The organism is Pseudomonas sp. IPO3778 (assembly GCF_013386825.1).
GTDB lineage: Bacteria > Pseudomonadota > Gammaproteobacteria > Pseudomonadales > Pseudomonadaceae > Aquipseudomonas.
The window spans coordinates 15504-126705 of sequence record NZ_JACARC010000021.1; the positions used below are offsets into that span (position 1 = coordinate 15504).

General features: G+C 60.5%; 108 protein-coding genes and 6 pseudogenes (1 of these 114 running past the window's edge). 51 read left to right on the plus strand and 63 right to left on the minus strand.

Annotation, left to right across the window (positions count from 1 at the left end):
* The first annotated feature begins 230 nt into the window (after positions 1-230).
* Positions 231-419, plus strand: a complete 189-nt coding sequence (locus HX855_RS08855) for a hypothetical protein (RefSeq protein WP_008438187.1) — start codon at positions 231-233, stop codon at positions 417-419.
* A 183-nt stretch (positions 420-602) separates the two neighbouring features.
* Here HX855_RS08855 and HX855_RS08860 read toward each other — a convergent pair whose 3' ends face one another.
* The 7 genes from HX855_RS08860 to HX855_RS08890 all read right to left on the minus strand — a co-directional run bounded on the left by HX855_RS08860 (position 603) and on the right by HX855_RS08890 (position 8392).
* The gene (locus HX855_RS08860) at positions 603-1148 is read right to left on the minus strand and encodes a DUF2058 domain-containing protein (RefSeq protein ID WP_177082403.1); all 546 of its coding nucleotides are present in this window, start codon (positions 1146-1148) and stop codon (positions 603-605) included.
* Between the two features lie 25 nt (positions 1149-1173).
* Entirely contained in the window at positions 1174-2007 is an 834-nt protein-coding gene (gene mazG, locus HX855_RS08865; RefSeq protein ID WP_177082405.1) for a nucleoside triphosphate pyrophosphohydrolase, read from the minus strand.
* A 153-nt stretch (positions 2008-2160) separates the two neighbouring features.
* Positions 2161-4404, minus strand: a complete 2244-nt coding sequence (relA, locus tag HX855_RS08870) for a GTP diphosphokinase (protein WP_177082407.1) — start codon at positions 4402-4404, stop codon at positions 2161-2163.
* Positions 4405-4540: 136 nt separating this feature from the next.
* Positions 4541-5893 (minus strand): 23S rRNA (uracil(1939)-C(5))-methyltransferase RlmD, encoded by a 1353-nt coding sequence (gene rlmD / locus HX855_RS08875; RefSeq protein WP_177082409.1) that lies wholly within the window; start codon positions 5891-5893, stop codon positions 4541-4543.
* Positions 5893-6795 (minus strand): cysteine synthase CysM, encoded by a 903-nt coding sequence (gene cysM / locus HX855_RS08880; protein WP_177082411.1) that lies wholly within the window; start codon positions 6793-6795, stop codon positions 5893-5895. Before cysM ends, rlmD begins: the two co-directional genes overlap by 1 nt.
* 100 nt (positions 6796-6895) lie before the next feature.
* On the minus strand, positions 6896-7492 hold the full coding sequence (locus HX855_RS08885; RefSeq protein WP_177082413.1) for a tRNA-uridine aminocarboxypropyltransferase: 597 nt from the start codon (positions 7490-7492) through the stop codon (positions 6896-6898).
* A 6-nt stretch (positions 7493-7498) separates the two neighbouring features.
* Positions 7499-8392, minus strand: a complete 894-nt coding sequence (locus HX855_RS08890) for a LysR family transcriptional regulator (RefSeq protein WP_177082415.1) — start codon at positions 8390-8392, stop codon at positions 7499-7501.
* A gap of 243 nt (positions 8393-8635) precedes the next feature.
* On the opposite strand from HX855_RS08890, the gene speB reads away from it, so the two are divergent.
* From speB to HX855_RS08910, 4 genes are all read left to right on the plus strand, one after another.
* On the plus strand, positions 8636-9586 hold the full coding sequence (speB, locus tag HX855_RS08895; protein WP_049712093.1) for an agmatinase: 951 nt from the start codon (positions 8636-8638) through the stop codon (positions 9584-9586).
* Positions 9586-10011 (plus strand): nuclear transport factor 2 family protein, encoded by a 426-nt coding sequence (locus tag HX855_RS08900; RefSeq protein ID WP_177082417.1) that lies wholly within the window; start codon positions 9586-9588, stop codon positions 10009-10011. Before speB ends, HX855_RS08900 begins: the two co-directional genes overlap by 1 nt.
* Before the next feature lie 21 nt (positions 10012-10032).
* On the plus strand, positions 10033-11538 hold the full coding sequence (locus HX855_RS08905; RefSeq protein ID WP_177082419.1) for a cytosine permease: 1506 nt from the start codon (positions 10033-10035) through the stop codon (positions 11536-11538).
* A 111-nt stretch (positions 11539-11649) separates the two neighbouring features.
* Positions 11650-13032, plus strand: a complete 1383-nt coding sequence (locus tag HX855_RS08910; RefSeq protein ID WP_177082421.1) for a sodium:solute symporter — start codon at positions 11650-11652, stop codon at positions 13030-13032.
* 61 nt (positions 13033-13093) lie between these two features.
* Here HX855_RS08910 and HX855_RS08915 read toward each other — a convergent pair.
* The 3 genes and pseudogenes from HX855_RS08915 to HX855_RS08920 form a co-directional block, all read right to left on the minus strand.
* Positions 13094-15192 (minus strand): annotated as a pseudogene (locus HX855_RS08915) (NAD(P)-dependent oxidoreductase).
* 440 nt (positions 15193-15632) lie between these two features.
* Positions 15633-15755 (minus strand): PA1414 family protein, encoded by a 123-nt coding sequence (locus tag HX855_RS33220; RefSeq protein ID WP_003210728.1) that lies wholly within the window; start codon positions 15753-15755, stop codon positions 15633-15635.
* Between the two features lie 137 nt (positions 15756-15892).
* Complete coding sequence (locus tag HX855_RS08920) at positions 15893-16786, minus strand: LysR family transcriptional regulator (RefSeq protein WP_177082423.1); 894 nt, start codon at positions 16784-16786, stop codon at positions 15893-15895.
* A 103-nt stretch (positions 16787-16889) separates the two neighbouring features.
* On the opposite strand from HX855_RS08920, the gene HX855_RS08925 reads away from it, so the two are divergent.
* Complete coding sequence (locus HX855_RS08925; protein WP_177082425.1) at positions 16890-18098, plus strand: MFS transporter; 1209 nt, start codon at positions 16890-16892, stop codon at positions 18096-18098.
* On the opposite strand, the gene HX855_RS08930 is transcribed toward HX855_RS08925, so the two are convergent.
* The 3 genes from HX855_RS08930 to HX855_RS08940 form a co-directional block, all read right to left on the minus strand.
* Entirely contained in the window at positions 18010-19452 is a 1443-nt protein-coding gene (locus tag HX855_RS08930; protein WP_177082427.1) for an NCS1 family nucleobase:cation symporter-1, read from the minus strand. The genes HX855_RS08925 and HX855_RS08930 overlap by 89 nt on opposite strands.
* A 221-nt stretch (positions 19453-19673) precedes the next feature.
* Positions 19674-20081, minus strand: coding sequence for a DUF2177 family protein (locus HX855_RS08935; RefSeq protein ID WP_177082429.1), 408 nt, complete (start codon positions 20079-20081; stop codon positions 19674-19676).
* Between the two features lie 53 nt (positions 20082-20134).
* Complete coding sequence (locus HX855_RS08940; RefSeq protein WP_076014775.1) at positions 20135-20971, minus strand: S1 RNA-binding domain-containing protein; 837 nt, start codon at positions 20969-20971, stop codon at positions 20135-20137.
* 323 nt (positions 20972-21294) lie between these two features.
* On the opposite strand from HX855_RS08940, the gene HX855_RS08945 reads away from it, so the two are divergent.
* From HX855_RS08945 to HX855_RS08955, 3 genes are all read left to right on the plus strand, one after another.
* Entirely contained in the window at positions 21295-21474 is a 180-nt protein-coding gene (locus HX855_RS08945) for a hypothetical protein (protein WP_088422903.1), read from the plus strand.
* 208 nt (positions 21475-21682) lie between these two features.
* On the plus strand, positions 21683-22408 hold the full coding sequence (locus tag HX855_RS08950; RefSeq protein ID WP_177082431.1) for a TorF family putative porin: 726 nt from the start codon (positions 21683-21685) through the stop codon (positions 22406-22408).
* A gap of 66 nt (positions 22409-22474) precedes the next feature.
* The gene (locus tag HX855_RS08955; protein WP_177082433.1) at positions 22475-23341 is read left to right on the plus strand and encodes a DUF6279 family lipoprotein; all 867 of its coding nucleotides are present in this window, start codon (positions 22475-22477) and stop codon (positions 23339-23341) included.
* Between the two features lie 3 nt (positions 23342-23344).
* Here the strand turns inward: HX855_RS08955 and HX855_RS08960 are convergent, their stop codons facing one another.
* Positions 23345-23737, minus strand: coding sequence for a transcriptional regulator (locus tag HX855_RS08960; protein ID WP_177082435.1), 393 nt, complete (start codon positions 23735-23737; stop codon positions 23345-23347).
* A gap of 155 nt (positions 23738-23892) precedes the next feature.
* Here HX855_RS08960 and HX855_RS08965 point away from each other — a divergent pair, with 155 nt between their 5' ends.
* Positions 23893-24168: a hypothetical protein gene (locus HX855_RS08965; RefSeq protein ID WP_088422788.1), complete on the plus strand. Its 276-nt coding sequence runs from the start codon at positions 23893-23895 to the stop codon at positions 24166-24168.
* Positions 24169-24214: 46 nt separating this feature from the next.
* On the opposite strand, the gene HX855_RS08970 is transcribed toward HX855_RS08965, so the two are convergent.
* Positions 24215-25561, minus strand: a complete 1347-nt coding sequence (locus tag HX855_RS08970) for a DEAD/DEAH box helicase (RefSeq protein ID WP_088422789.1) — start codon at positions 25559-25561, stop codon at positions 24215-24217.
* Between the two features lie 193 nt (positions 25562-25754).
* Between HX855_RS08970 and HX855_RS08975 the strand changes: the two genes are divergently transcribed.
* Positions 25755-27053: a mechanosensitive ion channel family protein gene (locus tag HX855_RS08975; protein ID WP_177082437.1), complete on the plus strand. Its 1299-nt coding sequence runs from the start codon at positions 25755-25757 to the stop codon at positions 27051-27053.
* Here the strand turns inward: HX855_RS08975 and HX855_RS08980 are convergent.
* The 3 genes from HX855_RS08980 to HX855_RS08990 form a co-directional block, all read right to left on the minus strand.
* The gene (locus tag HX855_RS08980) at positions 27050-27919 is read right to left on the minus strand and encodes a carboxylate/amino acid/amine transporter (protein ID WP_177082439.1); all 870 of its coding nucleotides are present in this window, start codon (positions 27917-27919) and stop codon (positions 27050-27052) included. The two genes, HX855_RS08975 and HX855_RS08980, sit on opposite strands and share 4 nt — an antisense overlap.
* A gap of 203 nt (positions 27920-28122) precedes the next feature.
* On the minus strand, positions 28123-28722 hold the full coding sequence (locus HX855_RS08985) for an FMN-dependent NADH-azoreductase (RefSeq protein WP_177082441.1): 600 nt from the start codon (positions 28720-28722) through the stop codon (positions 28123-28125).
* 152 nt (positions 28723-28874) lie between these two features.
* Positions 28875-29189, minus strand: coding sequence for a 3-phosphoglycerate kinase (locus HX855_RS08990; protein ID WP_177082443.1), 315 nt, complete (start codon positions 29187-29189; stop codon positions 28875-28877).
* A gap of 49 nt (positions 29190-29238) precedes the next feature.
* Between HX855_RS08990 and HX855_RS08995 the strand changes: the two genes are divergently transcribed.
* The 5 genes from HX855_RS08995 (at position 29239) to aqpZ (ending at position 34344) form a co-directional block, all read left to right on the plus strand.
* Positions 29239-30162, plus strand: coding sequence for a LysR family transcriptional regulator (locus HX855_RS08995; RefSeq protein WP_177082445.1), 924 nt, complete (start codon positions 29239-29241; stop codon positions 30160-30162).
* Positions 30163-30176: 14 nt separating this feature from the next.
* Complete coding sequence (locus tag HX855_RS09000) at positions 30177-30980, plus strand: alpha/beta fold hydrolase (protein ID WP_177082447.1); 804 nt, start codon at positions 30177-30179, stop codon at positions 30978-30980.
* Positions 30981-30983: 3 nt separating this feature from the next.
* Complete coding sequence (locus HX855_RS09005; RefSeq protein WP_177082449.1) at positions 30984-31547, plus strand: peptidylprolyl isomerase; 564 nt, start codon at positions 30984-30986, stop codon at positions 31545-31547.
* Between the two features lie 83 nt (positions 31548-31630).
* Complete coding sequence (locus tag HX855_RS09010; RefSeq protein ID WP_177082451.1) at positions 31631-33463, plus strand: ABC transporter ATP-binding protein; 1833 nt, start codon at positions 31631-31633, stop codon at positions 33461-33463.
* Positions 33464-33642: 179 nt separating this feature from the next.
* Positions 33643-34344 carry an aquaporin Z gene (gene aqpZ / locus HX855_RS09015; RefSeq protein ID WP_177044896.1) on the plus strand — a complete coding sequence of 234 codons (702 nt, stop codon included), beginning with the start codon at positions 33643-33645 and terminating at the stop codon, positions 34342-34344.
* An 11-nt stretch (positions 34345-34355) separates the two neighbouring features.
* Here the strand turns inward: aqpZ and HX855_RS09020 are convergent, their stop codons facing one another.
* The 6 genes from HX855_RS09020 to aceK form a co-directional block, all read right to left on the minus strand.
* On the minus strand, positions 34356-35480 hold the full coding sequence (locus HX855_RS09020; RefSeq protein WP_177082454.1) for a GNAT family N-acetyltransferase: 1125 nt from the start codon (positions 35478-35480) through the stop codon (positions 34356-34358).
* A 137-nt stretch (positions 35481-35617) separates the two neighbouring features.
* A complete protein-coding gene (locus HX855_RS09025; RefSeq protein WP_177082456.1) occupies positions 35618-35851 on the minus strand; it encodes an anti-sigma factor in 234 nt (77 codons plus the stop codon).
* Positions 35845-36459 carry an RNA polymerase sigma factor gene (locus HX855_RS09030; RefSeq protein WP_010176505.1) on the minus strand — a complete coding sequence of 205 codons (615 nt, stop codon included), beginning with the start codon at positions 36457-36459 and terminating at the stop codon, positions 35845-35847. The genes HX855_RS09025 and HX855_RS09030 overlap by 7 nt, the downstream gene beginning before the upstream one ends.
* A 127-nt stretch (positions 36460-36586) precedes the next feature.
* A complete protein-coding gene (locus tag HX855_RS09035) occupies positions 36587-37708 on the minus strand; it encodes a beta-ketoacyl-ACP synthase III (protein WP_177082458.1) in 1122 nt (373 codons plus the stop codon).
* Between the two features lie 355 nt (positions 37709-38063).
* Positions 38064-41975 carry an ATP-dependent RNA helicase HrpA gene (hrpA, locus tag HX855_RS09040; protein ID WP_177082460.1) on the minus strand — a complete coding sequence of 1304 codons (3912 nt, stop codon included), beginning with the start codon at positions 41973-41975 and terminating at the stop codon, positions 38064-38066.
* A 70-nt stretch (positions 41976-42045) separates the two neighbouring features.
* Complete coding sequence (aceK, locus tag HX855_RS09045; RefSeq protein WP_177082462.1) at positions 42046-43767, minus strand: bifunctional isocitrate dehydrogenase kinase/phosphatase; 1722 nt, start codon at positions 43765-43767, stop codon at positions 42046-42048.
* Positions 43768-44194: 427 nt separating this feature from the next.
* On the opposite strand from aceK, the gene HX855_RS09050 reads away from it, so the two are divergent.
* Positions 44195-45805: a methyl-accepting chemotaxis protein gene (locus HX855_RS09050; RefSeq protein ID WP_375140069.1), complete on the plus strand. Its 1611-nt coding sequence runs from the start codon at positions 44195-44197 to the stop codon at positions 45803-45805.
* 72 nt (positions 45806-45877) lie between these two features.
* Positions 45878-46774, plus strand: coding sequence for a DMT family transporter (locus HX855_RS09055; protein WP_177082466.1), 897 nt, complete (start codon positions 45878-45880; stop codon positions 46772-46774).
* Between the two features lie 109 nt (positions 46775-46883).
* Here the strand turns inward: HX855_RS09055 and HX855_RS09060 are convergent, their stop codons facing one another.
* Positions 46884-47744 carry a DMT family transporter gene (locus HX855_RS09060; RefSeq protein ID WP_177082468.1) on the minus strand — a complete coding sequence of 287 codons (861 nt, stop codon included), beginning with the start codon at positions 47742-47744 and terminating at the stop codon, positions 46884-46886.
* A 448-nt stretch (positions 47745-48192) separates the two neighbouring features.
* Between HX855_RS09060 and HX855_RS09065 the strand changes: the two genes are divergently transcribed.
* Positions 48193-48735, plus strand: a complete 543-nt coding sequence (locus tag HX855_RS09065; protein ID WP_177082470.1) for a hypothetical protein — start codon at positions 48193-48195, stop codon at positions 48733-48735.
* A gap of 260 nt (positions 48736-48995) precedes the next feature.
* Here the strand turns inward: HX855_RS09065 and HX855_RS09070 are convergent, their stop codons facing one another.
* A complete protein-coding gene (locus HX855_RS09070) occupies positions 48996-49934 on the minus strand; it encodes an aspartyl/asparaginyl beta-hydroxylase domain-containing protein (RefSeq protein ID WP_177082472.1) in 939 nt (312 codons plus the stop codon).
* Positions 49935-50120: 186 nt separating this feature from the next.
* Entirely contained in the window at positions 50121-51095 is a 975-nt protein-coding gene (cysK, locus tag HX855_RS09075; RefSeq protein WP_177082474.1) for a cysteine synthase A, read from the minus strand.
* Positions 51096-51218: 123 nt separating this feature from the next.
* On the opposite strand from cysK, the gene HX855_RS09080 reads away from it, so the two are divergent.
* The 3 genes from HX855_RS09080 to HX855_RS09090 all read left to right on the plus strand — a co-directional run bounded on the left by HX855_RS09080 (position 51219) and on the right by HX855_RS09090 (position 54583).
* Complete coding sequence (locus HX855_RS09080; protein ID WP_177082476.1) at positions 51219-52295, plus strand: DUF748 domain-containing protein; 1077 nt, start codon at positions 51219-51221, stop codon at positions 52293-52295.
* Between the two features lie 252 nt (positions 52296-52547).
* The gene (locus HX855_RS09085) at positions 52548-53393 is read left to right on the plus strand and encodes a MoxR family ATPase (RefSeq protein WP_003189627.1); all 846 of its coding nucleotides are present in this window, start codon (positions 52548-52550) and stop codon (positions 53391-53393) included.
* An 11-nt stretch (positions 53394-53404) separates the two neighbouring features.
* Positions 53405-54583, plus strand: coding sequence for a VWA domain-containing protein (locus HX855_RS09090; RefSeq protein WP_177082478.1), 1179 nt, complete (start codon positions 53405-53407; stop codon positions 54581-54583).
* A 90-nt stretch (positions 54584-54673) separates the two neighbouring features.
* Here HX855_RS09090 and HX855_RS09095 read toward each other — a convergent pair whose 3' ends face one another.
* The 3 genes from HX855_RS09095 to HX855_RS09105 are packed head-to-tail and all read right to left on the minus strand — an operon-like array spanning position 54674 to position 57038.
* Complete coding sequence (locus tag HX855_RS09095) at positions 54674-55597, minus strand: biotin-dependent carboxyltransferase family protein (protein WP_177082479.1); 924 nt, start codon at positions 55595-55597, stop codon at positions 54674-54676.
* Positions 55594-56298, minus strand: a complete 705-nt coding sequence (gene pxpB, locus HX855_RS09100) for a 5-oxoprolinase subunit PxpB (protein WP_177082480.1) — start codon at positions 56296-56298, stop codon at positions 55594-55596. The genes HX855_RS09095 and pxpB overlap by 4 nt, the downstream gene beginning before the upstream one ends.
* On the minus strand, positions 56295-57038 hold the full coding sequence (locus HX855_RS09105; RefSeq protein ID WP_177082481.1) for a 5-oxoprolinase subunit PxpA: 744 nt from the start codon (positions 57036-57038) through the stop codon (positions 56295-56297). The genes pxpB and HX855_RS09105 overlap by 4 nt, the downstream gene beginning before the upstream one ends.
* 177 nt (positions 57039-57215) lie before the next feature.
* On the opposite strand from HX855_RS09105, the gene HX855_RS09110 reads away from it, so the two are divergent.
* Positions 57216-58139, plus strand: a complete 924-nt coding sequence (locus tag HX855_RS09110; RefSeq protein ID WP_177082482.1) for a LysR family transcriptional regulator — start codon at positions 57216-57218, stop codon at positions 58137-58139.
* A gap of 6 nt (positions 58140-58145) precedes the next feature.
* On the opposite strand, the gene HX855_RS09115 is transcribed toward HX855_RS09110, so the two are convergent.
* Genes HX855_RS09115 through HX855_RS09125 form a run of 3 tightly spaced genes read right to left on the minus strand, consistent with a single transcriptional unit; the run spans position 58146 to position 59984 of the window.
* Positions 58146-58688 (minus strand): DUF2937 family protein, encoded by a 543-nt coding sequence (locus tag HX855_RS09115; RefSeq protein WP_177082484.1) that lies wholly within the window; start codon positions 58686-58688, stop codon positions 58146-58148.
* A gap of 11 nt (positions 58689-58699) precedes the next feature.
* Positions 58700-59476: a class II glutamine amidotransferase gene (locus HX855_RS09120; protein ID WP_010176522.1), complete on the minus strand. Its 777-nt coding sequence runs from the start codon at positions 59474-59476 to the stop codon at positions 58700-58702.
* Positions 59477-59507: 31 nt separating this feature from the next.
* Positions 59508-59984: an MFS transporter gene (locus HX855_RS09125; protein ID WP_256352938.1), complete on the minus strand. Its 477-nt coding sequence runs from the start codon at positions 59982-59984 to the stop codon at positions 59508-59510.
* Between the two features lie 90 nt (positions 59985-60074).
* Between HX855_RS09125 and HX855_RS09130 the strand changes: the two genes are divergently transcribed.
* Both HX855_RS09130 and HX855_RS09135 read left to right on the plus strand, forming a co-directional pair.
* Positions 60075-62129 (plus strand): S9 family peptidase, encoded by a 2055-nt coding sequence (locus HX855_RS09130; protein ID WP_177082488.1) that lies wholly within the window; start codon positions 60075-60077, stop codon positions 62127-62129.
* A gap of 84 nt (positions 62130-62213) precedes the next feature.
* Entirely contained in the window at positions 62214-62687 is a 474-nt protein-coding gene (locus HX855_RS09135) for a cyclic nucleotide-binding domain-containing protein (protein ID WP_010176525.1), read from the plus strand.
* Here HX855_RS09135 and HX855_RS09140 read toward each other — a convergent pair.
* Entirely contained in the window at positions 62684-62971 is a 288-nt protein-coding gene (locus HX855_RS09140) for a hypothetical protein (protein ID WP_177082490.1), read from the minus strand. The two genes, HX855_RS09135 and HX855_RS09140, sit on opposite strands and share 4 nt — an antisense overlap.
* Before the next feature lie 78 nt (positions 62972-63049).
* Between HX855_RS09140 and HX855_RS09145 the strand changes: the two genes are divergently transcribed.
* Positions 63050-63736, plus strand: a complete 687-nt coding sequence (locus HX855_RS09145) for a spermidine synthase (protein WP_063032534.1) — start codon at positions 63050-63052, stop codon at positions 63734-63736.
* Positions 63737-63770: 34 nt separating this feature from the next.
* Here HX855_RS09145 and rarD read toward each other — a convergent pair.
* Positions 63771-64655 (minus strand): annotated as a pseudogene (rarD, locus tag HX855_RS09150) (EamA family transporter RarD).
* Positions 64656-65228: 573 nt separating this feature from the next.
* Complete coding sequence (locus tag HX855_RS09155; protein ID WP_177082494.1) at positions 65229-66143, minus strand: ParB/Srx family N-terminal domain-containing protein; 915 nt, start codon at positions 66141-66143, stop codon at positions 65229-65231.
* Positions 66144-66281: 138 nt separating this feature from the next.
* On the opposite strand from HX855_RS09155, the gene HX855_RS09160 reads away from it, so the two are divergent.
* From HX855_RS09160 to HX855_RS09170, 3 genes are all read left to right on the plus strand, one after another.
* Positions 66282-66656 (plus strand): YajD family HNH nuclease, encoded by a 375-nt coding sequence (locus tag HX855_RS09160; protein ID WP_003210675.1) that lies wholly within the window; start codon positions 66282-66284, stop codon positions 66654-66656.
* Between the two features lie 236 nt (positions 66657-66892).
* The gene (locus tag HX855_RS09165) at positions 66893-67360 is read left to right on the plus strand and encodes an RNA methyltransferase (RefSeq protein WP_177082497.1); all 468 of its coding nucleotides are present in this window, start codon (positions 66893-66895) and stop codon (positions 67358-67360) included.
* A gap of 69 nt (positions 67361-67429) precedes the next feature.
* A complete protein-coding gene (locus tag HX855_RS09170; RefSeq protein ID WP_177082499.1) occupies positions 67430-67780 on the plus strand; it encodes a DUF2892 domain-containing protein in 351 nt (116 codons plus the stop codon).
* Between the two features lie 106 nt (positions 67781-67886).
* On the opposite strand, the gene HX855_RS09175 is transcribed toward HX855_RS09170, so the two are convergent.
* Together HX855_RS09175 and HX855_RS09180 are read right to left on the minus strand one after the other, a co-directional pair.
* Positions 67887-69125: a hypothetical protein gene (locus tag HX855_RS09175; RefSeq protein WP_177082501.1), complete on the minus strand. Its 1239-nt coding sequence runs from the start codon at positions 69123-69125 to the stop codon at positions 67887-67889.
* A 12-nt stretch (positions 69126-69137) separates the two neighbouring features.
* Positions 69138-69587: a YcgN family cysteine cluster protein gene (locus HX855_RS09180; protein ID WP_177082503.1), complete on the minus strand. Its 450-nt coding sequence runs from the start codon at positions 69585-69587 to the stop codon at positions 69138-69140.
* A 154-nt stretch (positions 69588-69741) separates the two neighbouring features.
* Between HX855_RS09180 and HX855_RS09185 the strand changes: the two genes are divergently transcribed.
* Positions 69742-70335, plus strand: a complete 594-nt coding sequence (locus tag HX855_RS09185) for a nitroreductase family protein (RefSeq protein ID WP_177082505.1) — start codon at positions 69742-69744, stop codon at positions 70333-70335.
* Positions 70336-70370: 35 nt separating this feature from the next.
* On the opposite strand, the gene HX855_RS09190 is transcribed toward HX855_RS09185, so the two are convergent.
* The 5 genes from HX855_RS09190 to HX855_RS09210 form a co-directional block, all read right to left on the minus strand.
* Positions 70371-71303, minus strand: coding sequence for a D-2-hydroxyacid dehydrogenase (locus tag HX855_RS09190; protein ID WP_177082507.1), 933 nt, complete (start codon positions 71301-71303; stop codon positions 70371-70373).
* 117 nt (positions 71304-71420) lie between these two features.
* Positions 71421-71714 carry a YcgL domain-containing protein gene (locus HX855_RS09195; protein ID WP_177082509.1) on the minus strand — a complete coding sequence of 98 codons (294 nt, stop codon included), beginning with the start codon at positions 71712-71714 and terminating at the stop codon, positions 71421-71423.
* The gene (gene rnd, locus HX855_RS09200; protein WP_177082511.1) at positions 71711-72844 is read right to left on the minus strand and encodes a ribonuclease D; all 1134 of its coding nucleotides are present in this window, start codon (positions 72842-72844) and stop codon (positions 71711-71713) included. The genes HX855_RS09195 and rnd overlap by 4 nt, the downstream gene beginning before the upstream one ends.
* A 122-nt stretch (positions 72845-72966) precedes the next feature.
* On the minus strand, positions 72967-73617 hold the full coding sequence (locus HX855_RS09205; protein ID WP_177082513.1) for a class I SAM-dependent methyltransferase: 651 nt from the start codon (positions 73615-73617) through the stop codon (positions 72967-72969).
* A 144-nt stretch (positions 73618-73761) separates the two neighbouring features.
* On the minus strand, positions 73762-75135 hold the full coding sequence (locus tag HX855_RS09210) for a glutamine synthetase family protein (protein ID WP_177082515.1): 1374 nt from the start codon (positions 75133-75135) through the stop codon (positions 73762-73764).
* A 386-nt stretch (positions 75136-75521) separates the two neighbouring features.
* Here HX855_RS09210 and HX855_RS09215 point away from each other — a divergent pair, with 386 nt between their 5' ends.
* Positions 75522-76298, plus strand: coding sequence for a transporter substrate-binding domain-containing protein (locus HX855_RS09215; RefSeq protein WP_177082517.1), 777 nt, complete (start codon positions 75522-75524; stop codon positions 76296-76298).
* On the opposite strand, the gene cynR is transcribed toward HX855_RS09215, so the two are convergent.
* A complete protein-coding gene (cynR, locus tag HX855_RS09220) occupies positions 76273-77139 on the minus strand; it encodes a transcriptional regulator CynR (protein WP_177082519.1) in 867 nt (288 codons plus the stop codon). The genes HX855_RS09215 and cynR overlap by 26 nt on opposite strands.
* A gap of 111 nt (positions 77140-77250) precedes the next feature.
* Here cynR and HX855_RS09225 point away from each other — a divergent pair, with 111 nt between their 5' ends.
* The 5 genes from HX855_RS09225 (at position 77251) to HX855_RS09245 (ending at position 81559) form a co-directional block, all read left to right on the plus strand.
* Entirely contained in the window at positions 77251-77892 is a 642-nt protein-coding gene (locus HX855_RS09225) for a carbonic anhydrase (protein ID WP_177044958.1), read from the plus strand.
* A 29-nt stretch (positions 77893-77921) separates the two neighbouring features.
* Positions 77922-78392 carry a cyanase gene (cynS, locus tag HX855_RS09230; protein WP_177082521.1) on the plus strand — a complete coding sequence of 157 codons (471 nt, stop codon included), beginning with the start codon at positions 77922-77924 and terminating at the stop codon, positions 78390-78392.
* A 55-nt stretch (positions 78393-78447) separates the two neighbouring features.
* Positions 78448-79287: a cache domain-containing protein gene (locus HX855_RS09235; RefSeq protein ID WP_177082522.1), complete on the plus strand. Its 840-nt coding sequence runs from the start codon at positions 78448-78450 to the stop codon at positions 79285-79287.
* Between the two features lie 296 nt (positions 79288-79583).
* Complete coding sequence (locus tag HX855_RS09240) at positions 79584-80924, plus strand: DUF6861 domain-containing protein (protein ID WP_177082523.1); 1341 nt, start codon at positions 79584-79586, stop codon at positions 80922-80924.
* A gap of 17 nt (positions 80925-80941) precedes the next feature.
* Positions 80942-81559 (plus strand): GAD-like domain-containing protein, encoded by a 618-nt coding sequence (locus tag HX855_RS09245; protein WP_177082524.1) that lies wholly within the window; start codon positions 80942-80944, stop codon positions 81557-81559.
* Between the two features lie 12 nt (positions 81560-81571).
* Here HX855_RS09245 and HX855_RS33225 read toward each other — a convergent pair.
* A pseudogene (locus HX855_RS33225) lies at positions 81572-81694 on the minus strand (lysis protein); the annotation flags it as partial.
* Positions 81695-81797: 103 nt separating this feature from the next.
* Here HX855_RS33225 and HX855_RS09250 point away from each other — a divergent pair.
* Positions 81798-82415, plus strand: a complete 618-nt coding sequence (locus HX855_RS09250; RefSeq protein ID WP_177082525.1) for a GAD-like domain-containing protein — start codon at positions 81798-81800, stop codon at positions 82413-82415.
* Between the two features lie 240 nt (positions 82416-82655).
* Entirely contained in the window at positions 82656-83273 is a 618-nt protein-coding gene (locus HX855_RS09255) for a GAD-like domain-containing protein (protein ID WP_177082526.1), read from the plus strand.
* A gap of 12 nt (positions 83274-83285) precedes the next feature.
* On the opposite strand, the pseudogene HX855_RS33230 reads toward HX855_RS09255, so the two are convergent.
* A pseudogene (locus HX855_RS33230) lies at positions 83286-83408 on the minus strand (lysis protein); the annotation flags it as partial.
* A gap of 179 nt (positions 83409-83587) precedes the next feature.
* On the opposite strand from HX855_RS33230, the pseudogene HX855_RS09260 reads away from it, so the two are divergent.
* Together HX855_RS09260 and HX855_RS09265 are read left to right on the plus strand one after the other, a co-directional pair.
* A pseudogene (locus HX855_RS09260) lies at positions 83588-83773 on the plus strand (polymorphic toxin type 15 domain-containing protein); the annotation flags it as partial.
* An 11-nt stretch (positions 83774-83784) separates the two neighbouring features.
* A complete protein-coding gene (locus tag HX855_RS09265; protein WP_177082527.1) occupies positions 83785-84402 on the plus strand; it encodes a GAD-like domain-containing protein in 618 nt (205 codons plus the stop codon).
* Between the two features lie 12 nt (positions 84403-84414).
* Here HX855_RS09265 and HX855_RS33235 read toward each other — a convergent pair.
* From HX855_RS33235 to pobA, 3 genes and pseudogenes are all read right to left on the minus strand, one after another.
* Positions 84415-84537, minus strand: a pseudogene (locus HX855_RS33235) (lysis protein); the annotation flags it as partial.
* Between the two features lie 174 nt (positions 84538-84711).
* Complete coding sequence (locus HX855_RS09270; RefSeq protein ID WP_177082529.1) at positions 84712-86223, minus strand: MDR family MFS transporter; 1512 nt, start codon at positions 86221-86223, stop codon at positions 84712-84714.
* 74 nt (positions 86224-86297) lie between these two features.
* The gene (pobA, locus tag HX855_RS09275) at positions 86298-87482 is read right to left on the minus strand and encodes a 4-hydroxybenzoate 3-monooxygenase (protein ID WP_177082705.1); all 1185 of its coding nucleotides are present in this window, start codon (positions 87480-87482) and stop codon (positions 86298-86300) included.
* 188 nt (positions 87483-87670) lie between these two features.
* On the opposite strand from pobA, the gene HX855_RS09280 reads away from it, so the two are divergent.
* On the plus strand, positions 87671-88567 hold the full coding sequence (locus HX855_RS09280) for a helix-turn-helix domain-containing protein (RefSeq protein ID WP_177082531.1): 897 nt from the start codon (positions 87671-87673) through the stop codon (positions 88565-88567).
* Here the strand turns inward: HX855_RS09280 and HX855_RS09285 are convergent.
* The gene (locus tag HX855_RS09285; RefSeq protein WP_177082532.1) at positions 88551-88727 is read right to left on the minus strand and encodes a hypothetical protein; all 177 of its coding nucleotides are present in this window, start codon (positions 88725-88727) and stop codon (positions 88551-88553) included. The genes HX855_RS09280 and HX855_RS09285 overlap by 17 nt on opposite strands.
* Before the next feature lie 110 nt (positions 88728-88837).
* Positions 88838-89743 (minus strand): LysR family transcriptional regulator, encoded by a 906-nt coding sequence (locus HX855_RS09290; protein ID WP_177082533.1) that lies wholly within the window; start codon positions 89741-89743, stop codon positions 88838-88840.
* Between the two features lie 104 nt (positions 89744-89847).
* On the opposite strand from HX855_RS09290, the gene HX855_RS09295 reads away from it, so the two are divergent.
* Both HX855_RS09295 and HX855_RS09300 read left to right on the plus strand, forming a co-directional pair.
* A complete protein-coding gene (locus tag HX855_RS09295) occupies positions 89848-90720 on the plus strand; it encodes an MBL fold metallo-hydrolase (protein WP_177082534.1) in 873 nt (290 codons plus the stop codon).
* A gap of 34 nt (positions 90721-90754) precedes the next feature.
* Positions 90755-91369: an NAD(P)-dependent oxidoreductase gene (locus HX855_RS09300; RefSeq protein ID WP_177082535.1), complete on the plus strand. Its 615-nt coding sequence runs from the start codon at positions 90755-90757 to the stop codon at positions 91367-91369.
* A 118-nt stretch (positions 91370-91487) separates the two neighbouring features.
* On the opposite strand, the gene HX855_RS09305 is transcribed toward HX855_RS09300, so the two are convergent.
* Positions 91488-92366: a LysR substrate-binding domain-containing protein gene (locus HX855_RS09305; protein ID WP_177082536.1), complete on the minus strand. Its 879-nt coding sequence runs from the start codon at positions 92364-92366 to the stop codon at positions 91488-91490.
* Positions 92367-92481: 115 nt separating this feature from the next.
* Between HX855_RS09305 and HX855_RS09310 the strand changes: the two genes are divergently transcribed.
* The 4 genes from HX855_RS09310 (at position 92482) to HX855_RS09325 (ending at position 98056) form a co-directional block, all read left to right on the plus strand.
* The gene (locus tag HX855_RS09310; protein WP_177082537.1) at positions 92482-94107 is read left to right on the plus strand and encodes a 5-guanidino-2-oxopentanoate decarboxylase; all 1626 of its coding nucleotides are present in this window, start codon (positions 92482-92484) and stop codon (positions 94105-94107) included.
* The gene (locus tag HX855_RS09315; protein ID WP_177082538.1) at positions 94104-95546 is read left to right on the plus strand and encodes an aldehyde dehydrogenase family protein; all 1443 of its coding nucleotides are present in this window, start codon (positions 94104-94106) and stop codon (positions 95544-95546) included. The genes HX855_RS09310 and HX855_RS09315 overlap by 4 nt, the downstream gene beginning before the upstream one ends.
* Positions 95547-95795: 249 nt before the next feature.
* Positions 95796-96983: a cyanate transporter gene (locus HX855_RS09320; RefSeq protein WP_177082539.1), complete on the plus strand. Its 1188-nt coding sequence runs from the start codon at positions 95796-95798 to the stop codon at positions 96981-96983.
* 137 nt (positions 96984-97120) lie between these two features.
* On the plus strand, positions 97121-98056 hold the full coding sequence (locus HX855_RS09325; protein WP_177082540.1) for a LysR family transcriptional regulator: 936 nt from the start codon (positions 97121-97123) through the stop codon (positions 98054-98056).
* A 111-nt stretch (positions 98057-98167) separates the two neighbouring features.
* On the opposite strand, the gene HX855_RS09330 is transcribed toward HX855_RS09325, so the two are convergent.
* The 3 genes from HX855_RS09330 to HX855_RS09340 form a co-directional block, all read right to left on the minus strand.
* A complete protein-coding gene (locus HX855_RS09330) occupies positions 98168-98530 on the minus strand; it encodes a 5-carboxymethyl-2-hydroxymuconate Delta-isomerase (RefSeq protein WP_177082542.1) in 363 nt (120 codons plus the stop codon).
* Between the two features lie 70 nt (positions 98531-98600).
* Positions 98601-99788, minus strand: coding sequence for a low temperature requirement protein A (locus tag HX855_RS09335; protein WP_177082544.1), 1188 nt, complete (start codon positions 99786-99788; stop codon positions 98601-98603).
* 26 nt (positions 99789-99814) lie between these two features.
* The gene (locus HX855_RS09340; RefSeq protein ID WP_177082546.1) at positions 99815-100750 is read right to left on the minus strand and encodes a LysR substrate-binding domain-containing protein; all 936 of its coding nucleotides are present in this window, start codon (positions 100748-100750) and stop codon (positions 99815-99817) included.
* 61 nt (positions 100751-100811) lie between these two features.
* On the opposite strand from HX855_RS09340, the gene HX855_RS09345 reads away from it, so the two are divergent.
* Positions 100812-101057, plus strand: coding sequence for a hypothetical protein (locus tag HX855_RS09345; RefSeq protein ID WP_176438672.1), 246 nt, complete (start codon positions 100812-100814; stop codon positions 101055-101057).
* On the opposite strand, the gene HX855_RS09350 is transcribed toward HX855_RS09345, so the two are convergent.
* The 6 genes from HX855_RS09350 to HX855_RS09375 all read right to left on the minus strand — a co-directional run bounded on the left by HX855_RS09350 (position 101012) and on the right by HX855_RS09375 (position 107264).
* On the minus strand, positions 101012-102337 hold the full coding sequence (locus HX855_RS09350) for an MFS transporter (protein ID WP_177082548.1): 1326 nt from the start codon (positions 102335-102337) through the stop codon (positions 101012-101014). The genes HX855_RS09345 and HX855_RS09350 overlap by 46 nt on opposite strands.
* Positions 102338-102396: 59 nt before the next feature.
* Positions 102397-103719 (minus strand): MFS transporter, encoded by a 1323-nt coding sequence (locus tag HX855_RS09355; protein ID WP_003211904.1) that lies wholly within the window; start codon positions 103717-103719, stop codon positions 102397-102399.
* Positions 103720-103794: 75 nt separating this feature from the next.
* Positions 103795-104673: an SMP-30/gluconolactonase/LRE family protein gene (locus HX855_RS09360; RefSeq protein ID WP_177082550.1), complete on the minus strand. Its 879-nt coding sequence runs from the start codon at positions 104671-104673 to the stop codon at positions 103795-103797.
* Positions 104674-104741: 68 nt separating this feature from the next.
* Entirely contained in the window at positions 104742-105674 is a 933-nt protein-coding gene (locus HX855_RS09365; RefSeq protein WP_010176558.1) for a 3-keto-5-aminohexanoate cleavage protein, read from the minus strand.
* Positions 105675-105756: 82 nt separating this feature from the next.
* A complete protein-coding gene (locus HX855_RS09370; RefSeq protein ID WP_010176559.1) occupies positions 105757-106545 on the minus strand; it encodes an SDR family oxidoreductase in 789 nt (262 codons plus the stop codon).
* A complete protein-coding gene (locus HX855_RS09375; protein WP_003211913.1) occupies positions 106542-107264 on the minus strand; it encodes a GntR family transcriptional regulator in 723 nt (240 codons plus the stop codon). Before HX855_RS09375 ends, HX855_RS09370 begins: the two co-directional genes overlap by 4 nt.
* A 134-nt stretch (positions 107265-107398) precedes the next feature.
* On the opposite strand from HX855_RS09375, the gene HX855_RS09380 reads away from it, so the two are divergent.
* A complete protein-coding gene (locus tag HX855_RS09380) occupies positions 107399-107791 on the plus strand; it encodes a VOC family protein (protein ID WP_177082552.1) in 393 nt (130 codons plus the stop codon).
* 120 nt (positions 107792-107911) lie between these two features.
* Here the strand turns inward: HX855_RS09380 and HX855_RS09385 are convergent, their stop codons facing one another.
* Entirely contained in the window at positions 107912-108058 is a 147-nt protein-coding gene (locus tag HX855_RS09385) for a hypothetical protein (RefSeq protein ID WP_177082554.1), read from the minus strand.
* A 198-nt stretch (positions 108059-108256) separates the two neighbouring features.
* On the opposite strand from HX855_RS09385, the gene HX855_RS09390 reads away from it, so the two are divergent.
* Entirely contained in the window at positions 108257-109549 is a 1293-nt protein-coding gene (locus tag HX855_RS09390) for an MFS transporter (protein WP_177082556.1), read from the plus strand.
* Positions 109550-109561: 12 nt separating this feature from the next.
* Positions 109562-110320, plus strand: a complete 759-nt coding sequence (locus tag HX855_RS09395) for a substrate-binding domain-containing protein (RefSeq protein WP_177082558.1) — start codon at positions 109562-109564, stop codon at positions 110318-110320.
* Here HX855_RS09395 and HX855_RS09400 read toward each other — a convergent pair.
* Positions 110312-111202, minus strand: partial view of a LysR family transcriptional regulator gene (locus HX855_RS09400; protein WP_177082560.1) — the 3' portion only. The gene runs 12 nt beyond the window's last position; only the last 891 of its 903 coding nucleotides appear in the window; the start codon falls outside the window, past its right edge; its stop codon occupies positions 110312-110314. The genes HX855_RS09395 and HX855_RS09400 overlap by 9 nt on opposite strands.

A 111202-nucleotide genomic window follows, 5' to 3' on the forward strand; every position in this document is an offset into this window, starting at 1 on the left:
GCTTGCCACAGGGACCCCGTCGGCCCTTCACCTGACACCAACATGAAACTTTTGTCATAAAACTCAGCACCCTGCGACGCAATGGCACGGTTTACGGGGGCTGGGACGATTACTCCAAATTCTGTAAAGGTGTGTTGCAAATATTGCTTATTTACTTAGCAAGCTAACAAACCATATAACAAAGGCCTGCGACGCCTTGCCGCAGGTCAACCAGAGATTGGAGCAAGCAGATGACTGTAAAAGTAACTGAACGCGACGATGAACATATGTCCCACGAAGCAGTAGCCCACGGGATTCACATCTGGGATGTACACCAGCAAGACCTGCTGGTCGGCATGTTTCACGACGAGACCGAAGCTCATAATTATAAAAACGAGCTCGAGACCCTTGAGATGAAACGCCAGGCGCAAAGCTCCTGATACTCTGAAATCCTCTGGACACTCCAGCCCCACGCAGCTGGAGTGTCTGTAAACACAAACCCCGCCTTTTGAGCGGGGTTTGTGTTTTTAGGGGTTGGGATTTGGGGGGCGCTTCGCGCCCCAGCGAGGGACAAGCCCCCTCGCCACAACAAGCCCACTCGCCACAATGTGGTTTCTAGAGCCTTACCACATCAGGTCGTCAGGGATCTGGTAAGCAGCGTACGGATCGTCCTCATCCGGCACCTGGCTCTCGGTCAGCACGTTCATCTGAACGATACGCTCCGGCGCCCGCTCCTGGATCTTCAGCGCCGCCTCACGCGGGATCACCTCGTAGCCGCCACCGTGATGCACGATCGCCAGGGAGCCGTTGCTCAGCTTGTTGCGCATCAGGGTGTTGACCGACAGGCGCTTGACCTTCTTGTCATCCACAAAGTTGTAGTAGTCCTCGGTGGTCAGCTTGGGCAGGCGCGAGGTTTCGATCAATTGCTTGACCTGAGCAACACGGGCCTTGGCCTCGGCCTTTTCCTGATGCTGGCGGTTCAGTTCCTGGTCACGCTTGACCTTCTCGGCATGGGCTTCGATGGCCAGGCGCGCCTGGCTGTCGTCAGCCTCGACCTGGCCTTTGTGCACCAGACGCTGTTGTTTCTGTTTCTCTTTGCCGACCTGCTTGGCCTGCTTTTGGTTGACCAGGCCTGCTTTGAGCAACTGGTCGCGAAGGGAAATGCTCATGGTGCTTACTCACTTGGGCAACGGCTCAGCCGCAGCTGGACAGATTCTTTTCCTGGCGTTTGGCTTCGCCCCACAGGGCGTCCAACGTTTCGAGGGTGCAATCTTCTATGGGTTGGTGCATATCGCGCAATGCCTGTTCGATAAATCGGAAACGTCGTTCGAATTTGGCATTGGCTAAACGCAAGGCGGTTTCCGGGTCGACCTGGAGGTGACGGGCCAGGTTCACCGCCGCAAACAACAGGTCACCCACTTCTTCGGCGATGGCTGCCGGGTCGTTGTCGGCCATGGCTTCGAGCACTTCATCGAGCTCTTCACGCACGTTGTCCACCACCGGCAACGCAGCCGGCCAGTCGAACCCCACCTGCCCGGCGCGCTTTTGCAATTTGGCGGCACGGGAAAGCGCCGGCAAGGCCGCAGGCACATCGTCGAGCAAGGATAACTGCTCTGGCGCGTCGGACTTTTGCGCACGTTCCTCGGCTTTGATCGCCTCCCAGCGCTGCTTGACCTGTTCCTCACTCAACTGTGGGATATCCAGCGGCGCATACAGGTCGCCGGTGGGAAATACGTGAGGATGGCGACGAATCAACTTGCGGGTGATGCTGTCGATCACCCCGGAAAATTCGAAGCGCCCTTCTTCCCGCGCCAACTGGCTGTAATACACCACCTGGAACAACAGGTCGCCCAACTCACCTTGCAGATGATCAAAATCCCCGCGCTCGATGGCGTCGGCGACTTCGTAGGCTTCTTCCAGGGTGTGGGGGACGATGGTGGCGTAGGTTTGCTTGATGTCCCACGGGCAACCGTATTGCGGGTCGCGCAGGCGGTTCATCAGGTGCAGCAGGTCTTCAAGTGAATACATCAGTCTCTTTCCGCAGAAGTGGGAACGCTGAAGATCAAATGTGGGAGCGGGCTTGCTCGCGAAGGCGGTGTGTCAGTCAAACATCAGATAACTGACACGACGCCTTCGCGAGCAAGCCCCCTCCCACATTCTAGTCCGCGCTCATCCAGCGACTCATGGTGTCCGGTTGCGCCGGGTCTCAATGATGTTCGGCAACTGGGAAATACGCCCCAGCAACCGACCCAATGCGTCCAGACCCGGAATCTCGATGGTCAGGGACATCAACGCGGTGTTGTCCTCTTTATTCGAACGGGTGTTGACCGCCAGCACGTTGATCCGCTCGTTGAGCAACACCTGCGACACGTCCCGCAGCAAGCCGGAACGGTCGTAGGCACGGATGACGATGTCCACCGGATAGGTCAACACCGGCACCGGGCCCCAGCTGACCTGGATGATCCGCTCCGGCTCGCGCCCGCCCAGTTGCAACACCGAGGCACAGTCCTGGCGGTGAATGCTCACCCCACGGCCCTGGGTGATGTAACCGACGATCGCGTCGCCCGGCAATGGCTGGCAGCAGCCGGCCATTTGCGTCATCAGGTTGCCCACACCCTGGATCTGGATATCGCCGCGCTTGCCCGGTTTGTAACCGGTGGCTTTACGCGGGATCAGTTCCAGTTGCTCGCTGCCACGCTCCGGTTCAACCAGCTGCTGGGCCAGGTTCACCAACTGCGCCAAGCGCAAATCGCCAGCACCGAGGGCGGCGAACATGTCTTCGGCGATCTTCATGTTGGCCTTTTCGGCCAGCTTGTCGAAGTCCACCTGGGGCAGGCCCAGGCGCGCCAATTCGCGCTCAAGCAAGGTTTTGCCGGCGGCGACGTTCTGGTCACGCGCCTGCAGCTTGAACCAGTGGACGATCTTCGCCCGCGCCCGGGACGTGGTGATGTAGCCCAGGTTCGGGTTCAGCCAGTCGCGGCTCGGCGTACCGTGCTTGCTGGTGATGATCTCGACCTGCTCACCGGTCTGCAGGCTGTAGTTGAGCGGCACGATGCGCCCGTTGATCTTGGCGCCACGGCAGTTGTGGCCGATCTCGGTGTGCACGCGGTAGGCGAAATCCAGTGGCGTGGAGCCCTTGGGCAAGTCGATCGCGTGGCCGTCCGGGGTAAAGATGTAGACCCGATCAGGCTCGATATCCACCCGCAACTGGTCGGCCAAACCGCCGATATCCCCCAGCTCTTCGTGCCATTCCAGCACCTGGCGCAACCAGGAGATTTTCTCTTCGTACTGGTTGGACCCGGCCTTGACGTCAGTGCCCTTGTAGCGCCAGTGGGCACATACGCCCAGCTCGGCCTCCTCGTGCATGGCGTGGGTGCGGATCTGCACTTCCAGCACCTTGCCCTCGGGACCGATCACCGCCGTGTGCAACGAGCGGTAGCCGTTTTCCTTGGGGTTGGCGATGTAGTCGTCAAATTCCTTGGGGATGTGCCGCCACAGCGTGTGGACAATACCCAGCGCGGTGTAGCAATCGCGCATTTCCGGCACCAGCACGCGCACGGCGCGCACGTCGTAGATCTGGCTGAAGGCCAGGCCCTTGCGCTGCATTTTGCGCCAGATGGAATAGATGTGTTTGGCCCGGCCGCTGATATCGGCTTCTACCCCGGTGGCCTGCAATTCCGTGCGCAACTGGCTCATCACATCGGCGATAAAGCGCTCACGGTCAAGCCGCCGCTCATGGAGCAGCGTGGCAATCTGTTTGTACTGATCGGGCTCGAGGTAACGGAAGGACAAGTCCTCCAGCTCCCACTTGATATGGCCGATGCCCAGGCGGTGAGCCAGGGGCGCGTAGATGTCGAACACCTCGCGGGCGACCCGGTTGCGCTTTTCGTCGTCGGCGGTTTTCACCGCACGAATCGCGCAGGTGCGCTCGGCCAGCTTGATCAGGGCAACGCGTACGTCGTCGACCATCGCCACCAGCATCTTGCGCAGGTTTTCCACCTGGCCCTGGGTGCCCAGCACCATGGACTGGCGCGGGCTGAGGCTGGCACTGATCGCCGCCATGCGCAGCACGCCGTCGATCAGCTTGGCCACCACCGTGCCGAAACGCTGGCTGACGATGGGCAGTTGAATATGCCCCTCACGCACGCCGCGATACAGCACCGCCGCGATCAGCGAATCCTGATCGAGCTTGAGATCGGCGAGGATCTCGGCGATTTCCAACCCGGTGCGAAAGCTTGAAGTGCCTTCGGCCCACAGGTTCTTGGCCGCATTGTCTTGCTGCTCAGACTCACGAGCGAACTCGCAGGCTGCTTTCAAGGCTTCACGGTCCAGTGCCGGGTCGACACTGATGGCATGATCCAGCCATGCCTCGAGATTGATACTGCCGTCGGTGTTGATCGGCTGGTGTGCTCTCACCTGTACCATCTTGCTTACCTTCCCTACGACGCACCTTTTAGTGCGTCAAAATCATCGCTGACCTGCTTTACAAAAAAAGCTTGTGCACGCTCCCTGGCAGGTCACAGGCCCAGGAGATGCAGGCCAGTCGGATTAAACGGGCATCCTAGCCCGCTTCAAATAACGCCATGGCCTCGACATGGGCCGTCTGGGGAAACATGTCGAGGATCCCGGCACGTTTTAGCCGGTAGCCTTGCTTGACCAACTCGACCGTGTCCCGCGCCAGCGTTGCCGGATTGCAGGACACATACACCAGGCGATCAGCCCCCAGGGTGGCGAGCTTGCGCACAACCTCCAGGGCACCATCGCGGGGTGGGTCCAAGAGTACCGCAGAAAAGCCCTGTTTGGCCCATTCCGCGTCGGTCAAAGGCTGGGACAAATCGGCCTGAAAAAACTGCACATTATGCAAATTATTGCTCACGGCATTCTGCGCCGCCCGCTCTACCATCGCTTGCACGCCTTCCACCGCCACCACTTCCCGTACCTCACGGGCCAGCGGCAAGGCGAAGTTGCCCAAGCCACAAAACAAATCCAGCACCCGCTCGTCGGGCTTTGGCGCCAGCCATTCCAGGGCCTGGGCAACCATCGCCTCGTTGACCCCGGCGTTGACCTGCACAAAGTCGCCCGGGCGGTAGGCCAACTGCAAATCCCACGGTTCCAGACGATAGCCCAAAGCCTGGTCGGGCTCGAACGGTTGCGGCTGGCCTTCGCCATGCAGCCACAGTTGGGCTTCATGGAACGCACAAAATTCCTGCAGGATCGTCAGGTCCGCTTCGGACAAGGGCGCCATGTGTCGCAACAACACGGCGATCGACGATCCGCTGAACAACTCCACATGCCCCAACGCCTGAGGCTTGCTCAAGCGCCGCAGCATGTTCGGCAAACGCTGCATGATCGGTTGCAAGGCCTGTACCAGCACAGGGCAATCGTCGATACCAACGATGTCCTGGCTGGCGACGGCACGAAAGCCGACTTCAAGTTTCTTCGCCTTGGCATCCCAGCGCACCGCCACGCGGGCGCGACGCCGATAAGCGAATTCCGGCCCGCTCAAAGGCGCGGCCCACTCTTGAGGTTCGACACCTGCCACACGGGATAATTGCTCGGCGAGCATGCGCTGTTTCAGGGCGAGTTGTTCGTCATGGGGCAAGTGTTGCAGGCTGCACCCACCACAGCGACCCGCGTGCACACAGGGTGCCGGGCGGCGCAGTGCGCTGGCGGTAAATACGCGCTCGGTGCGCGCCTCGACCACTTTGCCGTGGGCGCCCAATACCCGCGCTTCGACCTCTTCACCGGCCAGGGCACCCACCACAAACCAGGTGCGGCCCTCAAAGAACACGATGCCACGGCCGTCGTTGGCCAGGCGCTCAATGGTCAGGCGCTGCTTCTTGCCTACAGGAATCTGTGGGGCCCGGCTGCCGCCCGTCGGTTGGAAGCGCAGGCCTCTCTCGTGCTTGGCCATCAGTTGGGCGCGTCGAAAATGCCGGTCGACAAGTAACGGTCGCCACGGTCACAGATGATCGCGACGATCACCGCGTTTTCCAGTTCCTGGGACAAGCGCAACATCCCGGCCACCGCACCACCGGACGACACGCCACAGAAGATGCCTTCTTCACGGGCCAACCGGCGGGTGGTGTCTTCGGCTTCACGCTGGGCCATGTCGATGATGCGATCGACCCGGGCTGCGTTGTAGATCTTCGGCAAGTATTCTTCGGGCCAGCGACGGATCCCCGGGATCGCCGCGCCTTCCATCGGTTGCAGGCCGACGATCTGGATGTCGGGGTTCTGCTCCTTGAGGTAGCGCGAATTGCCCATGATGGTGCCGGTGGTGCCCATCGAGCTGACGAAGTGGGTGATGGTGCCCTGGGTCTGGCGCCAGATTTCCGGGCCGGTGGTGGTGTAGTGGGCCTCGGGGTTATCGCCGTTGGCAAACTGGTCCAGCACCAGGCCACGGCCTTCGGCGGCCATACGCTCGGCGAGGTCGCGGGCGCCTTCCATGCCCTCCTCCTGGGTGACCAGGATCAACTCGGCGCCATAGGCCGTCATCGCCGCCTTGCGCTCGGCGCTGCCGTTGTCGGGCATGATCAGGATCATCTTGTAACCCTTGATCGCCGCGGCCATGGCCAGGGCAATCCCGGTGTTACCGGAGGTGGCTTCGATCAGGGTGTCGCCGGGCTTGATCTGCCCACGCAACTCGGCGCGGGTGATCATCGACAGCGCCGGGCGGTCCTTGACCGAACCCGCGGGGTTGTTCCCTTCGAGCTTGAGCAACAAGGTATTGCTGGTGTTGCCCGGCAGGCGCTGCAAGCGGACCAGCGGGGTGTTGCCGACGCAATCGGCGATGGTGGGGTACTGCAAGGTCATGGCGTATTCGCAATCCAGACTGCGGGGGCGACCATCATACCGGGAAAGACTGGCGGGCCATATCACGCAAAGTGTGGTGCTTATCGCTTAATGGAATAAGTCAGGCAGGGCCGTGGTTGCGCTGGAATACTTCGTCGCCCATCGCCGCAATTTGTCCTTCGATCAACGCCTCGAATGGTTTCAACAGCGGCTCAAATGACGTGGGCGCTTCAAGCACCTGCAAGGCCTGCACAATGGCTTCCACCGTCGACAATGCACCGGGGCCCGGTGCCTTGCGCAGCCGATACCGGGACACAGCACCTTCGGCCAGCGTCACTCTTGGCAACGCCGCCAACAAGGGATTGAGGTGCAGCAGCTTGCGTGCCTTGCGCCAGGTCCCGTCCGGCACTACCAGCAGCAACGGTTCGTCGGAGGGCGTGTAGGCCTGCAACGGTTGCGCCTCTTCGGCCGGGAATAACAGGCGCGCCTGATAACCCGGCGGATTCAACAGCACCTGCAAATTCTCAAAAACCTCCCCCACCACCAACTGCGCATTCACCAACCCCAGCGCGGCCAACCGTGCCGTATTCAAGGCGTGATTGACCTCACTCGGATGCTGCAACAGCAGCACGCGGGTGCGGCTATCCAGGCTGGGGATCAGCGGGCACAGGCAATGGGTGGTGGGCCGCAGGCAGCGGGGGCATTGGGGTCTGGACATGGGGTTTCAGGCCTGGTTGAGCTGGGCTTTAAGTAGGTCGCGGAAGGTCTGGATCAGGGGTTCGCGGCTGCGGCCCCGGCGCATGATCATCGAAAACGGCGCCTGGTAACCAAAGGTCGCCGGCAGCAGTACCCGCAGGTCGCCCTTGTCGGCCCAGGCCTGGGCGTAGTGTTCCGGCAGGTAGCCGATGTAGGCGCCGGACAGCACCAGGATCAACTGCGCCTCCATACTTTCCACCGTGGCGGCGCTGTGCTTGAAGCCATGGCGTGCGAGTTCGGCCTGGCTCCAGTAACCACGGCCGACCATGCGTTGCTGGGTGATCACTTGTTCGGGGATGCGCCGCTCGTTGAACAACGGATGGCGGGTGCTGCAATACAGCCAGTGCTGTTCACGGTACAGCGGCATATAGATCAGCCCGCTCATGCGATTGGAGAAGGCACCGATGGCCAGGTCCAGGCGATTGTCCTGCACCCCGAGCTGCAGTTCGTACGGGCTCATCACCGACAGATGCAAATGCACCGCCGGGTGCTCCTGGCTGTAGGCGCCGATCACTTCGGCAAACGGCAGCGCCTTGTCGCTGACGGTGGAGTCGAGCACTCCCAGCTTCAACGTACCGCGCAGTTCGCCCTTCAATGCGGCGGCATATTGCTCGAAGCCTTCCAGTTCGCCCAACAGGCGCAGGGTTTCCTGATGGAACAGCTCGCCCTTGCTGGTCAGGCTGAACCCGCCCCGGCCGCGATGGCACAGCACCAGGCCCAACGCGGCTTCCAGCTGGCTCATGTAGGTGCTGATGGCCGAGGTCGACAGGTTGAGTTCGTGCTGGGCGTTGGCGAAACCCTGGTGCCGCACGATGCTGACGAAGATGCGCAGGAGTTTCAGGTCGGGCAAGGCGTTGGCCATGGGCTCTCCAGAGGCAAACAAAAACCTGTGGGAGCGGGCTTGCTCGCGAATGCGATGGATCAATCGAACCCTCCGTGACTGACACACCGCATTCGCGAGCAAGCCCGCTCCCACATTTGAACCGAGTCTACCTCAGGGATTAGTTTAGAAAAATCTGAACTAAGTATTTGCCCCTGCCGATTCTTCCCCTCCCGTGCATTTCGCAGAATCGGCTTCTAATAAACAAAACGATGAGGCAATCCCGTGGACAAGATTTTCCACCAACCACTGGGCGGCAACGAAATGCCGCGCTTCGCCGGCATCGCCACCATGATGCGTCTTCCCCACTTGCAATCGGCCAAGGGCCTGGATGCCGCCTTCGTCGGCGTGCCTCTGGACATCGGCACCTCCCTGCGTGCCGGCACCCGTTTCGGGCCGCGGGAAATCCGCGCTGAATCGGTGATGATCCGCCCTTACAACATGGCCACCGGCGCCGCACCGTTTGACTCGCTGTCGGTTGCCGACATCGGCGACGTGGCGATCAACACCTTCAACCTGCTGGACGCCGTGCGCATCATCGAAGAAGCCTACGACGAGATCCTCGAGCACGGCGTAATCCCGATGACCCTGGGCGGTGACCACACCATCACCCTGCCGATCCTGCGGGCGATCCACAAGAAACACGGCAAGGTCGGGCTGGTGCACATTGATGCCCACGCCGACGTCAACGACCATATGTTCGGCGAGAAAATCGCCCACGGCACCACCTTCCGCCGCGCGGTGGAAGAAGGCCTGCTGGATTGCGATCGCGTTGTTCAAATCGGCCTGCGGGCCCAAGGCTACACCGCCGAAGACTTCAACTGGAGCCGCAAACAGGGCTTCCGTGTGGTTCAGGCCGAAGAATGCTGGCACCACTCGCTGGCGCCCTTGATGGCCGAAGTGCGTGAAAAAGTCGGCGGCGGCCCGGTGTACCTGAGCTTTGACATCGACGGCATCGACCCGGCCTGGGCGCCGGGTACCGGCACCCCGGAAATCGGTGGCTTGACCACGATCCAGGCGATTGAAATCATCCGCGGCTGCCAAGGCCTGGATCTGATTGGTTGCGATCTGGTGGAAGTTTCTCCGCCGTACGACACCACCGGCAACACCTCCCTGCTGGGCGCCAACCTGCTGTACGAAATGCTCTGCGTACTGCCTGGCGTGGCGCACCGCTGATGAGCGACCAGGCCGAGGTATTAAACGCCGCGGCCGACCTGGTGTCGGCCTTCGCCCGCAATGACCGCGAGGCCTACTTCGGTGCGTTCAGCGCCGACGCCAGCTTCGTGTTCTACACCCTCCCCCAGCCGCTGCTGAGCCGCGACGCCTACCAGGTGTTGTGGGGCAGCTGGCGCCGGGACGAGGGATTTGAGGTGCTGTCCTGCACCTCAAGCAACGCGTTCGTCAGCCTGCAGGGTGACGTCGCGGTATTTGTGCATGACGTGGCCACCGAGCTGCGCATGAACGGGGAGCAATGCTTTAGCCAGGAACGCGAGACCATTGTCTTCAAACGGCAAGGTGATCGCACACAACAAAAAGAAGGCCTGTGGCTGGCCTGTCACGAACATTTGTCCGCTATGCCGGAAGGGCTGCCGCCCCCTTAGCCAATGTGATCGGAGCTGATCATGAATAATAAAAACAACGAAAATAGTATTCGCAACATAGAAACCAACGGCGTCGAACAGATCCCGGACCACGAACGTACCGCCGGGCCGAAGGATTTGTTTCGCCTGATTTTCGGCGGTGCCAACACCTTCGCCACCGCCGTGCTGGGGAGCTTTCCGGTGTTGTTTGGCTTGTCGTTCCAGGCCGGCGTCTGGGCGATTGTGCTGGGCGTGCTGGTGGGGGCGGTGATCCTCGCGCCCATGGGCCTGTTCGGCCCGCTCAACGGCACCAACAACGCCGTGTCTTCCGGTGCGCACTTTGGTGTGCACGGGCGGATTGTCGGTTCGTTCCTGTCGCTGCTGACCGCGATCGCGTTCTTCTCACTCTCGGTGTGGAGTTCAGGCGATGCGCTGGTGGGCGGTGCGAAACGGCTGGTGGGCTTGCCGGAAACCGACCTGACCCTGGGCCTGGCCTACGGTGTATTCGCCATTCTGGTACTGACGGTGTGTATCTACGGCTTTCGCTTCATGCTGTGGGTCAACCGCATTGCTGTATGGGCGGCCAGCCTGCTGTTCCTGTTGGGCATCTTCGCCTTCGCCCCGGCGTTCGACAGCCACTTCGCCGGCACCGTCGCCCTCGGCCAGACCGGCTTCTGGGCCGCGTTTATCGGTGCGGCACTGGTGGCCATGAGCAACCCGATTTCCTTCGGTGCGTTCCTCGGTGACTGGTCGCGCTATATCCCGCGGGAAACCTCGAAGATGCGGATCATGCTGGCGGTGGTGCTCGCGCAGATCGCCACCTTGATCCCGTTCCTGTTCGGCCTGGCCACCGCGACCATCGTGGCGATCAAGGCACCGGACTACATCGCCTCCAACAACTATGTTGGCGGCCTGCTGGCGGTGGCACCGAGCTGGTTCTTCCTGCCGGTGTGCCTGATTGCGGTGATCGGCGGCATGTCCACCGGCACCACCTCGCTGTATGGCACCGGGCTGGACATGTCCAGCGTATTCCCAAGGCTGCTGTCGCGGGTCAAGGCGACGCTGCTGATCGGCGTGATGTCGATTGCCTTCATCTTTATCGGACGTTTCGCCGCCAACCTGGTGCAGAGCGTGTCGACCTTCGCCGTGCTGATCATCACCTGCACCACGCCGTGGATGGTGATGATGATCATCGGCCTGATCGTGCGCCGGGGTTACTACTGCCCGGACGACCTGCAAGTGTTCACCCGCGGTGAAACCGGCGGGCGCTACTGGTTCAGCCACGGCTGGAACTGGCGCGGCCTGGGGGCCTGGATCCCGAGTGCGCTGGTGGGCCTGTGCTTCGTCAACCTGCCGGGGCAGTTTGTCGGGCCGCTGGGCAACCTCGCCGATGGCATCGACATCAGCTTGCCGGTCACCCTGGGCCTGGCCTCGCTGGTGTACCTGACGCTGCTTCGCGTGTTCCCTGAACCGGCTTCCGTCTACGGGCCGACTGTGGCGAGGGAGCTTGCTCCCGTTCGACTGCGCAGCAGTCGCGAGGCCGCCTGATGAATGGCGTGAAATGGATTGGGGCTGCTGCGCAGCCCAGCGGGAGCAAGCTCCCTCGCCACACAGCCCCCTTTAGCCCCACATAAAAAAGATAATCGGAGACTCGCCGTCATGGCATTAGATCTATTCGTCGTCCTCATCTACGCCGCCGGCATGCTGGTGCTCGGCTACTACGGCATGCGCCGGGCCAAGACCCATGAAGACTACCTGGTGGCGGGCCGCAACCTGGGCCCGACGCTGTACATGGGCACCATGGCCGCCACAGTGCTGGGCGGTGCGTCCACCGTCGGCACCGTGCGCCTGGGGTATGTGCACGGTATTTCCGGCTTCTGGCTGTGCGCCGCGCTGGGTGCGGGGATCATCGCGTTGAACCTGTTCCTGGCCAAGCCGCTGCTGAAGCTGAAAATCTTCACCGTGACCCAGGTCCTGGAAAAACGCTACAACCCCATGGCCCGCCAGGCCAGCGCAGTGATTATGCTGGCTTACGCGCTGATGATCGGCGTGACCTCGATCCTGGCGATCGGCACCGTGCTGCAAGTGCTGTTCGGCCTGCCGTTCTGGATCTCGGTGCTGTTGGGCGGTGGCGTGGTGGTGGTGTACTCGACCATCGGCGGCATGTGGTCGCTGACCCTGACCGACATCGTGCAGTTCGTGATCAAGACCGTCGGCCTTATGTTTATCCTGCTGCCCATCTGCCTGTACCGCGTCGGCGGCTGGGATCAACTGGTGGCCAAGCTGCCCGCGTCGAATTTCAGCTTCACTGAAATTGGCTGGGACACCATCATCACCTACTTCATGATCTACTTCTTCGGCATCCTGATCGGCCAGGACATCTGGCAACGGGTGTTCACCGCCCGTGACGAAAAGGTCGCCAAGTACGCAGGCACCTTCGCCGGTTTCTACTGCATCCTCTACGGCCTGGCCTGCGCGCTGATCGGCATGGCGGCCCACGTGCTGATCCCGGATCTGGACAACGTCAACAATGCGTTTGCCGCCATCGTCAAAGTCTCGCTGCCGGACGGTATCCGTGGCCTGGTCATCGCCGCTGCACTGGCGGCAATGATGTCCACCGCCAGCGCCGGCTTGCTTGCCGCGTCCACCGTACTGACCGAAGACCTGCTGCCGCGCCTGCGGGGCGGTAAACAGTCGAGCCTGAAGATCAACCGTCTGTTTACCTTGCTGACGGGGATTGCCGTGTTGGGCATCGCGCTGGTGGTCACCGACGTGATCAGCGCACTGACCCTGGCTTACAACCTGTTGGTGGGTGGCATGTTGATCCCGTTGATTGGTGCGATTTTCTGGAAGCGTGCAACGACTTCCGGGGCGATCACCTCCATGACGTTGGGCTTTGTGACGGCACTGGCATTCATGATCAAGGACGGGTTGGACGCCAACACGCCGATCTACTACAGCCTGGGCGTGGGCCTGGTGAGTTTTGTGCTGGTGAGCTTGCTGTCCCGCCGCCCGGAGGCTGTGGCAGCTCGGGCGATCTGAACGAACAACTGAAAGCAGCTTTCTTCAGCGGGTGCGACGTCGGATGTCGCACCCGTTTTTTTTATTCCCACATTGTCGAAACCGCCGGCGCCCTTGCCTGGATGACCTCCTGAACCAAAGAGGCCCATACCAATCCCTGGGTTGTGCCCGCGGCGTACGTTGCCCCCGCGACAATTCGGTTGTAGGCCGACCAATAGACGATTGAAAGTCCATCTGCGGTGCCGGGCCTCGCACACTCGATAATGTGCAAGTCGCCCTTTTCGATCGCCCTGCGGTAGGACGCTGGAAAGTGCCGAGAAACCGCGGCCAGGCACGCCGCCAATATCTGTTCCTTGTCCTCCTGCGTCGAATCGGGCGGAACCTGCCCGCCGGAAACAAGAATGCAGTCCCCGTCCAAGCGGCAATTCATGACACCGATGGGCAGATCGTGCTGCAGCTTGAGCCCGCGCATTCCGACCCCTTCATGACCCACCGCGCGCAGCTTGAAAAACCAGCCAATGATCGCGATGACCTCTGGCTCCTCTACCCCCATGGCCGTGATAACGAAGTGCTCTCTGCTCAGATCAGCAATCTGTACCGGACTCAGATGCTGGGGCAGGAACTGAACCCCTGAGCGCCGCAAAAGTGCCTCTATTTCCTCCATGAGATGGACAAATTCCAGCTCGTAGCCCGATACCTCAAGCGCACGACCGATTCCAGGGACGCCATAATTTGCCTGGAATTGCCGTTGACTGATCTCTGCCGGTTCACACCCCGGCTGGCCGCTCGGCCACGGCCTGTTCTCGATATCGCACTGCTCGCGGATCAAGGCCTCAACGCCTGTGGCGTCGGCCGCATAGGCTCTTACAATCCCCGACCGCGCGAAGGGTGCCAGCGATGGGTTATCGGCCAGGAGTTTTTCAAACAACTCGATGCCTGCGCGATTGCACTCAACGGCCAAATGCTGATTTCCTGGCGTTAGATACTCGTTATGCAGCGGCTTTGCAGTCGTCTCCGTTGCAGACAGGTGCCGCATGTTCACATGCTTGTGACTGGCTCCATCCCTTTGCTGATTTCCCCCGTAAACCATGACGTGATAATTCGCCAGGCGGAACATTACGGCCTGGAGCAGGCCGTTGATACCTCTGCCCATAATCGACACGCGTGGCGCGCCGGCATGCACCGGCTGAGAAGGGATGATCAATGAGTGTGCAAGTTTGCGCCTGACAAGGCCGCTCAGGGCCATCAAGCTGAGTTGAACAGCAACCGCATAGTCAAGGTCGCCGTTGCAGGCTTCGGTGGTCGCCGCTTGTGTGGTCAGGGTCGCCGGCTTGCGCCATGTGGCGACACCACAGCCGAGGGATTGGGTACGTGTCCGAAAGGCATCCAGCGTTCCGGGCCCGTAGTCCACTACAAGCTGGATGTCTTCAGCCGTTGCCAGGGCCTGTAACGCATCGTCGCTGAAGACATCCGGCTTGGCGACACACACCAGGCGAGCATGTCTGTGCATACACTGGATAAGGGCCCGATCAATGCGATGAGTGGTCTCATCATTCAGGGATACGCATAGGGCCACAGCAGAGGCCCCCTGCAGCGCCTCGAACCAGTCTGCGACATACGACACCCTACAATCGGAAACGGCTTTCCCGAGAGTGTCCGGAACTTGGCCGGGCCGACATAACACGTTAATCCGAACATCCGGATCCAGTTCAAGCAATAACTTAGTAAGTTCTTTTCCCACATTGCCGTATCCCACCACACAGACATCACGAGGAATGGCGCCATCGGCGAGGGTCAGCCAATGTGCAATATAGGCAGCAACATGCGGTGCGTTGACCCCGGGCGTATTGATCACTCGAATGTTGTTAGAGGCACACAGATCCAATCGCACCTTATCCAGACTCGTACCTCTGCGAACTAAATAGAGGTCTCCAAATGGATGGGATATACGCCATTGCTCTATAACATCTGCCTCGATAGTTTGATCAGCGACAATGATCGTTGATGGGCGCAGGAGCCCGATCTGTATGAGCAGGGCTTGCTTGCTCAACGTCGGCGGAAAAACACGATGTTGCCGGGTGCGTCAGCCTTCCAGCCTCTCGATACAGGTGCGATGTGCAAGATATTTCCGGTTGTGGCGATGAGTGACGCGGCGACTGGCGGGACGGAAGAAAGCATCATGGCCTTATCTCCAACAATCTGACTGGCTCAAGAGGAGTTCAATAAAGTTGGGGGTGCTGGAAATGCAAACGATACAAATCTTTTCCTAACGGAACTCAACCTACGCCTATCTTCAGAATTGAATAAGCCAGCCGTTTCTGACAAACAGGTAGTCCACTTCCGACACTTAAACGCCAAAGCCTGACTGACGTGCACAGATTCGGACTACTTAGGTATTACCGTGAAATGATCAAACGGCGTGTTCGAACAGCGTTCCTGACCACAGCCGTTTTTTGCCAACGCACAAAACAAATGTGGGAGCGGGCTTGCTCGCGAATACGGTGCGTCAGTCAGTGCAAAGGTCACTGATACACAGTATTCGCGAGCAAGCCCGCTCCCACATAAAATTTATGTCGCTTCAGACCGCGCCCAAACACAGGGGTTTGAGCGCTTTCCAGGACCTACCTGCGACGCGGGCGACGCTGCTCGTCATCGGTGCGGATTGGCACCGGTTGCAGCGGTGGCTCGATCAAGCCGAGTGCGACGCCGAGGTCGTGCAGCCAGTTTTGCAGTTTCTCTTTCATGGTGCCCCCTTGGGGTAATGCCGAGCGGCTGGAATTCTTTGGCCGCTTCCTACAGATAGTAGCCCTAAGTCCTACGTATTGCTTGAACGAAACCACAACGAACTATTACTGAATTGATCAAAATCCTGACGGATCGTTCAAGCAATTGCTCGGGTTTCGCTTTCCGGTAGCACCTTGCCCTCCTGCTGCAGGTCAATCCACGCGTTGAGGTTAGCGCCGAGCATGCCCTTGCGCCACATCAACCAGGTGGTGGCGCTGGCAAAAGGCCCGACCAGCGGATGAACGGACACGCTGTCCTTGCCCGGCAGGCTGTCGAGCATCGATTCAGACATCAAGGCCACACCAGAGCCGGCGGTCACACAGGCCAGCATGCCCTGGTAGGACTCGATCTCAATGGCACGCCCCATGGCCACGCGGTCGTGGGAAAACCAGGCTTCCAGGCGCGCCCGGTAGGCGCAACTGCGTCGGAAAGTGAACACCGAGCGGCCAGCGACATCCTGCGGCCCACGCACGGGTGGGTGATCCGCCTCGCAAATCAGTATCAGCCGCTCCTCGCACAGCGGTATGCCATCCAGGGTGGCCAGGCTCAACGGGCCGTCCACCAGTGCGGCATCCAGGCGCCCGGTGATCAATCCCTCCAACAACTCGCCGCTGGGGGCCGACTGCACTTGCAGGTTCACCATCGGATACGCCTTGTGATAACGCGCCAGCAGCTTCGGCAAATGAATCGCCGCCGTGCTGTACATGCTGCCGAGCACAAAATCGCCAGCGGGCTGGCCGCCCTGCACCGCGCCATAGGCTTCGTCATGCAGCGCGAGCAGGCGAGCACTGTAGTCCAGCAACACTTTACCTGCGGGAGAAAGCTGCAAACGCTGACGCTCGCGCACAAACAGTTCGACGCCGAGCTGTTCTTCCATTTGTTTCAGCCGGGTCGACAGGTTGGACGGAACCCGGTGCAAACGCTCGGCGGCGCGGGTGATGGAGCCCTCCTCGGCCACGGCCTGGAAAATACGCAATTGACTAAACTCCATCACCTTTCTCCAAAACTGAACAAGTTACTCACTATTATTCATTTTTACAGAAAGTCAATTCACTTTAGCCTGATGGTCACTCGCTGATTGCAGGAAAATGACCATGTCACCGCTGATCCGCTTACTCGCCAGCTTTATTGCCTTGATGATGGCCATGGGCATTGGCCGCTTCGCGCTGACTCCGCAAATGCCGCATTTGCTCAGCGAAGGCCAGATCGACCTGACCGGCGCCGGGCTGATTGCAGCCGCCAATTATCTGGGTTACTTCGTCGGTGCGGTGGATTCGATATTCGCCCGCAGCCATCACCATGTACGCGGGCGTTTATACGGCGGGTTGTGGCTGTGCGTGCTGCTGACCCTGGCGTCGTACTGGGCCCACGGGTTCTGGCCGCACCTGTTGTTGCGCTTCGGTACGGGTGTGGCGAGCGCCTGGGCGTTGGTGATGATCACCAGCTTGAGCCAACCGCTGGCCATTGCGGCCGGGCGTCCACGCCTGGGAGCGCTGGTATTTGCCGGGCCGGGGCTGGGGATTCTGTTGACCGGGTTGCTGGCGCTGGGCTCCAACCTGCTGGGGCAAAACTCTGCAACCTTGTGGCTGGTGTATGGCGTGGTTGCGCTGGTCATGTTGCTGGCCATCCTGCCGTTCCTGCCCAAGCCTTCCGCCGCCAGCACGCCCGTTGCCAGCCACACTGACGTGGTCAACAACGGCAGCATCACCCACCTGTGCTGGATTTACGTGCTGTACGGTCTCGGCTACATCATCCCGGCGACCTTCCTGTCACAAATGGCCAGCGCGCAATTCAAGGGCGCATGGCAAGCGGACCTGTTCTGGCCATTCTTTGGCCTGGCCGCCGCGATTGGCGTGGTGGTCGCAAGCCTGCGCCGCAAGGACCCGGACACCACCCGCCGCTGGCTGATGACTACCCTGTGGCTGCAAGCGGCCGGGGTATTTGCCTGCCTGCTGGGCAACGGTTGGGGCCTGGCCCTGGGGGTGTTGCTGTGCGGCGGGCCATTCCTGGCGTGCATGCAACTGGTGATGGCGCGCTTGCGTGAGGTCGCCCCTCACGGCTACCAGCGCAGCACCGGATTGCTCACCGCCAGCTTTGCGATCGGCCAATTGAGCGGGCCATTGCTGGCATCGATGAGCAGCCACCTCAGTGGTGGCCTGCAACCGGCGCTGGTGGTCGCTGGCGCCGGTTTGTTAGTGGCGGGGGCGGTGCTGGTCAGCCGGCAACCATCGGCACAGGCACGCGAACCTGTTCACGCCGCGCCAATACCAGGAAAAACAGCCCACCCAGGAAGCAGCCGGTAAACCAGGCAAAGTTGGCCATCGGCTGCAACACCGGAGTGAAGGTGATTGCCACACCCACCAGGGTCGCGGGCACCAAGGCTTTGACGGCCGTCCAGTTGACCCCGCCATCGAAGTAGTAGCGACCCGACGGGCTGTCATCGAACAGCGCGTCGACGTCGATTTTTTGCTTCTTCACCAGGTAGTAATCCACCAGCAGAATCCCGAACAACGGCCCGATAAACGCCGCGAGGATGTCGAGGGTGTAGTGAATCATCAACGGGTTGTTGAACAGATTCCACGGCGTAATAAAGATCGAAGCCACTGCCGCGATCATACCGCCCGCGCGCCAGCTGATTTTGCTCGGTGCCACGTTGGCAAAATCAAAGGCCGGCGAGACGAAGTTGGCGACGATATTAATGCCGATGGTCGCGGTGACAAAGGCAAACGCCCCCAGCAGCACGGCCATGTTGTTGTCGATGCGCGAGACGGTGGCGATCGGGTCGTGAAGCATTTCGCCGAACACCGGCAAGGTGCCCGAGACAATCACCACGGTGACCAGGGAGAACGCCAGGAAATTTACCGGCAAGCCCCAGAAGTTTCCGCGACGGACGTCCTTCATCGTGCGGCAGTAGCGGCTGAAATCACCGAAATTCAAGGTCGGCCCGGAAAAGTACGACACCACCAAGGCGGTCGCCACGATGATTTGGCCGAAGGCCTGCCAGCCGGACAGGGACTTTTCCGCCAGGGTGAAACTGATATTGGCCCAGCCGGCCTTCCAGACGATCCAGCCTGCCAGGGCAAACATCACCGCATAAACGATAGGACCCGCCCAGTCGATAAAGCGGCGGATGGATTCCATGCCGGTCCAGAACACCAGCGCCTGGAGCGTCCACAGGCTGAGGAAGCCGAACCAGCCCAAGTACGAAAGGCCCGCGAAATGTGGCTCCGCATAGACCGCCATCTGTGGGAAAAAACGCAGCACCACAATGATCAATGCGCTGGACGCCAGGTACGTCTGAATCCCGTACCAGGCCACCGCGATCAAGCCGCGAATCACCGCAGGAATATTCGCTCCAAAAACACCGAAGGCCAGCCGGCAGATCACCGGGTACGGCACCGCGGCCTGCTGGCTTGGCTTGGCCACCAGATTGGCAATCAATTGCACAATGCAGATGCCGGCGAGCAAGGCGATCAACACCTGCCAACTGGCCAACCCGAGGGCGAACAGGCTGGCGGCAAACACATAACCGCCGACGCTGTGCACGTCGCTCATCCAGAAGGCGAAGATGTTGTACCAGTTCCACTTTTGCGGCAGCGGTCCCAGGTCCTGGTTGTACAGGCGCGGGCTGTAGCCTTTGGGCAATTGTTCGGTCATCGCAGGGCTCCTCGTAAATACCGGCCTGCAACCCGCGACGGGAGTGCGTACGGGAGGCGGCATGGTTTGTATACGAGTTGATGAGCAGAATGCGTGCCAATGGAATAAAACTCGGCACAATCCCTCTGGAGCGTGGGTCTTCAGAAGGTTGTGCAAGGACACAGAGATGATTAAACGGTGCCGGTTTGCTCAGGGATGGTGCAGATCAATCCTGTACACAATCAATTGTGCACCCTGCGTGCACAGTGATAGCCCACGGCGCAGCAAACCGCACTGAGGAAGGTGCCCCAGGCAATGTCCATGACGGCCAATCCGGCAGACCAGCCCTGCAAGGTCGCCCAATTGCTCAAGTCATAGGTGCCGTAAGCCACCAGGCCCAGCAAGGCACCAAGCCGCACGGCCCGTTGCCAGCCGCCGCTCGTCAACGCCGGAAGGACAACAAACACGACACACCCGAAGACATAGAGAAGATAGAACGCCACGGCCGGGAACAGGCGTGGCTGATCGAGCATCAGTGGGCCGAGCAGCGCTTTGTAGGTCGGGCCCATTAAGACGCCGAGCCAAAGGCCGTCGAGGACCAGGAAGGCGAGCAAGGTACCGAGGTAGGCGAAGAGGGTTTTTCTGGACATCCTGGCGACCTTTTGTAGGAGCAAGCGTACTCCTACAAAAGAGCAAACCGCGATCAGCTTAGTTCAATACGATCCGCGTGGATCACAATGTGACCTTGCTTGTAGAGGGCACCGATGGCCTTCTTGAAGTTGCCTTTGCTGACACCGAACAAACTGCTGATCAGTGCCGGGTCGCTTTTATCGCTGACCGGCAAGGTGCCGTTGTTGTCGCGCAACTTGGCGAGGATTTTCGAGTTCAGGCTGGACGCCGCCTCTTCACCCACCGGCTGCAGGCTCAGGCTGATATTGCCGTCGGCGCGAATTTCCTTGATGAAGCCTTTCTCTTCCTTGCCCGGGCGCAGGAACTTGAACACTTCGTTCTTGTGGATCAGGCCCCAGTGCTTGTTGTTGATAATGGCCTTGAAGCCCATGTCTGTGGCTTCGGCCACCAGCAAGTCAACTTCCTGGCCGACCTTGTAGGTGGCCGGGGTCTTGTCCAGGTAGCGGTCAAGGCGCGCGGTGGCCGTGATGCGCTTGGTGTGCTTGTCGAGGTAGACGTGCACCACGCAGTACTCACCGGCGGTCAGTTGGCGCTTTTCTTCGGAGTAAGGCAGCAGCAAATCCTTGGGCAGGCCCCAATCCAGAAAGACACCGATACTGTTGACTTCAACCACTTTCAGACTGGCAAATTCACCCACCTGTACTTTTGGTTTTTCGGTGGTCGCGATAAGTTTGTCATCGCTGTCCAGATAAATAAAAACGTTGAGCCAGTCTTCATCTTCACTGGGAATATCTTTGGGAATATAGCGATTGGGCAAGAGGATTTCGCCCTCTTGATCACCATCCAGGTACAAACCAAAGTTAGTGTGTTTAACCACTTGCAAGCTGTTGTAGCGCCCGACTAAAGCCATTTCCAATACCCTCATTGCGTGGGCGGCATTCTACCCGAGTTGACGGCGGCGGTCCCCTGTACCGGCGCACACGCCTGAAAAATCGTGGGTTTGCCGGCCACCGCCCCGCTCGTCAGATCATCCGCGCAGGTTTTGCCAGCGCACACGGCAATTTTCCCCATGAGTTTCGAGTTAAAACAGCGAGTTAGGCGAGTATTTCACTCGTTATTTCCAGGCCATTCATTAACCCGTCATATATTTCAGGGGGATATTTGCCAAGCAATTGTCAAGCATTTCATGTACGATGCATGGCCAAGTTAATTTTCTACAGGTTAGTGGCCGCCATGCGCGTAAAAGCATCCAACAGCAAAGCAAAGCCAGCTCCCGCCGTTGAAACCAGCGAATCGATCAACAACCAAATTGCTGCCTTCCTCAAGCAGGGCGGCGAAATCCAGCAGATTGCCAAAGGCGTGAGCGGCCAGACTTTCGGCCCGTCCAAGCAGATCACCCTGGGTAAAAAGTAAAACTCGCGCATTACACCTGGTCCCTATGCGCTTTGCCTTTCAAGGCGCTAGGACTAGAGCCCGCAACACCCTCTGATACACCCCCCTTTTACACGAATCGACGAACGGGCTTTATCTGCAAACCATCGCCGGTATGCTTGCACACGTCTAGATCGGGCATCTGCCCGATATTTCCCATTACTGCTCCTCGCTTTTCATGGAGTGAAGCGTGTTCAAATCCTGCATTTTCCTGGCTGCTGCCCTGTTGGCCAGTCCCCTTGCCGAAGCGCAGGTTTTCCAGCGTGAGCTGGGTGACTTCGACCTGAAACTGGGCACCACGCCCGGCCGCAGCATGGCCCAGGGCCTGGTCAAACCCACTGCGCCTGGCAGCGACTCGTTCCACGGTGGCCTGGACCTGAGTCATGACAGCGGCCTGTACCTCGGGCAATTCTCACCGAACATGGGCATGTCTCCCGGCAGCAACCTGGAAATCGATTCCTATATGGGCTTCAAGCACCCCTTCGACCAGACCCTGGGTTATGAGCTGGGCATGATTCACTACAGCTATCCCAAGCTGAGCCCACTGGACAGCCAGGAGCTCTATGGCGGCCTGAACCTGCTGGGCAACCGTTTCGGTGTCGCCTTCAGCAACGACCCGGACCGCCAGGACAGCACCCTGTTTGCCGACCTGGGCGGCACCAAGCCTTTCGGCATCGGCGTCAGCATGAAATACACCACCCACCAGTTGGGCACTCCGGTGTCGGTGGCCGATGGCAGCTCCATCCGCAACTTCAGCGATTGGTCGGTGCAGGTGTCCCGGCCATGGATGGGTGTCGACCTGAACCTGATCTACAGCGACTCCAGCCTCAGCGGCGGCGATTGCTCGGCCTACTCCGGACACAACTCGCAATGCGACGGGCTATTGACCTTAAAAGCGGAGCGGGCGTTTTATTGATGGGCTGAACTGTCGTCGCCCTGACGGGTTCAGATGCAATACTCTCGTCTGCGCAAGGACTCGCTCATGCTGCGTCGGTTCAAACTTCTGGTGATGTTGCTGGCCCTCAGCCTGGTGCTGGCAGGTTGCAATCGGGTGGGCCTGGCCTATCGCAACCTGGATGTGATCATCCCCTGGACCCTCAGCGACTACCTGGACATGAACGCCGGGCAAAAAAGCTGGTTCAACGACAAGCTCAAGGAACACCTGGCCTGGCATTGCACCACCCAACTGCCGGGCTACCTCGACTGGCTCGACCGCCTGCAACAGATGGTCGACACCAACCAGGTGACCGACGCCGCCCTGCAAACCCGCACCGCCGAAGCCAAGCAAGCCATTGCCGAGAGCGCCCGGGCGATCACGCCGTCCGCCATCGAGTTATTGCAGGGGCTGGACGACCAACAAGTGCAAGACATGGAGCAAGCGTTCGCCAAGGACCTGCGCAAGCGTCAGGACGAATACCTCAAACCGTCCCTGGAGCAGCAAATCAAAGAGCGCGCAGAGCGCATGAACAAGCGCCTGGACGCATGGCTGGGGCCGTTAAGCGCCAGCCAGCAGAATCGCGTCACCGCCTGGTCCATCGCCCTGGGTGAGCAGAATCAACAATGGATTGGTAACCGCGCCCACTGGCAGGCGCTGTTTATCGCAGCGGTCAAGGACCGCCACAGCAACGACTTCCCACACAAGATCGAGCAATTGCTGGTGGACCGCGAAAGCCTGTGGACCCCGGAGTATCGCCAGGCCTACGCCCAGACCGAAAGTGCCGCCCGTGGCCTGATCGTCGACCTGATGGCGGAAAGCACGGTGCAGCAACGCCAAAAGCTGACGCAGAAGATCGACAAGGTGCGCAGCGACTTTAAGGCCCTTAAATGCCTGAAGGCTGGCACCCCGTAGTCATCAGGCAATCTGCGCTTTAGACGCCACGTCATCGAACGTCGCGGGGTCCAGTGCATCGGCCTGCTCGTCCAGCACCTCGCGCGGATGATTATTGCCGGGGATGCAGCTGTCGATCAGGCTCAGCAGCTGTGAGCCGCGCGGGGTCAATACGAAATTCTCACCGTTGCCGCCTTCGTCCTCGGGGCGCGGCTCGATAAAGCCACGGTCCAGCAGGAGCTTTTCGTACTCGGTGGCAGTCACTTTCAGTTCGTCCAGGTTCCCCACATCTTCACCGTTTGCTGCCTTGGCGGCCGCTTCCTGCTCGGCGTAGGGGCGCGGTGTAAAGCTGTGGCCTGCGCTGTTCTGCACTTCATGCAGCAGGCGTTCAAGCAAATCCCAATTGTAAGTCGTCATCCTGATTCCTCCTGAAGGCACACGAATAGAGGCCCTTCAAAGGTGTGACATGCCGGGCCCATCGTCCGTTCAGCCTAGCGGACAGGCGCGATTTCGCTGAACTTTTGAGCGGCTGAGGCCCTCAACCGAATATCACCGCCAAGGAGGTCCGAATAATGAAAACCCTGCTGAATATGGCCGTCGCGGCCACCCTGCTCGCAGCCCTGCCCGCCTGGGCCTGCACGCTGGAAGAAGCCACCGCAAAACGCGAGCAACTGGCCAAGGAGGTGACTAAGCTCACCCAACAGAACCCGGAGAAGGCCAAGGAGATCAACGAGGAATTGCAGAACATGAAGCTGGAAACCGCCAGTGCAGACCTGCCTGACAAGTGCCAACTGATTGACCAGCGCCTCAAGGAAATGGACGAGGCCGCAGCCAAAACCAAAAACTGAGGCGAAAAAAAACCGGACATTGTCCGGTTTTTTTGTGGTTCAAGCTTTACTCGGCAGCAGGCGCTTCCGGCTTGCGGCGCTTCAGGGGAGCCATGCCGTCCTTGCTGACCAACGACAGGTTGTCGGTCTTTGGACGGTTGGCAATCTTGCGCTTGGTCGGCGACTTGGCGCCGGCTTTTTTCTTCTCGCCCTTCGCGTCGACTTTTTTCTTCTTCACGCCAACGGCTTTGCCCGAGGCTTTGACCTTTTTCGGTCCGCCGTAGGTGCCTTTGACTTCCTTGATGGTGCGGCGCTCGAACGACTGCTTCAAGTAGCGCTCGATGCTCGACATCAGGTTCCAATCACCGTGGCAGATCAGCGAGATCGCCAGGCCATCGTTGCCAGCACGCCCGGTACGGCCGATACGGTGTACGTACTCGTCGCCGCTGCGGGGCATGTCGAAGTTGATCACCATGTCCAGGCCATCCACGTCCAGGCCGCGGGCGGCAACGTCGGTGGCAACCAGGATCTTCACGCCGCCTTGCTTGAGGCGGTCGATGGCCAGCTTGCGGTCCTTCTGGTCTTTCTCACCGTGCAGGACGAACGCCTTGTATTCCTGAGCCACCAGGCGACCGTAGATGCGGTCGGCCATGGCCCGGGTGTTGGTGAACACGATGGCCTTCTGATAGGTCTCGTTGGCCAGCAACCAGTTGAGGATCTGCTCTTTGTGCACGTTGTGGTCAGCGGTGATGATCTGCTGACGGGTGGTGGAGTTCAGGTCGCTGACGTTGTTGACCTGCAGGTGCTCCGGGTTGTTCAGGACCTTGGCCACCATGTCGCGCAGGGTCGAACCACCGGTGGTGGCCGAGAACAGCATGGTCTGCTGGCGGTTTACGCACTCTTGCACCAGGCGCTGCACGTCGTCGGCAAAGCCCATGTCGAGCATGCGGTCGGCCTCGTCGAGCACCAGCACTTCAACTTCCTTGAGGTCCAGGTTACCGGCGTTCAGTTGCTCGATCATCCGGCCCGGGGTGCCGATCAGGATGTCCGGCACCTTGCGCAGCATGGCGGCCTGGACCTTGAAGTCTTCGCCGCCGGTGATCAGGCCGGACTTGATGAAGGTGAACTGCGAGAAGCGTTCCACTTCCTTCAAGGTCTGCTGGGCCAGCTCGCGGGTGGGCAGCAGGATCAGGGTCTTGATGCTGACACGAACTTTCGCCGGGCCGATCAGACGGTTAAGAATCGGCAGGACGAAAGCGGCAGTCTTGCCACTCCCGGTTTGAGCCGTCACCCGCAGGTCACGCCCTTCGAGCGCGAGCGGGATGGCCGCTGCTTGCACAGGCGTTGGCTCGACAAATTTAAGCTCGGCCACGGCTTTGAGCAGGCGTTCGTGCAGGGCGAATTGGGAAAACACGGGTGCTACCTCGAAGAAATACAAAAAAACAGCTGCATAGGGTAACGGTTTCGGGCGCCGAGGCCGAGTTTCTTTACGCGAACAACGCTAATCAGGCGGTTTTTTGTCAGGGGATTTGTCCACAAGGACAACTTTGACGCACTTAAATGCTCTAATCGCCCCGTCACGTCTTACAGAAGAATCGCGTTTACCCATGGATATCAAACAGCTCTGGCTCAACGCCCAAGACCTTTGGGGCACCCTCGACGAACACCCGTTGCTGCATGCCAGCCTGGCGCTGGTGGTGTTGCTGGTGGTGGCCTTGCTGCTCGGACGAGTGGCCCGGTACCTCATCCTTCATGCCGTCAAACTACTGGGCCGGCAACCCTCGCTGCACTGGCTCAATGACCTGCGGCACAACAAAGTCTTCCACCGCCTGGCGCAGATGACGCCGTCACTGGTGATCCAGTTCGGCCTGTACCTGGTGCCGGCCCTGAGCAAGACCGCCACCCTGTTCATCGGCAATGTCGCCCTGGCGTTCACCATTCTGTTCCTGGTGCTGGCGATCAGTGCCCTGCTCAATGCCCTGCTGGACATCTACGCCCGCACCGAACACGCCCGCACCCGCTCCATCAAGGGCTACGTGCAGTTGGCGAAAATGGTGTTGTTCGTGTTTGGCGCGATCATCATCGTCGCCACGCTGATCGACCGTTCGCCGCTGCTGCTGCTTTCCGGTTTGGGGGCAATGTCGGCGGTGATCCTGTTGGTCTACAAGGACACCTTGCTGTCGTTCGTCGCCAGCGTGCAACTGACCAGCAACGACATGCTGCGGGTTGGCGACTGGATCGAAATGCCCCAGGTCGGCGCCGACGGCGACGTGGTGGACATCACCCTGCACACCGTGAAAGTGCAGAACTTCGACAAGACCATCGTCTCGATTCCCACCTGGCGCCTGATGTCCGAGTCGTTCAAGAACTGGCGCGGCATGCAGGCCTCCGGTGGTCGGCGGATCAAACGCAGCCTGTATATCGACGCCAGCGGCGTGCGCTTCATCCGCGACGATGAAGAGCTGAGGCTCTCCCAGGTGCACCTGCTGACCGACTACATGAGCCGCAAGAAGGCCGAACTCAAGGCCTGGAACGAAGCCCAGGGCAATGTTGCGGCGATGTCCGCCAACCGCCGGCACATGACCAATATCGGCACCTTCCGTGCGTATGCGTTGGCTTACCTGAAAAGCCACCCGGATATCCAGCCGAACATGACCTGCATGGTGCGGCAGATGCAGACCACGGCCCAGGGCATTCCGCTGGAAATCTACTGCTTCACCCGCACCACCGCCTGGGCCGACTACGAGCGTATCCAGGGCGATATCTTCGATTACCTGCTGGCGGTGCTGCCGGAATTTGGGCTGAGCCTGTACCAACAGCCGAGTGGCGGCGACTTGCGGGCAGGGATGTTGCCGGCGGTGTTGGGTGCCAGCCATTTGCCGGCGCCCGAAAGCCGCGCGCTTTAACCCACTGAACGGCTGGGCGACTTGATGCCCAGCCGACTGATCCACACCGCCCCCAGAATCACCAACCCGCCCAGCAGCAACCTGCCCAGCGGCTCGTGCTGGTTCCAGATCAGCAAGTTAAGCAATAACCCCACCGGCACATGCAGGTTGTTCATCACCGCCAGGGTGCCGCCGTTGACCATGCACGCGCCCTTGTTCCACCAGTACATGCCCAGTGCCGTGCTGACCAGGCCCAGGAATACCAACACACCCCATTGCAACGGCGCTTCAGGCAGGTAGTTCGCCTTGCCGAACATCAGGAACGCCGGCAACGCCACCGCCAATGCACCGAGATAGAAGTAGCCAAACCGCCGGTAATGCGGCAGGTCGCTCGGATGGCGGGCCACCAGGTGCTTATAAAGCACCTGCCCGGCGGCGTAGGTGAAGTTGGCCAGTTGCAGCAGCAGGAAGCCCATGAAGAAGTTCGGGGTGATCTGGTCAAAGCGAATCACCGCCGCTCCTGTCACGGCCACCAACGCGGCCACCAGTGCCCACGGATTGAAGCGGCGGTTCAAGGCGTCTTCGATCAAGGTCACGTGCAATGGCGTCAGGATGGTGAACAGCAACACCTCCGGCACCGTCAACACGCGAAAGCTCAGGTACAGGCACACGTAGGTCACGCCAAACTGCAACGCGCCGATCACCAGCATGCCGCGCATGAACGCCGGTTCCACCGAGCGCCAGCGGGTCAGCGGGATAAACACCAGCCCGGCCAACAGTACGCGCACCAGCACCGCGAAGTAACTGTCGACATGACCGGCCAGGTATTCACCGATCAAGCTGAAGGAAAACGCCTGGATCAGCGTCACAACAAGTAGATAGCCCATGCTCGCCTCATTTTGAATGGGCGCGACATTAGCGGTTTTCGCAGGCGTGCGAAACTCAAGGCAAAAAAAACCCGACCTCGCTAAAAGCGTCAGTCGGGCAGGAGCACTCAGGAGCAAAAAGTGCAAAGGGAGGTTCGGTACGCGTACTTGAAGGGTTGCGTGGGGCTATTAAAACCGCAGGCGATTATCTGGCGATTAACGGATCACGCCACCTGTGCCAGTAGGGCCTTGGCCTGGTTCATACCCTTTTCCTGGAAGTCTCCACCCAGGTTCACCCCTTCGGCGTGGATAAACGTCACGTCGTGGATGCCGATAAAGCCCATGACCTGGCGCAGGTAGGGTTCCTGGTGGTCAGTGCTGCCGCCAGCGTGGATGCCGCCGCGAGCGGTCAGCACAAAGGCACGTTTGTCGGTCAGCAGGCCCTGAGGACCGGTGGCGGTGTACTTGAAGGTCACACCGGCACGCAGCACATGGTCGAGCCAGGCTTTCAGGGTGCTGGGAATCGCGAAGTTGTACATCGGCGCGGCCATGACCAGAACATCGGCAGCCAGCAGTTCGTCGGTCAGCTCGTTGGAGCGCTCCAAAGAGGTCTGTTCGATGGCAGTACGCTGCTCGGCCGGTTTCATCCAGCCACCCAGCAGGTGGGCGTCCAGGTGCGGCACCGGGTTGATGGCAAGGTCACGTACGGTGATCTGGTCAGCCGGATGAGCGACTTTCCATTGGCTGATGAATTGTTGGGTCAGCTGACGGGAGATTGAATCCTGCTGACGGGCGCTGCTTTCGATGATCAGAACACGGGCCATGATTATGTAAGCTCCATCGGTAAATGCTGTAAGGCGATGGAGTGAAGGTTAATCAGGGCTCGTTCGATTAAAAAGCGTAAAAAACTGCTATAACCCATCTAGAAATTTGTTTATAAGCGGAGTGTTGCTGTACGCAAGCTCCGCTTTTTGCCTTATTTCGGTGCGCAGGTCAGCTGGATACGCATCTTGATAATGGCACGGCTGAAATTGACCGTGGTGTTGGTGGTTTTCCCCGCTGCGACCGTGACCTTGCGGGTACGCGGGGCTTCAGGTCCGTTGATGAAGCGTACCTTGCACTCCGCATCATTGGGGCCGTAGTTGGTGAGTTGGATCGAACTGATATTGCTGTCGATGTCCGACGCGCTGTAATCGATCTTCACACCCTGGATGTCTTTCGTTACGTCGGTGGTGAATGCAAACGCACTCAACGGCAGCAGCGCCAGCAGCACACAACAGAATTTTCTCATTCGGCAGTCTCCAATAAGGACTGTCAGCTTAGGACAAGAGGAGCTCATCTTGAAAGCGCCCCGCGTTACCCTTGATCAATGGCGCACCCTGCAAGCCGTGGTCGACCATGGCGGCTTCGCCCAGGCCGCCGAAGCGCTGCACCGTTCGCAATCCTCGGTGAGCTACACCGTGGCCCGCATGCAAGACCAGCTCGGCGTGCCGCTGCTGCGCATCGACGGGCGCAAGGCGGTGCTCACCGAAGCCGGTGAAGTGTTGCTGCGCCGTTCCCGGCAACTGGTGAAAAACGCCAGCCAGCTGGAAGACCTGGCCCATCATATGGAACAAGGCTGGGAAGCCGAGGTGCGGCTGGTGGTCGATGCGGCTTACCCCAACGCCCGCCTGGTGCGCGCCCTGACTGCCTTTATGCCGCAAAGCCGTGGTTGCCGGGTGCGCCTGCGCGAAGAAGTATTGTCCGGCGTCGAAGAATTATTGATGGACGGCATGGCCGACCTCGCGATCTGCGGCTTCATCATTCCGGGCTATCTGGGCACGGAAATGAGCGACGTCGAATTTGTCGCCGTGGCCCACCCCGATCACCCGTTGCATCGCCTGCACCGCGAACTGAGCTTCCAGGACCTGGAAAGCCACATGCAGGTGGTGATCCGCGACTCCGGCCGCCAGCAGCCACGGGACGTCGGCTGGCTCGGTGCCGAACAGCGCTGGACGGTCGGCAGCCTGCCCACCGCCGCCACCTTCGTCAGCAGCGGCCTGGGCTTTGCCTGGCTACCCCGCCACCTGATCGAACGCGAACTCAAGGAAGGCCTGCTCAAGCTTCTCCCGCTGGAACGGGGTGGCAGCCGCAACCCGACGTTCTACCTTTACTCGAACAAGGACAAACCCCTGGGCCCGGCCACGCAGATTCTCGTCGAGTTGCTGCGCACCTTCGACACCGCTCCACTGGACGCGCCTTTCGCCGCACCGCAACAAGCCTGAACAAGGAGTTCGCCATGGCCTATTTCGAACATGAAGGTTGCACCCTGCATTACGAGGAATATGGCCATGGCGCGCCGCTGATCCTGATCCATGGCCTGGGCTCCAGTTGCCTGGATTGGGAGCTGCAAGTGCCCGTGCTGTCGCAACACTACCGGCTGGTACTGCTGGATGTACGCGGTCACGGCCGCTCCGACAAACCCCGGGAGCGCTACAGCATCGCGGGCTTCAGCGCCGATTTGGCGGCCTTGATCGAACACCTGCAATTGCCACCGGCCCACGTGGTTGGCCTGTCCATGGGCGGCATGATTGCCTTTCAATTGGCCGTGGATGAGCCGCACATGCTCAAGAGCCTGTGCATCGTCAACAGCGCGCCCCAGGTCAAGGTCCGTACCGCCAGCGACTATTGGCAGTGGGCCAAGCGCTGGAGCCTGGCGCGTATCCTCAGCCTGAACACCATCGGCAAAGCCCTGGGCAGCCTGCTGTTCCCGAAGCCCGAACAGGCCGAACTGCGACGCAAGATGACCGAACGCTGGGCAAAAAACGACAAACGTGCTTACCTCGCCAGCTTCGATGCGATTGTTGGCTGGGGCGTACAGGAACAACTTTCGAGAATTTCCTGTCCAACCCTGGTCATCAGCGCCGACCACGACTACACCCCGGTGGCGCAGAAAGAAATCTATGTAAAACTGCTGCCCGATGCGCGACTGGTGGTGATCGAGGATTCCCGCCATGCCACGCCGCTGGACCAACCCGAACATTTCAATAACACCCTGCTCGATTTTCTCAAGACAGTCGAAACCACAACCCAGGATCACTGACCCATGCTGAAAAAAATCGCCTTCTTTGCCGGTTCCGTACTGTTTGCGGCCAACCTGATGGCCGCCGAGCCCGCCAAGGCACCGCACGTATTGATCTCCACCACCAATGGTGACATCGAAATCGAACTGGACCCGGTCAAGGCCCCGATCAGCACCAAGAACTTCCTGGCCTACGTCGACAAGGGCTTCTACACCAACACCATTTTTCACCGGGTGATCCCGGGCTTCATGGTGCAGGGTGGCGGTTTTAACCAGCAGATGTCGCAAAAGCCGACCGAAGCACCGATCAAGAACGAAGCCAGCAATGGCCTGCATAACGTGCGTGGCACGCTGTCGATGGCACGAACCAACGACCCGAACTCCGCCACCAGCCAATTCTTCATCAACGTGGCAGACAATGCTTTCCTCGACCGGGGCCGTGATGCCGGTTATGCGGTGTTCGCCAAAGTGGTCAAGGGCATGGACGTGGTCGATATCATCGTCAACTCGCAAACCACCACCAAACAGGGCATGCAGAACGTGCCAATCGATCCTGTCCTGATCAAGTCGGCCAAGCGCATCGACTGAAGGCTACAGGGAGTTTCGCGCGGTGCCCGCCAGGCACCGCGCGCCTTTGAACAGGAGAGCCCGCCGCGCGGGCGTCAGACCTAATGCTCTATCGTCGTTTTGAACAACTGATCGACATCTTCCGCGAACCTCCCAGCGCGGCCCCTCCCGATAAAGTCCTGCCCTTTTACGTCTATTACCTGCGCCAGGTATGGCCCTGCTTTGCCGCCTTGCTGGTGGTGGGCCTGATCGGCGCACTGATCGAAGTGGCGCTGTTCAGCTACCTGAGCCGCATCATCGATTTGGCCCAAGGCACACCGCCCGCCAACTTCTTCCAGGTCCACGCCAACGAGCTGATCTGGATGGCCGTGGTCGCCCTGCTGCTGCGCCCTATTTTCGGCGCCCTGCACGACCTGCTGGTGCACCAGACCATCAGCCCCGGCATGACCAGCCTGATCCGCTGGCAGAACCACAGCTACGTGCTCAAGCAGAGCCTGAACTTCTTCCAGAACGATTTCGCCGGGCGCATTGCCCAGCGCATCATGCAAACCGGCAACTCCCTGCGCGATTCTGCGGTGGCCGCCGTGGATGCGATCTGGCACGTGGCGATCTACGCCATCAGCGCCCTGGTGCTGTTCGCCGAAGCCGACTGGCGCCTGATGATCCCGTTGATTACCTGGATCATCGCCTACAGCCTGGCCCTGCGTTACTTCGTGCCACGGGTCAAGGACCGCTCGGTGATTTCCTCCGAGGCACGCTCCAAACTGATGGGACGGATCGTCGACGGCTACACCAACATCACCACCTTGAAGCTGTTTGCCCACACCCATTTCGAGCAGAACTACGCCAAGGAAGCGATCGTCGAGCAGACCGAGAAAACCCAGCTGGCCAGCCGCGTGGTGACCAGCATGGACATCGTGATCACCACCATGAACGGCCTGCTGATTGTCACCACCACGGGCCTGGCCCTGTGGCTGTGGACCCAATCCCTGATTTCGGTGGGCGCCATCGCCCTGGCCACCGGCCTGGTGATTCGCATCGTCAACATGTCCGGCTGGATCATGTGGGTGGTCAACGGCATTTTCGAAAACATCGGCATGGTGCAGGACGGCCTGAAAACCATCGCCCAGCCGCTGGCAGTGACCGACCGGGAGAATGCCCCGCGCCTGGAAGTACCCCACGGCGAGGTGCGTTTCGACCAGGTGGATTTCCACTACGGCAAGAAAAGCGGAATCATCGGTGGCCTGAACCTGGACATTAAACCGGGTGAAAAAATTGGCCTGATCGGCCCGTCCGGCGCCGGCAAATCCACCCTGGTCAACCTGCTGCTGCGCCTGTACGACCTGCAAGGCGGACGCATCCTGATCGACGGCCAGAACATCGCCGACGTCGCCCAGGAAACCCTGCGCGAACAGATCGGCATGATCACCCAGGACACCTCGCTGCTGCACCGCTCGATCCGCGACAACCTGCTGTATGGCAAGCCGGACGCCACCGACGAGGAGCTTTGGGCCGCCGTGCACAAGGCCCGTGCCGACGAGTTCATCCCGTTGCTGTCAGACGCCGAGGGTCGCACCGGCCTGGATGCGCACGTCGGCGAGCGCGGGGTCAAACTCTCCGGCGGGCAGCGCCAGCGCATCGCTATTGCGCGGGTACTGCTCAAGGACGCGCCCATCCTGATCATGGACGAAGCCACCTCGGCGCTGGATTCGGAAGTGGAAGCGGCGATCCAGGAAAGCCTGGAAACCCTGATGCAGGGCAAGACGGTAATCGCCATCGCCCACCGGCTTTCGACCATTGCCAGAATGGACAGGCTGGTGGTGCTGGAAAAAGGCCAGATTGCCGAGACCGGCAGCCATGCCGAACTGCTCGCACATGGCGGTTTGTATGCACGATTGTGGCAACATCAGACCGGCGGGTTCGTCGGAATAGACTGATTCCTTTGATTAACGGCAACCTCAATTGCGAACAATTCTGACAGTTTTCTCTATCTCGCTGGTCTTGCGACACAATCCTGCTGTACTGCAATCAGGCCCCAGGAGGGCCCTGATTTAAGGCAGCAGGGATGCACCACAGACCCGTTAATCAGATAGAGCAATCTACTAAGGATGTGTTCATGTCACTGTTCAAACGTTCCGTTACAGAAGGATTGGGTACGTTTTGGCTGGTGTTGGGCGGCTGCGGGAGTGCGGTGTTGGCCGCAGCGTTCCCCAATGTCGGAATCGGTCTGCTCGGAGTGGCCCTGGCGTTCGGGCTCACGGTGCTGACCATGGCATTTGCCATCGGGCATATCAGTGGTTGTCACCTGAACCCGGCCGTCTCGGTGGGGCTGGTAGTGGGCGGAAGATTTCCGGCCAGGGAGTTACCGGCGTACATCGTGTCTCAGGTGATCGGCGGCACCATCGCCGCCGCACTGTTGTACTTCATCGCCAGCGGCAAGCCAGGGTTCGAGCTGGCCTCGGGCCTGGCCAGCAACGGCTACGGCGAGCATTCGCCCGGTGGTTATTCGATGGCGGCGGGGTTTGTCTGTGAGCTGGTGATGACGGCGATGTTCGTGCTGATCATTCTTGGCGCCACCGACCGACGTGCCCCTGCGGGCCTGGCGCCAATCGCCATTGGCCTGGCGCTGACGCTGATCCACCTGATCTCGATCCCGGTCACCAACACCTCGGTCAACCCGGCCCGCAGTACCGGCCCGGCCCTGATTGTGGGCGGTTGGGCGCTCCAGCAGCTGTGGATGTTCTGGCTGGCGCCGATCCTCGGTGCGGTGGTCGGCGGTTTCACCTACCGATGGCTGGGCAAGGAAGAAACCGCCTGAGCCAAACGGGTTCAGCCCTGCCGGTAAGGCAGGGCTGTTCTCGCCTCCTCGGCATACGCCAGAATCCCCACGCTTTCGCGCTCCAGGAAATCCGCCACCGCCGTCTTCAATCCCGGATGGCGCAAGTAATGCCAGGAACGGGTAATCACCGGTTCAAAGCCACGAATCAACTTGTGCTCGCCCTGGGCACCGGCATCGAACCGCTGCAGGCCGTGGGCAATCGCATAGTCCATGCCTTGGTAGAAGCAGGTCTCGAAATGCAGCCGGTCAAACTCCGCCAGGCAGCCCCAGTAGCGTCCATAAAAACTGTCGCCGCCGATCAGGCTGAAGGCCATGGCCACCGGCCGTGAGCCTTGCTTGGCCAGCACCACGCGAATGGCCTCGGGCATGCGCTCGGCCAGCAGGCTGAAAAACGCACGGGTCAAGTACGGCGATTGCCGGCGTATCGCGTAGGTATTGGCATAACAGGCGTAGACAAAATCCCACTGTGCCTCGCTCAGCTCATGGCCTTGCAACCACTCGAACTCGATGCCCTGCCCCGCCACCTGCTCGCGCTCCTTGCGCATCTGCTTGCGCTTGCGCGAACTCAAGGCGTCGAGGAAGTCCTGAAAGTCGCGGTAACCGCGGTTCTGCCAATGAAACTGGCAGCCCAGGCGTTGCAGCCAACCCGGCTGTTGAGCCAGCGCGGTGTCGGCCAGCGCATCCGTAAAGTTAACGTGGGCGCTGGAAAGGCCTTCGATTTCCAGGTAGCCGGGCAGGCTCTTGAGCAACTCGAAACCGTCTTCGGCGCTGGCGGCCAGCAAGCGCGGGCCACTCACCGGGCTGAAGGGCACGGCGATCAGCAATTTCGGGTAATAGTCGATACCCGCGCGCTCGCAGGCGTCGGCCCAACCGTGATCGAACACGTATTCGCCATAGGAATGCCATTTGCGATAGCTGGGCAATGCAGCCATCAGCCGGCCCGCTTCGTAGTGCAGCAAATGCTCAGGCTGCCAGCCGGAATGCGGGCCGATGCTGGCGCTGTCTTCCAGGGCGCTGAGGAACCCATGGCGCAGAAACGGCTGATCAACGGGGACCAGCGCGTTCCATTCATCGGGCGCAATCTCGGACAGGTTATTCAAACGTTGTAACGGCATCCCATTCCCCGACGGTGACCACAGGCAGACGTGGCGAGTATCGCAGTTCCGGCGGGCGTTGGGGTTTATCCCGCCCATAAAAAAGCCCGCATCCGTGATCGATGCGGGCTTCGGTTCAGTTTGAAAAGTGACGGGTATTACTGGTCGCGGGAACGCTCGGCGGCCAGGCGTTCGGCCAACGCATCGACATCAGCGATGGGCGGCTCGGGCAGGATCTTCAGCGTCGCCTGCATCAAGCGCATCTGCCGGATAAAGCGCCGGCAGTTAGGGCAGAACATCAGGTGATGGCGCACCAGCAGGCGTTCCCGAAAGGCCAGTTGCCCATCGAGATAGTCACTGGAGCGCGCCACTTGTTCTTTACAGGTCAACATTCGCCGGTTTCCTCAAAATGCTCCACCGTGGCGAAGACTTTAAGCCGTGCTCGATGCAGCAGCACACGAACATTGGAGAGCGATAGTGTCAGAAGATTACAAATCTCCTCCAACTCCAGGCCCTGACGCTCCCGCAACAGCAAGACGCTGCTCTGCAATTCGGAAAGACTGGCGAGTGTGTGCTCCAGGCATTCGCGTAGTTCGTCTTCGGTGAGCAACGCCTCGGGCGTGTCCTGGTGCCAGGCAAACGGCGCCACGGCCCAGTGGCCATCGTCGGGCACAAAGCGATCATCGCCGATGGTGCCGTGGGGCGACGGCAGGTCATCGAGCAGCACTTCCCGGCGATTTTGTTTATAACGGCCTTTTGCCGAGTTGGCCGTGATGGTCAGCAGCCAGGTCTTGAGGCTCGAGCGCCCCTCGAACTTCGCCAGGTTGCGCACCACCGACAGCCAGGCGTCCTGTACCACTTCATCGGCATGGCGCTGGCCGACGATGGCATAGGCCACGGCGCGCATGGCGCTCTGGTACGTAGTGACCATTTCCTTATAGGCCCGCTGCTCGCCCTTGAGCAATCGTTCAAGCAGGTGCGCGTCGTCCGCTGCTGCCATTCAAGACCTCTATTTCAAGACAGGAACACCGTCAATGTGGGAGCGGGCTTGCTCGCGAAGGCGGTGTGTCAGCCGTGCATCCGGTGGCTGAATCACCGCTTTCGCGAGCAAGCCCGCTCCCACATGATCAGCGTTTACGCAGAATCACGCTACCAATCGAATACCCTGCACCAAACGAGCTGAGCACCGCTACAGCGCCCTTGGGCAAATCGTCCTGGTAGGTATGGAACGCGATCACCGAACCCGCCGAGCTGGTATTGGCGTAAGTATCAAGGATCACCGGCGCTTCTTCCACCGACGCCTCGCGGCCCAGCAGTTTCTTGACGATCAGGTGATTCATGCTGAGGTTGGCCTGATGCAACCAAAAGCGCTTCACATCGCCCACGTTCAGCTGGTTTTCCGTCAGGTGCTTGCCGATCAACTCGGCAACCATCGGGCAGACATCGCGGAAGACTTTGCGGCCTTCCTGCACGAACAGCTTGTCGGGGGCACCGATGCCCTCTTCGGCCGCGCGGTTGAGGAAACCGAAGTTATTGCGGATGTTGTTGGAGAACTTGGTCAGCAGCTTGGTGCTCACCACGTCGAACTGATGCTTGGACGTGGCGAGGTCAGCGCGCTCCAGAATCACGGCAGTGGCCGCGTCGCCAAAGATGAAGTGGCTGTCACGGTCGCGGAAGTTCAGGTGGCCGGTGCAGATCTCCGGGTTGACCATCAGGATCGCCCGAGCCTGGCCCAGCTGGATGCTGTTGGCAGCGTTCTGGATGCCGAAGGTCGCCGAGGAGCAGGCCACGTTCATGTCAAAGCCAAAACCCTGGATGCCCAGCGCTTCCTGGACTTCGATGGCAATCGCCGGGTATGCCCGTTGCAGATTCGAACAGGCGACGATCACGCCATCGATGTCGGCGGCGGTCTTGCCGGCGCGCTGCAAGGCTTGCTCGGCAGCACCGATGGCCATCTGGCAGAGGATCGACCACTCGTCGTTGGAACGCTCGGGCAGGCGGGGCGCCATGCGCTGCGGGTCGAGGATGCCGGCCTTGTCCATGACAAAGCGGCTCTTGATGCCCGAGGCCTTTTCGATAAAGGCGGCGCTGGACTCGGTCAGTGCCTGCACGTCACCGCGTTCGATGGCTGCGGCGTTATCCAGGTTGAACTGTTGCACGTAAGCATTGAAAGACTGCACCAGCTCTTCGTTGGAGATGCTGTTGGCCGGGGTGTACAGGCCTGTGCCGCTGATGACGACGTTATGCACGGTCGTTCCTCTAAATCTGTTCAGGCAGAAGGGTATTGGTACCGTCGTACCAAACCGTAAGTAGTTCTATGCCGCCCAGCGGCCTTCAAACTGGTAACGCTTTATTCCATCGCGCCATGGCTGCACCAGCCCAACTCGACGATCCCGGCATTTATAACCGCGAAGTTTGCCACAACATCGGAAACTTGGCGCCTATCCCGCACAAACACCTTACCTGTGGCGAGCGAGCTTGCTCGCGCTGGGTCGCGAAGCGGCCCCAATAAAGTTACCCGGGTGTTTCAGAGAGACCTTATGGGGCTGCTTCGCAGCCCAGCGCGAGCAAGCTCGCTCGCCACAGTTGCTTGCCGCACGTCGGTCACGCCTCGACCTGGCTCCATTGCTTGCTCAAACGCTTGTCGGAAATCGGTACCTTGGTGCCCAACTGCTGGGCAAACAACGACACCCGGTATTCCTCCAACCACCAGCGATACAGCTCCAGTTGAGGGTCGCGCTTGCCTTCCTGGGCGTGTTTGTTCAGGCGGTTCTGATACTGGCTCCACAGGCCGCCCAACTCGGTACTCCAGACCCGATCTTTCTGCACCTGACTCGGCAACTTCTCCAGGCGCAACTCGATGGCCTTGAGAAAACGTGGCAGCTCCTTGAACCATTGCGCGGGGGTTTCCCGCACGAAACCGGGGTACACCAGGTTGCTCAGTTGCTGCTTGATGTCATTGAGAGCCACGGCCTGGGCCAAGTCTATCTTGCCCTTGAAGCGTTTTTGCAGGCCATGCCACAGTTTCAGGATGTCGAGGGTCAGGCGCGCCTGGCGCTCGGCATGCTCGGTCCAACTGCCGCGCTTGCGCTCGGCCAGGGCTGCCAGGCCGGCGCCATCCCGCGGCAGGCTGGCTTCGCCCTCCAGCACGCAGCTGTCGAGGCTGGCCAACAGAATGTCTTCCACCAGCGCCTCGATGCGCCCCAGTTCGCGGTACATCAGCCCCAACTCGGTCAGGCCGGGCAACTTGCCCCGCAGGAATTTTGCCGGCTCGGCCAATTGCTGCAACAGCAGGCGCTGCAAGGCTCGACGGTGCTGGAACTCGGCCTCGGCGGCCGTGGAGAAACGCCCTTCCTTGACCGTGCCATTTTCCTCCACCAATGCCGGATACACCGTCATCGACAGCCCGGCGATGTTTTGCTGGGTTTTCTCGGCCACCGCCGCGAACACCTTGGCCTCCACCGGCTGCTGGCTTTTCGCGGTCTGCGGCACCGCCAACGCGGCCTGGCTGGCCTCGGCGAAACGTGCGGTCAACTCGGCCAGGTCGCGGCCTTCGCCGAGGAACTTGCCCTGGCCGTCGACCACTTCCAGGTTCATCTTCAGGTGGTTTTCCACCTGCTGCGCGGCCTCCGCCCAGGCTTCATCAGTCACCCGTGCGCCGGTCATGCGCAACAACTCGCGCCCCAAGGCCTGGGGCAACGAGCCCTGGCCGAACTCGATGCGCTGCAACGCCGCCTTGACGAAATCCGGCACCGGCACGAAGTTCTTGCGCAGGGCCTTGGGCAAGTTGCGCACCAGGGCAATGCACTTGGCCTCGATCACACCCGGCACCAGCCATTCCAGGCGCTCGGGCGGCAACGCCGGCAACAGGGGCGCCGGCACACGCAAGGTCACGCCATCCCGGGGATGGTTGGGCTCGAAGTGATAACTCAAGGCCAGGGCCAGGTCGCCCAAGTGCAACGTGTCGGGGTAATGGGCGGCGGTGACTTCACTGGCCTCCCGGGCCAGCACGTCTTCTTCGCGCATGATCAGCAGTTGCGGGTCTTTCTGGCTGTTGACCTTGTACCAACTGTCGAAGGTCGCCGTCTGGTGAATCTCGGCCGGCAGGCGCGCATCGTAGAAGGCGTACAGGGTTTCTTCGTCCGCCAGGATGTCGCGTCGGCGGGCCTTGGCTTCCAGCTCGTCGAGCTGTTCCAGCAGTTGCTGGTTGGCCGTCAGGCATCGAGCCCGGGACTGGATCTCGCCGCGCACCAGGCCTTCGCGGATAAACAGCTCGCGGGACGTCACCGGATCAATCGGCCCGTAATGCACTGGCCGGCGACCGACGATGATCAACCCGAACAGGGTGATCTGCTCAAACGCCACCACTTGGCCGCGCTTCTTCTCCCAATGGGGTTCGAAGTGGTTTTTCTTGATCAGGTGCCCGGCCAGCGGCTCGATCCAGTCGGCGTCGATCTTGGCCACCATCCGCGCATAGAGCTTGGTGGTTTCCACCAGTTCCGCTGTCATCAGCCATTGTGGACGCTTCTTGCCGATGCCCGACGACGGGTGAATCCAGAACCGGCGCTGACGTGCGCCGAGGTAATCACCCTCTTCAGTCTTCTGGCCGATCTGGCTGAGCAGGCCGGACAGCACCGCCTTGTGCAGCTTCGGGAAATCCGCCGGTTCTTTATTGACGGTCAACTGCATGTCGCGGCAGATCAGGCTCAATTGGCGGTGGGAATCACGCCATTCCCGCAGGCGCAGGTAATTCAGGAAGTTCTTGCGGCACCAGTTACGCAATGGGCTGGCGGTCAATTCCAGGCGTTGTTCTTCAAAACCACGCCACAGGTTCACCAACCCGGCGAAGTCCGAATCCGGGTCCTTCCATTGGGCGTGAGCCTGGTCGGCGGCTTGCTGGCGCTCCGGCGGGCGCTCGCGCGGGTCCTGGATCGACATGGCGCTGGCGACGATCAGCACTTCCTGCAAGCTGCCGAGCTTGGCGGCTTCCAGCAACATGCGACCCATGCGTGGGTCCACCGGCAAACGCGCCAGTTGGCGGCCCAACGGCGTCAACTGGCTGTTGCGGTCGACGGCCGACAACTCTTGCAGCAGGTTGAAACCGTCGCTGATCGCCTTGCCATCCGGCGGCTCGATAAACGGGAAGTCGGTGATCTCGCCCAGGCGCAGGTGCAGCATCTGCAGGATCACGGCCGCAAGGTTGGTGCGCAGAATCTCGGGGTCGGTAAATTCCGGGCGCCCGATAAAGTCTTCTTCGCTGAACAGGCGCACGCAAATGCCCGGTTCGACCCGCCCGCACCGGCCTTTACGCTGGTTGGCGCTGGCCTGGGAAATCGCCTCGATCGGCAAGCGCTGGACCTTGGCCCGGTAGCTGTAGCGGCTGATGCGCGCGGTGCCGCTGTCGATCACATACCGAATGCCTGGCACCGTCAGCGAGGTTTCCGCGACGTTGGTTGCCAGCACCACACGCCGGCCCGGGTGCGACTGGAAAATCCGCTGCTGCTCGGCCGGTGAAAGGCGCGCATACAACGGCAGGATTTCAGTGTGCTTGAGCTGGGCCTTGCGCAGCATGTCGGCGGCATCGCGAATCTCGCGCTCGCCCGGCAGGAACACCAGCACATCGCCGGGGCTCTTGCGCTCGCTGCGTTCAAATGCAGCGATTTCATCGAGGGTGGCGAGGATCGCCTGGTCGACGGTCAGGTCGTCCTCGACGCGGTTGCCCTCCTCGTCCTGCTCCAGGGTCAGCGGGCGGTACCAGGTTTCCACCGGGAACGTGCGGCCCGACACCTCGACAATCGGCGCATCGTCGAAGTGCTTGGAAAAGCGCTCCAGGTCGATGGTGGCCGAGGTGATGATGACTTTGAGGTCCGGACGTCGGGGCAACAGGGTTTTCAGGTAGCCCAGCAGGAAGTCGATGTTCAGGCTGCGTTCGTGGGCTTCGTCGACGATGATCGTGTCGTAGCGTTCGAGGTAGCGGTCGTTCTGGGTTTCGGCCAGCAGGATGCCGTCGGTCATCAGCTTGATCAGGGTGTTGGAATCGCTCTGATCCTCAAACCGCACCTGGTAACCCACCAGTGACCCCAGCGGCGTCGCCAACTCTTCCGCGACCCGGCTCGCCACGCTGCGCGCCGCAATCCGCCGCGGCTGGGTATGGCCGATCAGGCCGTATTGGCCACGGCCGATTTCCAGGCAGATCTTCGGCAACTGGGTGGTTTTACCCGAACCGGTCTCACCGGCAATGATCAGCACCTGATGCTTGAGCAGCGCGGCCTTGATCTCATCGCGCTTGGCGGCGATCGGCAGGCTGTCGTCGTAGCGAATCACCGGCAGGCTGGCGCGCCGCGCCGTCACCTGGGCGCAGGAGGCCTGCATCCGCGTCACCCACTGCGCCAGTTTTTCCTCATCGGGTTTCTTGCGCAGCTCAAGCAGCTGCCGCCGCAAGCGGTGGCGGTCGGCGAGCATGGCGTGATCGAGGTTTTTCAGCAGTTGGTCGATAGCGGGCGCTTGGTCAGTCATCAGGTACGCAAAGGTCGTCTATTTATGCAGGGGGCGGATTGTCGCAGAAAAGCGCCGCCACGCGCTCCCCTCATTCATTGTCCAGACCCTTGCGCCGGTAGGGAAACACATCAATCACCTTGCCGGCACGAATCGCGTCTTGCAGGCCTTTCCAATAGTCGGCGTTGTACAACTCGCCGTGCAGTTCGTCGAACAGCCGGCGCTGGCCGGCATCGGCAAACAGGAACGGCGGAAATTCCTCCGGAAACACATCCAGCGGGCCGATGGAATACCAGGGCTCGGAAGCCATTTCATCTTCCGGGGTGCGCGGGGCCGGGATATGGCGGAAGTTGGCCTCGGTGAGGAAGCAGATTTCGTCATAGTCGTAGAACACCACACGACCGTGGCGGGTGACGCCAAAGTTCTTCAGCAACATGTCGCCGGGGAAGATGTTCGCCGCCGCCAACTGTTTGATCGCCAGGCCGTAGTCTTCCAGAGCTTCGCGCACCTGGGCTTCGTTGGCGTTTTCGAGATAGAGGTTGAGCGGGGTCATGCGCCGTTCGGTCCAGCAGTGGCGGATCAGCACGGTGTCGCCTTCCACCTCGACGGTGCCGGCGGCGACCTCAAGCAACTCGGCCAGGCACTCGGGCTCGAATTTGCTCAACGGAAAGCGGAAGTCGGCGAACTCCTGGGTGTCGGCCATACGCCCGACCCGGTCGACACTTTTTACCAGCCGGTACTTCTCGATCACGGTGGCGCGGTTGACGTTTTTCGACGGCGAAAACCGGTCCTTGATGATCTTGAACACGGTGTTGAAGCCCGGCAGGGTAAACACGCTCATGACCATGCCGCGCACGCCCGGGGCCATGATGAACTGATCATCAGTGGTGGCGAGGTGGTTGATCAACGCCCGGTAGAACTCGGATTTGCCGTGTTTGTAGAAGCCGATGGAGGTGTACAACTCGGCGATGTGCTTGCCCGGCAGGATGCGCTTGAGGAAGCCGATAAACTCCGCCGGCACCGGCACATCCACCATGAAATAGGAGCGGGTGAACGAGAAGATGATCGACACATCGGCCTCGTCGGTGATCAACGCGTCGATCTGGATGCCGCGCCCTTCGCGGTGCAACAGCGGGATCACCAGCGGCCATTGCTCGTCACGGGTGTAGATGCGCCCTACGAGGTACGCGCCTTTGTTGCGGTACAGCACCGAGGAAAACAGCTCGACGTTGAGGTCCGGGTCTTTGCACACCCAGTCCGGCAGGTTTTCGCGCAATTGCGCTTCCAGGCGGCGCAGGTCGGCGGGCAAGTCGGCGTAGGGTTCACTGAAGCGGTAGTCGGCAAAAACCTGCTCCAGCATGCCCCCCAGTTTGCCGCCGGGCTTGTAGGTGCGGGTTTGCGCGGCCCTGGCGCGGCGCAGGCTCGGCCGGGTGGTATGGATGAACATGCAGCCGTCGCTGATCAGGTCGTGGCTGAACAGGCCGCAAAACGTCGAGTTGTACCAGGTCTCGGACAGCTCATCATCGAACCGCAGGTCGATCAGGCTGATGTAGGCGCTTTTCACCTGCGGCCAGACGCAAATATCAAGCAAAACGCCCTCATCGAAAGCCTCCCGCAGCCGCGCGGTGACTTCACTGACCTTGTCTTCATACAGGCTGATGCGCGCAGCCGAAGCCGCCTGCCCTTGCTGCCACTGCGCCTTTTCGAAACGTTCCCGCGCGCCGTCGGTGATCTGGCGGAAGTGCTCGCGGTAGTCATCGAAGCCGTCGAGGATCATCTGTGCAATGTCGAGGGCGGGCGTTGGCTGCGGCATTTGGGAAACCTCTGCGGGCATTTGGAGTGAGCTGAGCTTAGCCAGTGTGCGGGAACAGGAGAAGGGTCATTTTCTGTTCACTGCTGTACAGCTTTGTTCATTTTGTACATTTATTTTCAATTTTATTAATTCGACCATTCGGTCAATAAAAATCCCGAAAGTCATCTTGACCCCGTCAACCGTTTCCCCTGAAGGCCTTTAACGACGGGCTTCGCCCGGGCGCCGTCGGGAAAACCGAGTTTTTGCTCTAGCACGCCGGACGCCGCGTCCTTTTCGAGTATTGGATCCAACGTAAGGGAAACCCTGATTACCTTAAGTAGTAGCACTTTGCTATATAGCGCGCCCTCTCCCACCCTAACAAGGTCAGAAGACCGATCCGGGAACACGTTCTAATCGACCAAGGAGCATTGAGATGTCATTGAGGAATATGGGGATCGGTCTGCGCGCCAGTCTGAGTTTTGGGGTTTTGGCCAGCCTGTTGATCGTGGTCGGCCTGTTTGGTTTGGGGCAAATGGCCAAGCTGCGGGAAAGCGCGCTGGTTATCGAAGAAACGTGGATGCCGAGCATTGAAAACATCCATGACAGCGCCGCCTACGTCGCCAGCATCCGCCTGGAAGCGCTGCGCTTGCTCACCACCGATGAGTCGCGGGTGCGTGACAACAGCAAAAACCTGATCACCCGCCAACGCGGTGACCTTGACGAACTGCTGAACCGCCACGAAGCCCTCCTGAGCAACGAGCAGGAACGCGACATGCTCAAGCAGTTGAGAGCCAACGTTGCGAGCTATATGACGATCGTCGCCCAGATGATTCAAATGGTCGACCAGGACCAACAGCAAAACGCCATGGACCTGCTCAACAGCCGCCTGGCGCCCCAAGGCGTGGTGCTCAATAAAAGCCTGGAAGACATGATCAGCTTCAACCAGAAAGGCGTGGAAGACGCCGCAGAATCGGCGGCCCAGGTGTACTACAGCGCCCAATGGATTGTCGGAGTGATCATCGTCACCGCCCTGCTGGCCACCTTATTGCTGGCCTGGCTGCTGACCCGCAGCATCACCACGCCCATTGGCCAGGCACTGACGGTGGCCCGCACCATCGCGTCCGGCGACCTGAGCCGGCCGATCATCGTGGAAGGCAAGGATGAACCGGCACAACTGCTCACGGCATTGGCCACCATGCAGACCCACCTGCAGGACACCATCCGTGGCATCAGCGAATCCTCGCAGCAGCTGGCATCGGCGGCCGAAGAGATGAGCTCGGTGATGGAACAGAGCACCCGTGGCCTGCAGGCGCAGAACGATGAAATCGAACAGGCCGCCACTGCCGTAACCCAGATGAGCGCGGCCGTCGATGAGGTGGCGGGCAATGCGGTGTCCAGCGCCGAAGCCTCCAAGGCCTCCGACGAAGACAGCAAGCACGGCCACTTCCAGATCAGCGAAACCATCAGCTCGATCCAGAACCTGGTGGACGAAGTACTCGGCGCCTCGACCAAGGCCGAGGGCCTGGCCGTGCAGGCCCAGGACATCAGCAAGGTGCTGGAAGTGATCCGCGGGATTGCCGGGCAGACCAACCTGCTGGCGCTCAATGCCGCGATTGAGGCGGCCCGCGCAGGCGAGGCCGGCCGCGGTTTTGCGGTGGTGGCAGACGAAGTGCGCTCCCTGGCACAGCGCACCCAGGATTCCACTGAAGAAATCGAGCAGATGATCACCGGTATCCAGCAAGGTACCCAGGACACCGTCGGCGCCCTGAACAGCAGCGCCGAACACGCCGGCCAGACCTTGCAACGGGCCAATAGCGCGGGCAGCGCACTGGAGAAAATCACCGCGGCGATCTCCCAGATCAGCCAGCGCAACCTGGTGATCGCCAGCGCCGCCGAGCAGCAGGCACTGGTAGCCCGCGAAGTGGACCGCAGCCTGGTGAACATCCGGGATCTGTCCACGCAAACCGCCGCCGGGGCGACCCAGACCTCGGCCGCCAGCCAGGAACTGTCGCGGCTGGCGGTGGACCTCAATGCTTTGGTGACGCGTTTCGTCCTGTAAAACCTGCATTAACGATTGTGTCAGACAGGTCCGTGGGCAACACTTCCGCCCTTATCAAGTTGGAGTTTTTCCGTGAGACCTGTCGACACCCTGCACCTGTTGGTGCTGGCCGCTATCTGGGGCGCAAGCTTTCTGTTTATGCGGATTATCGCGCCAGAAATCGGCACTATTCCTACCGCATTTTTCCGGGTCTCGATTGCCGCCACCGGCCTGCTGGTGATCCTCGCCCTGATGCGAGTGAACTGGGACTTCCAGGGCAAGTTCAAGACGGTTCTGTTGCTGGGCGTCATCAACTCGGGCATTCCGGCGACGATGTATTCGGTGGCCGCCCAAGTGCTACCGGCCGGTTACTCGGCGATCTTCAATGCCACGACGCCGCTGATGGGCGTGCTGATTGGCGGGCTGTTTTTCAGTGAGCGCCTGACACCGTCGAAAATCGCCGGGGTGTGCCTGGGGCTGTTTGGCGTGGGCATCCTGACCCGTGCAGGGCCGGTGGCCTTCGATACGGAACTGCTGATGGGCGCGCTGGCGTGTCTGCTGGCGACCACCTGCTATGGGTTTGCGGGCTTTTTGGCACGACGCTGGCTCGATCAGCGGGGTGGCCTGGACAGTCGGCTGGCGGCCTTGGGCAGCATGCTGGGAGCCACGCTGTTCTTGCTGCCGTTGTTTGCCTGGAGTGCCATCAGCCATCCGCCGGCCAGTTGGGGCGGCTGGTCTGTGTGGTTGTCGCTGCTGGGGCTGGGGTTGGTGTGTACGGCGTTTGCCTACATCCTGTACTTCCGCTTGCTGACGTCCATCGGTCCGGTGAAGTCGATGACCGTGACCTTCATGATTCCGCCGTTCGGGGTGTTGTGGGGCGCGTTGCTGCTGGATGAACCGCTGTCCATGGCGCATCTGTATGGCGGGCTGTTGATTGCGGGGGCGTTGTGGCTGGTGCTGCGGCCGGGGAAATTGGCTAAATCCCTGTAGGAGCGAGCTTGCTCGCGATGGGCGTCAACGATAACGCGCTGTGTCTGAATGAACACGGTGCCTTGACGTTTTTCGCGAGCAAGCTTGCTCCTACAGGGGCAAGGGTTGATCAGTGCTTACGGAACACAAAAGCCAATCCGACAATGATCAAGCCCATCCCCAGCAAGCTCAGCACGGCCAGTTTGTTGCCGAAGATCAGGTAATCCATCACGGCCGTCACCGCGGGCACCAGGTAGAACAGGCTGGTGACATTCACCAGATTGCCCCGGGCGATCAACCGGTACAGCAACAGCGTTGCCAGCAGTGACACCACCAGCCCCATCCACAGCACCGGCACGAAAAAAACGCTGTTGTGTTCAAAGTGGAACGGCTGGAACGGCACAAACACCGAGCACAGCACCAAGCCGGCCAGGTACTGCACCGGCAGCGTGCCCAACGGGTTATCGGTGATGCGCTTCTGCATGATCGAGCCAAAGGTCATGCTCGCCAGGGCCAACAGGCCGAACAGCATGCCCGCCAGGGACATGCCGGACACGCCGATGCCCTGATACACCACCATGATCAAACCCGCCAAACCCAGCGCCAGGCCGAACATCCGCCCCCAGGAGCGCTGACGCTCCATCAGCACCACGGTCAGGATCGGTTGCACGCCCATGATGGTCGCCATCATGCCCGGCGTCACCTTGAGGTCCAGGGCCAGCAGATAGAAAATCTGGTAAGCCCCCAACAGCACCAGCCCCGTGGCCGCTGCGTAGAGCATCGGCTTGCCGGGGCGCGGCAGTTTCAGCTTGAGGATCGGTACGAGAATCACCAAACCCGCCAGGGCGATGGCAAAACGGATCAGCAGAAAAGCAAAGGGCGACGCGTGGGCCAGGCCCCATTTTGAGAAAATCGCCCCGCTGCTCCACAGCAAGACAAACAGGCTCGTCGAGGCCGCCGCGGCCACGGATTGTTTCGAAAGAACAGACATGGATACCACCTGTGATCAGGCAAAAAGCCAATTCAGCAACAGCTGAAATTCAGTAGGTTTTTTTCAGGCGGGCACAGGGGAACAGCAATCAGCTGATCAGCCCGAAATGCCAACACCCGGCGGTGATACGACTGCGTACACCGGCGTGCTACTGACAGGTGGGGGGTAGTGACTGATCTGCGCAGGCTGCTGGTTCCCGCACGGCACGACCGCAGCGTTGACCGCTGAATCGACTACCGCTATGCGCAGGGAAGCTGGCATGTGCTGATCTTTTTTGAAGGGATGGATACGGTGTCGAAAAACACCGGTGGTCGACTATAACCAGCCGGGGACATGCTTTGCAATGACTTCGCCAAATGGCCAGTAAGGACAGCTTGAGTCAACACCACTAGCCTTGGAAAAAACCAATCCGCTCCGGATCAGGGGGGCTTTCAACTCATGATGACCCATGCCAAAAAAACGCGACACTCTGCGATATCAGCTATACCGCTCCACGGCGCTGCACCTTGCGAAAGCCTCTACCCGGCAGTGGTACGAAGCCCTGAAACAGGATGAAGACAATCACGTCGACTTGACCAAAGTGCGATTTGAGCCCATTAGCATCGAGGCATTGACTGCCTATCAGGACTGGGAAGAAGCCCCGCACTTTTACTGGGAGGAGATTGCAGCGTGGAAAGTACATGAGCCACTGGCATTTGACCTGGCCATTTGGTTCGACGTCGAATTATGTGGATTGTGCTTTGCCAATCCGAATCAAAGTCGGTTACGGATCAAAATCATCCGATTAGAGGGAAAACCAGGAAAAACACATCCCTTGAAAAGCCGTATCGCTGCGTTGACGATGATCGCGGTTGATCATTACGCACAGATCATTGGCAGTCAGTGGATAGAGATTCAAGAGCCCGCGCCGGGTGCCATTCCCCTCTATAAGAATCTGGGCTTTGACTTCGACTCCGAGGGGAGGCTTGTGATAGCCGTAGAGAAGGCATAGCATCGCAAACATGCTCAATTAATGATCAATAGTGGAGGCTAATATGGGAGCAGTTTCTAAAAACTCCGTCACCCAGAAAGCGTCATCGAAGGTAATAAAAGAGCTTAGGGCCCCAACACTTACAGCTAACCAACGGCGTTTTCTCAGTGCAGCCATGACAGTCAGCGTTGAGGAACCCAGCCTTTTGGCTGGCAGCCCCGACAAATCAAAACCATAAAAAAACCGCTCATCCGAGCGGTTTTTTTATGCCTGCAACAACCTTAACCAAACAACCAATACCCCAACGCCGTCAGCACCACCACCGCCAGCACCGGTCGCAGGATGCGATAGGCCTTCGGGTGCTTGCGCTTCCACTGCTTGACCCCGCCGCTGAAGCCATCACTGAAGCGCTTGCTCCAGGCATACGCCTGGTTGATCCCGCCCACGCGCTCGTCATCCAGGTTCTGCGGCGCGGTGGCGCGGCCCAGTTGGGCGCTGACCCAGCGGTTGATGCGGGTCATCAGGCGGCTGCTCAACGGACGCTCGATGTCGCAGAACAGGATCACCCGGGTGTGCTCGGTTTCGTTCTTCACCCAGTGCACGTAGGTCTCGTCGAACATCACGTCTTCACCGTCACGCCAGGCGTACACCTGGCCGTCGACAAAGATGCGGCAGTCGTCGGAGTTGGGCGTGGACAGCCCCAGGTGGTAACGCAACGAGCCAGCAAACGGGTCGCGGTGCGGGTTGAGGTGGCTGCCACCCGGCAACAGCGCAAACATCGCGCCCTTGACGTTGGGAATGCTGCTGACCAGGGCCACGGTTTTCGGGCACAGCAGTTCAGCCGACGGCAACGGTTTGTCGTACCACTTGAGGTAGAAACGCTTCCAGCCCTTCTTGAAGAACGAGCCGAAACCGGCGTCGTTGTTCTTCTCGGCGGCACGAATGTAGCCCTCGTCGAACAGGTGCATGGCCTCTTCGCGGATCACTTCCCAGTTGTCCTTGAGCACGTCCAGCTCCGGAAACTTGCTGCGGTCCAGGTACGGCTTGGACGGCACGGCAGAGAAGATGTACATCAAGGCGTTATAAGGGGCGAACAGCGCCGAATGGTTGACGAACTGACGCAACATCGGCAAACGGGCCTTGCCACGCAAATGTACATACAGCGTGCTGCCGATAAACAGCAGCAGCACTGACAGTTTGGCGGCCAAAGAAAAGGTCATGCAGCAACTCCTGGAAATAGGCGTCTGGCCATTAGCCTCCCGTTGCGGGGAAACCAGACGTAGCAGCCGGCCATGATAAACACTCCGGGCCTCGGGAAAAACCCGCGCACGCCAACAATCAACATTCAGCGGTGCGCGATGACGGGCCAATTATGCATAAGGGCCACGCCATCGCGCTGATTTGAATCAAGCCTGGTTTTCCTGATCGGTGAACAAATCGGCGAACAACATGCTCGACAGGTAGCGTTCACCGGAGTCCGGCAGCACCACCACGATGGTCTTGCCCTGCATTTCCGGCTTCTCGGCCAGGCGCACCGCCACCGCCATCGCCGCACCGCAGGAGATACCACACAGAATCCCCTCCTCCTGCATCAGGCGCAAGGCCATGGCCTTGGACTCTTCGTCGCTGACCAGTTCAACCCGGTCCACCATCGACAGGTCGAGGTTCTTCGGCACAAACCCGGCGCCAATGCCCTGGATCTTGTGGGGGCTGGGCTTGATCTCCTCACCGGCCAGCGCCTGGGTAATCACCGGCGAGCTGATGGGTTCCACCGCCACCGACAGGATCGGCTTGCCCTGGATGTTCTTGATGTAGCGCGACACCCCGGTGAGGGTGCCGCCGGTGCCCACACCCGCCACCAGCACATCCACGGCGCCATCGGTGTCATTCCAGATTTCCGGACCGGTGGTTTTCTCGTGGATGGCAGGGTTGGCCGGGTTTTCGAACTGGGCCGGCATAAAGTACTTGGCCGGGTCGCTGGCGAGGATTTCGCCGGCTTTTTCGATCGCGCCCTTCATGCCCTTGGCCGGCTCGGTCAATACCAGTTCGGCGCCAAGGGCCTTGAGCACTTTGCGCCGCTCGATGCTCATGGACGCGGGCATGGTCAGCAACAACTTGTAACCACGGGCGGCGGCAACAAACGCCAGGCCAATCCCGGTATTGCCGGAAGTCGGTTCGACGATGGTCATGCCGGGCTTGAGTTTGCCGCTGCCTTCGGCGTCCCAGACCATGTTCGCGCCAATCCGGCACTTCACCGAATACCCCGGGTTACGCCCTTCGATCTTGGCCAGGATGGTCACGCCACGTGGGGCGATGCGATTGATCTGAACCAGGGGCGTGTTACCGATGGAGTGCGCGTTGTCTGCAAAAATGCGGCTCATGACGGGTCCTTAAGGCAATTTCAGGAAGGCCCCAAGGGTATGCCTCGTGTTGCGAGGCGTCCAGTCAAGCGAACGTCCGGCGGCGCCAGCAGTCAATCGCCTACACGGATGGAGAAAAATCCTATGAAACGTCGCTACAGTTGGCCGCTCTGGACCCTCGTCGGGGTCGTGGTACTGCTGGTCGTCCTGGATATCGCCCTGCCCTACCTGGTGCGCAATTACCTGAATGACAAACTCGCCGACATGGGTGATTACCGCGGCCAGGTCACCGACGTCGACCTGGCCTTGTGGCGCGGCGCCTATCGAATCAATGGCTTACAGATCGTCAAGGTGGACGGCAAGGTGCCGGTGCCGTTCGTCAAGGCGCCGGTGATCGATCTGTCGGTCAGCTGGCATTCACTGTGGTACGACCATGCGGTGGTCGCCCAGGCACAGTTCATCCAGCCGGAGCTGAACTTTGTCGATGGCGGCACCAACAAGCAAGCGTCCCAGACCGGTCAAGGCACCGACTGGCAGGCCCAGTTGCGCAAGCTGTTGCCGATCACCCTCAACGAGGTGCGTATCGACGACGGGAAAATCGCTTTCCGTAACTTCAGTTCCAAACCACCGGTCAACATTTACGCAACCCAGGTCAACGCCAGCTTCTATAACCTGACCAACGTGGTAGACGTCAAAGGCCAGCGTGATGCGCGCTTCGACGGCAAGGCGCTGTTTTTGGGCCAGGCCCCGCTGGAGGCCACCGCAACGTTCGATCCCTTGAGCAACTTCGAAAACTTTGAATTCCGCTTCCGGGCCAAGGATATCCAGCTCAAACGCATGAATGACTTCGCCTCGGCCTACGGCAAGTTCGACTTCAGTGCCGGCACCGGCGACCTGGTGGTCGAGGCCCAGGCCGAAAAAGGCCAACTGACCGGCTACATCAAGCCCCTGTTGCGGGATGTGGAGGTGTTCAACTGGCAGCAGGACGTGGAGAACAAGGACAAGGGCATCTTCCGCTCGATCTGGGAGGCGGTGGTCGGCGCCAGCGAGACCGTGCTGAAAAACCAGAACAAAAACCAGTTTGCCACCCGCGTAGAGCTGAGCGGCAACGTTCACCAGCAAGATATCAGCGCGTTCCAGGCGTTTTTGCAGATTTTGCGCAATGGTTTTGTCCAGGCCTTCAACGCCCGCTATGAGCAGCCCAAGCCCAGCGCAGACTGAACGTTAGCCCCTGTAGGAGCGAGCTTGCCCGCGAAGGACTTCAACGATGACGCATGCATTCTGGATGCACGCGGTGTGCTCAGGTTCTTCGCGAGCAAGCTCGCTCCTACAGAATAATGTGACCGCCCATTCAGAGACTGAATAGCCCGTCTGCGTTCACAGTCGCCGGGGCTGCGCGGTATAGTCGGGCAAAGCTGATTATTCGCCCGCTTCGGTCCCGGACCGTTCGGCGTCACGTTCGAGGATTGATAGATGAAGTTCGAAGGCACCCAGGCCTACGTTGCCACTGATGACCTGAAACTGGCCGTCAACGCCGCCATCACGCTGGAGCGGCCGCTGCTGGTCAAAGGCGAACCGGGCACCGGCAAGACCATGCTCGCCGAGCAACTGGCCGAATCCTTTGGCGCCCGGCTGATCACCTGGCACATCAAGTCCACCACCAAGGCCCACCAGGGCCTGTACGAGTACGACGCGGTCAGCCGCCTGCGGGATTCGCAACTGGGCGTGGACAAGGTGCATGACGTTCGCAACTACCTGAAAAAGGGCAAGCTCTGGGAAGCCTTCGAGTCCGAGGAACGGGTGATCCTGCTGATTGACGAAATCGACAAGGCCGACATCGAATTCCCCAACGACCTGCTGCAAGAACTCGACAAGATGGAGTTCTACGTCTACGAAATCGACGAAACCATCAAGGCCAAGAAGCGCCCGATCATCATCATTACCTCCAACAACGAAAAAGAGCTGCCGGACGCCTTCCTGCGCCGCTGCTTCTTCCACTACATCGCCTTCCCGGACCGCACCACCCTGCAAAAAATCGTCGACGTGCACTACCCCGACATCAAGAAAGACCTGGTCAGCGAAGCGCTGGACGTGTTCTTCGACGTGCGCAAGGTTCCGGGCCTGAAGAAAAAACCCTCCACCTCCGAACTGGTGGACTGGCTGAAATTACTGATGGCCGACAACATCGGCGAAGCCGTGCTGCGCGAGCGCGACCCCACCAAGGCCATTCCGCCCCTGGCCGGTGCCCTGGTGAAAAACGAGCAAGACGTGCAGTTGCTGGAACGCCTGGCGTTCATGAGCCGTCGCGGTAACCGATAAGGGCGATTGCCATGCTGCTCAACCTGTTCAATGAAATGCGTGCAGCCAAGGTACCCGTCTCGGTGCGTGAGCTGCTGGACCTGATCAACGCGCTGAAACAGCGCGTGACCTTCGCCGACATGGACGAGTTTTATTACCTGGCCCGGGCGATCCTGGTGAAGGACGAACGGCATTTCGACAAGTTCGACCGGGCCTTCGGTGCCTACTTCAATGGCCTGGAAAAACTCGACGATCACCTGCAGGCGCTGATCCCCGAAGACTGGCTGCGCAAGGAATTCGAACGCTCGCTGACCGATGAAGAGCGTGCGCAAATCCAGTCCCTTGGCGGGTTGGACAAGCTGATCGAAGAGTTCAAGAAACGTCTGGAAGAACAGAAAGAACGCCACGCCGGCGGCAATAAGTGGATCGGCACCGGCGGCACCAGCCCGTTCGGCTCCGGAGGGTTCAACCCCGAAGGCATTCGCGTGGGGGATGCCGGCAAGCGCCAGGGCAAGGCGGTCAAGGTCTGGGACCAGCGCGAGTACAAGAACCTCGACGATTCGGTAGAACTGGGCACGCGCAACATCAAGATCGCCCTGCGCCGCCTGCGCAAGTTCGCGCGCCAGGGTGCAGCCGATGAGCTCGACATCGACGGCACCATCGACCATACGGCGCGGGATGCCGGGCTGCTGAATATCCAGATGCGCCCGGAGCGGCGCAACACCATCAAGCTGTTGTTGCTGTTCGACATCGGCGGTTCGATGGATGCCCACGTGAAGACCTGCGAAGAACTGTTCTCGGCGTGCAAGACCGAGTTCAAGCACCTGGAGTACTTCTACTTTCACAACTTCATTTATGAATCAGTGTGGAAGAACAACATGCGCCGCAGTTCGGAACGCACCTCGACCCAGGACCTGCTGCACAAGTACGGCGCCGATTACAAAGTGATCTTTATCGGCGATGCGGCCATGGCGCCGTATGAAATCACCCAGGCCGGCGGCAGCGTCGAACACTGGAATGAAGAGCCCGGGTACGTGTGGATGCAGCGGTTCATGGAGAAGTACAAGAAGCTGATCTGGATTAATCCGTATCCGAAAGACACCTGGGGCTATACCGCGTCCACCGGGATTGTTCGGGATTTGATCGAGGACCAGATGTTTCCATTGACGTTGCGGGGGCTTGAGGAAGGGATGCGGTTTCTTTCCAAATAGGCGGAGCACTCACTGACGCCATCGCAGGCAAGCCAGCTCCCACAGGGAAATGCATTCCAAATTGTGGGAGCTGGCTTGCCTGCGATGCTTTTAGCGGTCCATAAAGCGGCGCAAATACTCCACCTGCTGGCGATGCGCCGTCTCTTGCACCACCGGCGCCAACCGCACCTTCTCCCCGGGCAAGCACTGCGCCAGCCGCGCCAGCGCCAACGGCGTCAACGCCCCCAGTCGCGGGTAGCCGCCAATCGTCTGCCGATCATTGAGCAACACGATCGGCTGCCCATCCGGCGGCACCTGGATCGCACCCAACGGGATGCCTTCGGAGATCAGGGACGGCCCCTGATACTCCAGTGGCGTGCCCAGCAAGCGCATGCCCATACGGTCGGCGCGGCTGTCGAGGGTCCACTCGCTGTTGAACACATCAAACAGGCTCTGCCCGCCAAACTGGCCGATCTGCGCGCCGAGGATCACCTCCAGGGGTGCCTTCGCGTCCTGTGTCGGCAACTGCCCGGCGGACAACTCCCGCATGGCACCGCCCGTACCGGAGTACGTCAGTTGCGCACCTTCAGCCAGCGCCCGGCCAAAGCCATCCAGCCCGCCCAGCTCTTCACGACCCACCGTGGCGCAACTGCCCAGCACCTGCGGCGCATCAAACCCGCCCGGCGCGGCCAGGTAAGCCCGCGCACCACTGAAGGGCTGGGTAAAACGCAAACGCTGGCCTTTTTGCAGAATAAAGCTGCGCCCCGGGCTGATGGCGCGCTCATCGACATAAGCGCCCAGGTCCGCCCCGGCCAGCGCCAGCAGGCAATAGCCCTCGGCCTGCACCGTGAAGCCACCCAAGGTGATTTCTACCACCGGGGCATCCAGGGAGTTACCGAGTAACCAATTGGCCCACGACATCGACACCCAATCCAGCGCACCGCCCTGGGTCACGCCCAAGTGCCTCACGCCAAAGCGTCCGGCATCCTGCAACAGGCACAGCGGTGTGCTGGCCTCGATCAACAAGCGGCTCATGCCTGCGCCTCCAACGGCGTGTCATCGCCACCCAGGTTGATGAATTCGCTACGGCTGACCGCTTCGTAACGCACCGTGTCTCCCGGCTGCAGCAGGCTGTAGCCGTCGCGCTCGCGGTCGAACAGCTTGGCCGGCGTGCGGCCGATCAGGTTCCAGCCCCCCGGCGATACCACCGGATAGGCCGCGGTTTGCCGCTCGGCGATCCCCACGCTGCCGGCGGCGACGCGTTTGCGTGGCGTATTGAGCCGTGGCGCCGCAAGCAGTTCGTCCACCAGCCCCATAAAGGCAAACCCCGGGGCGAAGCCCAAGGCGAACACCTGGTATTCGTGCTGGCTGTGGCGACGAATCACCTCGTCCATCACCAGGCCACTGCGTTGCGCGAGCAATGTCAGCTCGGGGCCCACACTCAGGTCATACCAAACCGGCAACACATGGCATTGCCCACTGCCCTTGGGCTCTGGTTGCAGCGCTTTGAGTGCGTGATCAATCAACTCCCGTGCCTGGGCCGGGTCCAGCGCCATCAGGTCGTAATGCACCATCAGGGTCGTGTAGGACGGCACCAGGTCCACCAGCGCCGGGCCAAACCCTTCCCGCAGGCGCCGCGTGGCGGCGAGCATCCAGGGCATGTTGTCTTCGGCGATCACCTCAAACAGGCGCACCATCAGGCAGTCGATGGCCACCACTTCAATCCGTGGCTTCATGCTGGCGTCAACGCCTCGCGGATGCGCTGCACAGCGGCCACCGAGCTGGCGTTGTCGCCGTGTACGCACAAGGTATTGGCCTGCAGCAGCAACGGGCTGCCGTCGCTGGCCATCAGGTGTTCACCGCGGGCGATGGTCAGGGCTTGTTGGATGATCTGTTCCGGGTCGTGGTGCACCGCACCTGGCAACTGCCGGGACACCAGATGCCCGGCGCTGTCGTAGGCGCGATCGGCGAAGGCTTCGAACCACAGGGTGACGCCATACTCGTCACCCAGGGCCTGGGCAGCGCTGTTGTCGCGGGTGGCCATCAGCATCAGCGGCAAGCTGGCGTCATAGGCGGCCATGGCCTGGATCACCGCACGCAATTGCGCCGGCTTGGCCATCATGTCGTTGTACATCGCACCGTGGGGTTTGACGTAGCTGACCCGCCCGCCCTGAGCCCGGCAAATGCCGTCGAGGGCGCCGATCTGGTAGTGCAACAGGTCCTGGATTTCCTGCGGGGTGTAGGCCATGGAGCGGCGGCCGAAACCCTGCAAATCCTGGTACGCCGGGTGTGCACCCACCTGCACGCCATGCTCGAAGGCCAGGCTGACGGTCTTGCGCATGATGCTCGGGTCGCCGGCGTGGAAGCCGCAGGCAACGTTGGCGCAATCAATGAACGGCATGACCTCGGCGTCCAGACCCAAGGTCCAGTTGCCAAAGCTTTCGCCGATGTCGCAGTTCAATAGCAGGCGGCTCACGGTGAGGGCTCCTGTAGGCTTTGTTTTTTGTAGTGTGGGATCTTTTACCAAGATCTCGCAACGATGTTGTCCTGAACCCCAACGACGCTTATCGTGAGACGGTTCGATTTTTGGCGTTTGCCCTGTGCGGCGTCCAACTAATAAAAACCGATCCATGCATAAGAAAAAGTTGATCCCATGAATTTGAAGTTCCTCGAAACCTTCGTCTGGGTGGCCAAGCTCAAGAGCTTTCGCCTCACGGCAGAAAAGCTGTTCACCACCCAGGCCTCGATCTCCAGCCGCATCGCCGTGCTGGAAAGCGAGCTGGGGGTGAAGCTGTTCCTGCGCGACTCCCGTGGCGTGAGCCTGACCCCGGAAGGCATGAAGGTGCTCGACTATGCCGAACAGATGATGGTCACGATGCAGGGCCTCAAGCAGTCGCTGGAAACCACCAGCAGCAAGGTCGGGCGCATCCGGATCGGGGCGATGGACACGGTGATTCACACGTGGCTCAGTGCGTTGGTGGCGGAGTTGACGAACCATTTCCCGTTAGTGGAAATCGAATTGGTCGCCGATACCGCATTGAACCTCAGCGATCAGTTGCAAAAAGGCTTTCTTGACCTGATCCTGCAAACCGACCTGCTACGCCACGAAACCCTGCGCAGTGTGGAACTGGCCAGCCACCCCATGGCCTGGATAGTCGCCAGCCATTCGATCTATAACCGCGACTACGCTTCCCTGGCCGAATTGGCCCAGGAGCGGATCATCACTTACTCGAAAAACTCCCATCCCCATCAGGACGTGCTCAGCCTGATGCAGGCCAATGGCGTGACGACGCCCCGCGTCAGTTGCGTGAACTCGGTGTCGGCGATTACTCGCCTGCTGCGTGACGGGTTCGGTATTGGCGCGTTGCCGCCGGTGCTGGTCAGCGAGGAGCTGGCCCGCGGCGAGCTGCGGATACTGCCCATGGAGCAACGACCGCCGAACTTGCACGTGGTGGTGTCGTGGCGGGTCGGGGTGGAGTTGGTAGAAGAGGTGGTCGGGCTGTGCCAGACCGTGGTGGAACGCTACGCGCAGGAGGTGGGTGAAGGGTTGATGGTCCTCAACAAACCCACCGCCTGATCGCGCTTACAACCCTTTCAGATCCCGCTCCTCGATTGGCCGGCTCTGGCGCAGGCGCTTGCCGCCCAATACCACCCAGTCGATCAGGCGGAACAGGCATTCGATGCCAAACGACAACAGCATCGCCCCGCCCAGGCCCCAGCCCATGGCTTCCGGGGTCAGCAACAGCATGTAGCTGTAGCCGTTCCAGGTTTCCTGGCGAATCGCCGGGTCGGCGGCCACGGCCACTTGCAGCGCGCGGATGTACCACGGCCCTTGCATCGCCTGGAATTGCTTATCCAGGGCCACCTGACGGTCGAGCAACGTGCCCAGGCTGTTGGCATCGCTGCGAAACACCGGGTCGTCACTGGCGCGGTAATGGGCCACCAGCGCCTGCAAGTCATCGTTGAAGAATTGCTGCGCCGTGGCATCGAAGCCGCGCAAGCCGGTCTGGGCTTCGATCAGATGGGCTTCGACACGCTTGGCGTAGTCGCTGATAAACCCCGGCACCTGCACACCGACCAACAGGCCAACGGCAAACAGCACCAGTCGCAAATAGCTGAGCAACATATTCGGCGTCCTTACTCAGTTGTACCTTGGGAGACGCATTCGCCGCGTCGCCACAGGCTCCACTGGCCCGGTTCGTAGCGGGTCCAGGTCTCGTTTTCGGTCAGGGGTTCGGTGGCAATCACCGTCACCACGTCATTGGGCGTGGTTTCGGCCTGAAAATCGACGATCACGTCGACATCTTTCAAGCGCGCAGGGCCAAACGGTGCTCGCCGGGTGATCTGCGCCAGTTTGGTCGAGCAATAGCAGAACAGCCAGTCACCGTCGCTGAGCAAGCAGTTGAACACGCCTTTGCTGCGGTATTCGCTGCACGCGGCGATCAGGTCCGGCAGCACCTGTTCGATGTCCACCGGCTCCGGGAACGCTTCACGCACGCGGTTGAGCAGATCGCAGAACGCCGCTTCGCTGTCGGTATCGCCCACCGGGCGGTAGAAGGTAGCGCGGGGATTGAAGTCCGCCAATTGGCCGTTGTGCGCGAAGCACCAGTTACGGCCCCACAACTCCCGGACGAACGGGTGGGTATTGGACAGGCACACCTTGCCGACATTGGCCTGGCGGATATGGCCGATGACCACTTCACTCTTGATGGGATAACGCTGCACCAGCAGCGCGACTTCCGATTCGCTGCTGGCCGCCGGGTCCTGGAACAACCGCAGGCCGCGGCCCTCGTAAAAGGCGATGCCCCAACCGTCGCGGTGGGGGCCGGTACGTCCGCCGCGCTGCATCAGCCCGGTAAAGCTGAAGACGATATCGGTCGGTACGTTGGCACTCATGCCCAATAATTCACACATGCCAGGCTTCCCGATTGCTGAGCGTACGACGTTAAAGGCGCGGTTCTACCCGCATGCCGCTGACAGGTGCCGGGCGACCGTAACGCTCATCGGCGAAGGGCTCATCGTCATCCGGCTCGGCGGCAGCGGCGGCTGCCGCGGCGGCCTTTTGCTCCCGGCGGGCCCGGGCGGCGCGTTCGATGGGCCAGCGGATCAGCGCAAACACCAGGTACACGCCGAACGCGATCATGGAATACATGAACAAATCGGAGATCGCCCGCCAGGCGTTGTTGCCGACCTTGAGCACCAGGTCCAGGGCCGTGATGGCGACGGCCGGGGCGAACTGGGTCTTCACCGGGTCGACAATGGTCGGGCTGAGCAGCAGCACCGCCATCAGCAAGCGCAGCGGTTCGCGCAGCCAGCGCCACATCCAGCGGGTCATGGCAAACCACACCAACAGGCAACCCAGGGCTGCGAAGGCGTAGAGGCCCCAAGCGATCAGATAGTCGTTCTCGGTCATGGTGTCCATGGCAAGGTAGGCAAACAGGCCGCTATGATAACGGCTTTTCAGTGCCGAGGCTGCAATGCCGTCGGCCAACCGCCAGACAGAGAGTGATCCATGCCCCCAGCGACCCACATCACTGCCGCCCCGATCGCCCGCAAGGCCCCAGGCACCGACCCGTACGCCTGGTTGCAAGAGCGCGACAACGCCGAGGTGCTCGATTACCTGAAGGCGGAAAATGCCTGGCAAGAAGCAGAATTGTCCGACCAGCAGGCCCTGCGCGAAACCCTGTTCGAAGAGATCAAGGGCCGCATCCTCGAAACCGACCTGTCCCTGCCCTCGCCCTGGGGCCCATACCTGTATTACACCCGCACCACCGCCGGCGACGAATACGCCCGCCACTACCGTTGCCCGCGCCCGGCAGATGACAGCCAACAGGTCGACGAAAGCGCGGAAGAGCTGCTGCTGGACCCGAACGTACTGGCCAATGGCGGCTTTTTCTCCCTCGGCGCCTTCAGCATCAGCCCGGACCACCAGCGCCTGGCCTACAGCCTGGACACCAGCGGCGAAGAGATTTACACCCTCTACGTGAAGGAATTAACCACCGGCAAGGTCAGCGAACTGGAGTTCGAAGACTGCGACGGCAGCATGACCTGGGCCAACGACAGCCTGACCCTGTTCTTCAGCGAACTGGACGACACCCACCGCCCGCACAAGCTGTACCGCTATCGCCTGGACGGCACCGCCGCCGAAGAAGTGTTCCACGAGCCCGATGGCCGTTTCTTCCTGCATTGCTACCGCTCAAGTTCCGAGCGCCAGCTGCTGCTGGCCCTGGGCAGCAAGACCACCAGCGAAATCTGGGCCCTGGACGCCGATCAGCCGCAGCAGGCCTTTACTTGCATGGCGCCCAGGGTCGAAGGCCATGAATACGACGTCGACCACGGCAAGCTGGACGACCAGTGGGCCTGGTTTATCCGCAGCAACCGGGACGGCATCAACTTTGCGCTGTTCCAGGCGGCCGACACCGGCAACGTGCCGACCCAGGACGACTGGCAGAACCTGATCCCCCACGACGACGCGGTGATGCTCGACGGCGTGAGCCTCAACGCCCAGGCCATGACCCTGAGTTTACGGATCGGTGGCCTGCCGATCATCGAAGTGCACCCACAAGGCCAAGCCGTTTATCGGGTGGAATTACCCGACGCGGCCTACAGCCTCTATGTGCAAAACAGCCTGGAATTTGTCAGCGACAAGATCCGCCTACGTTATGAAGCACTGAACCGTCCGGCGCAGGTCCGTCAGCTGGAACTGGCCAGCGGCGCCCAAACCGTGCTCAAGGAAACTCCGGTGCTGGGCGTGTTCAACGCCGACGACTACGTCAGCCAGCGGTTGTGGGCGACGTCGGCCGATGGCACTCAGGTGCCCATCAGCCTTGTGGTGCGGCGCGACCAGTTGGGCAAGCCGACGCCGCTGTACCTGTACGGCTACGGCGCCTACGGCCAAAGCCTCGACCCTTGGTTCTCCCACGCCCGCCTGAGCCTGCTGGACCGTGGCGTGGCCTTCGCCATCGCCCATGTACGCGGCGGCGGCGAGCTGGGCGAAGCCTGGTACCGGGGTGGCAAGCAGGCGCACAAGCAAAACACCTTCAGCGACTTTATCGCCTGCGCCGAACACCTGATCGCCCACGGCCTGACCACCTCCAAGCAACTGGCCATCAGCGGCGGCAGCGCCGGCGGCCTGTTGATCGGCGCCGTGCTCAATCAACGCCCGGAGCTGTTCCAGGCGGCGATTGCCGAAGTGCCGTTCGTCGACGTGCTCAACACCATGCTCGACCCGGAGTTGCCGCTGACCATCACCGAGTACGACGAATGGGGTAACCCTGAGGAGCCTGAGGTGTATGAGCGGATCAAGGCCTACGCGCCGTATGAAAACGTCAGCGCCCAGGCTTACCCGGCCATGCTGGTAATCGCCGGCTACAACGACAGCCGCGTGCAATATTGGGAAGCGGCCAAGTGGGTGGCCAAGCTGCGGGACACCAAGACCGACGACAACCTGCTGCTGCTCAAGACCGAACTGGGCGCAGGCCATGGCGGCATGAGTGGTCGTTACCAGGGATTACGTGACGTAGCACTCGAATATGGATTTGTTTTCAAGGCCCTGGGGCTGATTTAAGGAACTCCGCTCGGCGGGCGGGTCTGAACACCTGACCGCCGGGCGCGCGCCCTGCACGATTTATGGACGAAGACTGTAAGCCTCATGCCAGAACCGACCTTACTCAATAACGAAATCCGCGACATGCTGATGGATTGCGGCCTGTTCGACCCGTTGCTGCCGGAAGACTTTCACGTGGCGGCGGGCTATTTCAACATCAGCAGTATTGCCCGTGACGAGGTGATCTTCCTCGAGGGCGACGCCGGCACCTTCATGTGCATCATTCACTCAGGCCAGGTGGCGGTGCAGAAAACCAACCATGAAGGCCAGCGGCTGACCATCGCCACCCTGCGCAGTGGTCGTGCCTTTGGCGAGATGGCCGTGCTGGATGGCGAGCGCCGTTCCGCCAGCTGTGTGGCGGCCAGCGATTGCGTGCTGTTGAACCTGGGTAAGGATTCCCTGGAAAAAATGCTCAACGATGCGCCGAAAATCGCGGCCAAGATCATTCGTGCGATTGCGATCGCCCTGTCCAAGCGCCTGCGCATGGCGGATGGGCAGTTGCTGTCCCAGCAGTTTTAACCGCCTGGGGTCTTGGGCTTGACGTCGTTCTGCTGCAAGCCGGGGATCGTCTGATCCTTCGGCGGCGCGGGCAACACCATAGGCGCCAGCAAGGGTTCACCGCTGCCGGCCGCCTTGGGCGTCGCCGGTGGAGTGACTTGCGGGTAAGGCGTGGGCGTTGCAGTGCCCGGCGAACCCGCAGTGGGCGCGGGGGTAATCGGCACGGTTTGCGACTCCTGAGCCTGGGCCACACCGCTAAGGGTGAGCGCGCTCCATACAATGACCGTTAGAATGCTGCACTTCATCGATGGCTCCATGGCCTGACCGTAAAGTCGTAAGGCTACTCCCAACCGCGCAAGAATGCCCTTCCCAATGAGATTTCCATGAAACGTTTCGTTCTGCTGGACACCACCCCGATCCCCGACAACGGCGGTGCCTTGTGCCTGTTCGAATACGGTGAGGATTTTGTCATCAAGATCCAGGGCGGTGACGGTGGCCAGTTGATGAACACGCGCATGCACGGCTCCGAGGATGCACTGGCGGAAATTCCGTGCCGCAAGGTCGCCGGTCGGCCCGGCTCCAGGGTGTTGATTGGCGGCCTGGGCATGGGCTTTACCCTGGCGGCGGCCCTCAAGCACTTGGGCAAGACCGCCGAAGTGGTGGTCGCCGAGCTGGTGCCCGGCGTAGTGGAGTGGAACCGCGGCCCGCTGGGTGAAAAGTCCGGCCGCCCGCTGTTGGACCCGCGCACCGTGATCCGCATGGAAGACGTGGCCAAGGTGCTGCAGGCCGAGCCTCAGGGCTTTGACGCGATCATGCTGGATGTCGACAACGGCCCCGAAGGCCTGACGCAAAAAGCCAACAGTTGGCTGTATTCCGCCGGTGGCCTCAGCGCCTGCGCCAAGGCCCTGCGACCCAAGGGCGTGCTGGCGGTGTGGTCGGCCAGCGCCGACAAACAGTTCAGCGACAAACTGCGCAAGGCCGGCTTCAAGGCCGAGGAAGTGCAGGTATTTGCCCATGGCAACAAAGGTACACGGCATACCATCTGGATTGCCGAGAAGCTCAAGGGCTGACACAGCTGCCAGATTTCGCTGCGCGGGGCGTAGGTCAGATCGACCGGCGCAGTCGATTCAAATGCCTCAAGCCTTCCAGCACCAGCACCACCACGGCCAGCCAGATCGGCAGGTAGGTCATCCACTGGCCCGGCTTGAGGCTGTCTCCCAGCATCAGCGACACAGCCACCAGCAGCACCGGCTCCGCGTAACTGAGCAAACCGAACAGACTGAAGGGCAATAGCCGACTGGCCAGTATGTAGGAATAACCCGCCGCCGCACTGACCAATCCCATCAGCGGTACCAGCCAGTAGAGCGCCGGGCGCTGCGCCAGTGCTTCACTGATGGAATCGCCCTCCAGGACGAACCACAGCGCCACCGGGACCATCAGCATCATGTCCAGCCACAGCCCGCCCAGGTTGTCGGTACCGCAACGGCGGCGCGGCACGAAATACAGCGGATACCCCACGCACACTACCAGCGTGGTCCAGGAAAACCCGCCCGTACGATACAACTCATTGGCCACGCCCACCGCCGCCAACGCTGCGGCAATCTTTTGCAGACGTGAAAGGCGTTCGCCGTAAACAATGCGCCCGGTGATGACCATGGTCAGCGGCAGCAGGAAATAACCCAGCGACACATCCAGGCCGTGACCATTGAGGGGGGCCCACATGAAAATCCAGAGTTGCACACCCACCAAGGCACTGGTCAATACGACGCAGGGCAGCAACGCAGGTTTTTCGCGCAGCCGCTTGTAGACCAACGGCACCCACTTCCAATCCCCGGAGAGGCAGAGCAGCAGCGTCATGAAGGGCAATGAGATGAGCATTCGTCAGCCAAATATCTGCTGACCATTCAAGGGTTCAAGAAGGGAGGTAAAGAAATACAACACGCCAAACAGGAAGGAAGCGGAAACCGCCAGAACAACACCTTTAGACACAACAGCCTCTACGAAAAATTGCATGTATTTAATTGAAGCAGGTCGTTGTATTCGCACAGTGCGAATATGAGCAATATGAACATCAAGCACTTATTAACGGGCACTAAAAACTTATAACCAACGCAGACATAAGCCTCGAGTTATTAATTTACAAGTGCAGGTTATTTCGTCGATTTTTTATTGTAGGCAAGACGATCATCAGACGCTTCAACCAACCCGGTTTCGGTTATTGGAAGCAGCACGCTCTGGACGAGCGTCGCTGATTTGAAACGCCACAACATCAGCCGCGGGGGTTGATATCGTGAAGGGAAAACCCGATTTACGGGAAACTCACAGTCGCCAGGAAAGACCTGACGTATTGAACGCCTGGCGCCACCACAGAACACACTAACGGCAGTAGGCCAAGAGGCGCCACATTAAACAAACGGGCAAAGTTAGTCCAACACTTTATCGCCCTGGAGCCCATTAAATGCCCAGCGGCATTTAAATCGATGCCTGCCGGATCTTTACTGTATATTCAGCCGTTATACGCCCGACAGGAACAGCACCCGGCCGCCCCTGCCGACTCGTCACTTACTTGTTTCTACTGTCGATAACGTAGGGCACTTTCTTCTTGAACGTATCGTTCAGTTCCTTGCGGTCAAGTGACGTAAAGCCGCCCAACTGCTGAGCGCTGAAGCCGCTGTCCCCTACCACTGCATCGGGCGCCAGGCTCACCATACGCTTGGCCACCGCCCCGATAGCGTCCTCATACCCGCCCTGCTTGTTCAGGTTGAACGCGCCGAGGTCAATCTGCGTGCGCAACCAGCCCCCCCAGTAGAACTCCAGGAATTCCGGCACCACCGCGCCGGAGGTCGGCTTGCCGTAGGAGGCTTTGCGAGAGAAATACACCAGGCTACGGAACATATCATCGCCGAGGCTCTTGAAGCCCAAGTGTGCCGGTATTTGCTCAGGCGTGATGGCGTTGCCCTGGCCGTCCTTGAGCCAGACCTTGCGCCCCTGCTCCATCCGCTTCCAGAACGTCGCCAGGTCGGGGCTGTCGCTGAAGTTATCGGTGACCCGCACCCACATTTTCAGTTTGGCACCGGCACCGGGCTGTTCCCACAAGGTGCTGAAGCTGTGATGGCCGTCAGTGAGGTACAACTGGCCAGCGGGGCCGACCACCACGGTTTTCATGTCCGCCGGGTGAGTGCCTACCGGGTCCTTGCAGGTGAAGCTGTCGGGCTTATGCAAGTCGGCGCCTTTGGGCACCTTGTCCGCCCCACCCTGGCCGTTGGTTTCACAGTATTCATCGAACACCTGCTTGGGGGACTCGGCAAACACCCCCAGCTTGTAGTGGATCTGGTCAAAACCGATGACGGCCTGGGTCGGGTGGAGTTGCTCCAGCGCCACATCAATCACCTGCCCCGGCTGGGGCGTGGAAAACGCCTGGACTTGAACACTGACGGCGCACAACAGCAACGCCCACCACCATGAATGCATCCGCATGAGTACCGCTCCTTATGAATTCAGTTCGCCGATACTACAAACAATCCCCGCACGCTGGCTGAAAAAGCCGGAGGTTTATTACCCCGCAAGCAGCTAGAATCAACGCTATCCGTGATCCACTAAAAGACAGGAGCCATGATGAGCTCGACCAACCCGCCCTCCCACACCGCCAAGCTGGACCGTATCCTCGCCGATGCCCAGCGCGACCGGGAAATGGGCTACCGCGACAAAGCCCTGAAGATGTACCCCCACGTGTGCGGCCGCTGCGCCCGTGAGTTCGCCGGCAAGCGCCTGAGCGAACTGACCGTGCACCACCGCAACCACAACCATGACGACAATCCCCAGGACGGCTCCAACTGGGAGTTGCTGTGCCTGTATTGCCACGATAATGAACACTCGCGGTATACCGACCAGCAGTATTTCGGCGAAGGCTCCACCAGCAGCCCGACGATTGCCAAGGCCACCCACAACCCGTTTGCGGCACTGGCCGGGTTGATGAAGAAAGACGACTGAAGCGATGTGATGAACGACTTGCTGTGGGAAGAGGCTTGCTGTGGCGAGGGAGCTTGCTGTGGCGAGGGAGCTTGCTCCCGCTGGGCTGCGTAGCGGCCCCACGTTTTTTGGGAGCGCTTCGCACTCCAGCGGGAGCAAGCTCCCTCGCCACAGTGTTACACCCTATGCCGTTCAAACCGACCGCGTTTCGACCAATCCCCGTATAATCGCCGTTTTTCTCGAAGGCACCCTCTTCCGTGGGCAATAAACGCTACAGCTGCATCGGTCTGTATAACCCCAAATCCCCCGAAAACGTCGGCTCGGTGATGCGCGCCGCCGGCTGCTACGGCGTGGCCTCGGTGTTCTACACCGGCAAGCGCTACGAGCGGGCCCGGGACTTTATTACCGACACCAAGAAGGTCCACCACGATATTCCGCTGATCGGTATCGACGACCTGAAAAAGATCCTGCCCCTGGGCTGCATCCCCGTCGCCGTCGAGCTGGTGGAAGGCGCCCGCCCGCTCCCCGAGTACACCCACCCGGACCGCGCGCTGTATATCTTCGGGCCGGAAGACGGCTCCCTGGACCAGGAGATCCGCGACTGGTGTGAAGACGTGATCTACATCCCGACCACCGGTTGCATGAACCTCGCCGCCACCGTCAACGTGGTGCTTTACGACCGCCTGGCCAAGGGCAACAACACCCGTTCGGGCCCCAAGTACTGATTTTTTGGGAACGTCCGCGGCCTGCGTGCAGTCAGTTGCATATCAATAAGCCCTTGTTGGAGACAGATCATGAGCGACAGCAAAACCTTGCGACCCGTTATCCGGTCCACGCCGTTCGAGCGCCAACCCACGCAAAACGTCCAGGGCTGGGAACGCATCGGTTCCCTGGCGGGCGGAGTGGTGATGATGGGCAAAGGCCTGCGCCGTGGCGGCTTTTTTGGTTTGATTCAGCTGGCGATTGGCGGCGTAGCGCTGGCACGCGGCATCAGCGGCCATAGCTCGGCCAAAGAGTTGCTGGAGCGCAGCCGCCAGGAAATGAACACGGTGCGGACCAAGATTGAACGCGCTGGCGAAGAGCTGAAAAACCTCAAGACCCAGGCTGAAGTGGCGGCTGAAAAAGCGGCCAAAACTACAGGATAACCTCGATCAAATGTGGGAGCGGGCTTGCTCGCGAAAGCGGAGTGTCAGCCACTGAATGTGTCTCTGATACACCGTATTCGCGAGCAAGCCCGCTCCCACATTGGTTTCAGTGCAGCAGTTTGGTATCGAGTACTACCGACGATTCGCCAATAATGCTCTCCCCCAACTGCACGAATTCCTTTGTGCTGATGCTGTTCAGGCGCATCACTGCCTGAGTCAGATCATCCAGCGAACGCTTGTTGTGGGTTTTCACACGGATCTCGCGGTCCAGCTCCTGCAACAACACCACCGCCCGTGCCACCGTCGCGCCGTTGGCGTGCTCCACCCGCAGGGTGGTCACGTCCTTGCCTTCCCTGGCAAGCCTGGCCTGGATCGCGGCATAACGGTCGTCACTGATGCCACCGGCACGGCGCATCAGTTCAATGGCGTAGTACTGCGCCAAACCTTCGCTGATCCAGTCGCTGCTTTGATGGTCATTGAAACGGCCGATGGCCTGCACCACTTCACGGATCAACGGGCTGCTGCCGTTTTCGCTGACCAGCGCTGTGCGGCTGTTGATATAGATCGAATCCCGCGCCGAGAACGCGCCACGCCGCATCGGGTCGCTGGCGCCCACCACCAGCAGTTTGGCCGGGTGCCGCGGGAACGCGGCTTGCACCTGGGGCCAGACAAACGTCAGCAGGGTGAGCACGTCCATACGGTGCATGCCCTGGCCCTTGGGTGACGCCACGGTAATTTCGGTTTCCCCCAGGCGCATCCGGCGACTGCCCAGGGTGCCAGCGAGCATCCAGCCGGTAGGCCGGTCAAACAGGCGGGAAACGTTGTCGATACGGAATTTATTCTTGCCGATACGCGGCCAGGAGGTCTCGACGCTTTTCCAGCCGGCAGGCAACTCGAAGACCAGGCGCGACACCAGCTCAATGCCGTCCTGTTGGTCCAAGCGTGCGGTGGGCACCAGGTCTTCACCGCGAAACAGCGCCCAGCTCGGGGTCATGCGTGCTTCGTAAACCCCCTTCTTGCGCGCGTGAGTCAGGCGTACACGGTAGGTCAGGCTGGCTTTGTCGGCGCTGGGCTGCCACAGGCCGCGGCTGTCTCCCGGCGTATTGCCCGGCAGCACCTGCCACTGGCCATCGGCCTTGAAGTCGCTGTAGTCGCCGTCGCGCCCCAGGTCGAAGTTGAGGCTGCGCACCGCCGAGCCCTGGGACAGGCTCAGGCGTACTTCAGCCTGATCACTTTGGGGCAGCAGCTTGACGTGATAGTCCAGGTCGACTTTCTTCCCAGCCCATGCCGACGTACTTAATGCCAACAACAGCAGGCTTGCCGCCAGCTTGGCTCCAACCGACATACACACTCCTTTTCAGCCTGCGCGAAAAATCAGGTAATCCTCCCAGTCATCCTCGGGCACGCTGCCTTCGGCGAGCATGCGCCCGGACTGGGATATGCGTTCCTGATGCACCGCGTCGCGGTCACCGCAGACCAAATGGTGCCAGAGCGGCAAGTCCTTGCGCTCACTGACCAGCCGGTAACCGCAGGTGGGCGGCAGCCATTTGAACTGGTCGGCCTGGCCCGGGGTGAGCTGGATGCAATCGGGCACCGAGTCGCGACGGTTGGGGTAATCGGTGCACTGGCAGGTTTTCAGGTCCAGCAGTTTGCAGGCAATGCGCGTGTAGTAGACGCTGTTGTCGTCTTCATCCTCGAGCTTTTGCAGGCAGCACAGGCCGCAGCCGTCGCACAACGACTCCCACTCATCCTGGTCGAGTTGTTCGAGGGTTTTGCGGATCCAGAAAGGTTCGACTTTGGCGGCCATGGCTCTACATCGGTATCGGTATGTTAAAAGGCCGCCAGTCTAGTGCCCATGGCGGCCGGGGCCAAGCGCTTACGACTGCCGGTAGAACAAGACTTGTCAGCCCGTCGGCGGCGAAGTAGCTTTGAGCCCCGGTTTTTTCATCAGGATCAGCCCCATGAGCAGCAACCCACGCGTCGCCGACTACCCGATCCACCCACAATTCACCGACCGCTGGTCGCCGCGCGCCTTCACCGGTGAAAGCATCCCGGTAGACACCCTGCTGAGCTTCTTCGAAGCCGCGCGCTGGTCGCCGTCGGCTTACAATTCGCAGCCGTGGCGCTTCCTCTACGCGCGCCGTGACACACCAAACTGGGAGCGTTTCCTGGGCCTGCTGAACGAATTCAACCGTGGCTGGGCGCAGCATGCGTCGGCCCTGGTGATCGTGGCGTCGAAGACCGACTTCCTGGTACCCGGCGCCACCGAGGAAACCCCGGCCCTGTGGCACACCTTTGACACCGGCTCCGCCTGGGGCCACCTGGCGCTGCAAGCCAGCCTCAGCGGCTGGCACACCCACGGCATGGCCGGTTTCGACCAGGAACTGACCCGCAAGGAACTCAAGGTGCCAGAGGGCTATGCCCTGCACGCGGCCGTGGCGATTGGCAAACTGGGCGACAAATCGACCCTGGCCGATTACCTGCAAGCCCGGGAAACCCCGAGCCCGCGCAAGCCGTTGAGCGAGTTGGTATCGGAAGGCGATTTCAACGTGTAAGACTTCACCAGGAGCGAGCGTGCTCGCTCCTGGTGTTAATACCCGCGCTCGAAACTCACTTCCCCGCGCAATGTTTCCTGCCCCTGGTACGCCCGCAAATTCTCGACAAACAACTGCACCATCATTCCCGGCGAGGTCGGCGCCGAGCTGTGCCCGGTCAGCAGCAAGCCCCAGGCGGTCCAGAACGGATGGCGCTGCGGCAACGGCTCCTGCCGGCAAACGTCGATCACCGCCCCCGCCAGATGCCCTTCCTTCAAGGCTTCCACCAGGTCCGCGTCGACCACCGCCACACCGCGCCCGACGTTGATAAACAGCCCGGTCGGCTTGAATTGCTTGAACAGCGCCGCATCGTACAAATCATGGGTGTTCGGCGTGTTGGGCAGCAGGTTGACCACGTAGTCCACCTCGCCCACCAAACGCGGCAACTCCTCAATCCCGGCCACTTCGATAAACGGTGCCTGTTCACGGGCTTCGCTGGCGATGCCGTACAGCTCAACCCCAAACGGCTGCAGGAACTGCGCAACGCTACGGCCAATATCGCCGGTACCGACGATCAGCACTTTACGCCCCGCCAGGCTCTGGCCCATGCGGTTATCCCATTTGCGCTCGACCTGGCTGACCAGCCGCGCCAGCACTTCGCGCTCGTGGCCCAGCATGTAAGTCAGCACGTACTCGGCCATCACCTGGCCAAAGATACCCACGGCACGGGTGAGGCGGTAATCCCGCGGCAGGCCTTCAGCCAGCAGCGGCGTGATGCCCGCCCAGGTGGATTGCAACCATTGTGGCTGGTGGCCCTGGCGCAGTAAGGTCGCCAGGAGGTCCGGCTGGCCCAGCCACACCGGGCAGTCAGCGGCCAGGCGCGACAGTTCAGCGGAGTCGCCGCTGGTCATGACCTCAAGGTCCGGCGCCGCTTCGCGCAGCAGCCGGGCGTACAGCGGGTGATCGTGTTCAGCAATCAGAACGCGCATGGTTCAAACCTTTCAAAAACACTGCAGGCGGCCGCCGGTCCAGTTCACTGTCCGTTGCGGCCACCGCCAAAAATTGAATTCCATTGATGAATGTGCCCCGGACGGAGCACTGACCGATCACATCGGGTCATTACGTCGCAGCAGCTCATCGGGCAAGTGTTCGATGTACTCGTCCTCGGCCGGCGGCATTTGCAGGTGGTAGCCCTGCTTCTCGAGGTTTTCCAGGACCACGGTGATGTCCTCGCGGGACAGCTTGCGCTCCGGGCTCAGCACCAGGTCAAAAGCGTGGTGCGGCTTGCCGAAGGCGGCCAGCAGGCTTTCCGGCACGCGCTCCAGCGCATCGCTTTTCAGCACGTAGAGGTACATCTCGTTTCGTTTGAGGCTGCGATAGATGGAGCAAATACGTTTCAAGGCTGTTCTCCGGCAGTGGCCAGGCTGTCCAGCAGCGCCTGGCCCATCAATTCGCGGCGCCAGCCACGCAGCGAATCTGGCAATTGGTAAGGCCCCTCGGGGTAGCCGCTCTTGACCAGGGCTTCGAGGGTTTTCTTGCGCAGCATCAGTTCCGGCGCCATGTCCAGGCGTTCAGCCTCGGCCTGGCCCAGGGCGCGCAGTTGCTTGATCAGCGTGGCGGCGTCCACCGGCAATGGCTCGGCAACCGCCGGCGGCCATTGGTCCATGGGAACGCTGCCGGCACGCTTGATCAGGCCCAGCAGGAACTCGCCGTCCTGGCGCACGGTGCGCGGGTGCATGTCTTCGATCTTGCCCAGCGCGGCGAGGTTATCCGGCTGGGATTTGGCCAGGGGCCATAACGAGTGTTCGCGAATGATGCGGTTGCGCGGCAGGTCACGGGCACGGGCCTGCTGCTCGCGCCAGGCGCACAGTTCACGCAGTACGGCGAGCTGGGCACGGGACAGTTTCCAGGCCAGCTTGGCGTCGCGGTAGACCTCAAACGGGTCGACTTCGCGGCGCAGGTTGGCCACCAGTTCGGCGCCGTCGTCCAGGACCCAGGCGTATTTGTCGTCGGAAAGCTTCGGACGCAGGCGTGTGTAGACTTCCGCCAGGTGCACCGCGTCTTCGGCGGCGTAGCTGATTTGCGTCTCGGACAATGGCCGCTGCAGCCAGTCCGAGCGGGTCTCGCCCTTGGGCAGCTCGATATCGAGGACGGCTTGCACCAACCGCGAATAGCCCATGGAGAAGCCAAGGTTCAGGTACGCCGCTGCCAGTTGGGTGTCGAACAGCGGCACCGGCAGGCTGCCGGTCAGGCGCAGCAACACTTCCAGGTCTTCGCTGCACGCGTGCACCACCTTGATCACCGCCGGATTTTCCAGCAAGGCGGCCAAGGGTTTCCAATTGTCGATGGTCAGGGGGTCGATCAGGTAAGCGCGAACGCCATCACCGATCTGGATCAGCCCGGCGATGGGATAAAAGGTGTCGACCCGCATGAATTCGGTGTCGAGGGCGACGAATGGCAACTGCTGCCATTCGGCGCAGTGCTGGCCGAGGCTATCGTTGTCGCAGATCCAGTGAATATCGATGGCCACACGGCTCTCCCTTGAAGAATGGCGCGCAGTATATATCGCGAAAGGGAGTTGCGAGCATTCGCAGTACAGCATCCGCCATGAAAACTCCTACAGGAACAGAAGAATAGCCCGACGGTCGGGACTTATCCTCTCTTACGCAGGACGTAGACCCGCCACATGGCCGAACCCGGCAGGAATTCCTGTTGATTGAGGACCTTGAAACCAGCCTGGCGAAACTCCGCCTCCACTTGCACCCGATGACTGGCAACCGCCGCGAGGTCGGGCTGAAGCGCCCGGTAGCCGCTGTCGCTGTTGACCGAAACGATCACCGTGTCACGGCTCACCCGATGAAATTCCCCGAGCAGGGCCAGGCGCCCTTCGGCCGTCTGCACATGACGAAACAACTCCAGGCAAAAAATGCAGTCCACCGCGTTGGCCGACAGGCCGATGGAAAACGCCGAGCCCTGGAAGGTCTTGATCCGCTTGAGCAAGCCCGGCGCGTGGTGCGTGAGGGCATGGTCGAGCATGTCCTGGGAGTTGTCCGACGCGAGGATCACCCGATTGCTATGCTCAGCCAACACCGGCCAGAAACGCCCCGAGCCGCACGCAAGGTCGAGGATCAACCCCGGTTCGCCGGCGATTTTCAGCGCCCGGCGCACCAGCCGCTCATCGCGCCACAACGCCAGGCGCCGCAGCAACTTGGGCGGGCGCGTGTCAGCGCAGGCCCGGGCATGCTCCTGGCCTGCGCGTTCGGCAAATTCAATCTCGATGGAAGACGGCGGTTGCGACGGCATCACACGACTCTGTTAATGGATCAGACCTTCGCAGCTTAACCACCGTCTCGTGAAAAAAAGGTCGAAGGATTGTTTACCGCTCATGCAGGGCGAGTATCCAACCCACAGCCTGTCTGTTAACTGTCTGTGATCAAGGCTTCATCTTCAGGCCTGGTGCAAATACCAGCGCCAATCCTGCTCACCCACTTCCCCCATGAACTGGCGGTATTCGGCACGCTTGACCGCCAGGTACACGCCGAGGAATTCACCCCCAAACGCCTCCCGTGCCCAGGTCGAACTTTCGAGCGCGCGCAAGGTGGTCAGCCAATCGGTAGGCAACAATTCCTTGGCCTGGGCGTATCCGTTGCCTTCCACCGGCGCGCCCGGGTCACGCTGTTCGCGGATCCCCCGATGAATACCGGCCAGAATCGCGGCCGCCGCGAGGTACGGGTTGGCATCGGCACCGCAGATACGGTGCTCGATATGCCGGGAAAACGCCGGCCCGCCGGGCACCCGCAAGGTGACGGTACGGTTGTCCACGCCCCAGGTGGCAGCCAATGGCGCGTAGCTGTTGGTCTGGAAACGCCGGTAGGAATTGGCGTTCGGGCAGAACATCAGCAACGAGTCGAGCAAGGTGCTGAGCATGCCGCCCACCGCCTGGCGCAGCAGCGGCGTGCCGTCGGGCGCCTCGCTGGCAAACAGGTTGTTGCCGTCGCGATCTGCCAGGCTGACGTGCATGTGCATGCCGGTGCCGGCCAGGTCGTCGAACGGCTTGGCCATGAAACACGCCGTCATCCCGTGTTTGTGGGCCACGCCTTTGACCAGGCGCTTGTAACGCACCGCCTCGTCCATGGCTTGCAAGGCATCGCTGCGGTGTTCCAGGGTGATTTCCACCTGGCCCGGGGCGTATTCGGAAATCGCCGTGCGCGCCGGAATACCCTGGAGCTTGCAGGCGCTGTAGAGGTCGGCGAGAAACGGCTCGATCTGCTCCAGCTCCCGCAGGCCGTAGACCTGGGTCGAACGCGGGCGCCCGCCATCCACATCCCGTGCCGGTTGCGGGCGGCCGTTGCTGTCGGGCTTCTGGTCGAGCAGATAAAACTCCAGTTCCGCCGCCATCACCGGGTAATAGCCGTCAGCCTTGAGGTCATCGATCACCCGGGCCAGCAAGTGCCGCGGGTCGGCCACGGTGGCGGGCATGCCTTCGGTGGGGTGCATGCTGACCTGCACCGCCGCCGTCGGAATCAGCCGCCACGGCATGCGCTGCAAACTGCCGCTGACCGGGTAGGCGCGGCAGTCGATATCGCCCACTTCCCAGACCAGCCCGGAGTTTTCCACGTCGTCGCCATTGATGGTCAGGCCCAGGATCGTACTCGGCAGCGGCCGGCCACTTTCATACACCGCCAGCAGTTCATCGCGGTGCAGCAGCTTGCCCCGGGGCACGCCGTTGTTGTCGAGGATGAACAGCTCGAACATCTCGATATCCGGGTTCTGGTCAAGAAAAGAGTGGGCTTCGTGCAGGGTGGCAAAGGGCGTGCTCATGGGCATTCTCATACGTTCGCGTCAGGCAGGCGCGTGGGCGCTGCCGGGCAGATGCGCGGGCATCCGGTGGGGCAAATCAACGTAGGAGAACGGAGTCCGGTGGGCGCGCGTGGCGGCAGTGCCACAGCGCCCAGAAAGCGAGTTCGGAAGGAAGGGCATCAGCGGTGATCCGACGACGGTCTGGACGGCTGGACGCCGCAGCGCCTGGCGATGTCTCAGGGTGAGTGTCGGGGCAACCGTCCATACGGGAATCACAGTGAAGAGATGCCGGGCAGCCTCACACGCGAGGTTACGCCGTTAAATCCAGTCTTGACGGAGTTTGGTTGTGCCGTGGCTAAACATTTGCAAATAATGGCGGCCCTGCTCATGCCCAAGGACTCGACCGCATGAAAGCTTTGCTGACCCTTTCGCTGCTGGCCGGCCTGTCCGCCCAGGCCCTGGCCGACAGCCCCGTATCGCGCCTGGATGAAGTGCTGCAGCGCGGTGAAATGACCGTCTGCACCACCGGCGACTACAAGCCCTACAGCTATTTGCGCCCCGACGGCCGCTACGAAGGCATCGACATCGCCATGGCCCAGTCCCTGGCCAAGAGCCTCGGGGTGCAGGTGAAGTGGGTGCCCACCACCTGGAAAACCCTGATGCCGGACTTCCTGGCCCAGCGCTGTGACATTGCCCTCGGCGGTATTTCGGTGTCGCTGGAGCGGCAGAAGAAGGCGTTTTTCAGCCAGCCCCTGGGCGTCGACGGCAAGATCCCGCTGGTGCGCTGCGCCGATGTGCAGCGCTACCAGACCGTGGAGCAGATCAACCAGCCGCAGGTGCGGGTGATCGAGCCTTCGGGCGGCACCAATGAAGTGTTCGCACGGGCGCACTTGGGTAAGGCGCAACTGACGCTGTTCCCGGACAACGTGACGATTTTCGAGGAACTGCTGGCGAACAAGGCCGATGTGATGATCACCGACGCCAGCGAGGCCCGCTACCAGCAGAAGCTCAAGCCGGGCCTGTGCGCGGTAAACCCCGAGCGCTACATGCAGTACAGCGAGAAGGCATTCTTGCTGCCCCGCGATGATGTCGCATGGAAGAGTTATGTGGACCAGTGGCTGCACTTGAGCACGGTGACCGGCGTGTATGACGGCATCATCAATCAGTGGCTGGCTGCGCCCTGACCAATTCGACAAACGCCCGGCACGCCGCACTGCGATAGCCTCCCTTGCGACTGAGCAGCGCCGCCGTGCGTTGGGGTAACGCCGGGCTTAGGGGCACCGCCTGTAACCCTGGTTGCACGTGGGCAATCGCACTGGGCAGGAGGGTCGCCAACCGCGTGCTCCGCACGATCTCGATGATCGCGCTGATGGAGTTGGCCTCCATCGCAATCCGCGGTTTCACCGCCTGGCTGCGAAAATACTCATTGATATAGCGGCGCGTGGCGAACCCTGCATTCAGCAGCACCAACGGCTGCTGGAGCCACGATTGTCGATCAATGCCGGGATGATCGGCACTCACCACCACGCTCAACGCCTCGACAAACACCCCTTCACACTCGATATCCGGCAAATGCTCGCCGGTAAAGCCGATGCCGATATCCAGCAAATCCTCGGTCAGCGCCGCCTCCATGCGGTCCTGGGTCAGTTCCTCGACGCTGACCGTTATCCCCGGATACAGGCCGTTGAACCGCGCCAGCAGCGGCCCGATCAGGTACGCGGTAAACGTCGGCGTCATCGCCAGGCGCAAACTGCCGCGACTCAGGTCCTGCACGTCATGCATGGCGCGGGTACCGGCCTGCAAATCCTGCAAGGCCAGGCGCGCAAACCGCACATAAGCCTCGCCCGCGTCGGTCAGGCTGACGCTTCTGCCGGAGCGATCCAGCAGCGGTGCGCCCAGGGTGTCTTCCAGTTGCTTGATCTGCTGCGACAAGGTCGGCTGCGACACGTGCAGCGCCTCGGCCGCCCGGGTGAAATTGCGGTGTTCGGCAACGGCCAACAGGTAGCGGATATGACGCAGCAACATGGACGGGGCTCCACTATAGGCATGACTTATAGAAACCATAATAAGCCGGTCTTGGACGCTATAGCTGAAAACTTCCATCCTTGCCCCATCAGCGACGCAAGGAGAACCACCATGCAAGACCTCATTGACGGCTTTCGCAAGTTCCAGGGTGAAGCCTTCACCCAACGCAGCGACCTGTTCAAACACCTGGCCACCACGCAAAACCCCGGCACGCTGTTCGTGTCCTGTTCCGACAGCCGTGTAGTCCCGGAACTGCTGACCCAGCAGGAACCTGGCGACCTGTTTGTGATCCGCAACGCCGGCAACATCGTGCCGTCCTACGGGCCAGAGCCCGGCGGCGTGTCGGCCACCGTCGAATACGCGGTAGCCGTTCTCGGCGTCAGCGACATCGTGATCTGCGGTCACTCCGACTGCGGCGCCATGACCGCCATCTCCACCTGCAAATGCCTGGACCACTTGCCCGCCGTCGCCAACTGGCTGCGCCATGCCGAGTCGGCCAAGGTGATCAACGCCGCCCGCACTCACGCATCAGACGCCGACCGGCTGAACTCACTGGTACGTGAAAACGTGGTCGCCCAACTGGCCAATCTCAAGACCCACCCTTCCGTGGCCCTGGCCCTGGAACAAGGCCGGCTGAGCCTGCACGGCTGGGTCTACGACATCGAAAGCGGCGGCATCGACGCCCTGGATGGCCGCAGCGGGCGCTTCGTGTCCCTGCTGGATAACCCGAACACCCGCGCCCACGCGGCCTGAACCTGACTCAAACCCAAGAGGACATCACCATGTTGCAATCCCAATTCGCCCAAACCCCACGCCTGGCCCTGGCCGACACCGTCATCGACCTCAAGGCGCGCAAGAGCCTGTCATGGCAGGACCTCACCGACGGCACCGGGCTGAGCCTGGCGTTCGTCACCGCCGCCCTGCTCGGCCAGCACCCGCTGCCCAAGGACGCGGCCGATGTGGTCTGCGACAAACTCGGCCTCGACCAGGACGCCAGCCGCCTGCTGCAAACCGTGCCCCTGCGGGGCAGCTTCCCCGGCGGTGTGCCGACGGACCCGACCATGTACCGCTTCTATGAAATGCTGCAGGTCTACGGTTCGACCCTCAAGGCCCTGGTGCACGAGCAGTTTGGCGACGGCATCATCAGCGCGATCAACTTCAAGCTGGACATCAAAAAGGTCGAAGACCCGGAGGGCGGTTCCCGTGCGGTGATCACCCTGGACGGTAAATACCTGCCGACCAAACCGTTCTGATTTGTCGGCAAACCGTCTACGCTCTTGGCACACCAACAAGAACGAGGGACGGGTCATGAAGGGACTGCTCCGAGCCACCTGGCTACTGCTGTTGTGCGTTGGCCAGGTGCACGCCGCGACCACTCAGGATGAGGATGCCCAAGCCGCCAAGGCCCTGCTGGAAAAAGCCTTGGCGTATTACCAGACGAATGGCGACAAAGCCTTTGCAGCGTTCAGCCGCCAGGGTGAATTCGTCGATCAGGACCGTTATGTGTTCGTGGTCGACACCCAGGGCGTGCTGCTGGCGAGTGGCGGGCCCTCTTCTGCGTTGATCGGGCGTGATGTTTCCGAGGTGCTTGGGCCGGATTTGAAGCAGTCGTTCAAGGACGCCTTGGCCGTGCCGGACGGCAGCGGCATTCAGCAGGCCGATTACCGGTGGCAGAACTGGAATGACGGTAAGGTTGAGCGCAAGCATGTGTATTACCAGCGGGTTGGGCAGCGGATTCTGGCGGTGGGGTATTACCTGCCACGGGCGACTCCGGAACATGCCCGGGCCCTGCGGAACAAAGCCGTCAAGGCGCTGGAGAAGGACCAGGCCGGGACGCTCAAGGCGATCAACGATATGCAGGGTGGTTTTCTGCAGGACGATTTGTATGTGTTTGTGGTTGACCTGGATACCCACCGCTATGTGGCCCACGGTACCAATCCGCGCTTGGTCAACACTGACTTCAGCAAGATCAAGGACCCCGACGGGAAGCCGGTGGGTGAGCCGATCCTGGCGGTGATGGCAGAGCAGGATCAGGGGGAATACAAGTACCGCTGGAAAAACCCGGTGACCGGGAAGGTTGAGAACAAGCATGCGTATTTGCGCAAGGCTGGGCATTTTATGGTGGCTGTGGGGTATTACAGCCCGTGAGGCCGCTCGTAAGGAGCTGCCTTTAATTCAGTCGGAAAGTTTCTTTTTCCGACGGTGCAGTATTTCCCTGATCCGTTTTTTCCTCGTAAAGCCCAACCACAAGGGTGCGGATGCTTACAGACATCGCACTGCCCGTAACACTCAATGCGGCGCCAAGAGCATCTTGAATTTGAGCGATAGCCGGTCTCTACGACGTATTCAGCAACAAACTCCGACTTGAGCCGCGTTGATTTTTAGCCCAGTGGCTTCCCATACTCCTGGCGCAATTTTCATCGAAAGCTGTCAGCGGGACACGGATGTTTTTATGGCAAGTGCCCTCGTGGCAACAGATAGAAGATCGTATAACCCATGAAATGGGCTACCCGGTAGGGTCAAGCTTTCGCACGTACCTGAACGAACATATCCCTTCGCTTGATCTGCAAATTCGTCGTGTCAGTAACGTCCGCACTGCATTTGATCGAGCAGAATGGGAAGCTGCGCGCTTATTGCGGCAGCGCTTCGCCGACATAGATATCTCCAGCATTCTTTCCGAGCTGATCAGTACCGTCGCCCAAATGGCAATGATCGTTGCGGGCGGGGTGTTAACTGGAGGGGCCATTGGCGCGGGTGTTGGGGTTTGGGCCGCAGGTGCAGGGGCTATACCGGCAGGCGCTGCAGGTGCGGCGATGGGTTTGCAAGTCAGCACCTGGCTACTGGGCGTTCTTGGCCTGGCGTCCATCGCCGACTTTTTTGTGGAGGGTCTACCTGCCATTGGCGAGTACTACCTGCGTGGCATCAACATCGCATGGGACGGTGCGCGTGGCGATGATGGGCTCAATCCCTTTGGCACGGACGACCCGTTCGCTGTGAACAGTGCCTCCCAGCAGATTGCATTGGGGCACGTAGAAGTCGTGGTTCTACTGCTGGGGGCGGTTGTTGCCTACCTGACCCGTGGTCGAGGTAACGCCAGCGTTCTGGCTCAGGAAATGCGAGGCAGCGCTAAAGGAGCACGGCTGGCTCAATGGATGCTCAAACACGAAGATGCGCTGAAAAAACGTCCTGACCTGCAAACGGCAGAGCCTCGTAGAGGCGCACTTGGGCCGCAGGAACCGCCGCCGAACCGCCCATCTGGAAAAGACAAAGAACCAGCCAAGGGCAAACCAAATACTATGCCGCGCCATGAAGTAGAGTGCTTCAAGGCAGACAAAATGCCGGCCTCTAAAGTCGGAGAGTTCGAGCGGCAGTTAAAGGGCCAAGAGGAAGGGCTGAATCGGCTGACGGTTGATGAGTATTTGGAGAATATTGCTAATTCTGTAAAACGTAGCAAGGCGGCTGCCACGGTGGCTCGTAAAAAACTACAAACCGATCCTCAACAAAGATTTCAAGATGAATTTTCTCATACCATGGACTCACTTGATGCAGAAGACGCGGCTATCAAAAAAGCGAAGGAAACGATGTCAAACCTTGCCGGTCTGCACAACCCTGATTTGAGCGCTGGCGGTAGGGACGTTATTGCTGACTTTGGTGATAGACAGGTGAACTCAAGCATTGGCCCACAGTGGAAAAACAAAATACAGAATTTAAAAAATGCGGCTGAAGACATACCAAAGTCGATGCGAGAATCGACTTTCCTTAATGTAAAACTACATAAGTGCTAGTTGGCGAGGATAGGTTAATGGACAGAGTATTTGCTAGATTTATAGAAAAACTTGGTGACCCCATTGATCGTCAGGAAGTGCCAACATCCAGTATCGAGCACTACCGAGGTAAGCTACCAGATTTACTTTTGGAGTATTGGACTGAACATGGTTGGTGTGGCTACGGCGAAGGAATTTTTTGGCTCGTTAACCCGCAGGAATATGAAAACGTAGTGGCGTCTTGGATTGAGGGTACAGAACTAGAAGCACTCGACACTTATCACCTAATTGCCCGCAGTGCTTTTGGCGACTTATACCTTTGGGGGGAAAAAACTGGAGCGTCTCTTAATATAACCAGCATACTATCTAAATACATAGCATTTTACTCAAAATTTGGAACGGAGCATATGGACAAGCAACTCCAAAACTTTTTATTAACTAGAAATGTAGATGACAATGACTACGATGACCTATTCAAACCAGCGAAGAAAAAGCTGGGGGCTTTGCGTCATGATGAAATGTATGGCTTTGTTCCAGCATTAATGTTCGGCGGCCAGGATACTCTTGACCACCTTGAAAAAGTAAAAACGGTGGAGCACCTAATATTGCTTTCGCAGATAACAGAACTTCAGCCTTATAGCTTTTCAGATACTTAATAAAGGCCTGTGTCAGCACGCAATAGCGATGACATTCGCTTGACCATCCTTTCGTTGAGCATGTGCGGGGGCAAGTTGCGCTCGCGCGGCTGCATGAACCACGCCGACGGCGCCGGGTGCGGCAGGCACGTCGCAGCGTATGCGATCCATAAACCCCACCTACCGCAAGAGGGGGCCTTGGTTTACCGTAGCCTTTCTCGCGGCACTGCATAAGTGCTAATCACCATGGAGGTGTTTAATGGACAAAGTATTTGCTAGATTTATAGAAAAACTTGGTGATCCCATTGATCGTCAGGAAGTGCCAACATCCAGTATCGAGCACTACCGAGGGAAGCTACCAGATTTACTTTTGGAATATTGGACTGAACATGGTTGGTGTGGCTACGGCGAAGGAATTTTTTGGCTCGTTAACCCGCAGGAATATGAGGAAGTGGTGGCTTCTTGGATTGAGGGTACGACACTTGAAAAGCGTGACACTTACCACCTAATTGCACGCGGTGCGTTTGGCGATTTATACCTGTGGGGCGAGAAGACGGGATTTTCACTGAAAATAACCAGCATCCTTTCTCGATGCGTAATTCATGATTTTGAACCCACACCAGAACAAATGGATCGTAAAATTCAAGACTTTATCGTATCCAGAAAAGTGGACTCTAATGATTATGGCGACCTGTTCAAGCCTGCAAAGAAAAAACTCGGCACCTTACGTAATGATGAGATGTACGGCTTTGTTCCAGCATTGATGTTCGGCGGCCCGGATACTCTTGACCACCTTAAAAAAGTAAAAGCGGTGGAGCACCTAATATTGCTTTCGCAGATAACAGAACTTCAGCCTTATAGCTTTTCAGATATTTAATAAAGGCCTATGTCAGCACGCAATAGCGCTGACATTCGCTTGTCCATCCTTTCGTTGAGCATGTGCGGGGGGCAAGTTGCGCTCGCGCGGCTGCATGAACCACGCCAACGGCGCCGGGGGGTGGCAGGCATGTTGCAGCGTATGCGATCCATAAACCCCACCTACCGCAAGATGGGGCCTTGGTTTACCGTAGCCTTTCTCGCGGCACTGCATAAGTGCTAATCACCATGGAGGTGTTTAATGGACAAAGTATTTGCTAGATTTATAGAAAAGTTTGGTGAGCCGACGGATCGTCGAGAAGTACCAGCTTCGAGCCTTGCACATTTCAAAGGAAAGCTGCCCAATCAATTATTGGAGTATTGGGCTGAGCATGGATGGTGCGGCTATGGTGGCGGTATTTTTTGGATCGTGGACCCACAAGAGTATGAGGGGGTAGTGGCATCGTGGGTTGAGGGAACAACAATTGAAAATCGGGACACCTATCATCTCATCGCCCGCAGCGCTTTTGGTGATTTATATCTATGGGGAAAAAACACAGGTCCAACGATTACAATAACCAGTACTTTTTCACGATACGTTATTCAAGATTTTGAAATCACGCCAGAGGACATGGATAGAGAGGTCCAAAATTTCTTATTATCTAAGGAAATTAAATACAACGATTACGGAAACTTATTCAAGCCAGCAAAGAAAAAACTCGGCACACTACGCCATGACGAAATGTACGGCTTTGTTCCAGCATTGATGTTCGGCGGCCCGGATACTCTTGAGCACCTTGAAAAAGTAAAAGCGGTGGAGCACCTAATATTGCTTTCTCAGATAACAGAACTTCAGCCTTATAGCTTTTCAGATATTTAATAAAGGCCTGTGTCAGCACGCAATAGCGCTGACATTCGCTTGTCCATCCTTTCGTTGAGCATGTGCTGGGGCAAGTTGGGCTCGCGCGGCTGCATGAACCACGCCGACGGCACCGGGTGCGGCAGGCACGTCGCAGCGTATGCGATCTATAAACCCCACCTACCGCAAGAGGGTGCCTTGGTTTACCGTAGCCTTTCTCGCGAACAATTCCACGACAGCAGGACTTCGTAATCTTCCAATGATGCCGCCTGGCTCTTGGCCTTAGATCTTGGCGGTCTCGACCAAACTGTAGATCTGCGCACTGGCGGTGTTGCCTACACAATCCCGATCTATCTGCAGGTGGAAAAGATATCATCGCGGGCCTCGGTGATCGACAAGTCAACTCCAGTATTGGCCCTCAGTGGAGGCCAAAAATTGCAAATTTGAAAAAGGCCGCAGAGACAGTGCCAGCGGCTTTACGCGGTGACACCTATCTCAATGTCAAACTTCATAAATGTTAAGGGGAAAAGCAATGGATGAGATATTTTCCATTTTTTTGGAAACGTTTGGAGGGCCAGTTGATCGACTTGAAGTACCAACATCAAGCATCGAGCGCTATAGAGGAAAGCTACCCAATCAGTTGCTAGAATACTGGGTCGAACACGGCTGGTGCGGGTACGGCGAGGGCATTTTTTGGATCGTAAACCCCCAAGAATATGAGGGTGTGGTTGCATCCTGGCTTAAGGGGACGAAATTTGAAGAACTTGATACCTACCATCTGATTGCTCGAAGCGCCTTTGGTGACTTGTACCTCTGGGGCGAAAAAACGGGATTTTCGCTTAAGATAACAAGTGTTCTTTCTAAGGTTGTAATCAAAAACTTTGAAGTTTCAAGCGTAGAAATGGACAGAGAATTACAAGGTTTTCTACTTTCCAGAAATGTGGACTCCAACGATTATGGAGAACTGTTCAAGCCCGCAAAGAAAAAGCTCGGCACCCTGCGTCACGACGAGATGTACGGCTTTGTTCCAGCATTGATGTTCGGCGGCCCGGATACTCTTGACCACCTTGAAAAAGTAAAAGCGGTGGAGCACCTAATATTGCTTTCGCAGATAACAGAACTTCAGCCTTATAGCTTTTCAGATATTTAATAAAGGCCTGTGTCAGCACGCAATAGCGCTGACATTCGCTTGTCCATCCTTTCGTTGCTCATGTGCTGGGGCAAGTTGGGCTCGCGCGGCTGCATGAACCACACCGACAGCGCCGGGTGCGGCAGGCACGTCGCAGCGTATGCGATCCATAAACCCCACCTACCGCAAGAGGGGGCCTTGGTTTACCGTAGCCTTTCTCGCGAACAATTCCACGGCAGCAGGCTTCGTAATCTTCCAATGATGTCGCCTGCGGTAGCCGCTCAAGTACGTGGCGCAGCCCCATTGACCGTGTTCACATTAAAGAGCGGGTTATTTGGCCTTGTCTTCCCGCCCCCGCAACACACGATTAGGCATGGCAATCGCCGCCGCCAACCCCAACAACGAAACCCCCGCACTCACCATCAGCAAATGCCGGAAAGTGATCAGCAACTCCCCCCGCAACGCATCCTGCGCCGGCCCGGGCGCGGCATTCAACCCATCCAGCAACACATTCCCCGAACTCCCCTCAGCCACCAACGCCCCACTGGCCAAGTGCGCAAAACTGGAGTCCTGCAACAACGCCAGCAACAGCGCCGACATGCACGCCACCCCAACCGCACCACCCAACGACCGAAACAGGTTAGTGGTACTGGTCGCCACCCCAATGTCCCGCTGTTCCACCGAATTTTGCGTACCCACCAGCGAAGTCGGAAACTGCATCCCGGCAGCAATCCCGCACAGCAACATAAACACGCTGGTGACCACCACCGCCTGAGGCGCACTGAGGGCCATGCCGAGAATGGCGATCGGGCTCAGAAAGGCCCCGGTGAGGATCATCGGCTTATACCGCCCAGTCACCGAGGTCATGCGCCCAGCGAAATACGCTCCCATCGGCAACCCAATCGCCAGCGGCAGCAAATGCAAGGCAGCACTGTCGGCACCTGAGCCGGTGACGGTCTGGTAACGCAGCGGCATCAATACCGTGAGGGAAATCGCCTGGAAACTGGTAAAGAAAATCGTGCACCAACACAACACCGCACTGCGGTTGGCAAACAGGTGCATCGGCAACAACGGCTCCCGCGCCCGACGCTCGTGCCACACAAACACCGTCAATGCCACCAACGCGCACACCAGCAGCCCCAGCACTTCATCGTCACGCCAATGGTGGCCCTGGCCGATTTCGGTGATGCCCAGCAGCAAAGCGGTCAAGCCGACGATCATCAACACAGTGCCGAGGTAGTCGATCACCGGCTTGCGCTGCGGCACCGGCAGCCCCACCAGCGTGCGATGGGCCACCCACCAGGCGCCGGCGCCCAACGGCAGGTTGATCAGGAACACCCAGCGCCACGACAGGTACTCGGTCATGTAGCCGCCCAATACCGGGCCGGCCACGCTCGCCACCGCGTACATGCTGCTGAAGTAACCCTGGTAGCGCCCGCGTTCGCGGGGCGGAATGATGTCGCCAATAATCGCCTGGCTGACCGAAATCATCCCGCCGGCACCGATGCCCTGGAGGATCCGCGCCAGCACCAGTTGCTCCATGCTCTGGGCCATGCCGCAGAACAGCGAGGCAACGGTGAACAGCCCCATGCCGATCAGCATCATCGGCCGGCGCCCGTACAGGTCGCCGAGCTTGCCGTAGATCGGCACCGCCACGGTCATCGCCACCATGTAGCCGGAGATCACCCAGGCCAGCAGGTTGACGTCGTGGAACTGGGCGGAAATGGCCGGCATGGAGACGGCGACGATGGTCTGGTCCAGCGCCCCGAGGAAGATCGCCATCATCAAGGCGACAAGGACACTACGAACAGCGGGTGTGGCGGGCTGATTGAGGTTGGTCACGGCAGAACCTGCAGGCAAGGCCCCACGGGAAAAGGAGGCCCGCGGGAATGCTCGTCAGTGTACTAGATAGCTGGCTATTCGATAGCCTCGTAAGGAAGCCCGACGTAATTTTCTGCAATGGTTTTACGCCCGGCCTCGGAGTCGACGAAGTACTCAAGCTCGCTCTGGGCGATGCGCTGGCTGAAGCCATCGGATTCCGGAAACTGATGCAACATGGAGGTCATCCACCAGGAAAACCGTTCGGCTTTCCAGACCCGACGCAGGCAGATCTGCGAGTATTTCGCCAGCAACTCCACACGGCCCTCGCGGTACACCTTGAGCAGGATGTTGAACAAGGTGCTGACATCACTGGCCGCCAGGTTCAACCCCTTGGCACCGGTGGGCGGCACGATGTGGGCGGCGTCGCCGAGCAGGAACAGGCGGCCGTACTGCATCGGCTCCCCCACGAAGCTGCGCAGCGGCGCGATGCTTTTTTCGATGGACGGGCCGGTCACCAGTTGCCCGGCCAATGAGGTGGGCAAACGGGTTTTCAGCTCATCCCAGAAGCGCTCATCAGACCAGTCTTCCACCGCTTCATCCGCCGGCACCTGCAGGTAATAACGGCTGCGGATCGCTGAACGCATGCTGCACAGGGCAAAGCCGCGTTCGTGCTTGGCGTACACCAGTTCATCGTGGATCGGCGGGGTATCGGCGAGGATGCCCAGCCAGCCAAACGGATAGACCCGCTCAAAGACCTTCAACGCGTCAGGGGGAATCGACGGGCGCGCCACCCCGTGAAAACCGTCACAGCCGGCGATGTAGTCGCAGTCCAGGCGATAGCGTTCGCCGGCATGTTCGAAGCTCAGCCACGGTTCTTCGCTTTTCATATCATGGGGCTGCACGTTGCTCGCTTCGTACAACGTCGTGGCACCGCTGGCCTGACGTGCAGCCATCAGGTCACGGGTGACCTCGGTCTGGCCATAGATCATCACCGTCTTGCCGCCGGTCAGCGCCTTGAGGTCGATGTGGGTCAGTTGGCCGTTCAGCGCCAGCTCGAAACCGTCGTGCACCAAACCTTCGGCATCCATGCGCGTACTCACGCCAGCCTGGCGCAACAGGTCGACCATGCCTTGTTCCAGCACTCCGGCCCGGATGCGGCCTTGCACGTAATCCGGCGTCTGGCGCTCAAGAATCAGGGTTTCAATCCCGGCGTTGTGCAACAGCTGGCCGAGCAGCAGTCCCGAGGGACCGGCGCCAATAATGGCGACTTGGGTTTTCAGCGTTTTCATTATTTTTATGGCCCGCACGCTTCATCGAACGTATTCGGTGAAAGAGTTGTCATTGAAGGTGTTGCTGGCATTTTTCACTTGAGTGACCGGCATAAGAAGGTGAAAACTGAGCCCAAAGCTGCGCTTTTTGCCAATTGGGGCGATTACCGCACAATTCTCCCGAAGTATCGGATGAAGCCATGACCAAAACTGCCAGTTCCGCGATTCCAGTGTTCAAGCTCTACGGCGAGAGCCAGCAATGGCCGACCCCGGATTTGCTGCACTGTGAAACCATCTCCCGGCGCAGCCGTGAGTACCAGTGGGAAATCCAGCCCCACCGGCACGCGGACCTGTGCCAGTTGCTGTACGTGCACAAGGGTCAAGCGCAGTTGGAGATCGAGGGCCAGCGCAGCACGCTGAACGAATCGACCTTGCAGGTGCTGCCGCCGTTATGCGTGCATGGTTTTCGGTTTTCCGAAGACGTCGAAGGGTTTGTCGTCACCCTGGCTGCGCCGCTGATGGCGCATTTGCAAGGGCAACTGGGCGCGGCGCTGGATGGCCTGAACGCCTTGGGCAGCTACCCTGCCGGCAACGACAGCGACTACCTCAACAGCCTGTTTGCACGCTTGCAGGATGAGTACGCCAACGATCAACCGGCGCGGGACATGATGATGCACGCCCTGGTCAGCGTGCTGCTGGTGTGGATCAGCCGCCAGGCGATCCAGCGTCGCCATCCACGGGCGCCGCGAGGGCGCGAATACTTCCGTCGTTTCACCCAGTTGGTGGAGCAGCATTACCGCGAACACCCGAAAATCGAAGACCTGGCCCACAAGCTGGGGATCTCGGTCTCACACCTGAACGGTACGTGTCGGGAGTTGGGCGGACAGCCCGCCTTGCAGATCATGCACGACCGCCAATTGCTGGAAGCCAAGCGCCTGCTGACTTACACCAGCATGACCATCAATGAGATGTCGGACGTATTGGGCTTTTCTGACCCGACCAACTTCTCGCGCTTGTTTCGCCGGCGCGTCGGGTTCTCTCCGAAGGCGTTTCGGGAGCAGCTGAAAGCCGACCAGAGCGCTAGCGCAGTGAGCTGAAGCTCGCCATGTGACCGACGCAATGATCTTTGTTGCAGCTGGACGCATAGTTCGGCTGCAGGCGGGTCTGTTCGACGCGGTAGGCGGCAGTGCCGTAGAGCGCTGTGGCGGCGGCGCACAGGGTGAAAATCATCAGGTACTTTCTTGTTTTGATCGACATGATGCTGACCTCTGATCCGATCAAGAAGGTGCTTTGATCAGCATAGTTCAGAAGCATGGCTCCGATGGGGCATGTCGCTTATCGGGCGACATTCAACAGGTTTATGTCGCTCAGAGACCGACGTCCCACAGCGGCTCTTCCGGAAACCTCAGCACCAGGAAGTCCAACAGGCTGCGCAGCGCCGACGGCATGTGCTTGCGCGAGGCGTACACCGCGTAGATGTTCATCTGTTGCGGCTCGGCGTCGGGCAGCAGGCGCACCAGTTCGCCACTGCGGATGTAGTCGCCGGCCTGATAACTCGGCAGCCGGCACACCCCCGCCCCCGCCAGTGTCACCCGCAATAACGTACTCGCCTCGTTGGCGCTGATATTGCCCTGCACCGGCACTGACACCGGCTCGCCGTTTTCCACGAAGTGCCACAGGCTTTTGCCGAAGTAGGAATGAGTCAGGCAATTGTGCCGGGCCAAATCCTGTACCTGCCGGGGCTGCGGGTGCTCCAGCAGATAAGCGGGCGATGCGCAGATTACCGAGCGGCACAGCGTAAGACGGCGGGCGATCAGGTTGGGGTCCAGTTCAAAACTGGTGCGGATCGCCAGGTCGATGCGCTCATCCACCAGGTTGACCGTGCGATCGAGCATCTGCATATCAATGCTGACCAACGGGTAGCGCTTGACGTATTCGGCCATGGCATCGGCCAGCTGTGCCTGGCCGAACGAGGTGCTGACGCTCAGGCGCAGCAGGCCGCGGGGCGCTTCGTCCGGCTCGCTGACGGCGGCCTGCATGTCGCTGCACAACTCCAGCATCTGCCGGCAACGGGGCAAGGTTTCGCTGCCGGCGGCGGTCAGGCTGAGTTTGCGGGTGGTGCGGTGCATCAGCCGCGCGCCCACCCAGTCTTCCAGCTCCGCCAGGTAGCGCGACACCACCGGCCGCGACAGGTCCAGGTGGTCGGCCGCCGCCGATTGGCTGCCCAGGTCCACCACGGCCACAAACACCCGCATTGCTTGAAGACGATCCATGATCTGCCCGCTTTTAGAAACAAACTATGTCCAAGCATCGCATTTTTTGTAGCGTTTGTTGCAACTAAGCTCTGCCCACACCTGACCGATGACTGGAGCTGCACATGTTTGGATTCTTCCCGCTCAAGCGCGTTGCCCTGGCCGCTGCCACCCTGGCCTTCGCCGCCCACGCCGCCGCTGCCGACTTGACCCTGGACGCCTACAACCCCGGCGAAACCGCGATGATGCCGGTCACCTCGGTGCTGGTCAGCGGCGAGAAAGACGCGATCCTGGTGGACGCCCAATTCGGCAAGACCCAGGCCGAGCAACTGGTGCAAAAAATCCGCGCCAGCGGCAAGCGCCTGACCACCATCTACATCAGCCACGGTGACCCCGACTACTACTTCGGCCTCGACACCCTGGCGGCCGCGTTCCCCCAGGCCAACATCGTCGCGCCACAGCCGGTGGTGGACCATATCAAGGCCACCGTTGAACACAAACTGGCGTTCTGGGGCCCGAAACTGGGGGCCGACAGGCCGGCCAACGCCATCATCCCCCACGTCCTGAAAGGCCACAGCCTGAGCCTCGAAGGCAAGCAACTGGAAGTGATCGGCCTTGACGGCGCCCAACCGGACCGCACCTTTGTGTGGATCCCGTCGATCAAGGCGGTAGTCGGTGGCGTGGTGGTCTCCGAGAACATTCATGTGTGGATGGCCGATACCCAGACCGCCAAATCCCACACTGATTGGCTGGCGACCCTGCAACGTATCCAGAATTTGAAACCCCGCACCGTGATTCCGGGTCATTACCTGGGCACACCTTCGCTCAAATCCGTGGCCTTTACAGCCGACTACATCAAGGCGTTTGACGAAGAAACCGCCAAGGCCAAGGACTCTGCCGCGCTGATCAGCGCAATGAAAAAACGTTACCCGAGCCTGGGCGACGAAAGCACCCTGGAACTGGGCGCCAAAGTCGCCAAGGGCGAAATGCAGTGGTGAGTTGATTCAACCCTTAACCGTACTGGAGAACGTCATGAGCAAGATCGCAATCATTGGTGCCACCGGCCGTGCCGGTAGCCAACTGCTGGAAGAAGCCCTGCGTCGCGGGCATACCGTGACCGCCATCGCGCGCAATACCGACAAGATCGCCGTGCGCCCTGGCGTCACCACCAAGCCAGTGGACGCGCTGGATGCCCAGGCACTGGAACAGGCCATCCGTGGCAACGACGTGGTGATCAGCGCGGCGCACTTCGCCACGCTGCCGGCAGAAGCGGTGATCAATCCGGTGAAAAACGCCGGTGTGAAACGCCTGCTGGTGGTGGGTGGAGCCGGTTCGCTGCTGTTGTCGGGCGGCAGCCGGGTGATCGACAGCCCGGGTTTCCCCGAAGAATACAAAACCGAAGCCAGCGCCGGCAGTGTGTTCCTCGACACCTTGCGCCAGGAAAAAGACCTGGACTGGACCTTCCTGTCGCCCTCGGCGGAGTTCACCGAGACCGGGCGCACCGGCAAATTCCGCCTGGGCCAGGATGAGTTGCTGGTGAGCAATGAAGGCCGCAGCTGGATCAGCTTTGCCGACTTTGCGATTGCGCTGATGGATGAGGTGGAAACGCCGAAGCATTCGCGTCAGCGGTTTACCGTCGGTTATTAAGACTGGCGCACACTGAAAATGTGGGAGCGGGCTTGCTCGCGAAGGCGGTGGGTCAGTTAGCCGATGTGTTAGCTGACACGGCGCCTTCGCGAGCAAGCCCGCTCCCACATTTTGATCTTCAGGGTGACGGCTGTTGCGCCTGGCTCACCAGCCAGTCCATCAGCTGCTCCAACCCCGCCGAGGGCGCCGTGCCCGGCGGGTACACCAGGTAATACCCCATCCCCGTCGGCACCCGCAGTTCAAACGGGGTCGCCAGCCGCCCGGCCTTGAGGTCCTCGCCGATCAGCGCGCTGTCGCCAATCGCCACGCCGGAACCCTGGGACGCCACCGTCATCGCCAGGTCCAGCGTCTCAAAATGATGCCCCTGGGCCAGATTGCTCACCCACGTATCTGCCGCCTTCAACCACAACGCCCAATCCCGTTCATCCCGCGTGGGGTGCAACAGCACCTGTTGCTGCAAATCCGCAGGGGTGCGCAAGCCACCCAGCAAAGCCGGCGCGCACACCGGTGTCAGGCGCTCATCAAACAAGTGCCGGGCCTGGGCCGACTGCTCGGCAATCGGCGCGTAGATCACCGCCGCATCGAATTGCTCGCGGCGAAAATCGACGGTGTAAGCCACGGTGGTGGTCAGTTCCACCGGCACGTCCGGGCGTTCCTCCTGCCACTGCATCAGGCGCGGCAACAGCCAGCGCATCACGCAGGTGGAGGCCTTGAGCTGCAAGGTGTCGCGGCGGGTGCCGATCTGTTCCACCGCATCCCCGATCAAGCCGAACACCTGCTGCGCCCGCAGCGACCACTCGCGCCCCTCTTCGGTCAGGCTCAAGCCCCGGGCCTGGCGCTGGAACAGCGCATAACCCAGGTGGCTTTCCAGCCCGGCAATCTGGCGGCTCACCGCGCCTTGGGTGATGTGCAACTGCTCGGCGGCACGGGTGAAGTTGCAGCACTGGGCCGTGACCCAAAAGGTGTGCAAGGCCGGCAACGGTGGAAGGCGTTTCATAGGGGCGCAGCCATGACGTGGAGACATGGCTAGTATGACTTTTTATCGATTGTTGCCGCTACGGGCCAGCCGTTCCAATACCGCTCTCCTACGAATCAACAATAAAGGGAACGATATGGCGACCTGCGGCGAAGTATTGGTCAACCTGCTGGAAGGCTACGGCGTGGACCAGGTGTTCGGCATCCCCGGCGTGCACACCGTGGAACTCTACCGGGGCCTGGCGCGCTCCAGCATCCGCCACGTCACCCCGCGCCACGAACAGGGCGCCGGCTTCATGGCCGACGGCTATGCGCGCACCAGCGGCAAGCCCGGCGTGTGCTTCATCATCACCGGCCCCGGCATGACCAATATCACCACCGCCATGGGCCAGGCCTACGCCGACTCGATCCCGATGCTGGTGATTTCCAGCGTGCAATCCCGCAGCCAGCTGGGCGGCGGACGCGGCAAGCTGCACGAGCTGCCGAACCAGAACGCGATGATCGCAGGCGTCGCGGCGTTCTCCCATACCTTGATGTCGGCGGCCGAATTGCCCGGTGTATTGGCCCGGGCGTTTGCGCTGTTCCAGGCCGGGCGACCGCGCCCGGTGCACATCGAAATCCCGCTGGATGTACTGGTGGAAAACGCCGATGCGTTGCTCGGCAGCGAGCCGGTCAGCGTTTCCCGCGCCGGTGCTGCGCCGTCGGCCGTCAAGCAGATGAGCCGGTTGCTGGCGGCGGCGAAACGTCCGCTGATCCTCGCCGGTGGCGGCGCCATCGACGCAGCGCCCGAGTTGACGCAACTGGCCGAAGCGCTCGGCGCGCCGGTGGCGCTGACCATCAACGCCAAGGGCATGCTGGCCTCCCACCACCCGTTGCTGATCGGCTCGACCCAAACCCTGGTCGCCACCCGTGCCCTGGTGGCCGAGGCCGACGTGGTCCTGGCGATCGGCACCGAGCTGGCAGAAACCGACTACGACGTGACCTTCGCCGGCGGCTTCGACATTCCCGGCGCCCTGCTGCGCATCGACATCGATTCCGACCAGACCGTACGCAATTACCCACCGCACGTGGCACTGGTGGCTGACGCGCAAATCGCCGCCCAGGCACTGCTCGCCGAACTGGGCAACACGCCCTTGGCCGCCCGCGACAACGGCTGGGGCGCCCAACGCGTCGCCCGCCTGTGGAGCGAACTGGAGCCCACCTGGGACGCCGCCACTCGCGCACAAACCCTGTTCCTCAACACCGTGCTGGATGAACTGCCCGACGCGGTCCTGGTGGGCGACTCCACCCAGCCGGTGTACACCGGCAACCTGACCCTGAACCTCGACCACCCGCGCCGCTGGTTCAACTCTTCCACCGGCTACGGCACCCTCGGCTACGCCTTGCCGGCCGCTATCGGTGCATGGCTGGGACGCGGCAACGGTGCGCCGGTGGTGTGCCTGATCGGCGACGGCGGGCTGCAATTCACTCTGCCGGAACTGGCCAGCGCCGTGGAAGCGCGCACGCCGGTGATCGTGCTGCTGTGGAATAACCAGGGTTATGAAGAGATCAAGAAATACATGGTCAACCGCGCCATCGAGCCGGTGGGCGTCGACATCTACACCCCGGACTTTATCGGCGTGGCCAAGGCCCTGGGCTGCGCCGCCCAGGCCGTGCACGGCGTTGAAGCACTGCGCAGCGCATTGCGTGCTGCCACGGATCGCCAGGGGCCGACGCTGATTGAAATCGACCAGGGGCTTTGGATGAAGGCGGTGGCGGTATGAGCGCGGTACTGAACGGACTGTATATCAACGGTGTGTGGCAGGCAGGCAATGACGTGCTGGATGTGATCAACCCGGCGACCGAGACCACCTTGGCTCACGTCAGCGTGGGTGATGCTGGCGCGGTGACGGAGGCCGTGAGTGCCGCCAGCGCGGCCTTCCCGGACTGGTCCAAAAGCACCGGCCGGGATCGCGCCGCGCTGCTGCGCAAAATCGCCGAGGGCGTCAGCGCCCAACGCGAACACCTGATGCACCTGCAATCGAGCAACAACGGCAAGCCGCTGTTCGAGGCGGGCATTGATGTGGACGACGTGATCGCCACCTTCACCTACTACGCCGGTTTGGCCGACGACATGGACGCCAGCCAGGATCGCTCGGTGGCACTGCCCACTGAGGATTTCAGCGCTCGCGTTCGCCGTGAACCGTGCGGCGTGGTGGGCCTGATCGTGCCGTGGAATTTCCCGATGGTGACCACCGCCTGGAAACTCGCCCCGGCGCTGGCTGCCGGTTGCTGTGTGGTGCTCAAACCTTCGGAAGTGACGCCGCTGGCGGAGCTGGAACTGGCCAGGATCATCGCCTCGGTGGGCTTGCCCGCCGGTGTGTTCAACGTGGTCTGCGGCACAGGCCTGGCAGTGGGTGCCCCGCTGGCGGCTGACCCGCGGGTCGCAAAAATCTCCTTCACCGGCAGCAATGCCGTGGGCGTGCAGGTGATGCAACGCGCCGCCGAAACGGTCAAGGGCGTGAGCCTGGAACTGGGCGGCAAATCCTCGTTACTGGTGCTGGCGGATGCCGACCTCGACCTGGCCGTGGAACTGGCCTGTGGCGGGGGGTTCTTCAACGCCGGGCAGATGTGTTCCGCCACCAGCCGGGTGTTGGTGGCCGACGAACTGGCAGATGAGTTTCTGACTCGCCTGCAAGCCAGGGCCGAAGGTATTCGCGTGGCAGACCCGTTTGCCGAAGACGTGGAAATGGGCGCATTGGTCAACCGTGCGCAGTACCAGCGCGTGCTCGGGCATATCGAGCGGGGCGTGCAAGCCGGCGCGAAGTTGCTGTGTGGCGGCGGGCGGCCGGCAGAGTTGCCTCACGGTTATTTCATCCGCCCGACGGTGTTTACCGAAGTGCCGCTGGACAGCGCGTTGTGGAACGAAGAAATCTTCGGCCCGGTGCTCTGTGTGCGCAGCTTTACCAATGAAGCCGAGGCGGTGGCACTGGCCAATGACAGCGAGTTCGGCCTGGTGGCCAGTGTGTTGAGCAACAACCCGGAAGCGGCTGAGCGGGTGGCCAATGCGTTGCAGGTGGGCCTGGTGTGGATCAACGCGCCGCAGGTGATCTTCCCGCAAACGGCGTGGGGTGGTTACAAGCAGAGCAGCATCGGCCGGGAACTGGGACCATGGGGGTTGCAGGCGTTCCAGGAGATCAAGCATGTGATTCGGGCGGCCTGAAACCAACCGAAAGCACTGTGGCGAGGGAGCTTGCTCCCGCTGGAGTGCGAAGCGCTCCCAAAAATTCTGGGGCCGCTACGCAGCCCAACGGGAGCAAGCTCCCTCGCCACAACAGGCTTCCTCCCCCCAACAAACTCCCTTGCCACAAACAGCCCGCCCGCATTTTTTCAATAGCCCCAACGACTTTCTCATTTGCCCCCCTCCCCCACGCCCGGCCTAATACTGCCCTTGTCAGTTCAAGGCCTGCCCATGGAAAACGTTCGCGCAACACCCACCACCGCCGTTTGGCTGATGATCAGCGTGGTGCTGGTCGCCCTCAACCTGCGCCCGTCGATGGCCGCCGTTGGCCCGTTGTTGTCGTCGATTCGCGGTGACGTGCCCCTGAGTTTCAGCACCGCCTCCTTGCTCACGATGTTGCCGGTCATGGCCATGGGCCTGGCGATGTTTTTTGGCATGGGCGTGGCCAAGCGTTTTGGCGAGCATCGCAGCATCGTGCTGTCGCTGGTGGTGATCGGCCTGGCCACCGTGTCGCGGTTGTTTCTGGATTCGGCGGTTGAGCTGATCCTCAGCGCCATCGCCGCCGGCGTAGGCATCGCGATGATCCAGGCGCTGATGCCCGCCTTGATCAAGTCCCGCTTCAGCAACAACGTTTCCCTGTTCATGGGCCTGTACGTCACCGCGATCATGGGCGGCGCGGCCCTCGCCGCGTCGTTCTCGCCATTTATCCAGGTGCACACCGGCAGTTGGCGTATCGGCCTGGCGATCTGGGCGGTGCTGGCCGTATTAGCGCTGGTGTTCTGGTACGCCCAGCGCTCGGTGCTGCCACCACTGCCGAACGCCGGCGCCGGCCCGCAGGCGTCGTTCTTCGGCAATCGCCGGGCCTGGTTGCTGGCGATCTTTTTTGGCCTCGGTACGGCGGCCTACACTTGTGTGCTGGCCTGGCTGGCGCCGTACTACGTGGAAATGGGCTGGAGCGAACAGAACGCCGGGCTTTTACTGGGTTTCCTGACCACCATGGAAGTGGTCTCCGGCCTGGTCACCCCGGCCATCGCCAACAAGCGCCAGGACAAACGCGGCGTGGTCGCGGTACTGCTGATGCTGATCATCGCCGGCTTCTGCGGCCTGATCCTCAGCCCGCAACAGCTGAGCCTGCTGTGGCCGTGCCTGTTGGGCCTGGGCATTGGCGGGTTGTTTCCGATGAGCCTGATCCTGTCCCTCGACCATCTGGACAACCCCCGCCGCGCCGGCGGCCTGACCGCCTTTGTGCAAAGCATCGGTTACCTGATCGCCGGGTTGTCGCCGCTGATCGCCGGGATGATCCGCGACCAATTGGGCAGCTTTGAATGGGCCTGGTGGGCACTGACGGCGGTGGTGGTGGTGATGCTGCTGATCGTGCTGCGCTTCGACCCACGGCATTACGCGCGGCATATTCGCTGAGGTCGTGTTGTAAACATTATTTGTCCCACCTCAAACAGAGAAAGGTCCGACAGGGCTTTCTATTGGCACGAGCGTTCCGTTAACATTTTGTATTGTCTTGTACCGAGTTCGGTACAAAGCGCTTGCGGACGGAACGGATGCTAAACAGCAACTTGCTAAGAAAGCTCGATATGCAGGATTTGATGGTGTTTATCGCTGTGTATGACCAAAGCAGCGTCACCGACGTCTCCGAAACCCTGTTCGTCAGCCAGTCCACCGTGAGCTACAGCCTGAAGAAGCTGCGCACCAGTTTTGAAGACGAGTTGTTTATCAACACCCGGGCGGGTATGCGTCCTACGCACAAAGCCACCACCATGTACGGCCATGTGCAAAAAATCCTTGAAAGCATCAACCTGTGCCACGCCGGCAGCCAAGCCTTCGACCCCACCCAGAAGGCCGTGACGTTCAACGTCTGCGCCCCCGAATACTTCGAACAACTGATGCTGCCCCGCCTGCTGAAAAACTTCGACCACGCCGACCTGCCGGTGATCGTCAATGTGCAGAAGCTGGAAACCGACATCCCGGCCGAGGCTTTGCGCGACGGTCGCCTGGACCTGGTGATTTGCTTCGGCCCGCACTTCCATCGCGAGCACAAAGACATCAAGACCCAGATGCTGCTGGAGGACGACCTGGTGTGCGTGTTCGACAAACACTCGGCGCCCCGGGAACCGGCGTTCAGCCTGCAATCCTTCGTCGCCCGCCGCCACGTGTTCCCCACGCCGTGGAGCTCGGACACCAACATGATCGATGGCTGGCTGGCGCGCCAATCACACAAGCGCCAGGTGATCGCCCGGGCCAACAGTTACAGCGCGGCGCTGAAGATGATCACCGGCACCGACTTTGTCGTCACCCTGCCCCGTCGGGTGCAAAAGTTACTGGCGGACAAAACCGTATACGGCCATTGCGAAGCGCCGAACGGTTTGCCGGGGTTTACCCTGGATATGCAGTGGAATGAACACAGCGAGCAGGACAGCGCCAACACGTGGTTCAGGGAGCAAGTGGTGAAGGTGTGCGCGGATCAGGGGTTGCTATAACCCTTTTTGTAGGAGCGAGCTTGCTCGCGAAGAACGTTAACGATAACGCGGGCACTCAGGATTCCCGCGTCGCCTGTTAGTTTTTCGCGAGCAAGCTCGCTCCTACAGTGGTTAGCCGATGGTGACTTTGCTGTAGGACTCGCGATCCATATCCACCAGCAACACACTGAGCTGCACCTGCAAATCCGCAGGCCAATCGCCCAAATCCTGCAACGCCGCCAACAGGCTTTCCGACAACTGCTTCTTGACCTGCGGTGAGCGCCCGCTGAGCAGCGACAGCTTCAAGGCGATAAACGCCCGCGGGCTCAGGGACGTGCCGACCTGGAACGTCTCCACCTTGAGCGCGCGGCTTTTGATATCAAACTCGGAACCGAACTGCCCGGACGCCATCAGCACGTTGTTGAGCCGCAGCAAGGTTTTCTCAACGGCCAGCTCTGTCAGGTTGGCGGTGTATTCCAGATGCAGATGCGGCATGAAAGGCTCCGAGTTGTTGTAGGAAAAGAGTCATACATATAGCACGGGGCCGGGCGGAATCAGACCGCTTTCAATGTGAAACTTCGGTAATGCTGCGCAGCGAGCGATTTTCCCAAATCGCCACCACCACCAATACCGCTGAGGTCAACGCCCCCAGCGCCAACGCCGAAAACACCTGCTGCAATCCCGGCGGCAACAGCACCAGCAACAGCAGCAACCCGCCCAGGTGCGAGAGCGGTGGCAACGGCCGGTCGCTCATCACCCACTTGAACAACGCGCTGCCCAGCAAGAACAGCCACGGGCCGGCGATGATCGCCACCACGCCGGCCTGGCTGGCGTGCCCCGGGTGCACCAGCACCAGCTCATCGGCCACTGCACTCACAATGATCCCGGCCACGATCAACACATGCAGGTAGGTGTAGGCAATCCGCGCCTGGCGCCCCGGATCGGCGGAGCTGGCGATGCGGTGGTGAGCACGCTCGGCGCCGCTGTCGAAATAGATCCACCACAAGGCGATGCTGCCCACCACCGCCACCAGGAAGGCCGCCAGCCCGTCCACGCTCCAGGGCAATTCGGCAAAGGTGGCGCCGGTCACCAGCAACGACTCGCCGAGGGCGATGATCACAAACAGGCCGCAGCGCTCGGCCATGTGGTTGCCTTCCACATTCCAGTCCGCCAGCGTCGAGGGGCCAAGCCCTGGCACCCAGAAATACACCGATGGGGAAATCAGCTCGATCAACAGCGCCAGGGCCCAGAAGGCCAGGCGCTGCTCACCTTCGAGCAACGCGCCGGTGATCCAGAACACCCCGGAAAACAGCATCCACGCCAGGATCCGCTGGAAATTCCGAGTCATGTTCAGCGACTCGCCGCGCACCGCCCACAAGGCAAACAAGGTGCGTCCAGCCTGCATGAACACGTAGGCGCCGGCGAACAACAGGCCGCGGTCAGTAAATGCCTTGGGAATCGACGAGGACAACAGCAGGCCCGCCACCATCAAGCCGAACAGGCCGATGCGGATCGGGATTTTTTCCGGGTCCAGCCAGTTGGTGACCCACGAAGTGAAGATCCACACCCACCACACCGCCACCATCATCAGCGCCACCTGCACCGCACCGCCGATGGACAGGTGTGCGAGCAGCGAATGAGACAATTGGGTCACGGCGAACACGAACACCAGGTCGAAAAACAGCTCGACCATTCCAACCTTGCCGCTGTCATGACTGCCGCGCCCACGCAGCAAGGATCGGGATGGGCTCATGGGTGGATCTCCCTGAAGAGGTTATCTCAAGATTTTGGCACGACCACCGGCAACAGATCCCGCTCACTCATGAATGCCTCCAGCCGCGAACGCACCCAGCGTTCTGCCGGGTCGGTGTCGACGTGGCTGAGCCAGACCATGGACAAATCCAGGGTCGGGGTTTCAAACGGAAACGGCTCACAGAACAGGTTGCCCCCGGCGGCCATGGCCTGGGCAGTGTAGTCCGGCAGGCTGGCGATCATGTCGGTACCGGCGAGCAACGCCGGCAGCGCGCTGTATTGCGGCACCGAGAGCACCACGTGGCGCTTGCGACCGATTTCCGCCAGCCATTCATCGGCAAACCCGGACACGTTGGCGGTGTGGGATACCAGCACATGGGGCCGTGCGCAATATTCGTCGAGGGTCAGGGGTTTTTCCGAGGCGTCCGCCCTTAACAGGCAGGGGCGGATGTGCCGCAACAGCTTGCGCTTGGCATTGGCCGGCAGGCCGCGGGTCTGGGTGATGCCAACGGTGATGTCGCCAGAGGCCAGCAGGTCGGGGATGCGCCAGTAATCCACGTGTTGCACCACGAACACCACCTGCGGCGCTTCCTGGCGCAACGCGCGCAGCAGGGGCGGCAGCAGGCCGAACTCGACGTCGTCGGACAGGCCGATACGGAAGGTCATGGTGCTGATGGACGGGTCGAAATCGTGGGTCAGGCTCAGGGCCGACGACAGTGAATCAAGGGCGGGCGACAGGTGCTTGATGATTTCCTCGGCCCGCGCGGTCGGCTCCATGCGATGGCCGACGCGAATGAACAGAGGGTCATTGAACAGTGTTCGCAGGCGATTGAGCGCGGAACTGATGGTGGGCTGGCCGAGAAACAGCTTCTCGGCCACCCGTGTCACGTTGCGTTCGAGCATCAAGGTTTCAAAGACCACCATCAGGTTGATGTCAGCCTTGCGTAATTCATTGCGATTCATCGGCGACCGCCCCACTGCCCTGGATAAGCCGCAGTTTAGAAACACCCGGGGGCCTGCGTCTATGCGCACACTGTTCAACACGGGCCTTTGGGACTATAAAGCAGCTTCCAAGGCTTGCGAGAACACCATCGTGCTGGTCATTTCTGCCTTGAGCGTCCTGCTCGCCGGGATTTTGCTCTGGGCCATCAAATTCATCGCTCATCCCACCGCCAGGACACTGTTGCGGGTATTTGTCGGTTTATGCCTGGCGGCAGTCGTGGCTTACCTGGTGCTGGCTTCGGGGTTTCCCACCTCATTGCTGGTGTGATCAGGCTCCTGGCCCTGGCGCAGACGCAACGCCGCCAACGCGGCCACCACCAGCACCACGGCAATCACTTTCAAGCCGTTCATGGCATTGCCGGTGCTCATCTCGATCGCGCCCATCACCGACGGCCCGACAAACCCTCCGAGTAACCCACAGGCGTTGACGAACCCCAGCCCGCCCGCCAGCGCCACGCCTTTGAGGCGCGACGCTGGGTACAGAAAGATGATCGACTGCACCACAAAGAACATCACTGCCGACACACAGAAGCCCAACAGGCTGAACACCGGCCCGGACACCGAGGCAATGCCCAGCCCCGCCGCCATGGTCAGCAAGCCGGTAATCAACAGCCGCCGGGCACGGGTGGGCGTGGTCGCAAACCGCGGCAGCAGCACGGCGCCTGCCGCGGCGGCAATCCACGGCAATGAGGTCAGCAGGCCGACGCTCATGGTGCTCAGTTCCCCGTATTTACTGATGATGCTCGGCAGGAAGAAGATCACGGTGTAGATGGTGATCTGATGGCAAAAATACACAAAGATCGCCAGCAGGATTTGCGGCGTCAGCCAGTTTTTCAGGGAGTGCCCGCCCTCGCCTGCGCCTTCTTCGGTCTCCATCGCGATGCGCTGTTCAATTCCGCGCGCCTCTTCAGCCGAGAGCCAGGGTGCCTTGCTTGGACGGTCCGGCAACTTGCGCCACACCACCCAGGCGAACGCCACGGCCGGCAAGCCTTCGAGCAGGAACATCCACTGCCAGCCGTGCCAGCCGAGGACCCCGTCCATGCGCATCAACGCCGCACCCACGGGGCCACCGATGATGTTGGCAAAACACACGCCCAGCAGAAAGTAGCCGGTGGCCCGCGCCCGTTGCTCGCGGTTGAACCAGTAGGTGAGGTACAGCATCACCCCGGGAAACAGGCCGGCTTCGGCAATGCCCAGCAGCAGGCGCAGCACATAGAACGAGGTCTCGCCCTGGACGAACGCCATGGCCGCCGAAATCAGGCCCCAGGTCACCATGATCCGGGCGATCCAGAACCGCGCGCCGACCTTGTGCATGATCAGGTTGCTGGGGATTTCCGACAGCGCATAGGTCAGGAAAAACAGCCCCGCGCCCAGGCCGTATGCCGCCGCCGAAATCCCCAGGTCCACGTCCAGGTGATGCTTGGCCAGGGCGATGTTGGTGCGGTCCAGAAAGCTCAGCACGTAGGCGATGATCAGCAAGGGCATCAACTTGGCGAACATCAGTTTGTTCAGCTCCCGTGGCTCACGGGCAGTGTTGGCGGTCTTCATCGGGCACTTCCTCTTGGCGCCCCGCCAGCCTCACGGGTGGGGGGCGCATCGGTGTTGTTCTAGGGTTCGAGTTGCGCAACCAGCGCCGGCGGGCGATGGGAAAACAGTTGCAGCAGCGCCCCGCCCAGGGCGCAACCGGCCATCACGAAGAAGCACACCGTGTAGCCGTGCAAGGTGGTCCAGCCGCCGCCCATGGCAATCAGGCTGCCCATCAGCACCGGCGCCAGGCCGCCACCGATAAACATCGCGGTGGTGATGATGCCGTTGGCGGTAGACGTCGCCGACGGCTCGGCCGAGTCGCAGGCCACCGCGTAGTAGATCGGCCACACCGCGTTGGCCACCAGGCCGAACAGCAGTTGCACGACGATGATCAGGGTCAGGGTGTTGGCGAAGTAAAACGCGCCGACACTGGCGGCCATCCACACCCCGCAGATGATCAGGGTGACGCGCCGGCCAATGATGTCCGACAGCGACGGCCACACCAGTTGCCCCAGAATCCCGGTCAGGGTGAACACCACGCTCATGCCCGCCGACTCCGCCAGGGACAGCCCGGCAATGTTGTACAGGTACGCCGGCAGCACGATGTTGACGCCCATGTACACCACTTGGGTCAGCATCGTATTGCCCGCCGTGAGGGCGATATTGCGGTTGCGCAGCGTGGCGATAAACGTGCGCCAGGCGTGGCCCTTCACTTGGCTGGCCGGTGCGTTGTCCGGCGGGGTCATGCCCTTGGCGGCGATGTCGACGTAGAGCGCGGTGATGCGTTCGGCGGTGGAATAGCGCGCCCAGAAAATCATCAGCGGCAAGGCCACCACAAACGCGAAGAAGAACACGTAGCGCCAGTTGTCTTCACCAAAGGTACTGATGACAAAACTGGCGACGATGCCACTGAGCATGGCGCCAATCGGGTAACCCGTGTGGTGCGCGCCGAGGGCAAAACCACGGCGCTCCACCGGCCACCATTCGGCAGTGTTGCTCACGCCCACCGGCTCACCCCAGCCGGCGCCGAGGTTGACGCCAACCCGCAAGGCAATGAAGGTCGCAAGGTTGCCGCTCAGGGCCTTGAACCCGGAGAGAAACGAGATCGCCGTGTAGCCCAGCACCAGCGGCACCTGAAACCGTGCGCGCTTCCAGCCACCGCCGTAGCGGTCACTCCACATCGAACCGGGAATATCCAGCAAGGCCAACGCGAGCATGATCACCGTGGCCATGGTGCCCCACTGATCGGCGGACAAATCGAAATGCTTGGAGATGGTCGGCCCCAGCCGCAGCACGATCTCACGGTCGTAGGCGTTGAGGATCCAGATCATCCAGCACACCAGCAGCGACACCCAGGAGTGCCGGTGAATGCTGCGCAGCGAGGCTTTTTTTAACGTTGCCATGGGTTTCTCCAGGCGCGCGAGGGCGCGCACTGACACAAGGTTGCGGAAGGAATGAGCCTTGTTGAAAAAAACGCGCTAGCTGGCGAACCGTCGCTCGGCTATTCCTTGCACGCCCAACCCGGTGATCGCAAAAAGCGCCCCGCGCTGCTGACCGTCGGCCGGGAAACGCGGCAACGGCGGCTTGGCCATGGAGGTGACGAACAGGGTGTCCAGGTTCGGCCCGCCAAAGGTCAGGCTGGTGACCTTTTTCACCGGCATCTGGATGATCCGGTCGACCTGGCCATCCGGTGTGTAGCGCACCAGTTTCCCGGCGTAGACCAGCGCCTGCCACAGGCAGCCTTCGGCATCCACGGTGCAGCCGTCCGCGGCGCCCCCGCCGGAGGTGTCGACCTTGGCGAAGGTGCGTCGATGGCTCACGGCGCCGCTGGCCTGGTCGTAGTCATAGGCCCAGATCTCGCCGGACCAGGTGTCGCAAAAATAGAACGTGTCGCCCGACGGGCTCCAGCACGGGCCGTTGGACACGATGATGCCTTCGTCCAGGGTGTGCAGGCTCAAGTCCGCATCCAGGCGGTAGAGCTTGGCGCTGGCGCTGTCTTCCAGAGTGTCCATGGAACCGAAGACAAAGCGGCCCTGGCGGTCGACCTTGCCGTCGTTGAGGCGGTTGTTGGGCAGTGCGGGTTCCGGGTCAATGACCGACGCAAGGTCGCCGCTGTTCAGGTCCAGGATATGCACGCCGTTTTGCAGGGCGACAATCGCCTGCTCGCCGCTATGGCGCAGGGCCATGGAGCCGATTTTCTGGCCCACGTCCCAGGCCCGCAGCTCGCGACCGTCATCGGTGCAGCGCAGGATCCGGCCGTCGGCGCTGTCGATCCAGTACAGCCGTTGTTGTTCGACGTCCCACACCGGGCCTTCGCCCAGGGTGGTCTTCACGTCCACAAGCACTTCGATACGCATGGTGTTATCCCTTTTTTGTTGTTGTGCGGGATGGGCATGGCCGCGCCGTGACGCGGCCGGTTGATCACTTAGAAGTTGACCTGGTCGCGGCCCTTGAGCCCGAGGATTTCCCGCGCTTCATCCGGCGTGGCGACCCGGTGGCCGAGGGCTTCAATCACTGTGCGAATGCGCCGCACCTGGTCGGCGTTGGACGCGGCCAGCTTACCCGGGCCATCCCACAGCGAATCTTCCAGGCCGACCCGGGCATTGCTGCCCATGGACAGGCCCATGGTGGCCAGCGGAATCTGCCCACGGCCGGCGCCGAGGATTGACCACACGTAGTCGTCACCGAACAGCCGGTCGGCGGTGCGACGCATGTGGGCCAGGTCTTCCGGGTGGCCGCCGATGCCGCCGCGCAAACCGAATACCGACTGGATAAACAGCGGCGGCTTGAGCAAGCCGCGCTCCAGGAAGTGGGCGGCGGTGTACAGGTGGCCGATGTCGTAGCACTCGATCTCAAAACGGGTGCGGTTTTCGGCGCAGGAATTGAGGATGTGGGTAATGTCGCGGAAGGTGTTGCGAAAGATCCGGTCGTCGCTTTCTTCGAGGTACGGACGCTCCCAGTCGTGCTTGAACTCGGTGAAACGGTTGAGCATTTCGTACAGGCCGAAGTTCATCGAACCCATGTTCAGCGAGGCCAATTCCGGCTTGAACTGCATCACCGGTTGCAGGCGCTCTTCCACGCCCATGGTCGGTGCACCACCGGTGGTGATGTTGATCACCACATCGCTGGCGGCCTTGATTTGCGGCAGGAATTCGGCGAACAGCGCCGGGTCCTGGCTGGGGCGGCCATCAATGGGATCACGGGCATGCAGGTGCACAATGGCGGCGCCGGCTTCAGCGGCACCGATGGCGGCATCGGCAATTTCCTGCGCGGTGATCGGCAAATGCGGCGACATCGACGGCGTATGGATGGCACCGGTGACGGCGCAGGTGATGATGACAGGACGATTTTTGGACATGACGATTCTCCGACTTTTATTCTTATGAAAAAAATCCCGGGTGCTGCGTGTGTGTTCTTCCTTGGCGACTGGCTGGCGCGGCCTACAGGTACTCGACGTTGCCGTCGACACTGATCGCCTGGCCGGTGACATTGCGGGCGGCGGGCGAGCAGAGAAACAAGGCCATGGCCGCGACGTCTTCGGCGGTGACCATGCGCTTGAGGGAAATCTTGTTGAGGTACTCCTGGCGCATCTCGGCTTCCGGCACGCCGACCTGTTCGGCACGGGCGCGGATCACGCCGTCCATGCGCGGGCCTTCAACGATGCCGGGCAGCAAGGCGTTGACGCGGATGTCGCTTTCGCCCAGCTCCGAAGCCAGGGATTTCATCAGGCCGACGATGGCCCATTTGGTCGCGGCATACGGCGTGCGCCAGGCGTAGCCGAGACGCCCGGCGACCGAGGCGATATGCAGCAGATGGCCGTGGGACGATTCCTTGAGCATCGGCACTGCGTGGTGGGCAAAGCGGTATTGCGCCGTCAGGTTGATGTTGATCGTGGCTTGCCACTCGGCATCGCTGATGGCATCGATACCACCGGTGGGCCCGGCAATCCCGGCGTTGTTGACCAGCACATCCAGCCCGCCGAACTGCTCGCGTTGCACCTGGAACACCGCCTCGATCTGCGCGGCATCACTCACGTCGGCACGGGTGGCGACGGTACCCGGGTACTTGTCGCGAAACGCCGCCAAGGCCGGTTCGCTGACATCACACACATGCACCTTGGCGCCCGCCTCCAGATAGGCCGCCGCCAACACTTCACCGATGCCGGCAGCCCCGCCGGAAATCAACACACGTAACCCAGGATAGGGCTGCAGCCGTTGTAGGACACTCATGCACGTTTACCTCCTGAAACAGACGACCGCGAACGGTCGTTCTTGACGAGCAGGCGCGCCAGGGAATCGGCGGCCTGCATGATGTCATCGGTCACGGCAGCACGGGCGCCGGCGCCATCGCGGGCGGCCAGGGCTTCGACGATGCGCGTGTGCGCCTCCATCGAGCGCTGCAAGTGAGCTTTATCGGGAGCGACCAGGGCAAAACACGGCCCCATGTGCAGCCAGAAGTTTTCCACGGCGGCCATGGTCAATTCGGCCTGGGCGACGGCATAGATGCGTCGGTGAAAGGCGAAGTTGGTCCACAGGTAGCGGGAAACGTCGACTTCGTCGGCGGCTTGTTGCATCTGCTGGCAGAGGTCGGAGATTTCGTCGAGGTCGGCTTTTTCCAGGAGCAGCACGGCCTTTTCCGCCAACAACCCCTCCAGGGCAACCCGCGCATCGCGAATCTCGCGCAGGCGTTCGACCGTCATCATGCGTACCCGCAGACGGGAAGTTTCGGTGACTTCAAAGGCATTTTCGGCGCTGAGGCGCTGGAGGGCTTCGCGCACCGGCATGGGGCTGGAGCCGAGGGCTTCGGCGAGGCCGCGAATGGTGAGTTTCTGGCCAGGCTGGAAACGACCACTCATCAAGGCTTCGCGGATCTGGCGATAGACCTGGTCTTGCAAGGTATCGCGGGACACCTGGCGCAAGGTGGGAAGGAGAAGCGGGCCATCTGTCATGAGTCAAAACCTGTGTTGTCGTTCTTATGCCTCCAATATGTGATCACAAATCAAATATGTCAAATAGTTTCCCGTTGACCGTCCGTGCGACGCTGACTTTAATGACCCCTCTCTCTAGCAAGGACCGCTGAACCATGAAATTTGCCTACACCATCGTCTACGTCCCGGACGTGTCCGCATCCCTGCAATTCTTCGAAAAAGCCTTCGGTTTCAGTCGCCGTTTCCTGCATGAATCGGGGACGTATGGTGAGCTGGATACGGGTGGTACCACCCTCTCCTTCGCGGCGCATGAGTTGGGTGAGATGAACTTCAAGGGCGGGCACGTAGAGGCGCATGCTTCACGGCAGCCGCTGGGGATGGAGCTGGGGTTTGTGACTGAAGATGTGCCAAAGGCCCATGCCAGAGCGCTGGCGGAGGGGGCGACAGAACTGGCAGCGCCGAACACCAAGCCCTGGGGACAGGTGGTGGCATATGTGCGGTGCCCGGATGGCACGCTGGTGGAGTTGTGTACGCCGATTCAGGACTGAGGAAACACTGTAGGAGCGAGCTTGCTCGCGAAGGTCGTTAACGATAACGCGGGAAACCAGGTGCCCCGCGTCGCCCTCAGGTTTTTCACGAGCAAGCTCGCTCCTACAGGAAACAAGGATTCAAGGCTTGAGCGGGCGCTCCTGATCACGCTCGGAAAGCTCCGTGCCGTCGTCCGGATGCTTCCAGGTCTGCGGTTTTTCTTCTTCGCGACGCTGCCTGGCGCGCGCCTGCTCAGCCTCATCACGCGGCTTCTGTTCGTTGCTCATACCCACCTCCCATCCGTAAGAATTGGACACATGGTGTAAGCATAGAAGAGGGAGCGGTTTTGTGTGGCTTATCCGATTGATAACCAAGACGCATCAATGCATGTAAACAACTCACTTATCATTTCTAAATGTGTCAGCCACTATCCGCGGTCTTAAGCGAAACAAGCACTTTAAAAAGAACGCTGGAGACACAAAAAAATGCAAAACCCTTCACGGCCTGACTCTGCCCGCTCCAAAGTCGGCGCGGTCTTTCGCGTCACCTCCGGCAACTTCCTCGAACAGTTCGACTTCTTTCTGTTCGGCTTCTACGCCACCTATATCGCTGCCGCCTTCTTCCCTGCTGCCAATGAATTTGCGTCATTAATGATGACCTTCGCCGTGTTCGGCGCGGGCTTTTTGATGCGTCCACTGGGGGCCATCATCCTCGGCGCGTACATCGATGACGTGGGCCGCCGCAAAGGCTTGATCGTGACCCTGGCGATCATGGCCAGTGGCACCCTGCTGATCGTGCTGGTGCCGGGCTATCACACCATTGGTTTGTGGGCACCGCTGCTGGTGCTGATGGGCCGTCTGTTGCAAGGTTTCTCGGCTGGCGCAGAACTGGGCGGCGTGTCGGTGTACCTGGCCGAAATGGCCACCCCGGGCCGCAAGGGTTTCTACACCAGCTGGCAATCGGGCAGCCAGCAGATCTCCATCGTGGTCGCGGCCGCCCTGGGGTATGGCCTGAACCAATGGATGGAACCGGCCGTGGTTGCCGATTGGGGCTGGCGCATTCCGTTCGCCATCGGCTGCGTGATCATCCCGTTCATCTTCGTGCTGCGTCGTAACCTGCAGGAAACCGAAGAGTTCGCCAACCGCAAGCACCGCCCAACCATGCGCGAAGTGCTGGCCACCCTGGTGAAGAACTGGACCGTGGTCATCGGCGGCATGATGATGGTGGCGATGACCACCACCGCGTTCTACCTGATCACCGTTTACGCGCCGACCTTCGGCAAAACCGTGCTCAACCTGACCACCTCCGATGCCCTGCTGGTGACCTTGCTGGTGGCCGTGTCGAACTTCATCTGGCTGCCCATCGGCGGCACCCTGAGTGACCGTTTTGGCCGCAAGCCCGTGCTGATCGCCATGACCGTGCTGACCGTGCTGACCGCCTACCCGGCGCTTTCCTACGTGGTCAATGCACCAAGCTTTGCGCACATGCTGGAAACCCTGCTGTGGTTCTCCTTCCTCTATGGCATGTACAACGGCGCCATGATCCCGGCCCTGACCGAAATCATGCCGGTGGAAGTGCGGGTGGCGGGCTTCTCCCTGGCCTACAGCCTGGCGACCGCGATCTTCGGTGGTTTTACCCCGGCGATCTCCACCTGGTTTATCCACGAGACGGGTGACAAGGCCTCGCCGGCGTACTGGCTTATGTTTGCCGCACTGTGTGCCCTGTGCGCGACATTCGCGCTGTACCGCCGTGCCAGTGGCCGTGTGCAAGTCGCCTGAGGAGTCACGCTGATGAACCCTATGTTGAAAACACTGGCGGCCCTGGCGATCGGTTCTCTGGCGATGGTCGCCCACGCTGAAGAACTGAAAGTGATGACCTCCGGCGGCTTCACCGCGGCCTATAAGGTGCTGGGGGCGCAATACGCCACCCAGAGCGGCGACACCCTCGACACCATCCTCGGCCCCTCGATGGGCAAGGCGCCGGAAGCCATTCCCAACCGCCTGGCCCGTGGTGAACATGCCGACGTGGTGATCATGGTCGGCTACGCCCTGGATGAGCTGATCAAGCAAGGCAAAGTCGACAAGGCGTCCCGCGTTGAACTGGCAGATTCGCGTATCGGCCTGGTGGTCAAGGAAGGCGCGGCCAAGCCTTCGATCGCCACCGATGCCGAACTGAAGGCTGTACTGACCAACGCAAAATCTGTCGCGTACTCCGACAGTGCCAGCGGCGTTTACGTCGAGAAGGAACTGTTCAAAAAGCTCGGCATGCCCTCCAAGGGCACCATGATCGAACGCATCCCGGTGGCCTCTCAGGTCGCCAAGGGTGATTACGAAGTGGGCTTGCAGCAGGTCTCTGAGTTGCTGCCGATTCCGGGCGTGACTTACGTCGGAAAAATCCCTGAAGACGTGCAGTCCGTCACCCGTTTTGCCGCCGGCATTCCGGTGAATGCCGAACACCCGGCCCAGGCGAAAAAGCTTCTGCAGTTCCTCGCCTCGCCCCAGGCGCAACCGGTGGTGCAAGCCACCGGCCTGGATTCGGTTTCACACTGACCGGAACGGCATCTCCCGCGTCAACCGCTCCAGTTCCAGTGCCGCCGGCGTCAACGTACGCCCGCGGCGCTTGATCAACCCCACGTTACGCACCACCTCCGGCTCCACCAACGGCACGCTCATCAGAATCGGGTGCTTGCCGCCCGGCATCGCAATCGACGGCACCATCGCCACCCCCAACCCTGCCTCCACCAGCCCGATCATCGTGGTCACGTGATGGGTTTCGCAGATGCTCGGCTTCTTCACCCGCACCCCGCGCAGGGCCTGGTCCAGCAAAAAGCGATTGCCTGAGGTCTTGTCCACGGTGATGTAGTCGTGCTCATAGGCCTCGGCCCACGTCACACTGGTGCGGTCCGCCAACGGGTGCTCCCGGCGACAGGCCAGCACATAGCGCTCCTGTAACAACAACTCAAACTCCACCCCGTCCGCCAGGCTGCCGCTGAAACTCACGCCGAAATCCGCCTCGCCACTTTCCACCGCCGCACACACCTCACCCGCACTCGCGTCCAACACTCGCAGGCGAATCTTCGGATAGAGCTTGTGGAATTCGGAGATCACGTGGGGCATGAAGTAGTACGCCGTGGACGGCACACAAGCGATGGTGACGTTACCCATGCGGGTTGAGGCCACGTTGCTGATGCCCATCAGGGCAATGTCCAGGTCATCGAGCATGCGCTCGACCTGCGGCAGGAACGCGCGGCCGACCATGGTCAGGCTGACCCGGCGGGTAGTGCGTTCGAAGAGTTTGACGTCGAGGGCGGATTCGAGCTTTTCGATGCGCCGGCTGAGGGCCGGCTGGGAGATACGAATGGCTTCGGCCGCCGCACGGAAACTGCCCTTGTCCACGACGGCACGGAAGGCTTGGAGGTCGTTGAGGTCGAA

What these genes read in the sequence shown, in the direction of transcription:
- HX855_RS08855 (WP_008438187.1), top strand. Translation starts at nt 231, where the DNA reads ATGACTGTAAAAGTAACTGAACGCGACGATGAACATATGTCCCACGAA.
- HX855_RS08860 (WP_177082403.1), bottom strand. Translation starts at nt 1,148, where the DNA reads ATGAGCATTTCCCTTCGCGACCAGTTGCTCAAAGCAGGCCTGGTCAAC.
- mazG (WP_177082405.1), bottom strand. Translation starts at nt 2,007, where the DNA reads ATGTATTCACTTGAAGACCTGCTGCACCTGATGAACCGCCTGCGCGAC.
- relA (WP_177082407.1), bottom strand. Translation starts at nt 4,404, where the DNA reads ATGGTACAGGTGAGAGCACACCAGCCGATCAACACCGACGGCAGTATC.
- rlmD (WP_177082409.1), bottom strand. Translation starts at nt 5,893, where the DNA reads ATGGCCAAGCACGAGAGAGGCCTGCGCTTCCAACCGACGGGCGGCAGC.
- cysM (WP_177082411.1), bottom strand. Translation starts at nt 6,795, where the DNA reads ATGACCTTGCAGTACCCCACCATCGCCGATTGCGTCGGCAACACCCCG.
- HX855_RS08885 (WP_177082413.1), bottom strand. Translation starts at nt 7,492, where the DNA reads ATGTCCAGACCCCAATGCCCCCGCTGCCTGCGGCCCACCACCCATTGC.
- HX855_RS08890 (WP_177082415.1), bottom strand. Translation starts at nt 8,392, where the DNA reads ATGGCCAACGCCTTGCCCGACCTGAAACTCCTGCGCATCTTCGTCAGC.
- HX855_RS08900 (WP_177082417.1), top strand. Translation starts at nt 9,586, where the DNA reads ATGAGCGACCAGGCCGAGGTATTAAACGCCGCGGCCGACCTGGTGTCG.
- HX855_RS08905 (WP_177082419.1), top strand. Translation starts at nt 10,033, where the DNA reads ATGAATAATAAAAACAACGAAAATAGTATTCGCAACATAGAAACCAAC.
- HX855_RS08910 (WP_177082421.1), top strand. Translation starts at nt 11,650, where the DNA reads ATGGCATTAGATCTATTCGTCGTCCTCATCTACGCCGCCGGCATGCTG.
- HX855_RS33220 (WP_003210728.1), bottom strand. Translation starts at nt 15,755, where the DNA reads ATGAAAGAGAAACTGCAAAACTGGCTGCACGACCTCGGCGTCGCACTC.
- HX855_RS08920 (WP_177082423.1), bottom strand. Translation starts at nt 16,786, where the DNA reads ATGGAGTTTAGTCAATTGCGTATTTTCCAGGCCGTGGCCGAGGAGGGC.
- HX855_RS08925 (WP_177082425.1), top strand. Translation starts at nt 16,890, where the DNA reads ATGTCACCGCTGATCCGCTTACTCGCCAGCTTTATTGCCTTGATGATG.
- HX855_RS08930 (WP_177082427.1), bottom strand. Translation starts at nt 19,452, where the DNA reads ATGACCGAACAATTGCCCAAAGGCTACAGCCCGCGCCTGTACAACCAG.
- HX855_RS08935 (WP_177082429.1), bottom strand. Translation starts at nt 20,081, where the DNA reads ATGTCCAGAAAAACCCTCTTCGCCTACCTCGGTACCTTGCTCGCCTTC.
- HX855_RS08940 (WP_076014775.1), bottom strand. Translation starts at nt 20,971, where the DNA reads ATGGCTTTAGTCGGGCGCTACAACAGCTTGCAAGTGGTTAAACACACT.
- HX855_RS08945 (WP_088422903.1), top strand. Translation starts at nt 21,295, where the DNA reads ATGCGCGTAAAAGCATCCAACAGCAAAGCAAAGCCAGCTCCCGCCGTT.
- HX855_RS08955 (WP_177082433.1), top strand. Translation starts at nt 22,475, where the DNA reads ATGCTGCGTCGGTTCAAACTTCTGGTGATGTTGCTGGCCCTCAGCCTG.
- HX855_RS08960 (WP_177082435.1), bottom strand. Translation starts at nt 23,737, where the DNA reads ATGACGACTTACAATTGGGATTTGCTTGAACGCCTGCTGCATGAAGTG.
- HX855_RS08965 (WP_088422788.1), top strand. Translation starts at nt 23,893, where the DNA reads ATGAAAACCCTGCTGAATATGGCCGTCGCGGCCACCCTGCTCGCAGCC.
- HX855_RS08975 (WP_177082437.1), top strand. Translation starts at nt 25,755, where the DNA reads ATGGATATCAAACAGCTCTGGCTCAACGCCCAAGACCTTTGGGGCACC.
- HX855_RS08980 (WP_177082439.1), bottom strand. Translation starts at nt 27,919, where the DNA reads ATGGGCTATCTACTTGTTGTGACGCTGATCCAGGCGTTTTCCTTCAGC.
- HX855_RS08985 (WP_177082441.1), bottom strand. Translation starts at nt 28,722, where the DNA reads ATGGCCCGTGTTCTGATCATCGAAAGCAGCGCCCGTCAGCAGGATTCA.
- HX855_RS08990 (WP_177082443.1), bottom strand. Translation starts at nt 29,189, where the DNA reads ATGAGAAAATTCTGTTGTGTGCTGCTGGCGCTGCTGCCGTTGAGTGCG.
- HX855_RS09000 (WP_177082447.1), top strand. Translation starts at nt 30,177, where the DNA reads ATGGCCTATTTCGAACATGAAGGTTGCACCCTGCATTACGAGGAATAT.
- HX855_RS09005 (WP_177082449.1), top strand. Translation starts at nt 30,984, where the DNA reads ATGCTGAAAAAAATCGCCTTCTTTGCCGGTTCCGTACTGTTTGCGGCC.
- HX855_RS09010 (WP_177082451.1), top strand. Translation starts at nt 31,631, where the DNA reads ATGCTCTATCGTCGTTTTGAACAACTGATCGACATCTTCCGCGAACCT.
- aqpZ (WP_177044896.1), top strand. Translation starts at nt 33,643, where the DNA reads ATGTCACTGTTCAAACGTTCCGTTACAGAAGGATTGGGTACGTTTTGG.
- HX855_RS09020 (WP_177082454.1), bottom strand. Translation starts at nt 35,480, where the DNA reads ATGCCGTTACAACGTTTGAATAACCTGTCCGAGATTGCGCCCGATGAA.
- HX855_RS09025 (WP_177082456.1), bottom strand. Translation starts at nt 35,851, where the DNA reads ATGTTGACCTGTAAAGAACAAGTGGCGCGCTCCAGTGACTATCTCGAT.
- HX855_RS09030 (WP_010176505.1), bottom strand. Translation starts at nt 36,459, where the DNA reads ATGGCAGCAGCGGACGACGCGCACCTGCTTGAACGATTGCTCAAGGGC.
- hrpA (WP_177082460.1), bottom strand. Translation starts at nt 41,975, where the DNA reads ATGACTGACCAAGCGCCCGCTATCGACCAACTGCTGAAAAACCTCGAT.
- aceK (WP_177082462.1), bottom strand. Translation starts at nt 43,767, where the DNA reads ATGCCGCAGCCAACGCCCGCCCTCGACATTGCACAGATGATCCTCGAC.
- HX855_RS09050 (WP_375140069.1), top strand. Translation starts at nt 44,195, where the DNA reads ATGGGGATCGGTCTGCGCGCCAGTCTGAGTTTTGGGGTTTTGGCCAGC.
- HX855_RS09060 (WP_177082468.1), bottom strand. Translation starts at nt 47,744, where the DNA reads ATGTCTGTTCTTTCGAAACAATCCGTGGCCGCGGCGGCCTCGACGAGC.
- HX855_RS09065 (WP_177082470.1), top strand. Translation starts at nt 48,193, where the DNA reads ATGCCAAAAAAACGCGACACTCTGCGATATCAGCTATACCGCTCCACG.
- HX855_RS09070 (WP_177082472.1), bottom strand. Translation starts at nt 49,934, where the DNA reads ATGACCTTTTCTTTGGCCGCCAAACTGTCAGTGCTGCTGCTGTTTATC.
- cysK (WP_177082474.1), bottom strand. Translation starts at nt 51,095, where the DNA reads ATGAGCCGCATTTTTGCAGACAACGCGCACTCCATCGGTAACACGCCC.
- HX855_RS09080 (WP_177082476.1), top strand. Translation starts at nt 51,219, where the DNA reads ATGAAACGTCGCTACAGTTGGCCGCTCTGGACCCTCGTCGGGGTCGTG.
- HX855_RS09085 (WP_003189627.1), top strand. Translation starts at nt 52,548, where the DNA reads ATGAAGTTCGAAGGCACCCAGGCCTACGTTGCCACTGATGACCTGAAA.
- HX855_RS09090 (WP_177082478.1), top strand. Translation starts at nt 53,405, where the DNA reads ATGCTGCTCAACCTGTTCAATGAAATGCGTGCAGCCAAGGTACCCGTC.
- HX855_RS09095 (WP_177082479.1), bottom strand. Translation starts at nt 55,597, where the DNA reads ATGAGCCGCTTGTTGATCGAGGCCAGCACACCGCTGTGCCTGTTGCAG.
- pxpB (WP_177082480.1), bottom strand. Translation starts at nt 56,298, where the DNA reads ATGAAGCCACGGATTGAAGTGGTGGCCATCGACTGCCTGATGGTGCGC.
- HX855_RS09110 (WP_177082482.1), top strand. Translation starts at nt 57,216, where the DNA reads ATGAATTTGAAGTTCCTCGAAACCTTCGTCTGGGTGGCCAAGCTCAAG.
- HX855_RS09115 (WP_177082484.1), bottom strand. Translation starts at nt 58,688, where the DNA reads ATGTTGCTCAGCTATTTGCGACTGGTGCTGTTTGCCGTTGGCCTGTTG.
- HX855_RS09120 (WP_010176522.1), bottom strand. Translation starts at nt 59,476, where the DNA reads ATGTGTGAATTATTGGGCATGAGTGCCAACGTACCGACCGATATCGTC.
- HX855_RS09125 (WP_256352938.1), bottom strand. Translation starts at nt 59,984, where the DNA reads ATGGACACCATGACCGAGAACGACTATCTGATCGCTTGGGGCCTCTAC.
- HX855_RS09130 (WP_177082488.1), top strand. Translation starts at nt 60,075, where the DNA reads ATGCCCCCAGCGACCCACATCACTGCCGCCCCGATCGCCCGCAAGGCC.
- HX855_RS09135 (WP_010176525.1), top strand. Translation starts at nt 62,214, where the DNA reads ATGCCAGAACCGACCTTACTCAATAACGAAATCCGCGACATGCTGATG.
- HX855_RS09140 (WP_177082490.1), bottom strand. Translation starts at nt 62,971, where the DNA reads ATGAAGTGCAGCATTCTAACGGTCATTGTATGGAGCGCGCTCACCCTT.
- HX855_RS09145 (WP_063032534.1), top strand. Translation starts at nt 63,050, where the DNA reads ATGAAACGTTTCGTTCTGCTGGACACCACCCCGATCCCCGACAACGGC.
- HX855_RS09155 (WP_177082494.1), bottom strand. Translation starts at nt 66,143, where the DNA reads ATGCGGATGCATTCATGGTGGTGGGCGTTGCTGTTGTGCGCCGTCAGT.
- HX855_RS09160 (WP_003210675.1), top strand. Translation starts at nt 66,282, where the DNA reads ATGAGCTCGACCAACCCGCCCTCCCACACCGCCAAGCTGGACCGTATC.
- HX855_RS09170 (WP_177082499.1), top strand. Translation starts at nt 67,430, where the DNA reads ATGAGCGACAGCAAAACCTTGCGACCCGTTATCCGGTCCACGCCGTTC.
- HX855_RS09175 (WP_177082501.1), bottom strand. Translation starts at nt 69,125, where the DNA reads ATGTCGGTTGGAGCCAAGCTGGCGGCAAGCCTGCTGTTGTTGGCATTA.
- HX855_RS09180 (WP_177082503.1), bottom strand. Translation starts at nt 69,587, where the DNA reads ATGGCCGCCAAAGTCGAACCTTTCTGGATCCGCAAAACCCTCGAACAA.
- HX855_RS09185 (WP_177082505.1), top strand. Translation starts at nt 69,742, where the DNA reads ATGAGCAGCAACCCACGCGTCGCCGACTACCCGATCCACCCACAATTC.
- HX855_RS09190 (WP_177082507.1), bottom strand. Translation starts at nt 71,303, where the DNA reads ATGCGCGTTCTGATTGCTGAACACGATCACCCGCTGTACGCCCGGCTG.
- HX855_RS09205 (WP_177082513.1), bottom strand. Translation starts at nt 73,617, where the DNA reads ATGCCGTCGCAACCGCCGTCTTCCATCGAGATTGAATTTGCCGAACGC.
- HX855_RS09210 (WP_177082515.1), bottom strand. Translation starts at nt 75,135, where the DNA reads ATGAGCACGCCCTTTGCCACCCTGCACGAAGCCCACTCTTTTCTTGAC.
- HX855_RS09215 (WP_177082517.1), top strand. Translation starts at nt 75,522, where the DNA reads ATGAAAGCTTTGCTGACCCTTTCGCTGCTGGCCGGCCTGTCCGCCCAG.
- cynR (WP_177082519.1), bottom strand. Translation starts at nt 77,139, where the DNA reads ATGTTGCTGCGTCATATCCGCTACCTGTTGGCCGTTGCCGAACACCGC.
- HX855_RS09225 (WP_177044958.1), top strand. Translation starts at nt 77,251, where the DNA reads ATGCAAGACCTCATTGACGGCTTTCGCAAGTTCCAGGGTGAAGCCTTC.
- cynS (WP_177082521.1), top strand. Translation starts at nt 77,922, where the DNA reads ATGTTGCAATCCCAATTCGCCCAAACCCCACGCCTGGCCCTGGCCGAC.
- HX855_RS09235 (WP_177082522.1), top strand. Translation starts at nt 78,448, where the DNA reads ATGAAGGGACTGCTCCGAGCCACCTGGCTACTGCTGTTGTGCGTTGGC.
- HX855_RS09240 (WP_177082523.1), top strand. Translation starts at nt 79,584, where the DNA reads ATGTTTTTATGGCAAGTGCCCTCGTGGCAACAGATAGAAGATCGTATA.
- HX855_RS09245 (WP_177082524.1), top strand. Translation starts at nt 80,942, where the DNA reads ATGGACAGAGTATTTGCTAGATTTATAGAAAAACTTGGTGACCCCATT.
- HX855_RS09250 (WP_177082525.1), top strand. Translation starts at nt 81,798, where the DNA reads ATGGACAAAGTATTTGCTAGATTTATAGAAAAACTTGGTGATCCCATT.
- HX855_RS09255 (WP_177082526.1), top strand. Translation starts at nt 82,656, where the DNA reads ATGGACAAAGTATTTGCTAGATTTATAGAAAAGTTTGGTGAGCCGACG.
- HX855_RS09265 (WP_177082527.1), top strand. Translation starts at nt 83,785, where the DNA reads ATGGATGAGATATTTTCCATTTTTTTGGAAACGTTTGGAGGGCCAGTT.
- HX855_RS09280 (WP_177082531.1), top strand. Translation starts at nt 87,671, where the DNA reads ATGACCAAAACTGCCAGTTCCGCGATTCCAGTGTTCAAGCTCTACGGC.
- HX855_RS09285 (WP_177082532.1), bottom strand. Translation starts at nt 88,727, where the DNA reads ATGTCGATCAAAACAAGAAAGTACCTGATGATTTTCACCCTGTGCGCC.
- HX855_RS09290 (WP_177082533.1), bottom strand. Translation starts at nt 89,743, where the DNA reads ATGGATCGTCTTCAAGCAATGCGGGTGTTTGTGGCCGTGGTGGACCTG.
- HX855_RS09295 (WP_177082534.1), top strand. Translation starts at nt 89,848, where the DNA reads ATGTTTGGATTCTTCCCGCTCAAGCGCGTTGCCCTGGCCGCTGCCACC.
- HX855_RS09300 (WP_177082535.1), top strand. Translation starts at nt 90,755, where the DNA reads ATGAGCAAGATCGCAATCATTGGTGCCACCGGCCGTGCCGGTAGCCAA.
- HX855_RS09305 (WP_177082536.1), bottom strand. Translation starts at nt 92,366, where the DNA reads ATGAAACGCCTTCCACCGTTGCCGGCCTTGCACACCTTTTGGGTCACG.
- HX855_RS09310 (WP_177082537.1), top strand. Translation starts at nt 92,482, where the DNA reads ATGGCGACCTGCGGCGAAGTATTGGTCAACCTGCTGGAAGGCTACGGC.
- HX855_RS09315 (WP_177082538.1), top strand. Translation starts at nt 94,104, where the DNA reads ATGAGCGCGGTACTGAACGGACTGTATATCAACGGTGTGTGGCAGGCA.
- HX855_RS09320 (WP_177082539.1), top strand. Translation starts at nt 95,796, where the DNA reads ATGGAAAACGTTCGCGCAACACCCACCACCGCCGTTTGGCTGATGATC.
- HX855_RS09325 (WP_177082540.1), top strand. Translation starts at nt 97,121, where the DNA reads ATGCTAAACAGCAACTTGCTAAGAAAGCTCGATATGCAGGATTTGATG.
- HX855_RS09330 (WP_177082542.1), bottom strand. Translation starts at nt 98,530, where the DNA reads ATGCCGCATCTGCATCTGGAATACACCGCCAACCTGACAGAGCTGGCC.
- HX855_RS09335 (WP_177082544.1), bottom strand. Translation starts at nt 99,788, where the DNA reads ATGAGCCCATCCCGATCCTTGCTGCGTGGGCGCGGCAGTCATGACAGC.
- HX855_RS09340 (WP_177082546.1), bottom strand. Translation starts at nt 100,750, where the DNA reads ATGAATCGCAATGAATTACGCAAGGCTGACATCAACCTGATGGTGGTC.
- HX855_RS09345 (WP_176438672.1), top strand. Translation starts at nt 100,812, where the DNA reads ATGCGCACACTGTTCAACACGGGCCTTTGGGACTATAAAGCAGCTTCC.
- HX855_RS09350 (WP_177082548.1), bottom strand. Translation starts at nt 102,337, where the DNA reads ATGAAGACCGCCAACACTGCCCGTGAGCCACGGGAGCTGAACAAACTG.
- HX855_RS09355 (WP_003211904.1), bottom strand. Translation starts at nt 103,719, where the DNA reads ATGGCAACGTTAAAAAAAGCCTCGCTGCGCAGCATTCACCGGCACTCC.
- HX855_RS09360 (WP_177082550.1), bottom strand. Translation starts at nt 104,673, where the DNA reads ATGCGTATCGAAGTGCTTGTGGACGTGAAGACCACCCTGGGCGAAGGC.
- HX855_RS09365 (WP_010176558.1), bottom strand. Translation starts at nt 105,674, where the DNA reads ATGTCCAAAAATCGTCCTGTCATCATCACCTGCGCCGTCACCGGTGCC.
- HX855_RS09370 (WP_010176559.1), bottom strand. Translation starts at nt 106,545, where the DNA reads ATGAGTGTCCTACAACGGCTGCAGCCCTATCCTGGGTTACGTGTGTTG.
- HX855_RS09375 (WP_003211913.1), bottom strand. Translation starts at nt 107,264, where the DNA reads ATGACAGATGGCCCGCTTCTCCTTCCCACCTTGCGCCAGGTGTCCCGC.
- HX855_RS09380 (WP_177082552.1), top strand. Translation starts at nt 107,399, where the DNA reads ATGAAATTTGCCTACACCATCGTCTACGTCCCGGACGTGTCCGCATCC.
- HX855_RS09385 (WP_177082554.1), bottom strand. Translation starts at nt 108,058, where the DNA reads ATGAGCAACGAACAGAAGCCGCGTGATGAGGCTGAGCAGGCGCGCGCC.
- HX855_RS09390 (WP_177082556.1), top strand. Translation starts at nt 108,257, where the DNA reads ATGCAAAACCCTTCACGGCCTGACTCTGCCCGCTCCAAAGTCGGCGCG.
- HX855_RS09395 (WP_177082558.1), top strand. Translation starts at nt 109,562, where the DNA reads ATGAACCCTATGTTGAAAACACTGGCGGCCCTGGCGATCGGTTCTCTG.